The sequence below is a fragment of the Stenotrophomonas sp. DR822 genome, from assembly GCF_019793815.1.
Lineage (GTDB): Bacteria > Pseudomonadota > Gammaproteobacteria > Xanthomonadales > Xanthomonadaceae > Stenotrophomonas > Stenotrophomonas indicatrix.
Map to the genome: position 1 here is coordinate 1,878,378 of NZ_CP081826.1, position 112,814 is coordinate 1,991,191.

Here is a 112,814-nt window from a genome sequence, read left to right on the forward strand (position 1 = left end):
TGCCTGGATCTTGCGACCCAGACCCTTGGCGGCCCAGCCCAGGTGCACTTCCAGGATCTGCCCGATGTTCATGCGCGACGGCACGCCCAGCGGGTTCAGCACGATGTCCACGGTTTCGCCCGAGGCCATGTACGGCATGTCCTCGACCGGCACCACGTTGGACACCACACCCTTGTTGCCGTGGCGGCCTGCCATCTTGTCGCCCGGCTGGATGCGGCGCTTCACTGCCAGGAACACCTTGACCATCTTCAGCACGCCCGGGGCGAGGTCGTCGCCTGCGGTGATCTTGCCGCGCTTGTCGGCGAAGCGACGCTCGAATTCCTTCTCGTGCGCCTGGATCTGCTTCTGTGCGCGTTCGATGGCTTCGGCGGCGTCCTCGTCCTTCATGCGCAGCACGAACCAGTCGGCCTTCTTCAGGCCATCCAGGTAGGCGTCGGAGATGACATCGCCCTTCTTCAGGCCGGCGCCACCGTTGACCACCTTGCCGACGATCTGCGAACGCAGACGGGCATAGATGGCCGCTTCCAGGATGCGGAACTGGTCGTCGAAGTCCTTCTTGACGCGCTTGATTTCAGACTCTTCGATCTGACGGGCGCGCTTGTCCTTCTCGATGCCGTCGCGGGTGAAGACCTGCACGTCGATGACGGTGCCGTCCATGCCCGGCGGCACGCGCAGCGAGCTGTCCTTCACGTCCGAAGCCTTCTCGCCGAAGATCGCGCGCAGCAGCTTCTCTTCCGGGGTCAGCTGGCTTTCGCCCTTCGGGGTGACCTTGCCGACCATGATGTCGCCGGCGCGGACTTCGGCGCCGATGTACACCACGCCGCTCTCGTCCAGGCGGTTCAGCGCCTGCTCGGAAACGTTCGGGATGTCGGCCGAGATTTCCTCCGGCCCCAGCTTGGTGTCACGCGCAACGCAGGTCAGCTCTTCGATGTGGATCGTGGTGTAGCGATCCTCTTCCACCACGCGCTCGGAGAGCAGGATGGAGTCTTCGAAGTTGTAGCCGTTCCACGGCATGAAGGCGATCAGCATGTTCTGGCCCAGGGCCAGTTCACCGATGTCGGTGGACGGACCATCGGCCAGCACGTCGCCACGCGCCACCACGTTGCCCACTTCCACCAGCGGACGCTGGTTGATGCAGGTGTTCTGGTTGGAGCGGGTGTACTTGATCAGGTTGTAGATGTCCACGCCGGCGTCGGAGGCGTCGGTGATCTCGGCTTCGTTGACCTTGACCACGATGCGGGCGGCGTCGATCTGCACGATCTCACCACCACGACGGGCGTTCACGGTCACGCCCGAGTCACGCGCCACGGCGCGCTCGATGCCGGTACCGACCAGCGGCTTCTGCGCACGCAGGGTCGGCACGGCCTGACGCTGCATGTTGGCGCCCATCAGTGCGCGGTTGGCGTCATCGTGCTCCAGGAACGGAACCAGCGCGGCCGCGATCGACACGGTCTGCATCGGCGAGACGTCCATGAAGTGGACTTCCGCCGGCGGCTTCAGCAGCGATTCGCCCTGGTAACGGCAGGGGACGAACTGCTCGGTCAGCACGCTGTTGGCATCGGTCAGGGCGTTGGCCTGGGCGATGACGTACTCGTTTTCCTCGATGGCCGACAGGAACTCGACTTCGTCGAAGACCTTGCCGTCCACGACCTTGCGGTACGGGGTCTCGAGGAAACCGTACTGGTTGGTGCGGGCGTACACGGCCAGCGAGTTGATCAGGCCGATGTTCGGGCCTTCCGGCGTTTCGATGGTGCAGACGCGGCCGTAATGGGTCGGGTGCACGTCGCGCACTTCGAAGCCGGCGCGCTCACGGGTCAGGCCACCCGGGCCCAGGGCCGAGACGCGACGCTTGTGCGTGACTTCCGACAGCGGGTTGTTCTGATCCATGAACTGCGACAGCTGCGAGGAGCCGAAGAATTCCTTGATCGCCGCAGCCACCGGCTTGGCGTTGATCAGTTCCTGCGGGGTCAGGCCCTCCGACTCGGCCATCGACAGGCGTTCCTTGACCGCGCGCTCGACGCGGACCAGGCCCACGCGGAACACGTTCTCGGCCATTTCACCGACCGAACGCACGCGACGGTTGCCCAGGTGATCGATGTCATCGACCACGCCGCGACCGTTGCGGATCTCGGTCAGGACCTTGATCACGTCCAGGATGTCCGAGCTGTCGCCGTGTGCGGCAACCAGGCGCTTGGACTCCTCGTCGTTGCGCTCGCCGTAGTACTTGCGGTCGTACAACACGGCTTCGCCGGTGGTTTCCTTGCGGCCCACGCGACGGTTGAACTTCATGCGGCCGACTGCGGACAGGTCGTAGCGCTCGAAGGTGAAGAACAGGTTGTGGAACAGGTTCTGCGCGGCATCCTTGGTCGGCGGCTCGCCCGGACGCATCATGCGGTAGATCTCGACCAGGGCTTCCAGCTGGGTCTTGGTCGGATCGATGCGCAGGGTGTTGGACAGGTACGGGCCACGATCCAGGTCGTTCACCCACAGGGTGCCCACGGCATCGACGCCGGCCTTGCGGAAGGCCTGCAGCTGTTCGTCGGTGATTTCGTCGTTGGCCTGCGCCAGCAGTTCGCCGGTGGAGGCATCGACCACGTCGTGCGACAGGATGCGGCCGACGATGTAATCGTCCGGCACGGCCAGGGCGGCGATGCCCGAGGCTTCCAGCTGCTTGATGTGGCGCGCGGTGATGCGCTTGCCGGCTTCCACGATGACCTTGTCGCCGTCGGCGAGGTCGAAGCCCAGGGTTTCGCCGCGCAGGCGCTCGGGCACCAGCTCCAGCTGGACGCCTTCATCCGGGTTGATGTGGAAGGTGTTGATCTCGAAGAACTCGGCCAGCATCTCTTCGTTGCTGTAGCCAAGCGCGCGCAGCAGGATCGACACCGGCAGCTTGCGGCGACGGTCGATACGGGTGAACAGCGCGTCCTTCGGGTCGAACTCGAAGTCCAGCCAGGAACCGCGGTAAGGAATGATGCGGGCGCTGTACAGCAGCTTGCCCGAGCTGTGGGTCTTGCCACGATCGTGGTCGAAGAACACGCCCGGCGAGCGGTGCAGCTGCGAGACGATGACACGCTCGGTGCCGTTGACGATGAAGGTGCCGTTGTCGGTCATCAGCGGGATTTCGCCGAGGTAGACCTCCTGCTCCTTCACGTACTTGATGGCCTTGGTCGACGACTCGCGGTCGTAGATCACCAGGCGCACGGTCACGCGCAGCGGCGCACCGTAGCTCATGCCACGCTGACGGCACTCACGCTCGTCGAAGACCGGATCGCCCAGCTTGTAGCCGACGTATTCCAGGGCAGCATTGCCGCTGTAGCTGGCGATCGGGAAGACCGACTTCAGTGCAGCGTGCAGGCCGTGGTCCGTGCGCTTGGCCGGATCGACGTTTTCCTGCAGGAATTCACGGTAGGAATCCACCTGGATGGCGAGCAGGAACGGCACTTCGAGAATCGAACGCTGCTTGCCGAAATCCTTGCGGATACGCTTTTTTTCGGTGAACGAATAGGACGTCATGAGGTCTTCCACCTTGTTGTGCGGGTCGTGCGCCCACGACCCGAAGGGAACTTGAAATTGTCAGTTGGAAGTCGCTGGTATTGCCGGCACCAGCACGCCTTCTCCCGCTACTTCCAACTGCCAACTCGTCTGCATCCACTCCCCCGCCGCCGCGCGTTGCGCTGGTCGACCAGGGTTTGACCGCAGCCCGTGTTGGGCTTTTTTGCCGTTTTTCACACCCACGCATGGCGTGGATCTACAGCACCGCAACAACGACCAAAGGCCGGGGGCTTACGCCCCCAGCCTTGGCTGCATCGCCGGATTTCGATGGCGACGCAAAGGAAGTGCTTACTTGACTTCGACAGTCGCGCCAGCAGCTTCCAGGTCCTTCTTCATCTTCTCGGCTTCGTCCTTCGAAGCGTTGTCCTTCAGGACGCCGCCGGCTTCGGCCAGGTCCTTCGCTTCCTTCAGGCCCAGGCCGGTGATGGCGCGGACGGCCTTGATGACTTCAACCTTCTTGTCGCCAGCGGTCTTCAGGGTGACGACGAATTCGGTCTGCTCTTCGACCGGAGCGGCCGGGCCGGCCGGGCCAGCAACGGCAACCGGAGCAGCGGCGGAGACGCCGAACTTCTCTTCGATGGCCTTGACCAGCTCCATCACTTCCATCAGGGACTTCTCGGCGATGGCGTCGACGATCTGTTCGTTGGTAAGGGACATGATAATTACCTTTGGATGTTTTTCTGGATTGAGGTTCCGTCAGGAACCACGATTGGTCGAAACTCAGGCGGTCTCGGCGGCCGGTTCAGCAGCGTCGGCGGCGACGTCGCCACCATTCTGCTTGTCGCCGATTGCCTTGATGGCGCGGGCGAACATCGTGACCGGCTCGGTCAGGACACGTGCCAGCATTGCCAGGGCCTGGTCGCGGGTCGGCAGCGATGCCAGAACCTCGACGTGGCTCGCCGGGAACACTTCACCACCGATTGCGACGACCTTGGCCTTCAGCTTGTCGTTGCCCTTGGCGGCATCCTTGATCAGGCGACCGGCTGCACCGGGCTCCTCGAGCGAGAACGCGTACAGCAGCGGACCAACCATCTGGTCCTGTGCGACTGCGAACTCGGTGCCTTCAACAGCACGCGAAGCCAGGGTGTTCTTGACAACTTTCAAGAAAACGCCGGTTTCACGAGCCTGCTTGCGCATCGCGGTCATCTGGGCGACCGTGGTGCCAGCGTATTCGGCTGCGATCAAGGAGTGGGCCTTGGCGGCGATGTCTGCCAGCTCCGCGACTACTTCTTGCTTCTGGGACAGATTGAGAGCCATTGCACTCCTCCGATTGAACTCCGCTTACGGCTCCTGCCGTGTGCGGTCCTGTGCGGCATCCGTCCTGGACGCCGGGAACATCGGAATGATGTTCCGGGGGGTGGGCCGTTCTAGACCTGGAGTGGGCCAACCTGGGTAACCCCAGACGTGCGTGAACCAGAAAAACTCCAGAAGGGCACCATCTACGCAGGGTGATTCCGGGGAATCGATTAAGCGTTCGTGACTGCTCCGGCGGCGACTCCCTGCCAAATCGAGCTTCCCTGCCCGTCGCCGGCATGCCACGACCGCACCTGCGGTCTTTGACGGCTACCACCGGCGATGGGTTGCCGGCGATGCCTTCAAATGTCACGGTCGCGGGACCCGAGGGACCCCGCGACCGCTTGAAACGATTACTTCAGGCTCAGCGACGACTGGTCGACGGTGACGCCCGGGCCCATCGTCGAGCTGACCGAAACCTTCTGCAGGTAGGTGCCCTTCGAGGTAGCCGGCTTGGCCTTGATCAGGTCCAGCAGCAGCGCGGTCAGGTTCGACTTCAGCGCGTCTTCGGCGAAGTCGGCCTTGCCGATGGTGCAGTGGATGATGCCGGCCTTGTCGGTGCGGTAACGCACCTGACCCGACTTGGCATTCTTCACAGCCTCACCCGGGTTCGGGGAGACGGTGCCGACCTTCGGGTTCGGCATCAGGCCGCGCGGGCCCAGCACGGTGCCCAGCTTGCCGACGACGCGCATTGCGTCCGGGGTCGCGATCACGACGTCGTAGTTCAGATCGCCGGCCTGCATCTTCTCGGCCAGGTCGTCCATGCCGACGGCTTCGGCGCCAGCGGCCAGGGCTTCGTCAGCCTTGGCACCGGCCGGAGCGAAGACAGCGACGCGGACCGACTTGCCGGTACCTGCCGGCAGCACGGTGGAGCCACGAACCTGCTGGTCGGACTTCTTCGCGTCGACGCCCAGGCGCACCGCAACGTCGATCGACTCGACGAACTTGGCCTTGGTGGCGGTCTTCAGGATGTTGATCGCGTCCTCGAAGGCGTATGCCTTGCCCGGAACGATAGCGGCCTTGATGGCCTTCTCACGCTTGGTCTGTGCCATCTTCTTAACCCTCCACCACGAGGCCCATGGAACGGGCAGAGCCAGCGATGGTACGCACGGCGGCGTCCAGATCGGCGGCAGTCAGATCCGGTTCCTTCGCCTTGGCGATCTCTTCCAGCTGCTTACGGGTGACCTTGCCGACCTTCTCGGTGTTCGGGCGCTTGGAGCCCGACGAGATGCCAGCGGCCTTCTTCAGCAGGGTGGTGGCCGGGGTGCTCTTGGTGATGAAGGTGAACGTACGGTCCGAATAGGCCGTGATGATCACCGGAACCGGCAGACCCGGCTCGAGCTTCTGCGTGGCGGCATTGAAGGCCTTGCAGAATTCCATGATGTTCAGGCCGCGCTGACCCAGCGCAGGACCGACCGGCGGCGAGGGGTTGGCCTGACCGGCCTTCACCTGCAGCTTGATATAACCGACAACTTTCTTTGCCATGTGAGTACTCTCCGGGTGCTAGCGCCTTGCGACAACAGGCTCCCCATCGGACCGGGAATCACGCGTCCCGGCATCGCGTTTTGAAATCATGCCGAAGGCCACCTTTCGGTGGCCTCGTCCCGCCAGCTTCCCAACGGGAGCCGCGCAGCATATCAGGTTTTTCCTTCACATGCCTGAAGCGGCACGTGAATTCTGGTCAGACGGCCTTTTCGACCTGACCGAACTCGAGCTCGACCGGGGTGGCGCGACCGAAGATCAGCACCGAGACGCGCAGACGGCTCTTCTCGTAATTGACTTCTTCGACCACACCGTTGAAGTCGTTGAACGGACCGTCGGTGACGCGGACCATCTGGCCCGGTTCGAACAGCACCTTCGGACGCGGCTTCTCGACACCTTCCTGGACACGGTTCAGGATCGACTCGGCCTCGGAATCGGCGATCGGCAGCGGACGATCGGCGGTTCCGCCGATGAAGCCCATGACGCGCGGGGTTTCCTTGACCAGGTGCCAGCTTTCGTTGTCGATGCGCGGAATGCCCGCTTCTTCGTGGGTCTCGATCTGGACCAGCACGTAACCCGGGAAGAACTTGCGCTCGGAACGGCGCTTCTGGCCGGCGCGCATTTCGATTACTTCCTCGGTCGGAACCAGGACGTCGCCGAAGCGCTCTTCCATGCCGTCACGGGCGATGCGATCGCGCAGAGCCTGCGCCACCGACTTCTCGAAGCCCGAATAGGCGTGAACGACGTACCAACGCTTCATGCATTTCTCCTTAGCGGCTCAGGAACCACTGAGTCAGTTTCTGGATGAAGAAGTCGAACCCACCCAGCAGCAGGCTGAGGATCAGGACGACGACAATCACCACCCAGGTCATGCGAATGGCTTCCTGACGGGTCGGCCAAACCACTTTACGCAGTTCGAAACGCGACTCGGAGAGGAATTCGCGGGTGTCGCGCCCCTTGCCGGTCAGCATGAACACGCCGATACCGCCAACCAGGCCGACCACGACCGCCAACGCACGCAGCTGACCCGCCCACGCGCCCAGCTGGGCAGCGCGACCGGAGTCGGCGGAGAACCAGAACCAGACGAACAGACCTGCCAGCACCAGCAGCGATGCGAGGACGTACTTGACGATATCCCCGCCTTGCGCGGAGGTGTCCTTGGAATGTTCGATCTTGCTATTCATCAGGCTGTGTCTGCTTTAGCGGCAGGGCCGCTCGGTAAGGTGGGCAGATGGCACGCCAGGAGGGACTCGAACCCCCAACCTGCGGTTTTGGAGACCGCTGCTCTGCCAATTGAGCTACTGGCGTACGTTGAAAACTTGCCTTCCCTTAGACGGCGAAGGCGGACCGAGGTTCCCGGCCCGCCACTCGCCAGACCGGCAGCGCTATGCGACCGCCGGCATGCAGGCTTACTCGAGGATGGTGGCAACCACGCCAGCACCGACGGTACGGCCACCTTCGCGGATGGCGAAGCGCAGGCCGGCGTCCATGGCGACCGGGTTGATCAGGGTGACAACCATCTTCACGTTGTCGCCCGGCATCACCATCTCGACGCCTTCCGGCAGCTCGACCGCACCGGTGATGTCGGTGGTGCGGAAGTAGAACTGCGGACGGTAGCCCTTGAAGAACGGGGTGTGACGGCCGCCCTCATCCTTCGACAGCACGTACACTTCGGCGTCGAACTTGGTGTGCGGCTTGATCGAACCCGGCTTGGCCAGAACCTGGCCACGCTCGACGTCGTCACGCTTGGTGCCGCGCAGCAGCAGACCGGCGTTGTCGCCTGCCTGGCCCTGGTCCAGCAGCTTGCGGAACATTTCCACGCCGGTCACGGTGGTCTTCTGCACCGGACGGATGCCGACGATTTCGATTTCTTCGCCGACCTTGATCACGCCGCGCTCGATACGACCGGTCACCACGGTACCGCGACCCGAGATCGAGAACACGTCTTCGACCGGCATCAGGAATGCCTTGTCGACGTCACGCTCCGGGGTCGGGATCCAGGTGTCCAGCGCCTCGACCAGCTTGATGACGGCCGGCACGCCGATGTCGCTCTGGTCGCCTTCCAGCGCCAGGCGGGCCGAACCCGAGATGATCGGGGTGTCGTCGCCCGGGAAGTCGTACTTGCTCAGCAGCTCGCGGACTTCCATTTCGACCAGTTCCAGCAGCTCGGCATCGTCAACCATGTCGGCCTTGTTCAGGAACACGACGATGTACGGCACGCCGACCTGACGCGACAGCAGGATGTGCTCGCGGGTCTGCGGCATCGGGCCGTCAGCGGCCGAGCACACCAGGATCGCGCCGTCCATCTGGGCAGCACCGGTGATCATGTTCTTGACGTAGTCAGCATGGCCCGGGCAGTCGACGTGGGCGTAGTGACGGGTAGTGGATTCGTATTCGACGTGCGCGGTCGAGATCGTGATGCCACGCGCCTTTTCTTCCGGCGCGGCGTCGATCGCGGAGTAATCCTTGAACTCGCCACCAAAGCGCTCGGCACCGATCTTGGTCAGTGCGGCGGTCAGCGTGGTCTTGCCGTGGTCGACGTGACCGATGGTGCCGACGTTGACGTGCGGCTTGGTGCGCTCGAACTTACCCTTGGCCATGGCTGCTTATCTCGAATTCGTCTGGTGTGGTGCTGGTAGATGGTGCTCACGAAAGGAATCGAACCTTCGACCTCTTCCTTACCAAGGAAGTGCTCTACCGACTGAGCTACGTGAGCGAGTTTTGCATTATGGCATGAACTCGATAATATTCAAAGTTCATTCAATGGAGCGGGAGACGGGAATCGAACCCGCACCATCAGCTTGGAAGGCTGAGGTTCTACCATTGAACTACTCCCGCACCGGGAATGTGCCACAACGTGAAGCTGGTGGAGGGAGGTGGATTCGAACCACCGAAGGCGTAAGCCAGCAGATTTACAGTCTGCCCCCGTTGGCCGCTTGGGTATCCCTCCTTACCACCCCATTCCGTGCCGCCGAAGCGTTGCGGTGTGTGGTGGTGAGCCCGCAATTCTGGAGATGAAGCGGGGGTCTGTCAACGCTTTTTTTCACTTTTTTTCACGCGCGTCGCAAACCCCTTGATACGCAAGGGTCTGCTCAAGGCAGCGCGATTGTCTCGTCGGCAAAGATGGCCACATGGGCAACGCCATCGGCCCCGATCCAGCCCCGATACATGCCCTGGGTGTTGAACGGCGCTGCCGCTTTTCCATCTGCAGAGAGCACGATCGCCCCGCCATCGCCGCCCATCTGCGGAATCGCGTCGTTGATCACGCCCTTGCCCGCCTGTTCCGGCGACTGACCGAGGTAGCGCATGCGCGCGCAGATCTCATGGGCTGCCGCGGTACGGATGTAGTACTCGCCCCAACCGGTACCCGACACCGCACAACGCGCATCGGCCCAGGTGCCGGCACCGATGATCGGCGAATCGCCGACACGTCCATAGCGCTTGTTGGTCATGCCGCCAGTGGAGGTGCCTGCAGCAAGATGCCCCTGTGCATCCAGGGCGACCGCACCGACCGTGCCGAAGTGCTTTGCGGTTTCCAGGTCGGCATGCGCCTGCCCGCTCGCTTCTTCCTTCAATGCACGCTGCAGCTGCTGCCAGCGCTTGTCGGTGCGGAAGTAGGAAGGGTCGACCAGGGTCACGCCCTGTTCGGTGGCGAAGGCTTCGGCGCCCTGCCCCACCATCATCACGTGCCTGGATTTCTGCATCACCGCCTGCGCGAGGAGGATCGGGTTGCGCACGCGCTGCACGCCGGCCACTGCTCCGGCCGCCTGGGTGGCGCCGTCCATCACCGCCGCGTCCAGTTCATTGCGGCCTTCGTGGGTGAACACCGCGCCCTTGCCCGCGTTGAAGGTCGGATCATCCTCGAGCACGGTGATGGCTGCGGTGACCGCCGCCAGTGCCGGACGCCCTGCTGCAAGTTCGGCATGGCCCTTCAGCAATGCCGCCTTCAGCGCAGCGCGCGCGGCCTGTTCTTCTGCCGCGGAGAGATCCTTGCGCTCCACCCCGGCACCGCCGTGGATGACCAGCAGCGGTGATGCGGTGGGTGCGGCCTGGGCCAGCAGTGGCAGGGACAACAGCGCGGACAGCGCCAGGCGCAGTTTCATGGAAGCAGGTCTCCAGCAGGACAAGGATTGGATTGCACGGTAGCGTCGGGCCATGCCCGTTGGAAGGCACAGCGCGACGGCATCCGCCGGGCATGGCCCGGCGCTACCGGATCATTGGCGGACGACTTCAATCTCGCCATCGCTGATTTCAGCCAAAGCCTGGTAGGCCGCATCGGCCTGCAGGTCGTCCAGGCGCATGCGACTGCCGCTGGCGACCACGGTGACCGGTACCGCATGGAAGCGCAGGGGCTCGCCTACCACCAGCCGGTCGGCGTCGCGTCCGGGGCTGACCACCCAGACCTTGCCTTCGCCGTCGGCGCTGTAGACCTGGGCCTGGCCGTCAGGCTCCACGCACAGGGCCGTGTCTTCGTCGACGCCGATGCCGACCATGTCCGGGTCACCACTGTCATGCGCGGCGCGGGCCACGAACACGATCAGGCGACCGAGACGGTCGCGCTTGTCGAAGTGGGTGTCGGTGACTACCCGCTGCAGGTAGGGCAACTGCAGGAAGCCGCGGTCCAGGGTCACCGCCTCGCCCATCGGGTCGGCCATGGCGCTGGCCGAATCGATGCTGCCGCCGTCCAGCGCGCCATAGGCGTAGCCGCCGAGGATGGCCAGCCCGGCGCTGGTGCCGGCAATCGGCTTGCCGGCGCGCACGTGGGCATTCAGCGCGCGATTGAGCGCGGTGCCCTTCCAGAAGCGGATGTAGCGGGACTGGTCGCCGCCGGCGATGAAGATCGCATCGGCCGCCGCAACGACCCGCAGCACGGCCGGGTCATCGGCGCCGCGGCGGTTGTCGAACACCAGGGTCTGCACGGCGGTGGTGCCGCCAATCTCCCGGTACAGACGGTCCTGCAGCTCATCGGTGCCGGAGGCGCGCAGGATCAGCACACGGCCATTGCCGGCCTGGCGCAGCCACCACTGGAAGGCTTCAGGCACCCATTCGCCACCGCCCATCAGCATCATCGCGGGGGCTCGCGGGCCAGGCCGCGGTGCATCCAGATCGCCCACTTCGTAGTAGGCGAAGCCCGGGTCCATCAGTTCCTGTGCCGCCGCTGGCGATGAGCAGAAGAGCGCCGACAGCAGCAAGGCGATGAGCGGGCCACGCAGCCCGTAGCGAAGGCGTCGCATTCTGATCTCCCTGAACAAAAACGGCCTGCAACCGTTTTCACTCTTTGCCAGACCTATCCCCAGTAGTCAAGGACATAAAAAAGGCGTTAAATGCGCGCGCCCATTCCTGAAATGTGAATGGGGGACAGGGCCCCTCCTCTGTGGGCCGGCATTACTTCCGAGAATTTCTCATGCGTAGACAGGCGATGGCGTGGTCGATCCAGCTGGCGTTGATGGGCGTTGCTGCTTCGGCGGCGGCACAGACTCCCGCTTCCTCTTCGGTACAACAGTTGGATGCGGTGCAGGTGACCGGCTCACGCATCCCGCGCGCCCAGGTGGAAGGACCGGCGCCGATCACTGTCATCAACGCAGAGCAGATCCGCTCCAGCGGCTTCACCACCGTGCCGGACGTACTGCGCGCGATGACCCAGAACGGCGGTGAGACGCAGAGCCAGCAGTCCTCCGGAGGGGCCGATTTCTCGCCGGGTGCGCAGCAGGTCGACCTGCGCGGGTTGGGGCCGAACCACACCCTGGTGCTGGTCAACGGCCGTCGCATCGCCGACTTCCCGATGCCGTTCAAGGGCCGCAGCAACTTCACCGATGTGTCCAACATTCCGCTGGGCATGATCGACCGCATTGAAGTGCTGACCGGCAGTGCGTCAGCCATCTACGGCTCGGATGCGATCGCCGGCGTGGTCAATTTCATCCTGAAGAAGCAGGCCGATGGCAGCACCATCGACATGCGCATGGGCACCACCACCGAAGGCGGTGGTGAGTCGTTCGACATGAGCCTGGCCAGCGGCTTCAGCAGCGGCAACTTCAACGCGGTGTACAGCGTCGAACTGCAGTCGCAGACGCCGCTGTGGGCCTACGACCGCGACATCCAGGACTCGACGCAGGACGGCCCGACCGAAGGCGCGCGCATCGCCCGTCGTTCCTACCTGCGCACCGATTACAACGATGACTACCTGGACCCGGGCGCGGCAACCTGCGAGGCGTTGGCCGGGCAGAACCAGGGCAGCACCTACCGCGCGTTCCGTCCGCGCTACGGCTATTACTGCGGCAGCGACAGCGCGATCGGCTACGGCACCATCCTCAGCAAGCGCCGCGGCGCCAACGGCTATGCCTCGCTCAGCTACGACTTCGACAACGGCCAGCAGTGGTTTGCCGACGTGCAGCTGGGCTACCACACGATGTCGCTGATGCGCGATGTCACCAAGTGGGGCCGCATGGCCGCCGACGGCGATGAGTCGGGTTACTTCAACAATGAAGCCACCGGCGAGATCGAGTTCTGGCAGCGCCAGTTCTCGCCCGAGGAAATGGGCGGGCTGGACAATGCGATGGTGCGCAGCACGCAGAAGACCTTCAGCGTGACCACCGGCTTCAAGGGCAACCTGATCGGCAACTGGGACTACGAAGCAGCACTGAGCCATTCGCAGTACCAGTCGCGGATCAGCTGGGCGCAGATCATTGCATCCAAGGCCAACGACCTGTTCCTGGGCCCGCAGCTGGGCGAGGACGAGGACGGCTTCCCCATCTACAACGCCGATCCGTCGCGCCTGTACCGGCCGCTGACCCGTGCCGAGTACGATTCGATCGCCGCACGCACCACCTATACGCCGAAGTCGCGCACCGAGACGGCGGCGTTGACCCTGACCAATGGTTCGCTGTTCACCCTGCCCGGTGGCGATGCCGGCTTTGCCGCGACGGTGGAAGTGGGCCAGCAGGCCTATGCGCTCAACCCGGACCCGCTGGCGACCGGCTATTACTACTACAGCTGGAAGGATTCGGACGGCAAGGGCTCGCGCAACCGCTGGGCGACTGCCGCCGAGCTGCGCATGCCGCTGCATGAAACGGTCAACCTGAGCGTGGCCGGCCGTTACGACCAGTACCGCTATTCGGGCCACACCATCGGCAAGGCGACCTGGAGCGGCGGCCTGGAATGGCGCCCGATCGACACGCTGCTGGTGCGCGGCTCGTACGGCACCGCGTTCCGTGCGCCGGACCTGCACTATGTGTTCGCCGGCCCGGGCAACGACGAGACCAGCGCGGAGGATCTGTACAACTGCCGCGCCGACGCCGCCGATGATTGCGCCGACTACGAGCGCAACGTGATCCGCAGCCGCAGCGGCAACCGCGAGCTGGAACCGGAAACCAGCACTTCCTGGAGCGCTGGCTTCGTCTGGTCGCCGGCTGCCGGCCTGGACCTGTCGGCAGACTGGTTCAACATCGACATGCGCGACCAGGTTCAGGACATGGACGTGCGTACGATCCTGGCCAACGAAGCGAACTGCCGCCTGGGCGGCGCCGACATCGGCTCGCCGACCTGCGTGGACGCCCTGGCCCGCATCACCCGCACCGCCGACGGCCGTCTGTACGGTGTGCACGTCAATCCGATCAACGTGGCGCGCGAGTCCACCTCCGGCATCGACGTCGGCCTGCGCTACCGCCTGCAGACCGGCATTGGCGACTTCATCTTCAATGGCACCCACACCTGGGTGAAGAAGCATGATTTCCAGCGTTATGCCGGTGATGTGACCGAAGACCAGTTCGCGATCAACAGCGGCTTCGATATTCCCCGCACCAAGACCAGCGTCAGCGTGACGTGGGAAAAGGACGCCTGGTCGGCCACCGTGTACGGCTCGCGCCTGGGCAGGCTGCCGACCTCGGACAGCTACGACCAGGTGTTCGACGAGGAAAACGGCGACAGCCCCTGGATCAAGGCGACCTACCGCTACAACGCTTCGCTGCAGTACCGCTTCGACGATCACTCGCGGTTGTCGCTGTCGGTGGTCAATGTGTTCAACAAGATGCCGCCGAAGGACAATACCTACACGGCGTACCCGTACTACGACGTGTCCTGGTTCGACAGCGTCGGCCGCACCATCAACCTGCAGTACACCCACAAGTTCGGTGGCAGCGCGCTGTAAGGGCCGCCCTGCTGGTAGCCCGCCACAGACCCCCGCTTCGGCGGGGGTCTTTTTTTTGACCGCCAGCCGCTGCCCCAGCCTGAACGGTTCCCCGCCGGCGGCCTCCTCCACGGCGGGCACGCCGCTTTTTAGGACATGGCTGATTCCGGGCGGGTGACCGTCCTCCCTAGGATCGGTGCATGTTCCGATTCCCTCGCCCTTCCCTGCCCTTGGTCGCACCGCCGACCACCGCTTCGGTGCTGCTGCGCTGGCTGACGGTGTGCGTGTTCCTGTGCCTGGCTGCCGCCACCGGCTTCTACCTGCTGACCGCGTTGACCGAAGATATCTCCAGCCACCGCCGCGACATGAATGCCGCCGCGTACAGGGCGCAGATCTACTTCGACCAGCGTGAGGCCCTGCTGCGCTATCTGGGCGATTCGGTGGTGGTGGGTGATCCGTTGGCGCCGTCCAGCGAGGTCGTACGCCAGCTGCCGCTGGACGGGCCGGGTGGAAAGCCGGGCCAGCGCCTGCTGCTGTCGCCGCGCGCAGAACACACGCTGCAGACCCTGCAGACCCATCTGCTGCTGGTCGACGCGCAGGGAACGCATTGGCTGGCCGGCGGCCAGGCCGACGTGGACATCGCCGGCCTGCCCACGCTGCACGTACTGCGGCAGCGCAGCGGCACGCTTGCCGGTACCGATCCGGTGTACTGGCTGCGCGCCGGCGACGCCGGGGTCGCCCTGGCACAACCGGTACAGGCCGGACCGCAACCGGGCCAGTGGTTGATACTGCTGCTGGACAGTGCGGCCGCCTCGGACATGATCGATGGCCAGGGCATCGGCGGCTACGCCCTGCTGGACCGCGACGGGCAGCCCGCCCTGTCGAGCCTGGCTCCACGCCTGGACAGCGCAGGCTGGAAAGCACTGCAGCAGCGCCAGGACGACAGTTTCGGCGTGCTCTGGAGCATGGGCCTGCCCCGCGGCGTGGCCTTGGTGAAGGGCGTAGGCAATGACGGCTGGCGGCTGGTCTATCACCTGCCTCCCCGCCTGCTGCTTGGCGACATGGCGACCTCGCTGCTGATCAGCAGTGTGTTGCTGCTGCTGGCTGGCATCGCGCTGCGCCTGCTGCGGCGACGTGTCGACCGCCAGTTGATCCAGCCGGCCCTGCTGCAGCACCGGCGCCTGCTGGAAAGCCTGGATTTCAGTTCCACGGTGATCGACCTGGCGCCGGTCGGCATCTGTGTCCTGCGTCGCAGCGACCGTCAGCTGCTGCTGTCCAACCAGTTGCTGCGCGACTGGCTGGGCGAGGACGGCGCGGACAGCGATTGGCAGGCACCGTGGCGCGGGCATGCCGGTGAACGCGGTCGCGGCCTGGAGTTCACCGCACGCGACGGTCGCCAACTGCAGGTGCTGCATGCGGCCTGCCGCTACCAGGATGACGACGTGCTGCTGTGCGTTTTCCATGACATCTCACGCCATCGCCAGGCGCAGGCAGCGCTGTCTTCGGCAAGGCAGGCGGCCGACGCCGCAAACCAGGCCAAGAGCGCGTTCCTGGCGACCATGAGCCATGAGATCCGCACGCCGCTGTACGGGGTGCTTGGCACGCTGGAGCTGCTCGGTCGCACGCCCCTGGATGCGCGCCAGTCGCAGTACCTGCGCACCATCGAGAGTTCCTCGTCGGTGCTGTTGCAACTGATCAGCGACGTGCTGGATGTGTCCAAGATCGAATCGGGCCAGCTGAGCCTGGAGCCGGCATCGTTCTCGCCGCGCGAGCTGACCGAGAGCGTGCTGCGCAGCTTCGCCGCTGCGGCGACGCGCAAGGGCCTGCAGGTACTGGTCTGCACCGATCCCCGGTTGCCGACACGGGTGCTCGGTGATGCCGACCGGATCCGCCAGGTGCTCGGCAACCTGCTCAGCAATGCCATCAAGTTCACCGAGCATGGCCGGGTGGTGCTGCGTGTACGGCTGGTGCAGCGCGAAGGCGAGTCGAGCGTGCTGGCCTGGCAGGTCACCGATACCGGCGTGGGCATCGCCACCGAGGAACAGGCACGCCTGTTCGAGCCCTTCCGTCAGGTCCGTGGCGCTGCCAGTGCGCAGGGCACCGGGCTGGGCCTGTCGATCAGCGACCGCCTGGTGCGCTTGATGAGTGGCGAACTGCGCGTGGTCAGCGAACCGGGACTGGGCAGCAGTTTCACCGTGCGCCTGCCCTTGCCGGTGCTGGCGGCGACCGAGGATGGCCCCGCATTGCTGGCCGAACCGCCGGTCTACGTGCGCGGCCGCGATCGCGAGCTGGTCGACAGTGCCTGTGGCTGGCTGCGCCGCTGGGGTGCCAATGCGCAGCCGCTGCAGGGCGATCCTGCCCTGCTCGACCACGCCGGCGCGATCCTGATGGATGGCGAGGCGGAACAGCCGTTGGCCTGGCAGGGACCGCGGGTGCTGGCCTCGATCGATGGTGGCGACCAACCCGCCCCCACCGCCGATGGCGCGCTGCTGGTCACCCTGCATGGCATGTCCTCGATCGCCCTGGCGGTCGCGCGCCAGCAGCGCCAATGCGCAACGCTGCCGACCGCAGCGCGCGATGTGCAACCGGGCCCGCTGGGACTGCGGGTGCTGGCCGTGGAGGACAATCCCATCAACCGGGTGATCCTGGCCGAACAGCTGCAGGCCCTGGGCTGCGAAGTGGAGCTTGCGCAGGATGGGGTCGAGGCGTTGCAGCTGTGCCAGGCCCATGACTTCGACCTGGTGGTCACCGACATCAACATGCCGCGCATGGACGGCCACGCCCTGGCGCGCCAGCTGCGGGCGGAGGGCACCCTGCTGCCGGTGATCGGCGCCACCGCCAATGCTACCGCCGAGGAGCGCGAGCGCTGCCTGGCCAGCGGCATGCAGGGCTACCTGAGCAAACCCATCGATATCGCACGCCTGCGTCAGGCGCTTTCCGCCGTTCGCCAAGGAGATCCCGCATGACCCGCCGTGTCCTGATCCTGGAAGACCAGCCGTTCCAACGCGGCTATCTCGTCAATCTGTTCAGCGCGCGCGCCGGCGTGCAGGTCGACGCCTGCGAAGACGTGGACGCGGCTATCGCCCTGTGTGCCTGCCAGGCCTATGACCTGGTGGTGAGCGATCTGTTGATGCCCGGCCAGGATGGCATCCAGTTCATCCAGGCACTGGCCGCGCAGCCGCGCCCGCCGCGGCTTGCCGTGGTCAGCGCAGCTTCGCGGCGGATGATGAGTTCGGCGCGGTTGATGGCCGAATCCCTGGGCCTGGACGTGGTCGGGCTGCTGGCCAAGCCGGTCGCCGCCAGCGATGTCGATGCGCTGCTCGATGCACTGGCGCAGGCCCGGCCAGCCGTGCGCACCAGCCCGGCTGCACTGGCTCCGGAACCGGACGCGGTGCAGCTGCGGCAGGCGCTGGCCGACGGCAGCCTGACCGCCTGGTTCCAGCCGAAGAAGTCGTTGCAGTCCGGGCGCGTGGTTGCCGCCGAGGCGCTGGTGCGCTGGCGCCATCCGCAGCTCGGAACACTGGCGCCTGGAAGCTTCCTGCCGGCACTGTGCCGCCATGGCCTGGAGGGCGAACTGCTTCGCGCGATGCTCACCGCCAGCATCAAGGCACAGGCGCGCTGGCGCTCCCAGGGATTCCGCGTACCGGTATCGATCAACCTGCCACCGCATCTGCTGGAGCAGTCCGACCTTCCCGATGAGCTGCTGGCATTGACCTTGGCCGCGGGCGGTAATCCAGCTGATCTGTGCTTCGAACTGATGGAAAACAGCACCACCCGCCACGTCAGCGACTTCTATGCAGGCGCGTGCCGGTTGCGGATGAAGGGATTCGGCCTGGCCCAGGACGACTTCGGCCAAGGCCTGAGCTCGGTGCACAACCTGGTCAACACTCCCTTCACCGAGGTCAAGATCGATCGTGCGCTGGTCAGCGGCTGCGCGCGCGATCCCGCCCTGCACCTGACCTTGACCACCGTGATCGCGCTGGCCAACCAGCTTGGCCTGACCATCGTTGCCGAAGGCGTGGAGAGCGATGCCGATCTGGCCGCGCTGCGCCAGCTTGGCTGCAACCAGGTGCAGGGCTTCCTGATTTCGCAGGCGCTGCCCTCCGACGACTTCACCCGACTGCTGGGCGAAGATGCTCCGGATGAGGGCGCGCGCGGCAGCCGTGCAGCATCGCGCTGACAGTCGAGGCTGAAAGGCTTCACAATCCCATCAAGAGTCATTGACGATCCTCTCTGCGCGGCGGTACCGGCCGTGCCCCGGGCCCTTCGGGCCGCCATCGACCGCCTACTGCTCCGAGACCTGCCCATGCCGGCCGAGGCCGCTCCCGTACGCCGACTCGCCCGCCGCTCCCTGCGCGTACATGCCCTGCTGATTGGCGTGGTGGTGCTGGCAACCCTGCAGGCCGGCCTGCTGCTGTCCACCGGCAGCCAGCTGTTCAACGAAGAACAGAGCAAGATCCGCTATCACTTCCGTCGCCTGGACGGCACGCTGCAGGAACAGGACCGCTTCCTGCGGCAATGGCGCCTGCATGACGTGGGCAGTCGCGGGCAGCCAGTGGACGAATCTGCCTCGCGTGCGCCGCCCAGCCCCTTGTTCGCCAGTTTCGCCCGGATCGGTGCCGACAGCGGCGCTTCGGCACAGGCAGCGGACGAACTGGGCGACCGCTTCCTGCGCTTCTACGGCGCCTTCTGGGCGGCGTCCCGGTTTCCGCCTCCGCAATGCCTGCTGGTCGATGGCCAGGGCCGCCGTGGCCTGCTTGCGCCGATCCAGACAACGCGTGGTGATCCGGGCCAGAGCAGCCCGCATCACCTGCAGCCGGCACTGGCCGCCATCCACCAGGTGCTGCGCGAACGTCCAGCGCTGCGCCGCGGCAGCGTGGTCTGGACACCGGTGGCCTGGCGCGAAGGCCAGACCCGGCTGCTTGCCATCGCGCACGCGCCGCAGGATGCCCGCCTGTGGGGCGAGAACGAGGACGAGTCACTGGCCGCCGTGGCCTGCCTGCTGGATCCCGGCCGCGTCGATGACTACCGCCAGGTGATGGGTACGCCGGTGTTCGAACGGATGTCACTGTTCGATGGCAACGGCCGCCTGCTGCTCGGTGATGCCAGCGATGCCAGCCGCGCCGCTACGTCGTGGCGCGCGGGACTGGACGGCCTGCTGTTCCGCATGCGCAGCGAACACGGCTGGCTGGCGGTGTATCACGTGGGCTGGCAACAGGTGTTCCAGCACCCGCGCGGGCCCCTGCTGGGCAGCATGGTGGTGGCACTGCTGCTGGCCACCGGTGGCGTGCTGATCCTGCGCGCCTACCGGCGCTCGGTGATCGAGCCACTGCGCCGCAACCATGCGCGGTTGCTGGAAAGCGAAGCCTTCAGCCGAACCATCCTCGACAACGCACCGATCGGATTGTGCCTGCTGCGCCGTACCGATGGCCGCGTGCTGCTGGACAACGCGCTGGCGCGCCAGTGGCTGGGGGAAGACCACGCCGAGGGTGGCTGGCACGGGCCCTGGCGACGCAGCGTGCTCGCCGCCGGCGGCACTACCGCAGGTGACGGCATGGCCTACACCGCGCCGGACAACCGCCACCTGCTGATCACCGCCACGCCCGCGCGCTATCGCGGCGAACCCGCTGTGCTGTGCCTGTTCATCGATCTCAGCAGCCAGCACGAGGCCGAGCAGGTGCTGCAGCAGGCACGGCGTGCGGCCGACCAGGCCAACCGGGCCAAAAGCCAGTTCCTGGCCACCATGAGCCATGAGATACGCACCCCGCTGTACGGCGTGCTCGGCACGCTGGAGCTGCTTGGCCTGACCCCGCTGGATGCGCGCCAGCAGGACTATCTGGACACGATCCAGCGCTCGTCATCGACCTTGATGCAGCTGATCAGCGACATCCTGGATGTCAGCAAGGCCGAGGCCGACCAGCTGAGCCTGGAACCCGGCGCCTTCGATCCGGTGCGGTTGACCGAGGACGCACTGGACTCCTACGCCGCAGCCGCCGCACACAAGGGCCTGCAGTTCTACGCCTGCATCGACCCGGACGTGCCGGCTGCGGTCAACGGTGATGCCGCGCGCATCCGCCAGATCCTCAACAACCTGATCAGCAATGCGCTGAAGTTCACCGACAGCGGTCGGGTCGTGGTGCGCCTGGGTGCGCAGCACGTCGATGATCGCTGCTGGCTGCGCTGGCAGGTGGCCGATACCGGCATCGGCATCGCCAGCGAGCACCAGGCACATCTGTTCGAACCCTTCTTCCAGGCCAACCCGGGCACCGATGCCATGCGTGGCACCGGACTGGGCCTGGCGATCTGCGCACACCTGACCGCGATGATGGACGGCCACCTGCGGGTGGTCAGCGAAAGCGGCCTGGGCAGCAGTTTCTCGGTCGAACTGCCGCTGCCTGAGGCAACGCCCGACCCACTGCAGGCGGCTTCACCGCAGTTGCCGGCAGGGCTGCCGGTGCAGGTTCGCGGCAGCGTCCGCGAGTTTGCACAATCGATATGCGATCGGCTGCAGCAGCGTGGCGCACAGGCCAGCGTGTACCGCGACGATGCGCCGCTGCTTGTCGACCCTGGCATGGTGATGCTCGACCTTGTGCTGGACGAGGGCGCGCCTGCGTGGAATGGCCCGCAGGTGGTGGCCTGCCGCGAAGGCGGAATGCAGCCGCAACAGGTGCAGGGACATTGGCAGGTCGGCGTGCATCGCCTGGATGCGATCGTGATGGCGGTAGCGGCCGCGGCCGGGCGAGCGCTGCCCGCCGAGGTCAACGGGCGTCTGCCCGCAACACGCAGGTTCGGGCTGCAGGTACTTGTCGCCGAAGACAACCCGATCAACCAGGCGATCCTGCGTGACCAGCTGGAGCAGCTCGGCTGCCACGCCGTGGTCGCCAGCGACGGCAATGAAGCGCTGCGCTATTGGCCGCAGCGTCCTTTCGCCCTGGTGTTGACCGATCTCAACATGCCAGGACTGGACGGTTACGGCCTGGCCCGTGCACTGCGCGCGCGTGGGGTTGGCGTTCCGATCCATGGCGCAACCGCCAACGCCGATCCGGCCGAACGGCAACGCTGCCACGAGGCAGGCATGCAGGGAGTGCTGGTCAAGCCGATCACCCTGGCAGCACTGCAGCGCCTGCTGACCCAGGTCGCGGCCGGGCCGCACAGCGAACTCATCGACGAACAGGCCGATGCTCCCCTGCAGGTTCCGGAAAAGATGCAGGCGTTGTTCGTGCAGACCATGCAGGCCGACCTGGACAGCCTGCAGCGGGCGATCGGCGATGCCTCGCCCGAACGCGTGGCACAGGTGCTGCACCGCATCCGCGGCGCACTGGTGATCGTCGGCGCACCGGCACTGGTGGCACACGGCCAGCAGATCGAACAACAGATCGGCGACGGCGACACGCTGCCTGCGCTGGCCGGGGCGCTCGGCCATTTCCAACGGCGCCTGCAGCGGCTGCTGGAACCATTGGTGCACGTCGCCGCCTCCTCACCTCTCCGTAAGCCCACACTGCCATGACCACCCGCATCCTCATCGCTGACGACCACCCGATCGTGCTTGCCGGCATCCGCGATGTGCTGGCAGGCGAGCTGGACCTGGACGTGGTCGGCGAGGCCGCCGATCCGGTGACACTGATCGAGCTGATGACGAGCACCCAGCCGCATGCGGTGATCACCGATTACAGCATGCCCGGTGGTGACAGCTTCGGCGATGGCATCAAGCTGATCTCGTTCCTGCGCCGCAGCTTCCCAGACACGCATGTACTGGTATTGACGATGGTCTCCAATCCTTCGCTGGTGGCGGCGATGTACGCCGCTGGCGCTGGCGGCGTGGTGCTCAAGAGCCACGGCCTGGGCAGCCTCGTACAGGCGCTGCGCACTGTGCTGGCCGACCGCATCTATCGCCCGCCCGGACTGATGCCGGTGGCCGCGGCGGAACCGGCCGATGCCGCCGTGGTGCTGGCACGCCTTTCTCCACGGGAACTGGAAGTGATCCGCCTGTTCACCGGCGGCATGAGCGTGGGCGACATCGCCCGCCAACTGCAGCGCAGCGCGAAGACGGTCAGCACACAGAAGATCAGCGCGATGCGCAAACTGGGCGTGGACAGCGACCAGGCGCTGATCGAGTACTGCCTGCAGGCGTCCTTGTTCGCCTGAGGCGTCCACAACGCTGAACCGTGCCCGGCCCATGCGCCGGGCACGAAGTGCTTTAGGAAACGCCTGATTCCATAGGACAGGGCTGATTTCTAGTCTGGATGCATCCCGCCACGGTGACGATTTCCCGTCGCCATCGCCTTACCGGCGGGAGGGAAACCGGATGGCGCCTGCAGCGGCCATCGCACGCGGTTTCCACAGCGACGCGGCCCTGCCGCGCCAGATCGCGCAGCCGCGCTGCGCCCTGCCACAGGAATCCAACAGCATGAACGCCTCTCCCCCACGGCGCCGCCGTGCGCCCGCCTGCGCGCGCGTGGCACGCCTTCCCCTGATTCCCAGCCTGCTGGCCAGCGCCCTGTGGGCCGCCCTGCCCGTGCATGCGGCCGAACTGCAGGGCCCGTTGAAGGTTACCGATGGTGGCAGCCTGCAGCTGGGTGCCGACGACACCCTGCAGCACAGCGCCAGCGGCTACGCGCTGGAGGCCAGTGGTGCCGGCAGCAGCGCTACGATCGATGGCAGCCGCATCTCGATCACCGGCGGAGGCAGTGGCATCCTTGCCAGTGCCGGGGGCAGCGTCCTGCTTGAAGGCGGCCTGCTGCAGCTCGGCAACGGCAGCGCCAGCGTCGGCTATGCGCTGAACGCCAGCGGTGCGGGCAGCGTGATCCGCGCCAACAATCTCATCATCGATGCCTTCCGCAACGGCTCCGGCTACGGCACGGTCAACGCCACCGGCGGCGGCAAGGTGTGGTTGAACGGTGGCCGTGTCAGCAGCGGTGGGCACGCGCTGTATTCCACTGGGCGTGGTAGCGAGCTGCACGTGGCCGGTACGGAGATCAACGGCGGTGCCAACAGTGCGGTGTACGCCGAGGGAGGCGCACTGCTGTCGCTGGAATCGCTGAAGATGACCTTCGCCGAAGCCAGCAGCGGCTACAGCGGCCGTTTGTCCTCCGACGGCAGCGGCAGCGTGCTGTCGCTGCGCGACGTGGACGTGGTCAACGGCTACTTCGACATCGACAACGGTGGCACGCTGCAGATCGTAGGTGGCAGTGCCAGCAGCAGCGGCAGCAGCATCCGCCTGCTCGGCAACAGTGGCAACCGCGTGTACTCCACCGCCGATATCACCGGCGGCCGTTTCGAGACCGTCGGCGGTTACGGCGTCAACGTCAACAGCTGGGCCAGGCTGACCACCAACGGTGCCCACTTCACCGTGCGCGACGGCTATTCCGGTATCTGGCTGTCCGGCGCGGACTCGCTGGCCGACCTCACCGATACCACGATCAGCACCTATGGCGACAACGGCTACGGCCATGGCGTGGACGTCTGGGGTGGTACCGCCACGATCACCGGCGGCAGCATCGATACCCACGGCGATGGTGTCTACGGCCTGCGTGCCTCGGGCAGCAATCCACCGACGCCCTACTCGCGCATCCGCGCCAAGAACCTGGACATCACCACTTACGGCACCGGCGGCGGCGGCGTCTTCCTTGGCGGCAGCACGGCCGATGCGCAGCTGGACGGAGGCTCGATCACCACGCTGGGTGCATCCTCGTTCGGCATCGTGCAGATGAACACGGCCAAGCTCACCGCCGACAACCTGAGCATCCATGCGCAGGGCACGAATTCGGGTGCCTATCGCTCCTACATCACGGTGTTCGGGCCGTACTGGGACCGCCTGGTGTTCAACAACAGCAGCCTGCAGACCCAGGATGGGCCCGCCCTGTGGCTGCAGGGCAGCAACCACGAGCTGACACTCAACAACACCGATGTCATCGCGCGCCGACAGGGCAACCTCGACGGTGGCCGCCTGCTGCGGGTGAGCGACACGGTGTTCACCGACGGAAGCTCGGTCGCCACCGCAGACATTCTCTTCACTGCCGACAACAGCCGCCTGACCGGCGATGTGGTGGTCGACAGCGCCACCGCCAACGTGCAGATGACGCTGCGCAACGCCACCGTGTTCAACGGCGCGCTGCGCAACGACTCGGGCTACCAGGTCGCGCAGCTGGCGATGGACGGCAGCAGCCAATGGAACGTGCGTTCCAGTTCCAGCGTCGGTTCGCTGGACCATGCCGGCACCATCGCCTTCGTCGCCCCCACCACCGGCGACTTCAAGACCCTGACCGTCACCGGCGACTATGTCGGCAACGATGGCCACTGGCTGTTCAACCGCGCGCTGGGCGACGATGCCTCGCTGGGTGACCAGCTGGTGATCCAGGGCAACAGCAGTGGCACCGCCTCCGTCAGCGTGCGCAACGCAGGGGGCGCCGGTGCCCTGACCAGCGAAGGCATCCGCCTGATCAGCGTGGGCGGCCAGTCCGATGCGCAGTTCTCGCTGCAGGGACGCGCGGTGGCCGGCGCTTACGACTACTTCCTGTACAAGGGCGGCGTCTCCACCCCGGATGACGGCAACTGGTACCTGCGCTCGGAATACGTCCCGCCGGTCGACCCGCCGGAACCGCCCGATCCGCCGATTGATCCGCCGACTCCGCCGATCGATCCGCCTGCTCCGCCGATCGATCCGCCGGTAGTTCCGCCCGTCGATCCGCCGCTGCCGCCGGCACCGCCGCGCGTGGAGCGTCCGGAACCGGCGGTGTACATGGCCAACCAGAGCAGTGCGCTTGGCATGTTCCGGCACAGCCTGTACGACCGCAGCGGCGATCCTGCCGAGGCGATCGATGGTGGCAGTGACGCCATTGCATGGGCACAGGTGCGCAGCAGCGCGCCCGGCAGCCGCGGCCACCAGGTGGACGCGGACAGCGAGCTCAACAGCGTGCTGCTGGGCGTCGGTCGTCGATTCGAAACCAATGCCGGCGGCCAGCTGCAGGCAGGTGTGATGGCCGGCCACGGCCGGGCGCGCAATGACAGTCGCTCGCAGGTGACCGGTTACACCGCGCACGGTGTGGTCAACGGCAGCAGCCTGGGCCTGTATGCGACCTGGTTGCAGGACGCGCGGATGGGGCATGGTGCGTATGTGGACGGCTGGCTGCAGTACGGGCGATTCCGCAACAGCGTGCAGGGCGAAGGGCTGCAGAAGGAGCACTATCGTTCGCGCAGCTGGACGGGGTCGGCCGAGGCAGGCTATGTGCTGCCCGTGCAGCGCACGGCCCAGCGCGGGCTCTACCTGGAGCCACAGCTGCAGGTGATCCACAGCCGCTACGACGCCGACCGCGTGGTCGAGGCCAACGGCACGGTGGTTGAAGGGCGCGGCAAGGACAGCACCACCACGCGTGTGGGACTGCGCCTGTACACGCGTTCGCTGACCCAGCGCCAGGGGCAGGTACAGCCGTTCGTCGCGGTGAACTGGTGGTCTGGTGGCAACGACGCGACCATCGCGGTGGACGGAGAACGCCTGCGCCGGCAGTTGCCGCGTGACATCTACGAAGCCAAGGCCGGCGTGCAGGTGAATCTGTCGGGTGGCTGGCGCGGCTGGGGTGAGATCAGCCACCAGACCGGCGGCATGGGCTTCGGCGATACCAGCGGTCAGCTGGGCGTCTCTTACCGCTGGTAAGCGCTGCGACGGGTGATCCCAGCGAGGGGTCCGGCGATGCGTCGTCGGACCCCTTGTTGTTTTCCACACCACGCGTGGAAATCGATGGGGGTTGGATGTGGACAAGTGGCCATGAGCCACGCACGACAAGCGTTTTCGGCGCTGGTGATTTTTTATCCACCCAATCCACCGCGCCGGCAGGTACATGTTTTCCACACAGCAGGTGGAAAGCGCTGCGGACTTGATGTGGACAACCCGGCTTGAACGTTATGCCGCAAGCGTTTCAGGGCGTGGCTGTTTTTTGTCCAGCGGCCTCGTCGGTTTTCCACACGCCACGTGGAAAGCCGTGGGGGTTTGATGTGGACAAGTAGCTGCGAGCCCTGCACGGCAAGCGTTTCAAGGCGTGGTGAATTTCTGTCCACGGTCACCGGCAGCACTGCGCTGGCGCTTCCGCAGCAGAAGCGCGCAGCGGCACTGCTCGTGCGCCCCCTTCTGACAGGCGCCCGATACAACAAGACCCCGCATTGCGGGGTCCTGTGGACAATCACTGCGCTGCGCCGTCGATCAGACGTTGAAGCGGAAATGCAGGATGTCACCTTCCTGCACGCGGTATTCCTTGCCTTCCAGGCGCAGGCGACCGGCTTCCTTGGCGCCGGCTTCGCCCTTGTACTTGATGAAGTCCTCATACGCGATGGTTTCAGCGCGGATGAAGCCCTTCTCGAAGTCGGTGTGGATGACCGCGGCAGCCTGCGGCGCGGTGGCGCCCTTGCGCACGGTCCACGCCCGGACTTCCTTTACACCTGCGGTGAAGTAGGTCTGCAGGCCGAGCAGGCTGTAGGCCGCGTTGATCACGCGGTTCAGGCCCGGCTCGGTCAGGCCGAGGTCGGCCAGGAAGGTATCGCGGTCTTCGTCATCCAGCTGCGACAGTTCTTCTTCGATCGCCGCCGACACCGGCACCACTTGTGCGCCTTCTTCGGCGGCACGGGCGCGCACGGCGTCCAGGTGCGGGTTGTTCTCGAAACCGTCTTCCAGCACGTTGGCGATGTACATCACCGGCTTGAGGGTCAGCAGGAACAGATCGCGCACCAGCGCCTTCTCTTCCTCGTCCAGGCCCGCCGAACGGCCGGCCTTGCCATCGGCCAGCGCGGCCTGCAGCTTGGCCAGCACCGGCTTGCGTGCCGCTGCGTCCTTGTCACCGCCCTTGGCCGCACGCTCGGCGCGGTTCAGTGCCTTCTCCACGCTGTCCAGGTCAGCCAGGGCCAGCTCGGTGTCGATGGTGTCGATGTCCGAGATCGGGTCGACCTTGTTGTTGACGTGGATGACGTCAGCGTTCTCGAAGCAGCGCACCACGTGGGTGATCGCATCCACTTCGCGGATGTGGGCGAGGAACTTGTTGCCCAGGCCTTCGCCGCTGGCCGCACCGGCCACCAGGCCGGCGATGTCGACGAACTCGACCGCGGTCGGGATGACCTTCTGCGGGTTGATGATCGCCGCCAGCTCGTTCAGGCGCGGATCCGGGACCGGCACGATGCCGACGTTGGGCTCGATGGTGCAGAACGGGAAGTTCGCCGCGGCGATGCCCGCCTTGGTCAGCGCGTTGAACAGGGTCGACTTGCCGACGTTGGGCAGGCCGACGATGCCGCATTTGATACCCATGTGTTCAATCCGGGTTTGAGTGTAAGTGGATGATTCGGGATTCAAGGCTCGCCTGTGGGCATGCCCTCAATCCCCAATCGTCCTTCCAGTAGCCCGCGTTAGAACGCGGCGTACAACCTGTGACGTTCTGCGTACGCTTTCAGCAGTTCTTCAAGCTGGCCGTCATCAACTAGTGCATAGAATCGCCCATCCAGCGCATCAAGTGCTGTTTCGAGTTCATCGCCGAGATACCCATCAGCACGATAGATCTGCGGGCGTCTCTGCGCATGATGATCTTCCATGGCCTCATTGCCAAACAGCAGCCTCTGGGCCGCCAGCACGATGTCGCGCACGTCAAGCTGCTCTATCTCCTCAAGCCCTGCAAGGGCTTCAGCGATGTAGCCGCCAGCAGAATTCTGGAAATAGGCGTCAAGCCCTCCCCGATAGACATCACTGATGAGCGCGTTGATCGCAAAGTAACGCTGATCGTGTACCGACAATCCCGCAAATCCACACCCGCCACCGTGGACCTGCTCGATCAACCAATGCCAATACCGCCCCTCTGCAGACTCCTCGAAGCGCTTGCGCTCTTCACGAATTTCCCGATCTCGTTCCCGCGCCATTTCCATGCTTTGCCGCGTGCCATTCCCGCACGGCATGCAGAGCCCATCGTTCCGGGCCGCCGTAGCCAGCAGGATCATGGCGCCACACACGGTGCAGGGAGTACGTGGGTCGGTCATGATCAGCGCGGGGTGTGCAGCCGCTTCATCGCTTCGCTGAAATCGCCCTGCACCGCCAACGGCAGCACGTCGATCGCATCGTCGATGGCGCGCGAGATCAGTACTTCATCGTCCTTGGAGGGACGTCCCAGCACCCAGCCGACCACGCGGTCCTTGTGGCCGGGATGGCCGATGCCCACGCGCAGGCGATGGAACCTGCCGTGGCCGAGCAACCGGATGGTGTCACGCAGGCCGTTCTGGCCACCGTGGCCACCGTCGAACTTCAAGCGCGCCACGCCGGGCGCCAGGTCCAGTTCGTCATGGGCCAGCAGGGTTTCCTCCGGCTCGATCTTCCAGAACCGCTGCGCGGCGGTGACCGACTTGCCGCTGAGATTCATGAAGGTGGCCGGCTTGAGCAGCCACACCGTCTGTCCAGCGATGTCGACCTTGGCGGTCTCGCCAAACAACTTGCTGTCCACGTTCCATCGCGCACCGGCCTTTTCAGCCAGGGCCTCAACGAAATGAAACCCGGCATTGTGCCGGGTCCGGGCGTGCTCCGATCCGGGGTTGCCCAGACCGACGATCAGTCGCAATCCTGCCATCGTTCCATCCAGATACGGCGCCTGCCCCGAAGGACAGGCGCCGCGGGGTATTACTCGGCCGCTGCTTCTTCAGCGTCGGCAGCGTCCTGCTTGCCGTGCTTGGCAGTGACGATGGCGTCGTCGTGGTCCTTGCCCAGCGCCAGCGCCGGAATTTCCACGCCCTTCGGCAGCTTGATGTCCGACAGGTACACCACGTCGCCAGCCTTCAGCTCGCCCAGGTCGACTTCGATCGACTCCGGCAGGTCCTTCGGCAGGCAGCTGATGGCCACTTCCTTCAGTTCGTGGGTGACCACGACGTCGGCAGCCTTGCCGGCCGACGAGGCGTCTTCGTTGATGAAGTGCAGCGGAACCGAAGCGGTCAGCTTCTCGTTCTCGTTCACGCGCAGGAAGTCCAGGTGCATGATCAGCTGCTTGTACGGATGGCGCTGCATGTCACGCAGCAGCACCTTCTGCACCTGGCCGTCCAGGTTCAGGTCCAGGATCGAGGCATAGAACCACTCGTTCTGCTGGGCCAGCCAGATTTCGTTGTGGTCCAGGCTGATGGCGACCGGCTCGGCGTTGCCGCCGTACACGATCGCCGGGATCACACCAGCGTGACGCAGGCGGCGGCTCGCACCCTTACGCTGCAGTTCACGCTTGGTGACCTTGATTTCATGGGTCTTCGACATTTTCGACTACTCGGTTGTTGCCTTGCCTTGCGGCTTGGCGGTTGAAGGCACTTCCGCGACCAGAAGCGCCCGGTGTGTCCCTGCCGTTGCCGGCGGGGACGAAAAAATCAATCCACGTACAGCGAGCTGACCGACTCGCCGAAGGCGATGCGGCGCATCGTTTCGGCCAGCATTTCCGCCACGCTCAGCTGGCGGATCTTGCTGCACACCCGCGCGGCGTCCTTCAGCGGGATGGTGTCGGTCACCACCAGCTCATCGAGCTGGGAGTTGGTGATGTTGTCCACCGCCGGGCCCGACAGCACCGCGTGGGTGCAGTAGGCGGCGACCTTGAGCGCACCGCGCGCCTTCAGGGCAGCAGCAGCGGCGCACAGGGTGCCGGCGGTGTCGACGATGTCATCGACCATGACGCAGGTCTTGCCTTCGACGTCACCGATGATGTTCATCACGGTGGAGACGTTGGCGCGCGGACGACGCTTGTCGATGATCGCCAGGTCGGCGTCATCCAGGCGCTTGGCCACTGCACGGGCGCGGACCACGCCGCCCACGTCCGGCGACACCACGATCAGGTTCTCGGTGCCGTAGGCGCGCCAGATGTCGGCCAGCAGCAGCGGAGAGGCATACACGTTGTCGACCGGAATATCGAAGAAACCCTGGATCTGGTCGGCGTGCAGGTCGACGGTCAGCACGCGATCAGCGCCTGCGGTGCTGAACATCTTCGCCGCCAGCTTGGCAGTGATCGGCACGCGCGAGGAACGCATGCGGCGATCCTGGCGCGAGTAGCCGAAGTACGGCACCACGGCGGTCACGCTGGCCACCGATGCGCGCTTGAGCGCGTCGATCAGCACCAGCAGTTCCATCAGGTTTTCCGCGCTCGGCGCCGAGGTCGGCTGGATCACGAACACGTCCTGCTTGCGGACGTTCTCTTCGATCTCCACCTGCACTTCACCATCGGAGAAGTGCGAGACCAGCGCCTTGCCCGGGCGCACTCCCAGTTCCTTGCAGATGTTCTGCGCCAGACGTTTGTTGGCGTTGCCGGAAAAGACCAGCAGGTTCGGGGACTCTTGCATCATGATTGTCTCGGGCGGGGACGAGTGGCGGGGATCCGGTAGCGGCAAGGACCACCTCGGCCCCTGCTGCTGACAACACCGCGGCTGTTCCCACGTCCCGCGCAGGTGATGCGCTGGAAGGCGCGGACGCAGCCGCATTGGCAGGGGCGGGAGGATTCGAACCTCCGAATGCCAGGATCAAAACCTGGTGCCTTGGGCCTCTTGGCGACGCCCCTGCATTGATGAATCAGTGTTGCTCGAGTGCATCCAGCAGTGGCGAACGCGCAACGCCCGCAGCCACCCTTGCCCGCAACTCCTTCGACAACTTCGCTCGTCCCTGCTCGGCGGCAGCCTGCGAATCGAACTCGACGAAACAACCACTTCCCGAACCGGTCAGCCGTGCCGTGCCGATGTCGCTCAACGCAGCAAGCACCGCCTCGACGGCAGGCTCACGGCGGCGCAGCACCGGTTCGAACACGTTCCCGACCAGCGTGCCGGAAGCGAAGTCCTCTATTTTCGCCTGTGGACTGTCGCGCGTCAAATCCGGATCAGCGAACAGGACGGGGGTCGGCACATGAACGCCCGGATCGACCACCACATACCAGGCCTGCGGCAGGGTGATCGGCTGCAGCCGCTCGCCCACCCCCTCGGCCCAGGCGTTGTGGCCACGCACGAATACCGGCACATCGGCGCCGAGGCGCAAGCCCAGCGCCGCCAGCGCGTTGCCGTCCAGCCCCGCGCCCCAGAGCCGGTTCAGCGCCACCAGCACGGTGGCCGCATCGGACGACCCACCGCCGAAACCACCGCCTGCGGGAACATGCTTTTCGACGATGATGTCGGCACCTTGCTCGACATTTGCCGCTTCTTTCAGCAGCAGCGCTGCACGCACCGCCAGGTCATCCGCCTCGGCGACGCCGGCCAGGCCCTCGCCCTGCCGCCGCACCTGGCCGTCTTCACGCAGGTGCAGGCCGATACGGTCACCCCAGTCGAGCAGGCGGAACACGGTCTGCAGCTCGTGGTAACCGTCGGCACGACGGCCGGTGATATGCAGGAACAGGTTCAGCTTGGCCGGGGCGGGCCACCAGGACCAGCCCGCGTCATCCACCGACGCGTTCATGGCGCACCCTGCCCCCACTGGTCGACCAGCAGGCGCACCTTGGCGTCGCCATTGACTGCCTCGACCCTGCGCGGCAGGGCCGGACGCCCGGCTTCGGCCGGGTACCAGTCCAGATACTGGATCACCCAGCCCATCTGCTGGAGCCGCCGTGGGCGGCCATCTGCATCACGATCGATCTTTTCCGGCCCGCCGCTGCCCCCAGCGACCAGACCGCGTACCCAGTCGGGCAGCTGGTTGACCGGGATATCCCAGCCGGTGGCCTCCAGCAGCAGGGCCTGCGCGTCTTCACCCTCGCGCGGACCACCGGCCAGCCCTTCCAGGCGTCCGGCTTCATGATGGGTATCACCGCTCAGTTTCCAGCTCTGGCGGGTGACCGGCGCGCTCAGTTCAACCACATACCGTTGGCCTTCCTGCTTCCAGTCGATGCGGCCGCTGCCACCATCCTTGCCCTTGCTGACCGCTACCCGGCCCTGGAAATTCCACTCCGACGCCGCTCGCAGCGCGTCCACGCGCGCGGCCTCGGCGGCGGCCGCTTCGGCCGAAACGGTGGTGACAACGGCTGGCGCCGGCGTCGTCTGCCGGCCAACGGTGGTGCAGGCACTCAGGGCCAGGGTCGCGGCCACCAGCAGCAGGGGCCGGATCATGGAAACACTCATGGGTTGAATTTCTCGCGGGCGCGCAGCAGCGCGCGGTTCTCAGGGTCGAGCCTGGCCGCTTCCTCGAAGAAGTGACGGGCTTCATCGTGCTTGCCCAGCACCCACAGCACCTCGCCCACGTGGGCGGCGATTTCCGGGTCCTTGGCCAGCGTCCAGGCGCGGCGCAGCTGTACCAGCGCGTCGGCGTTGCGCCCCAGGCGATACAGCACCCAGCCATAACTGTCGACGATGGCGGCGTTGTCCGGTTCGGCCACGCGTGCGCGGTCGATCAGCTCGAGCGCTTCCTGGTAACGGCCAGTACGGTCGGCCAGGGTGTAGCCCAGTGCGTTCAGTGCCGGTACGTTCTCCGGCTCGGTCACCAGGATCTTGCGCAGGTCGGCCTCGGCGCGGGCGATGTCGTCGCGACGCTCCCAGGCCAGCGCACGGGCGTACAACAGGCCGTTCTCGTCCGGATACGCAGCCAGGCCACGGGCCAGTGCATCGATCTCGCCGGGAAGGTCATCGGCGCGCTGGCGCAGCTCGGCTTCCAGCAGATACGCATCGCGCCGCACATCGTCATCCACCCCGGCATCGGACTGGATGGCATGCACCTCATCCAGCGCCAGCGACTGCCGGCCGGCCAGCCCCTGCGCATTGGCCGCACGCAGGCGCGCTTCATTCAGCTCATCGCCGCCAGGCACGCTGTGATACCAGTTGACCGCCTCCGGGTAGCGCTTGAGGTACTCGGCGATCTTGCCCAGCAACAGGCGCTGCGCCGGGTCCGGCTTGGCCGCCTGCCGCGACAGTTCGTTGTACAGATTGGACAGCGCGGCCTTGTCGCCCTGCTTGGCCAGCAGCGAAGCGCGCATGCCCCACGTCTGCACATCCTGGGGACCGACCGCCAGCACGCGCTCGGCCGCTGCCGGCTGGCCGAGGCTGTCATAGGCGATGGCCACCGCGTTGCGCAGCTCCGGGTCCTGACGGGTCTTCGGCTCCACCCCATGCAGCAGCGACAGCGCCTGGTCGGTCTGGCCGGCCTGCTGCAGCTGGCTGGCGCGCAGCAACGCCACGCGTGGCTCCTCGGGGAAGCGCTTGACCACCTCATCGATCATGCGCCGTGCCAGCTCGGGCTTCTCCATGCGCAGCGCAAGGCGTCCAAACTCCTGCCAGGCCTCGATCTTCTGGGGAATGGCGTTGGCATCGACCAGCTCGCCCAGCACCTGGGCCGGCACGGCCGGATCGCGGCCACCGCCGATCAAGGCGCCCAGGGCGAACTTCCAGCCCTCATCCCCCGGGTCCTGCAACAAGGCCTGAAGCTCGCTGCGCGCAGCCTTCACATCGCCTTGGCGCATCGCCAGCGCACCGGCGGCGCTGCGCATCGCCAATGAGCGCGGCGCACGTTGCTGCCACAGGGCCAGGCCCTTTGCCGCAGCATCATCCTCGTTGGCCAGCATGGCGATGCGGGTCGCCCGCTCGGCCAGGCCGGCGTCGCCGTCGGTCTGCTGGGCGGCCTGCAGGTACCAGCGCGCGGCCTCGGCCAGCTTGCCCGCCTGCAGGGCGAACTCGCCGGCCAGTACCGGCTCCAGCGCCAGTTCCTCAGTCACCGCAGGCCGTGCAGGGGCCTTGGCGGGCACCGCCGCCAGGGCCTGCGCACAGGCCAGGGACAGCAGCAGAACACTGGGGATGCGAATCAATGCGGGCATCGTCGGCATCGGGGCCTTAAAATGTCGTCCAATGGCCAGCAGCTTATCGCAAGCAACTGAACAATGACCCTGTGGGTGCTCGGACTGAATCACCAGACCGCACCGGTGGAACTGCGCGAACGCGCAGCCTTCGCCGGTGACGCGTTGCCGCGCGCGCTCGGTTCGCTGCGCGATACCCCGCAGATCGCCGAGGCGGTACTGCTGTCCACCTGCAACCGCACCGAGCTGTATGCCGTGGCCGAGTCCGCGCAGGCGTTGGACCAGTGGCTGCAGAACCAGGCCGGCGACCTGCAGGGCTACCTGTACCAGCACGCCGATGCCGATGCCGTTCGCCATCTGTTCCGGGTGGCGACAGGGCTGGATTCGATGGTGCTGGGTGAGCCGCAGATCCTGGGCCAGGTGAAGGACGCCTGGTCGACCGCGCGCGACCACGGCCTGCTCGGCCAGCGCCTGGACCGGCTGTTCCAGCAGACGTTTTCGGTGGCCAAGCGCGCGCGGACCGACACCCAGGTCGGGGCCAACCCTGTGTCGGTGGCCTCGGCGGCGGTGCGCCTGGCACAGAACGCCTTTGCCCGCCTGGACGATTCCACCGTGCTGCTGGTCGGCGCGGGCGAGACCATCGAACTGGCCGCACGCCACCTCAGCGAAGGCAAGGTGCGGCGGCTGCTGATCGCCAACCGCACCCTCGCCCATGCGCAGGAACTGGCAAGCCGCCATGGCGGTGTGGCGCTGCCGCTGACCGAACTGGAGCGTCACCTGGCCGAGGCCGATGTAGTGTTCTCGGCCACCGCCGCCCGCGAACCGGTGATCCACCGTGCTGCAGTGGCCAACGCCCTGCGCGCACGCCGGCACAAGCCGATGCTGCTGTTCGACCTGGCCGTGCCGCGCGACATCGAGGCCGACGTTGCCAGTCTCGACGATGCGTTCCTGTACACCGTGGACGACCTCGAGCGCGCGGTGGAAGACAACCGCCGCAGCCGCCGCGAGGCGGCCGCCGAAGCGGAGACCATCATCGACCTGCAGGTCTCGCGCTTCGTCGAAACCCTGCAGGCCAGTGCCCACCAGGCACCGCTGCGGCAGCTGCGCGCTTTCGGCGAGGCCACCCGTGCCGAACTGCTGGAGCGCGCGCGCCAGCAGCTGGCCAACGGCAAGCCGGCCGACGAAGTGCTGGAACTGCTTGCCCACGGATTGACCAACCGCCTGCTGCACCCGCCGACCGCCGCCCTGCGCGCGGCCGCGCTCAGCGGCGACGCCGACCTGACCCGCGCTGCCGAGCGCCTGTTCCCGGCTGCGCCGGGTTACCACCACCCACCTGTGAGAACCGATGACGCCGACCCTGCGCCGTAAGTTGGAAGCGCTGGCCGAGCGCCGCGAAGAACTGGAACGTCTGCTCGCCGAACCGGAGGTGGTCGCCAACAACGCGCGCTTCCGCGATCTTTCGCGTGAGTTTTCCCAGCTCGAACCGATCGCCACCGCGCTGGCCGATGAAGCGCGTGCCAAGGCCGACCTGGCGGCGGCCGAAAGCATGCGTGCCGATCCGGACCTGCGCGAACTGGCCGACGAGGAAATCGCTGCCGCCCAGGCCCGCCTGCAGGACCTGGAGCAGGAGCTGGCACTGCTGCTGGTGCCGCGCGACCCGCGCGATGAAGGCAACCTGTTCCTGGAAGTGCGCGCCGGCACCGGCGGCGACGAGGCGGCGATCTTCGCTGGCGACCTGTTCCGCATGTATGCCCGCTACGCCGAGCGACAGGGCTGGAAGGTCGAGATCGAGTCGGACAACCCCGGCGAACATGGCGGTTACAAGGAAGTGGTGGCGCGCGTAGTCGGCCGTGGCGCGTTCTCGCGCCTGAAGTTCGAATCGGGCACCCACCGCGTGCAGCGCGTGCCGGCCACCGAATCGCAGGGCCGCATCCACACCTCGGCGGCCACCGTGGCGATCATCCCGGAAGCCGACGAAGTCGATGAGATCGTCATCAACCCGGCTGACCTGAGGATTGATACCTACCGCTCCTCCGGCGCCGGCGGCCAGCACGTGAACAAGACCGAATCGGCGATCCGCATCACCCACGTGCCCAGCGGCGTGGTGGTGGAATGCCAGACCGAACGCAGCCAGCACGCCAACCGGGACAAGGCGATGAAACGCCTGAAGGCGCAGCTGCTGGATGCCGAGCGCCAGCGCCACGACGCGGCGCAGGCCGAATCACGGCGCCTGCAGGTTGGCAGCGGCGACCGCAGCCAGCGCATCCGCACCTACAACTTCCCGCAGGGCCGGATCACCGACCACCGCGTGGAAGGGCTGACCCTGTACGACCTGCCCAACGTACTGGCCGGCGATCTCGATCCGCTGCTGCAGCGATTGAGCCACGAGCACCAGGTCGACGCCCTGGCCCAGCTTTCGGCGGGCTGACCAGCATGTCCGCCTGGCAGCAGCGGCAGCAACTGCAGCAGGCGATCACGCGCCAGCCCGGCGACTTCGTCGCCTGGGTGATGCTGGCCGACCTGGAACTGGAAGCCGGCGATATCGCGGCCGGTGAGCAGGCCGCGCGACGCGCGCTGCAGCTGCGGCCCAATCATCCTGAAGCGCTTGCCCGGCTCGGCCGGGTGGCGTGGATGGCGGGAGCGCATGCCGATGCCGCTACGCTGCTGGGCCAGGCCTCGGCGCTGGCACCGGAGCACCCGGGCATCGCGTTGTGGCTGGGGCACGCGCTGGAAGATGCCAACGATGCCGAAGGTGCATCAGCGGCCTATCGCCGCGCACATGCACTGATGCCCGATGAGCCGTATATCGCCGCACAGCGCCTCGCCTGGCAGCGTCGCCTGTGCGATTGGCAGGACGTGGATGCGCTGGCCGATCAGGTGCGCGGTGCACTGGTGTCCGGCCGGGGCGTAGTGGAACCCTTCGCGTTTCTCAGCGAAGACGCCAGCGCGGCCGAACAGCTGGCCTGCGCGCGTGCACGCGCCGCCGCGGTGGCGGCATCGGTGCGGCCACTGCCGCCGGCGAAGGTGCGCGAACGAGGCCCACTTCGCGTGGGCTTCCTTTCCAACGGCTTCGGCGCCCATCCCACCGGATTGCTGACGGTGGCGCTGCTGGAGCAGATGAGCCGCGACCCGGCCCTGCAACTGCATCTGTTCGCGCTCAACGCGGACGATGGCAGCCGCATCCGCCAACGCCTGCAGGCCGCCACCCGGCTGCATGACGTGGTGGGATTGCGCCACGCCGATACGGCCGCGCGCATCCGTGCACAGGGCATCGACCTGCTGCTGGACCTGCGCGGCTGGGGCGGTGGCGGCACGCCGGAAGTACTGGCGATGCGCCCTGCCCCGCTGCAGTTGAACTGGCTGGCCTACCCCGGCACCTCCGGTGCATCGTGGCTGGATGCAGTGATCGCTGACGACGTCGCGCTGCCGTCCTCGCTGGAACCGCACTACAGCGAACGCGTGCTGCGCCTGCCGCGCGCGTTCCAGCCCTCCGACAACACCCGCGTGCTGGAACCGGCGCCGGACCGCGTGGCGTGTGGGCTGCCCGCGCAGGGCACGGTGTTCTGCTGCTTCAACAACAGTTACAAACTCAACCCGCGCAGCATGGGCCGCGCGTTCGCGGTACTGCAGGCAGTACCTGGCAGCGTGCTGTGGCTGCTGTCCGGCCCCGGCCAGGCCGATGCACGGCTGCGTGCCGCCGCCAAGGCTGCAGGACTGGATCCGGCGCGCCTGGTGTTCATGGCCAAGCTGCCGCATCCGCAGTATCTGGCCCGCTATCAGCTGGCCGACCTGTTCCTGGATACGAACCCGTACAACGCGCACACCACCGCATCGGATGCACTGTGGGCCGGCTGCCCGGTGCTGACCTGCCCCGGCGCTACCTTCGCCGCGCGCGTGGCCGGCAGCCTCAACCATCATCTGGGGCTGGAGCACATGAACGTCGCCGACGATGCGGCCTTCGTCGCCACCGCCAGTGCACTCGGCAACGACCCGGCCGCGCTGGCTGCCCTGCGTGCCGAACTGGCGCAGGCACGCGAGCGCAGCGGCCTGTTCGACATGACGGCCTTCGCGCGCGATCTGTCCGCACTGCTTCAGCAGCTGGCCCGCGAACAGGGCTGGCAGGGTGTCAACACGCCCTGACATCGCCCTGCGCTACGCTCGGGCTTCCCTCCCGCGTGGCATGACGATGGCCAAGCTCAAGCGCAAGGAATACGACGAGCTGCTGCAACCGCTGCAGCTGGAACTGACGGCGATGGCACGCTGGGTGCAGCACAGCGGGCAACGCCTGCTGGTGCTGTTCGAAGGACGTGATACCGCCGGCAAGGGCGGTGCGATCCAGGCCATCAGCCAGCACCTCAATCCACGCCAATGCAGGGTGGTGGCATTGCCCAAGCCCACCGACCGCGAAGCCACGCAATGGTATTTCCAGCGCTACGCCACGCATCTGCCGGCCGCCGGCGAGATCGTGCTGATGGACCGCAGCTGGTACAACCGCGCGGGCGTGGAATGGGTGATGGGCTACTGCAGCGAGACCGAGTACCAGCAGTTCCTGCATCAGGCACCTGTATTCGAACAGCTGCTGGTGGATGACGGCATCCTGCTGTTCAAGTACTGGCTGTGCGTGGACCAGGAGCAGCAGGAGAAGCGTTTCGCCGAACGCCATCTTGATCCGTTGAAGGGGTGGAAGCTGTCGCCGGTGGACCTGAAGTCGCGCAGCAAGTACAGCGCGTACACCGAAGCGCGCGAGGCGATGCTGCGCGCGACCCATCGCGACGGTGCGCCGTGGACGCTGGTGGATTTCAACGACCAGCGGCTGGGTCGCCTGACCCTGGTCCGCAATCTGCTGGACCGGCTGCCGGACACACGGGTGGATGTGCCCTTGCCGGAGCTGCCGGAACTGAAGGGCAAGCTGCATCGCGAGCACTACGACGTGCTGAAGCCGATCGAGGATTTTCCGGTCGAAGAATAGGGTTGGTCGGCAGGGCCTGCGGCCCTGCACCCGCTGCTTTCAGGCAACAGCCAAAGCAACGTCAAAAGCTGCATTGCGTGGGTTGGCGGGGCGGTGTCGGACTGCGGGGACGCCGCAAGTACGTCCTTGTAGGCTTGGCAGCCGCATCCATGCGGCTGACACCCCGCAATCCGACACCGCCCCACCTTCGACAGATTTCCGGTAGCTGATGGATTCACGCCATGCGTGGATGTATGTCCATCGAAATCGAATATTTCGGCAATTGAACGAAGAGCATCCACGCATGGCGTGGATCTACGTGTCGACCAAGGTCGACACCCACCAAGAGCAGGCCATGTCATTCCCGCAGCTTGCGGAGAATTGTCGAAGGCGGGGTGGGTCCGGTTGCGGGGGCGTGAGCGCCATGGATGGCGCGACCGAGCCTACAGGGACGTATTTACGGCGTCCCCCGCAACCGGACCCACCCCGCCTCCCCACAGGAAACCTGCTTCTGCTGTTGCTTCGGCTGTTGCTGTTGCTTCGGCTGTTGTTGTTGCTGTCGAGGTTGCCGGCCAGCGGCCGGCACTACCGCTTCGGTGGGTGCAGGGCGCAGCCCTGCCCCTCCCTTATTTGTCAGCAGCGATCTGCTGTTCGATGTCGGCGGCGGTGACCGGGCCCAGGAAGCTGTGGGCCAGCTTGCCCTGCGGGTCGATCAGATGGGTCAGCGGCAGGCCACGCGGGGTGGCGAAGTCGGCCGGTGGGTCGAACGGATCGACGATCACGATCGGGTAGGTCACCGGATGCTTGGTCAGGAACGCCTGCATCTCCGGCGTCTCGATGTCCTCGTAGGCCAGGCCAACCACTTCGATGTTGCTGCGCATGGCATGCAACGCCGACAGCTCGGGCATTTCCTTGCGGCAGGGCGCGCACCAGGTCGCCCAGAAATTCACCACCACCCACTTGCCACGATGCGCGGCCAGGTCGTAATCGCTGCCATCGACCGCCTTCATCTTCAGCGTCGGGAACTCGGCAGTAACGCGCTCGGCAGGCGTGTCCTCCACCGGCGCCGGCGCGGCCGGGGTCGGTGCCTGTGCCGGCGGCTGGCTGCTGGCCGGGGTCGGCTCCTGCGCGGGTTTGCAGGCGGCCAGGGCCAGCAGCGCAGCCAGCAGCAACGGGGTCTTGCAGGTCATGGGGCATCTCCAGAATCAGGGTAGATGTCGCTGACGCGACGCTTGAGGCGTTCGCGCAGCGGCAGGCGCAGTTCATCCAGTGCGGCCAAAGCGGCCCGGCCGAGGCTGTCATCGCGGTAAGGCAGGTGTTGTTCGGCCACCGGAATGCGCAGCTGCGTGCATTCGTACAGATCGCCCAGGCTGACCTGGTCCAGGTCGCGGGCCAGCAGCCACTCGCCGCGCTCATCGCGGCGCAGCAGGCCGATGCCCTCCAGGTGGCAGGCCAGGTCCTGCAGCAGCGAGTCGGTCAGCATCGGTTCCAGCCGCAGGATCTCGTCGTCGGCCAGGCCCCTGCCCTTGGCGCGTGCATGCTGGAAGCGCCCGAGCAGGCGCAGCAGGCCATAGAACTCGTAGCCCTGCGGCAGGCGCAGTTCCACCGGCTGGTAGCGGAAAGCCGCCATCGACGACGCCAACGACGCGCCCAGCAGCACGGCCACCCAGCACAGGTAGATCCACAGCAGCAGGATCGGTACGAAGGCCACCGTGCCATACAGCTTCTGGTAGGACTGGAAGCTGCCCAGGTAGGCGCCGATGCCCCACTTCACCAGCTCCAGGATCACCGCGGCGAGAATCGCGCCCGGAACCGCATGGCGCCACTTCACGGTGTGGTGTGGCACCACCCGGAACATCAGGGTGATGCAGACGAATTCGATCAGGATCGGCGCCAGCCGCAGCGCGAGATCCGCCAGCCAGCGCCCTTCCTGCGTGCCGAACAACGGCATCGCGAACACCCGCGCAGACACCGCCAGCGAGGCAGCGGCGAGCATCGCGCCCAGGGTCAGCACCGTCCAGTAGACCAGGAAGCGGGTCAACCGCGGCCGACTGCTGCCGACGCGCCAGATCTGGTTGAAGGTCTCTTCAACACTGTTGAGGGTGATCAGCAGCGAGATGACCAGGGCGATGAAGCCGGCGGCAGTGAGCTGGCCGGCGCTGGCCGAGAACTGCCGCAGATAGCCTTCTGCGGCGCGCGCGGCATTGGGTACGAAGTTGGAGAAGACATAGTCGCTGAGCTGGTCGCTCCAGCGATCGAACACCGGGAAGGCCGAGAGCACGCCAAATACCACGATCGCCAACGGCACCAGCGCGAACACCGTGGTGTAGGCCAGCGCGGCGGCGGCCTGGAACAGGCGGTCGTCGAGGAAGCGGCGCCACAGGAAGCGGCCGAAGCTGGCGGCGCGTGCGCGATCCCGCGCGCGCTCCATCCATAAATTGAGCGTATCCAAAGGTTCCATCGGCGCAAGGGTACCCGATGCGGAATCGGTGCAGGATAGCCATACTGGCGTCCACACGATGAGGAGAGCTGGGCGCGATGGGCGAAATCCTGGTGCTGTACTACAGCCGCGGCGGTTCGGTGGCACGGCTGGCGCGCCAGATCGCGCGGGGCATCGGCGAGGTCCCGGGCATGGCGGCGCGGCTGCGCACGGTGCCACCGGTGGCCGCCGTCACCCAGACCGCGCAGCCGCCGGTACCCGACGATGGCGCGCCGTATGTGAGCGTGCAGGACCTGGTGGAGTGCCAGGGACTGCTGCTGGGCAGCCCCACCCGTTTCGGCAACATGGCCGCGCCGGTCAAGCATTTCCTTGACGGCCTCGGCGCCGAATGGGTGAACGGCACGCTGGCAGGCAAGCCGGCCGGGGTGTTCACGTCCACCGCGTCGATGCATGGCGGCCAGGAGTCGACCCTGCTGTCGATGCAGGTACCGCTGCTGCACCATGGCTGCCTGATCGTCGGCATTCCGTTCACCGAGCCGGCGCTGAGCCATACCACCAGTGGCGGTACGCCGTATGGCGCCAGCCACGTGGCCGGCGCCGCCGACGACCCGCAACCGACCGACGATGAGGCGGTGCTGGCGCGGGCGCTGGGCCGGCGCGTGGCCGACATCGCGCAGCGGCTGGCACGATGAGCACCGCGCCGCGCACCGTGCTGCTGCTGGCCCTGATGGGGCTGGCAGCGCTGTTTGCCGGCTGGTTCATCAACGACAGGCACTGGCTGGCCACCCAGCTGGTGTTCACTGCGCCGCCGCTGGCGCTGGCCATCGCCCTGCGGCTGGGCTGGCGCAAGGCCGGCTTCTGGGCCGCCGTGCTTGCGCTGGGCTGGTTCAGCCACGGCGTAATGAGCGCCTGGAGCCATCCCGAGACCCGCTGGCTGGCACTGATCGAAATCGGGCTGGCGCTGTTGGTGATCTTTACGGCCAGCCTGCCCGGCCTGCGCGCCCGTTTCGGGCGGCGGCGCTGACGCTGCGCCCGGTGGGCCGTATCATCTGCGTTCCCGGCCCCGCGCCGCTGTACCTGCCTTGGTTTCGCGCATGCACATGATGGAAGAGCTCCTGGTCGTCACCACCGGTGGCACGATCGACAAGATCTATTTCGACGACAAGTCGGACTACCAGATCGGCGACCCGCAGATCGGCATGATCCTGCGCGAACTGGGGGTCACGTTCCGTTTCAACGTGATCCCGATCCTGCGCAAGGATTCGCTGCACATCAACGACGACGATCGTGAGCTGATCCGCGCGACGATCGCCGCCCAGCCCACCCGCCACGTGCTGGTGACCCACGGCACCGATTCGATGGTGCAGACCGGCAAGGTGCTGGCGACGATCCCGGACAAGACCATCGTGATGACCGGTGCGCTGAGCCCGGCACGTTTCCGTGGTTCGGATGCGGAGTTCAACATCGGCTGTGCGATCGGTGCGGTGCAGTCGCTGCCGGCGGGGGTGTTCATCGCGATGAACGGCCGGATCTTCGACCCGCAGCATGTGCGCAAGAACGTGGCGGCGAACCGGTTCGAGTCGGTTTGAGGGATTAAGGCGCGCTGTCGCGCGGATGGGTTCAGCGTTTTGGTTGCTGCTGGGTTGAGGGGGTGATCCCCTCCCTCCTGACAGATCGTCGCGCGCGGCCAGCAAGGTCAAGGGCAGAGCAAGAGCAAATGCACTGCTGCACATTGCTTTCTCCGCTTCGCCGTCCCCCCAAAAAAAACACCCCGGCCGAGGCCGGGGCGTGCCCATGGAGAGGGGCTTGGGCTCAGTACTGGGCGTTGACGGTCACGCCCGAGAAGGTGCTGTAGGCCTTCACCCGCACGTACCAGGTACCGGCGGCGGGGCTGTTGACGGTGCAGGTCTCGTTGTTGCCGCTCAGGTACGGGCGGCAGGTGTAGACGGTGTCGGTCGGGGCACTGCCCTGGCGCAGGTAAAGATCGGCATCACCGCTGCCGCCGCTGATCGCCACGCGCAGCTGCGCGCTGCCAGCCGGGACGTTGACGGTATAGCTGAGCGACGCGCCGCTGGCTGCGCCGAGGCCGGTGACCGGCACATTGTTCTGCAGCACGGTGCCGCCCGGGTTGGGCGTGGTGCCGTTGATCGCGGCAGTCACCGCGGCATCGGCGTCGATGATGCCGGCGCCGCAACCACCCGAGCACGCACCCGGCAGCGGGCGCGCGGTGCTCTTGATGATGCTTTCCACCTGCGCCGGGCTGAGCGGGCTCGGTGCCACCGACTGCATCAGTGCAACCACGCCCGCCACGTGCGGTGCCGCCATCGAGGTGCCGTTGTAGGACGCATAGCTGGCGCTGCCCGGGGTGGTGGTGCCGCTGTTGAGGGTGGACAGGATGCTCTGGCCCGGTGCGGAGATGTCGATGCCGGTGCCGTAGTTGGAGAAGCTGGCACGCGCACCCGCCGAGGTGGTGGCCGCCACGGCGATCACGTTCGGGCAGTTGGCCGGGACCGCGCTGGAGACGTTGGTGTTGCTGTTGCCGGCAGCGACCACCACGGTGGTGCCGCGGCCGACCGCGCCGTTGATCGCGTTCTGGTAAGTGGTCGAGCAGCTGCCGCCGCCGCCCAGCGACATGTTGATGACCTCGGCCGGGTTGGCATTGGCCGGCACACCGCTCACCGTGCCACCGGAGGCCCAGACGATCGCGTCGGCGATGTCGGAGGTGTAGCCGCCGCACTTGCCGAGCACGCGCACCGGCACGACCTTGGCGTTGAAGGCGGTACCGGCCACGCCGGTACTGTTGTTGGTCACTGCGGCGACCGTGCCGGCCACGTGGGTGCCGTGCCAGCTGGAGTTGGAGGCCGGAATGCCCGAGCCGCACTCGTTGGCGCCGTACCAGTCGCCCTCGTCGTTGGGATTGCTGTCACGGCCACCGCCATCGCGCGCCATCGCCGCGTCGCTGATGAAGTCATAGCCGGGCAGGATGTTGGCGTTGAGGTCGGCATGGTTGGTGATGCCGGTATCGATCACGGCCACGACCACACCGGTGCCGGTGGCCTTGTCCCAGGCCGGGCGCACGTTGATCGAGGCGTTGGACGTACCGAAGCCCCATTGCTCGCTGAAGCGGGTGTCGTTGGGGGTCAGCGTCGGGCGCATGATCTGGTCGACTTCGACGTATTCCACGTTCGGGTCGGCGGCCAGCTTGCGCATCAGCAGCTCGGATTCGGCCTGGTCCAGCGCACGGTCGGTCCTGACCACGGTGGAACCGACCGCAAGCCTGCGGACCTGCTGCAGGCCCAGCGCGCGGCCCTGGCTGCTGGCGATGCCGGCAGCAGCCGTCTTCAGCGAAGAGGCCAGCGCGGTGGTGTTGGCCACCGGCGCACTGCCGTCGCGATACTTGACGATGAAGCGCTGGTGGGTCTGCGCGGACTGCAGGCCGCTGAGCTGGACATCACCGGCCAGCGCAGGCGTGGCCAGCAGCAGCGATGACAGGACGGACGCACCAAGGACCACCCACACACGACGCACACGCGGTTGCGTTACCTGGGACATCGGATTTCCCTTCTAATGGTAGGAATGCCGGAATCGGCAGAAGCACCGGCCCGAACCATGGGCTGGCTTGCGATGGCGAGGTTCGGGTCCGGCGAGCCAGCGGATTCCCCTGCCCATCCGCTGTGTTGATGACGCTAGTGGCTCAAACCGGACACCACAAGATTTTCAGCGTCTTTTCAGCAAGATGAAATGTTGGATCTGAGACTTTCCGGGTCGAGGGTTTGTGAAGGTGAAGGAACTTTCGCGTCAGCTGCACGTACCTGACTGCGGAATGTCCTGTCTTTCGATGTCTTTGCCGACATCGGCGAACAGCCGCCGGGCATGGCCCGGCGCTACCGTGGTACGGGTACATTCGCCGGGCATCGCTGCGCGCAGGGGGGAGCCGTTGATCCTGGCAGCGCCGGGCCATGCCCGGCGGACGTACGCCTGAAACGCAGAAAGCCCGTCGCGGGGACGGGCTTTCCGAAAAGTCACCGGGCATGACCCGGTGCTACGCGTTCGCGCAGGCGATCAGCCCAGCTTGACCAGCCAGCCGTGGCGGTCCGGCAGGCGACCGTACTGGATGTCGGTCAGTTCCTTGCGCAGCGACATGGTCACTTCGCCGGCCGGCGCATTGATGTCGCCCACCGAGAAGCCTTCGCCCTTGAGCTGGCCGATCGGGGTGACCACCGCAGCGGTACCGCAGGCGAACACTTCGGCGATCTCGCCGGAGGCCACTCCCTGCTTCCACTCATCGATGGTGACCTTGCGCTCTTCGACCTTCATGCCGCGGTCGCGGGCCAGCTGCAGGATGCTCTCGCGGGTGATGCCCTCGAGGATGCTGCCGGACAGTTCCGGCGTGACCAGCGTGCCGTCCTTGTAGACCAGGAACACGTTCATGCCGCCCAGTTCTTCCAGGTACTTGCCCTCGACCGGGTCCAGGAACAGCACCTGCGAGCAGCCCTGCGCCTGCGCCTTCTGCTGCGGCAACAGCGACGCGGCGTAGTTGCCACCGCACTTGGCCGCACCGGTACCGCCCTTGGCCGCACGCGCGTACTCGGTGGACAGCCAGATCGACACCGGGGCGACGCCCTTGGCGAAGTACGGGCCGGCCGGGCTGGCGATGACGTAGTAGCCGGCCTTGTGCGCGCCACGCACGCCAAGGAACGCTTCATCGCCGATCATGAACGGACGGAAATACAGGCTCGACTCATCGGCCGACGGCACCCAGGCGCTGTCGACGGCGATCAGCTGCTTCAGCGATTCGACGAAGATCTCCACCGGCAGTTCCGGCAGCGCCAGGCGCTGCGCCGAACGCTGCAGGCGACGGCCGTTGGCATCGGGGCGGAAGGTCCAGATCGAACCATCGGCATGCCGGTAGGCCTTGATGCCTTCGAAGATCTCCTGGCCGTAGTGCAGCACGGCCGCGGCCGGGTCCAGCTGCAACGGACCGTAGGCGCGCACGCTGGCGTTGTGCCAGCCGGCATCCTTGTCCCAACGCACTTCCACCATGTGGTCGGTGAAGTGCAGGCCGAAGCCCGGCTTTTCCAGGATCTGGGCGCGCTCTTCAGCGCTGCGCGGGTGGTCCGAACGGGTGACGGCGAAGCTGGGAATGGACTGGGACACCGGAGATTTCCTGTTCTGGTTGCGGGTAATGCCGGGCCCGCGTCACTGCGGGCCGTGGGTCAAAGCATGCCGGTTTCGAGCCGGGCGGCCTCGGACATCATGTGCTGGTTCCACGGCGGGTCGAAGACCAGCTCGACGTCGGCCTCGGCCACCGTCGGGATCATTTCAAGCTTGCTGCGCACGTCGTCGACCAGGATGTCGCCCATGCCGCACGCAGGCGCGGTCAGGGTCATCTTCACGTCGATCTCGCGCTGCCCCTCGTCGAGGTGCTTGATCTCCACCTCGTAGACCAGACCCAGTTCGACGATGTTGACCGGAATTTCGGGGTCGAAACAGGTGCGCAGCTGCTGCCAGACCAACTGTTCGACCTGCTCGTCGCTGGCATCGTCGGGCAGTTCCAGCGGTGCCGGCGCTTCCTTGCCGATGGCATCGCCATCCTTGCCGGCGATCCGGAACAGATTGCCCTCGACGAACACCGAATAACTGCCGCCCAGCGCCTGGGTGATGTACCCATAGCTGCCGGCGGGCAGGGTCACGGTGTCGCCCTGCGGGACCATCACGGCCTCGCAATCGCGTTCGAAGTGGACAGGTTCGCTGCTACGGGAATACATGGGGACCGATATGGGGCTGCGGCATAAGCCACGCAAGCGGTCATTCTAGCGTAGGCGCCCCGCCCTCGCCGGTGCACTGCGGCAAACCACAGTATCCTGTGGGCGACCTTCAGGAGCTTCGATGTCCTCCAATGCCGCACGCGCCAGGACCGTTACCTGGCTCTGGCCCTTCATGTTGTTGCTGGCGCTGGCCACCGCCCCCCTCGCCTGGATGCTGATCGCCCTGTTCACCGGCCGTCCGGTCGGCTGGATGGCGGTACTGACCGCCCTGGAACTGGTATTCATGCTGCGTCTGGGCACACTCGGTCCCGGCAAGCTGCGCATCGCCCTGGTCGTGCTGGGCACGCTGCTGGTAGCCGCGATCTCGAACTGGGCCATCGCCAGTGCCTGGATGGGCGGCTCGATGGGCCTGAACCCCTGGGACGCCTCGCTGCGGATGGGCCCGCACCTGGCCTGGACGCTGATCACCCTGGCCAATGGCGTGGTCGAATGGCTGTGGCTGGCGGTGGGTGTCGCCGTAGGCGCCTGGCTGGCGCGCTGAGCGCGCCGGACGCGGGTAGCGCCGGGCCATGCCCGGCGAGCGCAGCGGTCTGCACGCAACGCCGCCGGGCATGGCCCGGCGCTACCGTACTGCATCAATGCCCGCCGTCGAGCGCCTTCAGCTCGCTGACCAGCGACGCCGCTGCCTCGGCCCCATCGCCGTACAGCATGCGGGTGTTGTCGGCATAGAACAGCGCATTCTCGATACCGGCAAAGCCGGTGCCCTTGCCGCGCTTGATCACCACCACGTTACGGGCATTGACCACGTCCAGTACCGGCATGCCGTAGATCGGACTGGCCGGATCGGTGCGCGCCACCGGGTTGACCACGTCGTTGGCGCCGATCACCAGCACCACGTCGGTAGTGGCGAACTCGGGATTGATGTCGTCCATGTCCGCGATCAGGTCGTACGGCACCCCCGCTTCGGCCAGCAGCACGTTCATGTGCCCGGGCATGCGCCCGGCCACCGGGTGGATGGCGAACTTGACCTTCACCCCGCGCGTGATCAGCCGCTGCGCCAGCTCCCAGATCTTGTGCTGGGCCTGGGCCACGGCCATGCCATAGCCGGGCACGATCACCACGCGTTCGGCAAAGCCCATCATCGCCGCCACGTCGGCCGCTTCGATGGGCTTCTGCGAACCGGAAATCGCCCGCGCCTCACCACCGGCGCCACCACCGAAGTTGGAGAACAGCACGTTGCGGATCGGCCGGTTCATCGCCTTGGCCATCAACCGGGTCAGCAGGATGCCCGCTGCGCCGACCATCATGCCGGCGATGATCAGCGCCTCGTTGCCCAGCACGTAGCCTTCGAACGACACCGCCAGGCCGGTGAACGCGTTGTACAGCGAGATCACCACCGGCATGTCGGCGCCACCGATCGGCAACGTCATCAACACGCCCAGCGCCAGTGCCAGCATGAAGAAGGCGACGATCGCCCAGGTGCTGAGCGTGCTGGCGGCGAGGATGCCCAGCACCACCACGGCCAGCGCCACCAGCAGGTTCATCACCTGCTGGCCCGGCCAGGTCACGCGCTTGTCGAGGCGACCATCGAGTTTGGCCCAGGCGATCACCGAGCCGGACAGCGACACCGCACCGATCGCCGCGCCCACCACCGCCAGCACCAGCACCGTGCCGGACGGCTGCCGCGCGGCCAGGTCGGCCAGCGCCTGCGCACTCCAGTGGGTGGTATCACGATTGGCCAGGAAGGCGTAGCGCAGCAGTTCCACCGCACCGATGGCCGCCGCTGAACCACCGCCCATGCCGTTGTACAGCGCGACCATCTGCGGCATGTCGGTGACGGCGACCTTGCCCGCCGACCACCACGCCAGGCCGGCACCCAGCAGCAGCGCCACCAGGATCAGCGGCACGTTGTGCAGTTCGGGCAGGAAGAAGGTCGCCACCGTGGCCAGCAGCATGCCCAGCCCCGCCCAGCGGATACCGCTGCTTGCGGTCATCGGCGAGGCCATGCGCTGCAGGCCGAGCAGGAACAGGGTGGCGGCAACCAGGTAGCTGGCCTTGACCAGCCAATCGAGCAGTTCGACGGTGCTGATGTTCAAGCCTGCGGCTCCTTCGGTTCATCGTTGCCGGCCTTGCGCACGCTCGGCTTGAACATTTCCAGCATGCGCGCGGTGACCACATAGCCGCCGGCGGCATTGCCGGCACCGAGCACCACGGCAAGGAACCCCAGCACCTTCTCCAACGGCGTCTGTGCGTGCCCCAGCACCACCATCGCGCCGATCAGCACGATGCCATGGATGAAGTTGGAGCCCGACATCAACGGGGTATGCAGGATCACCGGGACCCGGGAAATGATCACGTGGCCGGCAATGGCGGCCAGCATGAAGATGTACAGCGCCACGAACCCGTCACTCACCGGCAACGCTCCTGCTCTGTCTTCGTCGCCCCATCATAACCATGGGCTGAACCCTGCGCGCGTCCCGGTCAACCACGGCCGCGCTCACGCGTTGTCGATGGTGACCCCTGCCGAGGAACCGTACCCTGTGCTGGTGAGCAGCCCTGTCCCCTCAACCACCGATGCCGACGCCGTTCCGGCCTCGCTGGAAGCGTTCCTGGCCAGCGTCGGGCCGCGCGCCTTCCGCTTCGCCGAGGCCGGCCTGCGCCAGCGTGATGACGCGCTGGATGCGGTGCAGGACGCGCTGCTGCGCATGCTGGACTACGCCGACAAGCCGGCCGCCGAGTGGGCGCCGTTGTTCTGGAGCATCCTGCGCCGGCGCGTGATCGACCTGCAGCGCCGCCGCCGTTTCCGCCTGCCGTTCTGGCGCGACAACCAGGATGCCGATGGCGGCGAGATCGACTGGGCCGACCCCGCACCGGACCCTGCGCAGGCGCATGAGCAGCGCCAGCAGTACCAGCAGCTGGTGCAGGCACTGCGCGACCTGCCCGCCCGCCAGCGCGAGGCATTCACCCTGCGCGTGCTGCAGGACCTGGACGGGGCCACCACCGCCCGCGCCATGGGCTGCAGCGAAGGCGCGGTAAAGACCCATCTGGCGCGCGCCCGACAGGCGCTGCAGAATCAACTGGAGATGCACCCGTGAACCGCCCCCTGCCTTCCGATGACGCCCTGCGCAGCCTGCACGCGCAGTCGCTGCAGGCGCTGTCGCCGGCCACCCTGGCACGCCTGCGCAGTGCCCGTCACAACGCCGGTGCAGCGCACGCCGGTCGCTGGCGCTGGTGGCTGGCCAGCGCCTGTTCGCTGGTGATCGCGCTGGGCATCGGCGTCCAGTTCGTCGGTCCGGGCGATCATCAGCGCCCGATCGGCACGCCGATCGTCGCTGCGGAAGAAGACAATGGCGCGCTGTACGACGAGAATCCCGATCTGTACCTGTGGCTGGGCGACAACGACCTGGCGATGGAGTGAACCATGCTGCGATACCCCTCCCTGCCCTTGCTGATCGTCCTGACCCTGCTGCCCGCTGCATCGGCACTGGCACAGGCCACCGCGCCGGCGCCTGCCGCGCGGCCGGCACCTGCTGCCGCGCCGCTGCCCAACTGGGAACAGCTGAGCCCGGCCCAGCGCGAAGCGCTGCTGGCCCCGCTGCGTGATCGCTGGAACGGCGCCGATCCCGCGCAGCGCCAGCGCATGCTGTCGCACGGCCAGCGCTGGCAGTCGATGAGCCCGGAAGAGCGCGACAAGGCCCGCCGCGGCCTGCGCCGCTTCGAGCACATGAGCCCGGAACAGCGCGAGCAGGCCCGGGCGTTGTTCGGCCAGATGCGTGACCTCAGCCCGGCCCAGCGCGATGCCATGCGCGAGCGCTGGTCGCAGATGACCGCAGACGAACGCAGGGAATGGGTGCGGGACAACCCGCCGCCGGCGAAGCCGCGGTAGCCCGCCATCTGAAGGGGTAGCGCCGGGCCATGCCCGGCGGATTCTCCGGATGCCGCTGCGCTCGCCGGGCATGGCCCGGCGCTACCGACTCAGGCCTGCCAGCGCGTCTTCGCCAGCAGCTCGTCTTCCCAGTCGAAACCCAGCTGGCCATCACGCACGAACAGGGCGACGAAGTTCATCAGGTTGCGCGCATACATCTCGCTGGCCTGGGTGGCGCCCCGGCTGGCCAGGCCCAGCGGGCCATCAATGATCACGCCCTGGTGCTCGATGCAGTGGCCGGGTTCGGTCAGCGCGCAGTTGCCACCGCTCTCGGCGGCCAGATCGACGATCACGCTGCCGGCGGCCATGCCTTCGACCATCGCGGCGGTGACGATCGTCGGCGCCTGACGTCCCGGCACCGCGGCAGTGCAGATCACCACGTCCACGCTGCGCAGGTGATCGCCAAGACGGCGCTGCTGTTCACCACGCTCTTCATCGGTCAGCGCCCGCGCATAACCGCCCTCGCCGACCGCGCTCACCCCCAGGTCGAGGAAGCGCGCACCGAGCGACTGGATCTGTTCGCGGGTTTCCGGGCGCACGTCGAAGCCCTCCACCTGCGCACCCAGGCGGCGTGAGGTGGCGATGGCCTGCAGGCCGGCGACACCGGCGCCGATCACCAGCACCTTGGCTGGACGCACGGTACCGGCCGCCGTGGTCAGCATCGGGAAGAAGCGCGGCGCGCGTTCGGCAGCAATCAATGCCGCCTTGTAGCCGGCCATGCCGGCCTGCGAACTGAGTACGTCCATCGCCTGTGCGCGCGTGGTGCGCGGCAACTGCTGCAGCGGGAACAGGTGCAGGCGGTCATCCGAAGCCAATGCGGCCAACGCAGGGTCGGCCGCCGGGGTCAGCAGGCCGACCACACTGGCGCCCGGCTTGAGCTGGGCCAGTACCTCGGCCGGTGGCGCCTGCACGCACAGCAGGATGTCGATCTCGGCCCAACGGGCGGCGTCGAAGGCGCGGGCACCTGCGTCGTCGTAGGCGGCATCGGTGAAGCCGGCGGCCTGGCCCGCACCCGGCTGATACCACACGGTGATGCCCAGCGCACCGAGCTTGCGCGCCGTTTCCGGCGTGAGCGCAACGCGTCGTTCGCCCGGCGCGGTCTCCTTGATCCCCAGCAACGCCACGGCCATGCAGATTCCCGCTGATCGGTGAGTGGGTCCGATCCTAGCAGGCGTACGTGGCTCAGTGCAGCGTCGCACCACCCGGGTCGAGGCGGTCGAGCACGCCCTGCATGGCGCTGTCGAAGGCGCCATCGTCGATGTGGGGACGCAGGCGACCCAGCCGCACCATCACCGCCAGTTCCTCGGGAGAGGCGACGCAGAAGCGCACGCCGCGACGGTTGACGAACAGCAGGCGCGAGGAAATCGGGCTGATCCACGACAGTTTGCCCGCCTGCACCTTGCCATCCTTGTCGACGAAGTCCAGCCAGTTGCCGATCTCCATCCGGCGGAAGCGGTCGGCATCGGCATTGTCGAAATCGTCGGTATTGAAGCTGCTGCCCAGTTCCACCGCCGGCGTTTCCGGGGCAGGCGGTGCAGGCAGCACCACCTGCGGCAGCTCCGGCAGGGCGCGCTGCAGCTCGGGGCGCGATTCGGCGATGCCCTGCAATGTGTCGTGCAGCGCATCGATGGCTGCGGTGGCTGCGTCGCCATGCACGCCGACGCTGGCAAACACCTTGGCCAGCATCGGCTGCCAGGCCTGCAGCCACGGCTTGCCGACGATCTGCCGGCGGGCCTCGGCCACTTCCTCAAGCAGGCCATCAGCCAGGGTCAGCGCCTCGGCCACCGAGGCACCCTCCTCGCCCTCGCGCAGCAGCGCCAGGGTCAGGTGGTGCTGCCAGGGCTGGCGCAGGAACTCGGCGATGGCCGGCGGCAGGGTGGCATCGCCGATGCGGCGATCCAGTTCGGCGCCGGCACGGGTGCGGGCCATTTCCAGCTTTTCCTGGCCGCGCTGGGTCTCGGCGGCCCGACGCTCGGCGATTTCCACGCGACGGCGGTGCTGTACCAGGAAATCGCGGAATTCTTCTTCCAGGGTCAGGAAGATCGCCAGGTTTTCGTTGAACTCGGCGACCAGCCGCTCGATGATCTCCTCCACCTTGGCCATCAGCATCCGTTCGGCCTGGCTTTCGCCGGTGTTGCCCTCGCAGGCTTCGGCCAGCGAGTTGAGCAGCTTGCGCGCCGGATGGGTCTTCTGCACGAACATGCGGCGGTCCAGCATCGCCACCTTCACGAACGGAACCACCAGGCGGCCGATCAGCTCACGCGAGCGGCCTTCCAGTTCACGCTCATCGAGCATCACGTCGAACAGCATGCCGACAAGGTCGATCGCATCCTCGTCCTGGGCGTCCAGCCGGGTCTGGCCCGGGTCGACGCCCAGCCGGGTGGCACTGGACAGCACTTCGCTCTTCAGCCGCTGCGCCAACGATTCGCCATCTTCGCCGATCGCCGCACGCAGGGTCGCGCTGGGCGTGGCCTGCAGCAACGACAGCACCGACATCATTTCGCGCTGGCTCAACGGGCGATGCTGGCCGACCGCGACCTGCGCCGCAGAGGTTGCGTCGTCGCGCACGTGGCGGGTCTGCTGCAACAGCTCGTGCAGCGCTTCCAGCAGCATGCCCTGCTGGCCGGAATAGGCTTCGCCGGACGGGCTCTCTTCGCCACCGGCATGCTGCTGCATGTGGCCACGACGCTCGGACCAGCGCGCGGCAAACCGCTGTGCCCAGGCCGGCGCGGCCTGTTCGTCGTCATTGAATTCGTTGTCGAAGCCCGATGCCGTGCGTTGCTCGACCAGATCATCCAGGCCATGTGGCACATGCTGGGCGGGGCCCGGAGCCGGTGCCAGCGGTCGCCGCGGGGCGCCCATCTGCGACATCACCCCGGCCGCAGCCAGGTGCTCGTCCAGCTTCTCGTAGATGCGACCCACCGGCGCGCGCATGTCGCGCTCGCACAGCTTGATCAACACCAGGTGGACTTCCGGGGCCAGCTCGCAGCCAGCAAAGGCTTCGTGGATGGCCACGCCCAGGTGCTCGGGGCTGATCGGGTTGCGGTCGGCATCCAGTTCGATACCGCCGCCCAGCCAGCCCAGGCGGCGGTCGAGCCGTGCCAGCACCGGCTTGAAGTCGCGCAGCAGCACGGTGGCGAAGTTGCGCACCGCCAACCGCGATTCCAGTACATGTTCCGGCACCAGACTGAGGCCGTCCTGGGCCTGCCCAGCCAGGGTCAACTCGGCAGAGACGGGCTCGCCCGCCGCCAGGCCGGCCCAGGCATGGCCGAGATGGGCGGCAAAAGCACCGGCGATCTCTTCACGGCGGCGACGCAGCTCGCGCATCGCGTCCAGGAACAGCAACTGCGACGAGCCGGCATTGCCGGCACGGTCGAACAGGGCATCGTCGAAGCGGGCCAGTGCCGCGCCAAAGGCCTGGCACAACGCCGGCAGGACGATGTCCCGGGCAAGCTGGAGCTGGGCCGGGTCACGGCCCGGCGATCCCATCGGAGTGGGCGCGCTCATCATTCGGGAAGGCTCCCCACCTTCTCTGGTGCAACAGACATCATGGACATCGCGACGGCCGGTACACCCCATGCACCGGTCCCTCGATGGTAGGCCGCCCAGCCCATCGCGGACAGTGAAACAGTCCTCACTTCAAACCTCATGAACGGCGGCCCGGCAATATTACGTATCGTAAGCCGTGCAGGGCCTGCGAGGCGAGGGGAAGCGGGGCTCCGTGATCCGCCAGTGGCATGATGTTCATCACAGTTTGCTATTCAGGGGTCTGACGCGACACAAACGGCGTCATCTACCTCCCCGACTATAATCAGCGACCCGTGATGACCGGTTCAGACTCCATGCCCGACCCTGCCGCCCTGCTTGCCCTGGATGCCCGCCGCTCGGTGCCCTCGCGGCAACTGGGCGAGCCCGGACCGGACCCGGCCACCCTGCAGCGGATGCTGACCTCGGCGGTCCGCGTGCCCGACCACGGCAAGCGCGTACCGTTCCGCTTCCTGAAGATCGCCGGCGATGCGCGTCACACTCTGGGCGACTTCCTGGCCGCGCGCAGCCGTGAGCGCGACCCGCATGCCGGCGACGCCGTGTTCGAGAAGGACCGCCAGCGCTTCAGCCATGCACCGCTGGTGATCGTGGTGGTGGCCAGCCCCCGCCCGGACCCGAAGGTACCGGCACAGGAACAGCTGATGACCGCCGGCTGCGTGTGCTTTGCCCTGTTGCAGGCGGCACAGGCGCTGGGCTTCGGCGCGCAGTGGCTGACCGCATGGATGGCCTTCGATCCTGCCGTGCACGCCCATCTGGGGCTGGCCGAGGGCGAAGGCATTGCCGGCTTCATCCACATCGGCACGCCCAAGGCCGAAGTGCCCGAGCGCGAGCGCCCCGATGCCGCGGCCCTGCTGCAGGACTGGACCGGCCAGTGAGCGCCGTGCTTCCCGTGGCGATACCGCCGCCGCTGTACCTGGTCGACGCCAGTATCTACGTGTTCCGCGCCTGGCATTCGCTGCCGGACGAATTCCAGGACAGCCAGGGCTGGCCGACCAACGCCGTGCATGGATTCGCCCGTTTCCTGCTGGACCTGCTGGAGCGCGAACGCCCACGGCACATCGCCATCGCCTTCGACGAGGCATTGGACAGTGGCTTCCGTCACCGCCTGTACCCGGCCTACAAGGCCAACCGGGACCCGGCGCCGGAAGCGCTCAAGCGCCAGTTCGTGCACTGCAAGGCGTTGTGCGCAGCGCTCGGCCTGGCGGTACTGGCGCACCATGATTACGAAGCCGACGACCTGATCGGCAGCGCCCTGCATGGCCACCGCAGCAGCCATCGCGGCGTGATCATTTCCGCCGACAAGGACCTGTCGCAGCTGCTGCTCGACCATGACGAGCAATGGGATTACGCACGCAACCAGCGCTGGGACGTGGCCGGGGTCAAGGCCCGGCACGGCGTGCACGCGCACCAGATCGCCGATTACCTGGCGCTGTGCGGCGATGCGGTCGACAACATTCCGGGCATCAGCGGTGTCGGTGCCAAGTCGGCGGCCGTGCTGCTGGCCCATTTCGGCAGCATGGACGTGCTGTACGAACGCCTGGACGAAGTGCCGTTCCTGCGCCTGCGCGGCGCGGCCCAGATGGCCGTGCGCCTGCGCGAGCAGCGCGAGCACGCCCAGCTCTGGCGCCAGCTGACCACCATCGCCCTGGACGCACCGTTGGAAGGCTGCCAGCCCGGCATGCCGCGCCAGGCGGCCGATCCAGAGCTGCTCGGCGGCCTGTGCCAGACCCTGCGCTTCGGCCCCATGACCCGCCGCCGGCTGTTCAGTGCCGCCGGCATTTCCGACCCCTTCCCTACTTCCAGCGAGCCCGCATGAGCCAGCGCAACACCGAAGCACCGCGTGTCGTCTACGAAGGCAAGTACCAGCGCATGGTCGTGCGCGGCAGCTGGGAATACAGCGAACGCACCCACGCCGGCGGCCTCGCCGCCATCATCATTGCCGTCACCCCCGAGGACAAGGTGCTGTTCGTCGAACAGTTCCGCGTGCCGCTGCAGGCGTCGACCATCGAGATGCCGGCCGGGCTGGTCGGCGACATCGATGCGGGCGAGTCCATCGAAGTTTCCGCTGTACGCGAGCTGGAAGAGGAAACCGGCTGGACTGCCGAGCACGCCGAAGTGCTGATGATCGGCCCCACCTCCTCCGGTGCCAGCAGCGAGAAGATCGCCTTCGTGCGTGCCACCGGCCTGCGTCGCATCGGCGAAGGCGGCGGCGACGAGAGCGAGGACATCACCGTGCATGAAGTGCCGCGCGCGCAGGCGGCCGCCTGGCTGGTGCAGAAAATGGCCGAAGGCTATGAAGCCGATGCCAAGCTGTGGGCCGGCCTGTGGATGATCGAGCACCATCTGGACGGCCGGCCCCGTGGCTGACGCCGGCCTGCACGGGCTGCCCGCACTGCTGGGCGCCGACGATCCGGCGATCTTCAGCGTGCACCGCGCGCAGGGCGCCTCGCCGTTCCTGCTGCTGGCCGACCATGCCGGCCAACGGGTGCCGCGTGCACTTGCCGACCTTGGACTGCCGCAGGCCGAACTGGACCGGCATATCGGCTGGGACATCGGCATCGGCGGCACCACCCGTGCATTGGCCGAGCGGCTGGATGCGTGGGCGATCGAGCAGACCTATTCGCGGCTGCTGATCGACTGCAACCGGCCGCTGGTTTCGCCGACGCTGATCCCCGAGGTCAGCGACCATACCGTGGTGCCGGGCAATGCCGGGCTGTCGTCCGCACAGCGGCAGCAGCGCATCGATGCGATCCACGCGCCCTACCACGCGCGCATTGATGCCGAACTGGATGCGCGCCGCGATGCGGGACGGCCGACGCTGCTGGTGATGATGCACAGCTTCACCCCGGTGATGAACGGCATGCAGCGCCCCTGGCACGCCGGCGTGCTGTACCACCAGGACACGCGTTTTGCCCACGCCTTGCTGCAGGCACTGCGCGATGAAGGCGACCTGGTGGTGGGCGACAACGAACCGTATTCGGTCAACAGCAGCAGCGACTACGCGGTGCCGGTGCATGGCGAAGGTCGCGGCCTGGTGCATGTGGAACTGGAAATCCGCCAGGACCTGATCGCCGATGCCGCCGGGCAGCAGGCATGGGCGGAGCGGCTGGCGCGTATTTTCAGCGCCTTGCAGCCGCAGTTGTTGGCGTTCGGATGACCCCCATCCACGCATGGCGTGGATCTACTGCAGCGCTGGCGGACATCCGCATTCGGCGAAAAGAAAGAACGAGGCCGGTTCCCAGTAGATCCACGCCATGCGTGGATGATTTTCGTCAACGCAGCACGGGAACATCCATCCACGGGAACGGTTTGAATCCGCGCACCTGCAGGCGGACGCCGATCGCTTCAAAATCGTCCTTGATCGCCTGCGCACGAAGCTGATCCAGTGCTTCACCCAGCACCACCGGCAGCGCGCGACAGCGTGCCAGCGCTTCGCCCACCGGAATGTCGAGCAGCTGCGCGACGCGCTGTGCCGCAGCCTTGACCTGTTCGCCCGCACACGCCGCCAGCGTCAACTCGAACGCGGCGAAGATGCCCGGCCCGACACCGGCTGCGCGCGCAGCGTCCTGCTCGGCGGCACCCGCCTCGCCCAGCGCTTCATCGACACCGTCCACCTCCAGGAAGGCGTCGTACTCGGCGTAGTACGCCAGCGCTTCGGCGTACTCCTGCAGGGATGACAGCGGACGCTGGCGCTTCTGCACATCCAGTACGTCAGCGAACGTGGCCGGTTCCAGGCAGGCCGACAGGCCCAGCGCCTGCACGGCCTCGGGCACCTCACCGTCATCATCGAACGCGGCGTCTTCATCTGCCGGCAACCAGAAACGCGCTGTCAGCAGATCGCCCTCGCTGGCATGCACCCAGCCGAACGACGCCCATACGTCGTGGTCGTCATTGCAGGCGGCAAACGCGTCCAGCGTCTGGCGAAGATCAAGCAGTGCAATCATGCGTCGTTGGGCAGCGCGTCGGGAGAGCTGCAGTCTACCCGTGCCGGACGCAGGCCCAGCGCGATGACCACGCCGAGCGCGGCGAACAGCGCGGCACCGTACTGTGCATTGACCATGCCCTGCAGGGCATCAGGACTGGTTGCCGCCTGCGTGCCCCGTGCGGCGTTGGCCACCATCACCAGCACTGCCAGTCCCAACGCGCCGCCGATCTGCTGTGCGGTGGCGGCCATGCCGGCCGCCACACCCTGCTGCGGCCCCGGCACGCCCTGCCCGGCCACGATCCACATCGCCGTCCAGCTCATGCCCTGGCCCACGCTGAGCACCACGATGCCCGGCAGCAGCGGCCAGTAGCTGGCGCCGTGCGGCATCGCCAGCGCCACTGCGGTGATGCCGAGGGCACCGGCAGCGAAGCCCCAGGCCAGCACCTGCCGCGGCGAACGGCGCTGCAGCATGCGCTCGGCAATGCGGATGCCGAAGGTGCACACCAGCGTCGGCAGCAGGAAGGCCATGCCGGCCTGCAGCGGGCTCCAGCCATAGCCATCCTGGAAGTACAGCGCCAGGAAGTAGTACTGCACGCCATAGCTGCTCATGAACGCGAAGGTCAGGCCGAGTGCTGCACGCAGCCCGGGCAGGCGCAGCAGCGCGAACTGCATCAGCGGATCGCGGCTGCGCTTTTCAATCTGCACGAACACCGTCAGCAGCACGGCTGACAGCAACAGGCAGATGAGCGTGGCCGGCGCGGTCCAGCCCCATTCCGGCCCCTGCACCAGGGTGGTGACCAGCAGGCTGCCGCCGGCGGTGACGGTGAGGCAACCGGCCAGGTCGAAGGAACGGCCGCGCACGCGCGGGCCATCGGCCGGCAGCCACGCGCCCGCAGCAACTGCACAGGCGGCGGCCAACGGCACGATCACCGCCAGCACCGCCGGCCAGCCGAACGCCTGGGTCAGCACGCCGCCCAGCAGCGTCCCCAATGCGAGGCCCGCCGCACTGGCCATGCTCCAGATTGCCAGCGCGCGGTTGCGCACCGGGCCTTCTGCGTACAGCGTATTGATCAGGGCCAGGGTGGCCGGAAACAGCAGCGCCGCACCGATGCCCTGCGCCGCACGTGCCACGATCAGCAGCGTGGCATTGGGCGCCAGCGCACCCAGCAGCGAGGCCAGCGCGAACAGCAGCATGCCCAGCCGGTAGAAGCGGCGGCGGCCCAGTAGATCGGCCGCACGCCCGCCCAGCAGCAGGCTGCCGCCAAAGGCCACCGTATAGGCGCTGACCACCCACTGCAGCTGCTGCGCATTGATCTGCAGCGCGCGGCCCATGTCGTGCAGGGCGACGAAGATGATGGTGGCGTCCAGCGCGATGATCAGCTGCGCGGTGGCCAGCAGGGTCAGCGCCCAACGCGGGTATTTCAGGGGAGGCATGCGGCGCCCGGTTCGGAGGGGGGACGGCAGTCTCATTGATGCAGCTGAATCAATAAACCCCCTCAGCGCGATTTCTGTCATGATTTTCCGCATGAATGGATCCTCGATGGACCTCAACGCGGTGCGCATGCTGGTGCAGGTGGCTGAGGCGCGCAGCTTCACCGTCGCCGCAGGCCAGCTCGGCCTGAGCCAGTCCGGGCTGTCACGCGCGATCGGCCGGCTGGAAGCCTCGCTGGGGGTGAAGCTGCTGCAGCGGAATACGCGCAATGTCGCGCTGACCCCCGATGGCCAGCAGTTCGTCGAGCAGGTGGGACCGTTGCTGTGCGGGATGGAAGACGCCGAGCGGCTGCTGGCCGACCGCCCCTGTACGCCCTCGGGTACGTTGAAGATCAGCGCTCCGTCGATGTTCGGGCGCAAGGTGCTGGTGCCGTTGCTGGGACCGTTGCTGCAGCAGCATCCGCAGCTGCAGGTGGAAGCGGTGCTCAGCGACCGCCTGGTGGATCTGGTGGAGGAAGGCTTCGACGCCGCCCTGCGCACCGGCACCATCGCCGACCAGCGCATGGTGGCGCGGCCGTTGAAGCCCCTGCGCTGGGTGACCGTGGCCAGCCCGGCCTACCTGGCCGCGCAGGGTGAGCCGGCCGATGTGGCGGCCTTGCAGAACCATGCCTGTCTGGCGGTGCGCAACCTGCGCAGCGGCCGGCTGGTGGACTGGCAGTTCCTGCAGGACGGGCAGCTGCGCGAGGTCACGCCGCCGACGCGGATGGTGTTCGACTGCGGCGACCCGTTGGTGGAGGCAGCGATTGCGGGCATCGGCATCGTGCAGGTGATGGATTTCGCGGTGGCCGACGCGTTGGCCGATGGCCGCCTGCAGCGCGTGCTGCAGCCGTTTGAAGGCCGCAGCCGCGCGCTGTCGTTGATCTACCCGCCGTCGCGCCAGCACTCACCGAAACTGCAGGTGCTGGCCGAAGCGTTGTTGGCCGGGGATTGGTAGATCCACGCCGCGCGTGGATGAGCGTTTCCAACGCAAATGCCGCCGGGCATGGCCCGGCGCTACCGGCAGGGCGTTGCCGGCCAGCGGCCGGCACTACCGATCAGGCGAAACTATCGGTGGCACGCACCAGCGCGTCGACGTTCTCGGCTTCGAACGCGGAGTGCCCCGAGGCCGGGGTGATCTCCAGCTTCGCCTTCGGCCACACCTTGGTCAGGTCCCAGGCATTGGCCAGCGGGCAGACCACGTCGTAGCGGCCGTGCACGATCACGCCCGGGATGTCGGCGATGCGGTGCGCGTCGCGCAGCAGCTGGTCTTCCACCTCGAAGAAACCGCCGTTGACGAAGTAGTGGTTCTCGATGCGGGCAAACGCCAGCGCGAAGTGCGGGTCTTCATGGCTGTTGATGAAGTCGTCGTCCACGTGCAGGAAGCTGGTCGCACCCTCCCACACCGCCCAGGCCTTGGCCGCGTCCAGGCGCGTTGCTTCGTCTTCGCTGGTCAGGCGGCGATGGAAGGCGGAAATCAGGTCGTGGCGTTCCACCGCCGGAATCGGCTTGAGGTAGTGCTCCCACGCATCCGGGAACAGGCGGTTGGCGCCTTCCTGGTAGAACCATTCCAGCTCCCAGCGGCGCAGCATGAAGATGCCGCGCAGCACCAGTTCGGTCACGCGCTGCGGATGGGTCTGCGCATAGGCCAGCGCCAGGGTCGAGCCCCAGCTGCCACCGAACACCTGCCAGCGATCGACCTTGAGGTGCTCGCGCAGCTTCTCGATGTCGGCCACCAGGTCCCAGGTGGTGTTGTCCACCAGATCGGCGTGCGGGGTGGAACGACCGGCACCGCGCTGGTCGAACAGGATGATGCGGTACCTGGCCGGGTCGTGGAACTGGCGCATCTTGTCGCTGCAGCCGCCGCCGGGCCCACCATGCAGCATCACCACCGGCTTGCCGTCCGGGTTGCCGCACTGTTCGAAGTACAGCGTGTGGCGGTCGTCGACCTTCAGGGTGCCGACGTCGTAAGGGGTGATGGCGGGGTACAGCGTACGCATGCTTGCAGCTCCGTGGTGGTGCCCTGCCCTTGGCAGGAGAACCCCCATTCTAGGCCGGTCGCCGGCCCAGGGTGACCCGGTCGCGCTGCTCCAGGTCCTGCACGGTCTGCACGTCGATGTAGCCGGCCTGCTCGAACAGCGCGCCGATGGCATCGCCCTGGTCCCAGCCGTGCTCGATCAGCAGCCAGCCGCCGGGCTGCAGGTGGTCGCCGCCGCCGACGATGATGCGACGGATGTCATCCAGACCATCAACGCCCGAGGCCAGCGCCGTGGCCGGCTCGAAGCGCAGATCGCCCTGCTCCAGGTGCGGGTCGTCGCTGGCGATATAGGGAGGATTGCTGGCGATCAGATCGAAGCGTTCACCGTGCAGCGGCGCGTACCAGTCGTGACCACCTTCAGCAAAACGCACGTTGCCCAGCTCGTGGCGCGCGGCGTTGCGGGCCGCCACCGCCAGCGCAGCGGAACTGGCGTCGGTGGCCAGCACCTGCGCCTGCGGTCGTTCGCTGGCCAGGGCCAAGGCAATCGCGCCGCTGCCGGTGCCAAGATCGGCCAACCGCAGTGCACGGTCCGGCGGCAGGCGCTCCAGCGCCAGTTCCACCAGCAGTTCGGTTTCCGGGCGCGGAATCAGGGTGGCGGGGTCGACGTCCAGATCGAGGGTCCAGAAACCACGGCGACCGGTCAGGTAGGCCACCGGCTCGCCCGCGAGGCGCCGGCCCAGCAGGGCCTCGAACGCGGCCTGCTCGGCGGCCGGCAATGGATCGGTGGCGTGCGCGAACAACCAGCTGCGCGGTCGCTGCAGCACATGCAGCAGCAGCAGCTCTGCTTCATGACGGGCCTCTACGCCCCCCAGGCGGCCGCTGGCGTCGGCCACGACCTGGCGCAGGGACGGTTCGGAATCGGCGGGCATGGCAGGCACTGGCGCAGCGGGTGGGCCCGCAATTGTAGAGTCTGGATACCGTTCAGGTTCGCTGGGGCGGGATCCGCTGCGGTGGGATATGAGAGACCTATCGACCGGTTTCCTCAGCCGCTGACGATTTCCCTTGTCATACAGCGGGTTGCAGGATGCAGGTGGCCTGATTCATTGCCGGCTCAGCGCACATCAATAGACTGTATCTATCAAATAGATGTAATCAATGCATTGTCCTTATCGAAATGGAACCAGTAACCTAGGTCCTGTCGATTCACCCACTCCCCTTCACCCAGAGGAAAAACGATGTCCCTGATCAACACCCAGATCCAGCCGTTCGAAGCCAACGCTTACCTGAATGGCGAGTTCATCAAGGTCTCCGACAGCACCCTGAAGGGCCAGTGGTCGGTCCTGATCTTCATGCCGGCAGCCTTCACCTTCAACTGCCCGACCGAGATCGAAGACGCCGCTGACCATTACGCCGAATTCAAGAAGGCCGGCGCCGAGGTCTACATCGTCACCACCGACACCCACTTCTCGCACAAGGTCTGGCACGAAACCTCGCCGGCCGTGGGCAAGGCCCAGTTCCCGCTGGTCGGCGACCCGACCCACCAGCTGACCCGCGCTTTCGGCGTGCACATTGAAGAAGAAGGCCTGGCCCTGCGCGGCACCTTCATCATCAACCCGGAAGGCGTGATCAAGACCCTGGAGATCCACTCCAACGAGATCGCCCGTGACGTCTCCGAGACCCTGCGCAAGCTGAAGGCTGCCCAGTTCACCGCCGCCAACCCGAACCAGGTCTGCCCGGCCAAGTGGAAGGAAGGCGAGAAGACCCTGACCCCGTCGCTGGACCTGGTCGGCAAGATCTGAAGCAGCACCGGCCTGCCGCAGCCCCACGCTGCGGCGCGCCCATCCCCGTGCCGGCCACATCGCCGGCGTGGGGGTGAACCCAAGACGGCCGCGCCCGCATCGCCCCTTCCACAGGTCCGCGCTGCCCTCTTGGGTTCACCCCTACCCCCTCGCTGGTCCGCTACCTTCTACAGCGGTGCCACGCCCCCGTTTTGCCTGAAGCCAGGAGAAGACCATGTTGGACGCCAACCTGCAGTCGCAGCTGAAGACCTATCTGGAGCGCGTGACCCGCCCGATCCAGATCACCGCGCATGCCGACGACGGTGCCAAGTCGCAGGAGATGCTGGAACTGCTGCAGACCCTGGAAAGCCTGTCGGACAAGATCTCGCTGCAGGTGCTGCGCGACGGCCAGGGCCGCGTACCGTCCTTCGACCTGGGCACGCCGGGCCAGGACATCCACCTGACCTTCGCCGGCCTGCCGATGGGCCACGAGTTCACCTCGCTGGTGCTGGCCCTGCTGCAGGTCGGCGGGCATCCGTCCAAGGCCACTGCCGAACTGATCGAGCAGGTGCAGAACCTGGAAGGCGACTACCGGTTTGAAACCTATTTCTCGCTGTCCTGCCAGAACTGCCCGGACGTGGTGCAGGCACTGAACCTGGCCGCGGTGCTCAACCCGCGCATCCAGCACGTGGCCATCGACGGCGCGCTGTTCCAGGAGGAAGTCGAGCAGCGCGAGATCATGTCGGTGCCGACCGTCTACCTCAACGGCGCGGTGTTCGACCAGGGCCGCATGACCCTGGAGCAGATCGTGGCCAAGCTGGACACCAACGCCAGCAAGCGCGATGCCGAGAAGATCGCCGCCAAGGACGCCTTCGACGTGCTGGTGGTCGGTGGTGGCCCGGCCGGCGCCGCTGCGGCGATCTATGCCGCGCGCAAAGGCATCCGTACCGGCATCGCCGCCGAGCGTTTCGGTGGCCAGGTGCTGGACACCATGGCGATCGAGAACTTCATTTCGGTGAAGGAGACCGAGGGCCCGAAGCTGGCCACGGCGCTGGAACAGCACGTGCGCGAGTACGAAGTCGACATCATGGACCTGCAGCGCGCCAGTGCGCTGGTGCCCGCCGGCGAAGACGGCCTGGTGCAGGTGCAGCTGGAAAACGGTGCGGTGTTGAAGTCGCGGTCGGTGATCCTGTCCACCGGCGCGCGCTGGCGGCAGATGAACGTGCCCGGCGAAGACCAGTACCGCAACAAGGGCGTGGCGTACTGCCCGCACTGCGACGGCCCGCTGTTCAAGGGCAAGCGCGTTGCAGTGATCGGCGGCGGCAATTCCGGCGTTGAAGCGGCCATCGATCTGGCCGGCATCGTGTCGCATGTGACCCTGCTGGAGTTCGATTCCAGCCTGCGTGCCGACGAAGTACTGCAGAAGAAGCTGCGCAGCCTGGCCAATGTCACCGTGCTGACCAGCGCGCAGACCACCGAAGTGCTGGGCGACGGCAGCCGCGTCACCGGCCTGGTCTACAAGGACCGTGTTGGCGGCGACTCCCATCGCGTCGAACTGGAAGGCATCTTCGTGCAGATCGGCCTGCTGCCGAACACCGAATGGCTGAAGGACACCGTGGCCCTTTCGCCGCGTGGCGAGATCGTCATCGATGACCGCGGGCAGACCAATCTGCCGGGCGTGTTCGCCGCGGGCGATTGCACGACGGTACCCTACAAGCAGATCATCATTGCGATGGGCGCCGGTTCGACCGCCGCACTGAGCGCTTTCGACCACCTGATCCGCTCCTCGGTTCCCAAGAGCAGCGGTGCGGTGGCCGAAGCAGCCTGATCCAATGTTCCCAGGCCATCGGGAGCACCATCAGCCGGCAGGGCGCGCCCTGCCGGTGCAGTACCCCGAGAGGTCTGAGGATGAACCTGCGTGACCTGAAATACCTGGTGGCCCTGGCCGATCACAAGCACTTCGGCCGGGCCGCCGCCTCCTGCTTCGTCAGCCAGCCCACGCTGTCGACCCAGATCCGCAAGCTGGAAGAGGAACTGGGCCTGCCGCTGGTGGAACGCGCACCGCGCAAGGTCATGCTGACCCCCGCCGGCCACGAAGCGGCCGCGCGGGCACGGGTGATCGTGGCCGAAGTGGAACAGCTGAAGGAAGCGGCGCGACGCAGCCGCGATCCCGAAGCTGGCACGGTGCGCCTGGGGATCTTCCCCACCCTGGGCCCCTACCTGTTGCCGCACGTGATTCCGCGCATCCGCACGCGCTTCCCCGAGCTGGAACTGCTGCTGGTGGAGGAAAAGAGCGATGTGCTGCTGGAGCGCCTGCGCGAAGGCAGGCTCGACGCCGCACTGTTGGCCCTGCCGGTGATCGACGACCAGCTGCATGCCGAATTCCTGTTCGAGGAACCGTTCCTGCTGGCCGTATCCGGCCGCCACCCGCTGGCCACGCGCGAGCATCTGGACGTACAGGAACTGGCCACGCAGAAGCTGCTGCTGCTGGAAGACGGCCACTGCCTGCGTGACCAGGCGCTGGAAGTCTGTCGCCTGTTCGGCGCCAACGAAAAATCCGAATTCCGCGCTACCAGCCTGGAAACGCTGCGACAGATGGTCGCCGCCGACGTGGGCATCACCCTGCTGCCCAGCCTGTCGGTACAGCCGCCGGTGCCGCGCTCGAACAACATCCGCCTGCTCGACTTCGTCGGCGAGGGCCGTCCCAGCCGTCGCATCGCCATGATCTGGCGCCGCAGCTCGGCGATGAACGAGTTCCTGATGGAGCTGGCCGAGCAGTTCAAGCGCCTGCCCGATGCGCTGTTCACGCTGGAGGCGCTGGCCCCGCCAAGCGGCGATGCTGCCACCCCGCCCACGCCCGTGCTGAACGGCTGAGACACCGCAGCCGGGCATCGAAACCGGCGGGAGTCGATTCCGGCCGCATTTGTCCCCACAATACAGTCAGGCGGCGCCAGCAGGTGCCGCCTTTTGCATGGCTTTCAACCAAGGAGCGTCACCATGAACACCGCCAGCGGCCTGCCGCCGTCGATCACTGTTTCCACCCTCGACATGGACCGCCTGGACGCCATGCTCGAATCCCCGGCGCACAGCCAGACGCCGGCCGCGCGCGCGCTTGCCGACGAGCTCAACCGCGCAACCGTGTTGCCGGCAGACCAGATTCCCGAAGGCATCGTCATGATGCATTCGCGCGTGGAGTGCGAAGATGAAGTGTCAGGCGAAAAGCATGTCCTGACCCTGGTCTTCCCCCGCGAAGCCAATGTCGATGAAGGCAAGGTGTCCGTGCTCGCGCCCGTCGGCAGCGCCCTGCTTGGCCTGGCCGTTGGCCAGAGCATCGACTGGACCGCCCCGGGCGGCCGCAAGCTGCGGCTGCGCGTGAGCGCGGTCCACAACGACCGCCCCTGACCTGCGCTGCGAACCGCGCGCGATCAGTTTCCCTGCAATCCCCGCACCAGGAGCCGTAATGAGTACCCCGTCCAAATTGTCCCAGCTGCGCGAACTGTCCGTGGTCGTTGCCGATACCGGTGACTACGAGGCGATCAAGCGCCTGCAGCCGGTGGACTGCACCACCAACCCAACCCTGGTGAAGAAGGCGCTGGACCTGCCGGTCTATGCGGAACTGATCGAACGCGAACTGGCCTGGGGCCGCCAGCAGGGCGGCGACCGCGAGGCCGTGGTGCACGCCGTGGCCGACCGCCTGACCATCGGCGTCGGTGCGCTGCTGAGCACGCTGGTACCGGGCCGCGTCTCCACCGAAGTGGATGCCGACCAGGCCCACGACACCGCCGCGACCGTGGCCAAGGCCCGCCAGTTCATCCAGATGTACGCCGATGCCGGCGTGCCGCGCGAGAAGATCCTGATCAAGATCGCTGCGACCTGGGAAGGCGTGGAAGCCGCGCGCGTGCTGCAGGCCGAAGGCATCGACTGCAACCTGACCCTGATCTTCAACCCCACCCAGGCGCTGGCCTGCAGCGAAGCCGGTGCGTTCCTGATCTCGCCGTTCGTCGGCCGCATCCTGGACTGGTACGTGGCCAACGGCCAGACCCCGGCGAACATCGACGAGGACCCGGGCGTGGTGTTCGTGCGTGGGGTGTATGCCGAATTCAAGCGCCGCGGTTCGCCGACCGTGGTGATGGGCGCCTCGTTCCGTTCGACCGCGCAGATCGAAGCGCTGGCCGGCTGCGACCGCCTGACCATTTCGCCGGACCTGCTGGAGAAGCTCGACGCCGACCACGGCGCGCTGCCGCGCAAGCTGGTGGCCGGTGCCGCTGAAGCGGTGCAGGTGACGCCGATCGACGCGGCGAAGTTCGCGGCAGACCTGGCCGCCGATCCGATGGCGACCGAGAAGCTGGCGACCGGTATCGATGCGTTTGCCAAGGATCTGGAAGCGCTGCGCGAGCGCATTCGCTCGGAACTGTGATTCCAGCCAACGGCTGAGCCCCTCGTGGCGGGGGGCTGGGTCGCGAAGAGCGGGTCATGCGTTTGGCAGGGTGGGTAGGCCGTGCAGGGGACGCTGCAAGTACGTCCATGTAAGCTCGGTCGCCGCATCCATGCGGCTCACGCCCCTGCACGGCCTACCCACCCTGCCTTCGACAGTTTCCTGCGGCCGCCCGCCACGGAAGAAAGAAAAGAAGAGCAGAAGCGGGTCGCGCGCTGCGCTTGCTCACAAGCAAACAAACAAAAAGGACGCGGCGAAAGCCGCGTCCTTTTTGTTTTCCATCAGTTCGTCAGTAAACCAATGCTCTTGCCCACCTTCACGGGAAACGGTCGGGGGCGGGGCGGTGTGGGCTTGCAGGACCGTTGGCGCCATGGGCCCGAGGCATGCCTCGGGCGGGTTGGGCAGGACGCCCAACCCCGGTCTTGCCGTGTGCGCAGGACAGCGCAAACGAGCAAGGCGCCATCGAGCCCCCATGGGTGAGGGCGCTTTGCTTGCGAAGCACTGCTTCGCAAGCGCCCGAACGCACAGCCGCCAGCGGCTGGGCCGGACCCCGGAGGGGGGGGCACGGCGTGTCCTGCCAACCCACACCGCCCCGCCCAACCCACAGAAACCCAGAGCCGCTTTGGCTTTGGCTTTGGCTTCTGCCCGCCGCAGGCGGACCACCGCCCGTCAGCGCGGCACCTCCACATCCAACCCGATCGGGCAGCTCACGCCGGTACCGCCAATGCCGCAGTAGCCGTTCGGGTTCTTGGCCAGGTACTGCTGGTGATAGTCCTCGGCGTAGTAGTACGCCGGTGCCGGATACACGATCTCGGTGGTGATCGGGCCATAGCCCGCTGCAGCCAGCTGCGCCTGGTAGGCCTCGCCACTGGCCAGCGCCGCGGCGTACTGGGCCTCGTCGGTGGCGTGGATCGCCGAACGATACTGGGTGCCGGTGTCGTTGCCCTGGCGCATGCCCTGGGTCGGGTCGTGGCTTTCCCAGAACAGCTGCAGCAGCCGCTCCAGGCTGACAACCGCCGGGTCGAACACCACCTGCACCACTTCGGTGTGGCCGGTCAGGCCCGAGCAGACCTCTTCATAGGTGGGGTTCGGGGTGATTCCACCGGCATAGCCCACCGAGGTGCTGTACACCCCCGGCTCGCTCCAGAACTTGCGCTCGGCACCCCAGAAGCAGCCCAGCGCGAAGCGGATCTGCTGCAGGCCGGCGAAACGGTCCTTCAGCGGATGGCTGTTCACGAAGTGCTGGTTGCTGTGCAGCGGCAGTGGCTGGTCGCGGCCCGGCAAAGCCTCTTCCGGGCGCGGCAGGCGCTGCTTGAAGGCCCCGATGCCGAGGATGCCCTGTCCGATTCCCAACATGATGCGCTCCTACGCCGGAAGCCCGGCAATGTCGTCGGCGTCTGAAATGGGGGCGTCCGCGGCGTGGCCCAAGTCCAGCGCCGCCACGATGTCTTCGGCCTGTGGCCGCGCGGCGTCGGGGATACCGACCCGCAGCACGCCGAACAGCGGCAGCTCGCCCATGCCGCCCAGCAGCGACTCGCCGAACACGAACGCCGGGATGCCGGCGTCTTCCAGCGCGTGCTTGACCAGGTGGGCGTCGAACAGATTGTCGGCCTTGTACACGATGTGCATGCGGCAGCTCCGTGGGACAGGATTCCAGCATACGCCCGGGGGCTGAATGGTGCCGCTGCGCTCGCCGGGCATGGCCCGGCGCTACCGGTGCGGGATGGTAGCGCCGGGCCATGCCCGGCCAGCGTAGCGGCACCCCGGGCAGCCCTTCCCGGTAAGCGGTAGACTGGCAATCTTTCTGCCTTTCTTTCGCCGACTCATGTCAGAGCACACCCCCGCCAGCCCCGAGACCCCCGCCGACAGCCACGAGAAGCGCGATTTCATCCGCCAGATCGTGCGCGAGGACCTGGCCAGCGGTAAGCACCAGGCGATCAAGACCCGCTTCCCGCCCGAGCCGAACGGCTACCTGCACATCGGTCACGCCAAGTCGATCTGCCTGAACTTCGGCGTCGCCGGCGAGTTCGGCGGCGTCTGCAACCTGCGTTTCGACGACACCAACCCGGCCAAGGAAGACCCGGAGTACGTGGCCGCGATCCAGGACGACGTGCGCTGGCTGGGCTTTGAGTGGAACGAGCTGCGCCATGCGTCGGATTACTTCGACGCCTATTACCTGGCCGCCGAGAAGCTGATCGCCGACGGCAAGGCCTACGTCTGTGACCTGTCGGCCGAGGAAGTGCGCGCCTACCGCGGCACCCTGACCGAACCGGGCCGGCCCTCGCCGTGGCGCGACCGCAGCGTCGAGGAAAACCTGGACCTGTTCCGCCGCATGCGCGCCGGTGAATTCCCCGATGGCGCGCGCACCGTGCGCGCCAAGATCGACATGGCCAGCGGCAACATCAACCTGCGTGATCCGGCCCTGTACCGCATCAAGCACGTCGAACACCAGAACACCGGCAACGCCTGGCCGATCTACCCGATGTACGACTTCGCCCATGCACTGGGCGATTCGATCGAAGGCATCACCCACTCGCTGTGCACGCTGGAGTTCGAAGACCACCGCCCGCTGTACGACTGGTGCGTGGACAACGTCGACTTCGCCCACGATGACGCGCTGACCCAGCCGCTGGTCGACGCCGGCCTGCCGCGCGAAGCGGCCAAGCCGCGCCAGATCGAGTTCTCGCGCTTGAACATCAACTACACGGTGATGAGCAAGCGCAAGCTGATGGCCCTGGTCACCGAGCAGCTGGTGGACGGCTGGGAAGACCCGCGCATGCCGACCCTGCAGGGCCTGCGTCGCCGCGGCTACACGCCGGCGGCAATGCGCCTGTTCGCCGAGCGCGTGGGCATCAGCAAGCAGAATTCGCTGATCGATTTCAGCGTGCTGGAAGGCGCGTTGCGCGAAAACCTGGACAGCGCCGCGCCGCGCCGCATGGCCGTGGTCGACCCGGTCAAGCTGGTGCTGACCAACCTGGCCGACGGCCACGAAGAGCAGCTGACCTTCAGCAACCACCCGAAGGACGAAAGCTTCGGTACCCGCGAAGTGCCGTTCGCACGTGAAGTGTGGATCGACCGCGAGGACTTTGCCGAAGTGCCGCCGAAGGGCTGGAAGCGCCTGGTTCCCGGTGGCGAAGTGCGCCTGCGCGGCGCCGGCATCATCCGCTGCGATGAAGTGATCAAGGATGCCGACGGCACCATCACCGAACTGCGCGGCTGGCTGGATCCGGAGTCGCGTCCGGGCATGGAAGGCGCCAACCGCAAGGTCAAGGGCACCATCCACTGGGTCAGCGCGGTGCACGGCGTGCCGGCCGAGATCCGCCTGTATGACCGCCTGTTCTCGGTGCCGAACCCGGACGATGAATCGGAAGGCAAGACCTACCGCGATTACCTCAATCCGGAATCACGTCGCACCGTCATCGGCTATGTCGAGCCGGCAGCTGCCACCGCGGCGCCGGAACAGTCGTTCCAGTTCGAGCGCACCGGCTACTTCGTTGCCGACCGCCGCGACCACACCGCAGCCAAGCCGGTGTTCAACCGCAGCGTGACCCTGCGCGACACCTGGTCGGCCTGAGCACCTGCGCGGGCGCCGCACAGGCGCCCGCGTCATCCCGGCGAATGCCCCATCCCGTTAAGCCGCATCGCCGACCAGCGGACGCGGCCCGGCCGTGCTGCGCACGTGGCACGCACTGCCGCTGTGCAGCGGATACCGCCATCATCGTCCGTTCTTTCCTACCCATCAGGCCCTGCCATGTCCGCTGCCCCGAGTGCACTTCTGCCGCTGCTGCAACAGGTCCTGCTGGGCCGTGACATCGCCTGCACCGTCGAGGACGACGGACTGCTGCTCGACAGTGGCCTGCACCTGACACCGCACGGTGTCGCCAGCAACGAACGCGACAACGGCGGCTGGCAGACCTCCACCGTCATCGAGACCCGTCACGCGGGCTTGTTCGCCGATGGCCTGTTCGAGTACCAGCACGCCAATGGCGCAACCGAACAGGAATCCCTGCAGTCCGGCTTCGACACCTGGGTGCGGGTGGATCTGGCGACCCTGCAGGCCGCCATCGGCGCTGAAGACGCACCGGATCTGCCGATGATGGGCCTGACCTACCCGACCAACGAAGACGGCCGGGAACACGAGCGCACCGTGGTGCTGGGACCGCTGGCCCATTACCGCGCCCGCGAACTGGACGACGCTGCTGCATGCAGCGAAGACGACCACGGCTCCTGCCCCTGCTGCCTGTTCACCAGGAGCATCGACGCCTTCGACGACCTGCTGAAGGCCAATCACTTCCTGGCCATCCGCCTGTTCGCGTCGCGCGACGAGCAGGGCCAGTGCGAAGCCGACTGCCGGGTCAACGGCCATGACTTCGCCCCTGCCCTGCCGCTGCTGCGCGCCTATGCCGCGCGCTGGCCGCAGGCGGGGCTGGAGTTCCGCAAGCAGTACGTGGTGATCCGCACCGGCTCACCCTCAGCGGCCTGAATCCAGCGCGCACGCCCGGTACATGCCACTGCCGCTACACTGCGCGCCGACATCTGTTGCACCTGTTCCTTTAACTCCCAACGAGGCACCCCCGCGATGCTGTACGCGCAAGTCCACCTGACCCTTCCCGCCTGGATCCACGACCAGATCGACCTGGATCGTCGATATCCGGGCGACGAGGCCAAGGTCGCGCTGGCGATCGAGCTGTCGCGGCTGAACGTAGACCACGCCAGTGGCGGCCCGTTCGGCGCCGTGGTGTTCGGGCCGGATGACAAGGTGATCGCTGCCGGCGTGAACCGGGTGATGCCGCACTCGACCTCGCTGGCGCACGCCGAAAACATGGCCTACATGCTCGCCCAGCAGCGCCTGCAGACCCCGCGTCTGAACGCGGTGCTGTCGCCGATCACCCTGGCCACCAGCTCGCAGCCGTGCTGCCAGTGCTACGGCGCCACCGTGTGGGCCGGCATCGACCGCCTGCTGATCGGCGCCAGTTCGACCGACGTGGAAGAACTGACCCCGTTCGATGAAGGCCCGCTGCCGGCCGACTGGGTGGGCGAGCTCAACAAGCGCGGCATCGACGTGGTGCAGGGCTTGAACCGCGATGCGGCGCGCAGCGTGCTGCGTGCCTATGGGGAAAGCGATGGCGCCCGTTACTGAGGCCGGCATCGGCCTGCTGTGCCTGTGCCGGCAGGGCTTCGAGCCCGAGCTGGCCGGCGAACTGCAGTTCCGCGCAGGCGCCGCCGGTTTTGCCGGTTACGCCCGTACCCAGCGCAATGATGGCTACGTGCTCTTCATGTGCGACGAAGCCGCGGCGCTTGCACCGCAACTGCCGTGGCGCGAGCTGATCTTCGCCCGCCAGAAGCTGGTGGTGCTGGCCGAGCTGCCGCAGCTGGACCCGGCCGACCGCATCACGCCGATGCTGGACGTGCTGGCCGATGCGCCGCGTTTCGGTGATCTGTGGGTGGAGCATCCCGATTCGGACGCCGGCAAACCGCTGTCCGGGCTCGCGCGTGCCTTCGGCAATGCCCTGCGCCCGGCGCTGCGCAAGGCCGGCAAACTCAGCGACAAACCCAACGCACGCCTGCCGCGCCTGCACGTGGTGTTTGTCGATGGCACCCACGCCTTCATCTGCTTGGCCAACCCGGACGACAGCGCACCCTGGGCGTTGGGCATTCCCCGCTTGAAGCTGCTGCCCGACGCACCCTCGCGCTCGGCATTGAAGCTGGACGAGGCACTGCTGACCCTGCTGGCCCCGGAAGAACGCGAAGCGCTGGTTCGCCCGGGCATGCGCGCGGCCGATCTGGGCGCGGCACCCGGCGGCTGGACGTGGGTACTGACCCGCCAGCACATGCATGTGCTGAGCATCGACAACGGCCCGCTGCGCCAGCACGTGCTGGACACCGGCCTGGTCGAACACCTGCGCGCCGATGGTTTCCATTGGCATCCGGAGCAGCCGCTGGACTGGATGGTCTGCGATATGGTCGAGCAGCCGCGTCGCGTCGCCGAACGCATGGCCACCTGGTTCCGCGAGGGCTGGTGCAGGCACGCGATCTTCAACCTGAAGCTGCCGATGAAGAAGCGCTGGGACGAGACGCGCCTGTGCCTGGACCTGTTCCAGGAGCAAGCCGGCAAGCCGCTGGTGGTACGTGCCAAGCAGCTGTACCACGACCGTGAGGAAATCACGGTGCTGGCGTCGCCGCTGCGCTGATGAACACCCTGCGCATATCCCTGCTGCTGTGTACCGCGGTGCTGGCATCGCCGGCACTGGCACAGCCGGCGCGCCCGCAACCGGCACAGAGCGCTCCGCTGCGCGATGACAGTGGCGTGGTCCGCCAGCAGTCACTGTCGGCCGGGCGCGTGACCGGCAGCGTCGACATCGTGGTACCGCTGGGCGAAACCCCGGTAACGGTGCGTTCGCTGGCGCCGGCCAGCGTGGTCGGCCAGTACCGCATCCATTTCGCCGAGCTGGACGTGAACGCTGATGGTTTCATCAGCCGTGACGAAGCACTGGCCAATCCGGCGCTTTCCGATGAGTTCAACGCCTTGGACAGCAAGCGCCGCAGCAAGCTGGACCGCGCTGACCTTGCCGGCTGGCTGATCGATTGACCCGATTCCGGTAGCGCCGGGCCATACCCGGTGGGATCGGTGAACCGCGCTGCGCGCTCGCCGGGCATGGCCCGGCGCTACCGGCGGATGACCGCGCGGCGCCGTCGGTCACACCCCTGCGGCGCGCTTCCAGAAGGCCTGCACCAGCGGCGGCCACTTGCCTGCGCAGCCCAGCGCGCGGCCACGCGCCAGGGTCAGGTGCATCTCGTCGTTGGAGAACAGCCGGTTGATCGCGTCGAAGCTGTAGGCGGCGATCTGGTTGTCGCTGCGACGCTCACGCGCCCAGCGCTGCACGCGCTGCGGCGACAACCGGGGTTGCCCACGCCGTTCGGCCGATGGCGCCAGCCAGTGCTGCAGGGCGGCGACATCGCGCAGACCAAGGTTGACGCCCTGCCCGGCCAGCGGATGCACCACGTGGGCGGCATCGCCCAGCGCCAGCACGCGACCGGCCACGTAGTGGCGGGCCAGCTGCCGGCGCAGCGGGAACGCCGCGCGCGGCGAGGCCAGCCTCAGCTCACCCAGACGCGCGGCGAAAGCGCGGGTCAGTTCACGATTGAATGCGTCTTCGTCCAGGGCCAGTACGCGTGCGGCCTCTTCGTCAGGCAACGTCCAGACGATGGAACTGCGGCGCTCGCCCACCGGCAACAGCGCCAGCGGACCGGTCGGCAGGAAGCGCTGCCAGGCCGTGGCCTGGTTGGGCAGCTCGCTGTCCACATAGGCGACTACACCGCGCTGCTGGTAATCGTGGCGCTCGACCTCGATCCCGGCCAGTCCGCGCAGGGTCGATTCAGCGCCATCGGCAGCCACCGCCAGTGCGGCTTCGATGCGACGACCATCATCCAGGCGCAGGCGCACAGCGTGCTCGTCCTGTTCAAGCGCTTCCACGCGCGCCGGGCAATGCAGCTCCACGCCAGCTGCCGGCAGCGCCGCCCACAGGCGATCCTGCAGCAAGCCGTTCTCGACGATGAAACCCAGCTCGCGACGGCCGAAGCGATCGGCGTCGAACAGCAGGTCGTCGCCACCGGCCGCGTCCCACACCTGCATGCGCCGGTATGGCCAGGCGCGTGCCTGCACGATCGTCGGCCACACACCGAGACGCTCAAGCAACTGCACGTTGTCGGCGGCGAAGGCGAACACCCGCAGATCCGGCTGTGCGGCCTGCCATGGTGCCGGTTCACGCCCTTCCACCAGCGTTACGGCAAGGCCGGCATCGGCCAGCGCCAGCGCACAGGCGGCGCCGACCACACCGCCGCCGACGATGGCCACGTCCAGGCGTGCGCGCCGGTTCATGCGGCTTCTCCACGGCACAGGCGCGGCACATCGCCACGGAAGCCCATCGCACCACCAACCAGCATCGACTGCACCGAGGCGCGCTGTGCGGCCATCAGGCCCAGGCTGCGCAGGGGGCGCAGCAGCGGCGCCGGATTGCTGGTCAGCCGGGCAAGGCCGCCGGAGAACGCCACCGTCTGCCGTCGATCTTCTTCGCGGCGGTCCACGTAGGATCGCAGCAGTGCATCGCTGCCGGCATCGCCCTCCACTTCCAGCAGCTCGGCCAACGTCAATGCATCACGCAGGCCGAGGTTGAAACCCTGCGCACCCAGCGGGTGGATGGTCTGCGCGGCGTTGCCCAGCAGCACCGTGCGCTCCCCCACCAGCGCGCGCGCCAGCACCTGGATCAGCGGATAGGCACTGCGCGGGCCGGAGTCGAGCAGGCGGCCGGCACGCCAGCCGATGGCCTGCTGCAGGCGCTGCAGCCAGGCGGTGTCGTCCAGCGCCATCACCGCCTCGGCCTGGTGACGGGCGACGCCGTGCACGGTGCCGAAATGACGGTCGCCACGGGGCAGCAACGCCGTCGGGCCGGTATCGGTGAAACGCTCCCAGGCGGTGCCATCGGGCGCGCGCTGGCTGCGCACGCGGGCCACGAACAGCGTCTGCTGGAAGTCGTGGCGATCAACGTCGATGCCCAACGCATCGCGCACGCCGCTGCTGGTGCCGTCGGCACCGACCACCAGCCGCGCCAGCAGCACCCGCTCGCCACTGTCATCGGCCACCCGCACCTGGCGGTAGCCGTCAATCACTTCGCCCAGGCCAAGGAAACGCATCGGCCGGTAGCGGCGCAGTCGCGACAACTCCTGCAGCCGGCTTTCCAGCGCCTGGCCGAAATCACGCGCCACCACCACCTGGCCGAACCAGGGCCGGTCGTACGCTGCGGCATCGAGCTGCACACGGCCGAAATCGCCGGCGCGGCTGACATGGATGCGGCGGATGGGGCCCGGGGCCATCGTCAGCTTCTGCATGACCCCCAGCGCGGTCAGCGCGTTGATCGTGGCTGCGGCAAAACTGAGGTTGCGCTGGTCGAACACCGCCGGCAGTTCCCCGGCCGGGCTGGCTTCGAGCAGGCCCACGTCGCGGCCCAGGCGGTCCAGGGCGATGGCCAGGCTGGCACCCACCAGACCGCCACCGACGATCAGCACGTCATGTCGTTCACTCATGGGCGCATGATACGCGCTCGCCGCGCCGGCATGCCCCACGCCGCCCCGCCTGCGCCAAGCGCCGCGCCGGGCTAGAATGAAACCTGAATCCGCTCCGGCCCGCCGCCATGTCCGACTCCGCCCCCCGCGCCTTCGTCCTGTCAGTGCTCGTGCTGTTGCTGGCGGCGACCCGCGTCAATCACTTCGCGGCAATCCCGGATGCCTCCTGGGCGGTGTTCTTCATCGGCGGCTTCTACCTCGCCCGCTGGACCCGCTGGGCGTTCCCGCTGCTGATGGTGTTCGCGGTGCTGGTCGACTGGATCGTGATCCGCAGCAGCGGCCTCGATTTCTGGCAACACTACTGCGTGTCGCCGGGCTACTGGCTGCTGTTGCCGGCCTACTTCGCCATGTGGGCCGGCGGCATGCTGCTGGGCCGCAACTACCGCAGCGCGCACTGGTCGGTGCTGGGCAAGGGTGCCTTGCTGCTGGTGGCGTCGGTGGCGCTGTGCCATCTGCTGGCGCAGGGCGGTTTCTACTGGACCAGCCAGAACGTGGCCGAGCCGACCGTGGCCGGCTGGGCACAGAACTACGCCCAGTGGTTCGGCCCCTACCTGCGCACCACCGCGATCTACGTGGCCCTGGCCGCCGCACTGCAGCTGGCCGTGGAGCAGGTGCTCAAGCTCCTGCAGGCCCGCCGCGACATCCACCACTGAGCCACGCCATGGGTCATCGCCTCTCGCGCATCTACACCCGCACCGGCGACGACGGCAGCACCGGCCTGGGTGACGGCAGCCGGGTCGGCAAGGATGACCTGCGTGTTGCGTCCTACGGCACCGTCGATGAAGCCAACGCCACGCTCGGCCTGCTGTTGGCCGTGCCGCTGCCGGAGGACGTCCGCGCACTGGTGGTGCACCTGCAGCACCAGCTGTTCGATCTGGGCGCCGAACTGTGCATTCCCGGCCATGCCGCCATCCACGCCGCTGATGTGTCGGCGCTGGAACAGCAGCTGGACCACTACAACGCCGACCTGCCGATGCTGAAGGAGTTCATCCTGCCGGCCGGTGGCGAGGCCGCCGCGCGCTGCCACCTCGCGCGCACCGTCGTCCGCCGCGCCGAGCGCGACACGGTCGCCCTGGCCCGCGTGGAACCGGTTCGCAGCGAGGCGCTGCAGTACCTCAACCGGCTGTCAGACCTGCTGTTCGTGCTGGCCCGGGTGCTGGCACGAGCCGATGGCCACGGCGAAGCGCTGTGGCAGCCACAGCATCGCCAGCGCTGAGCATCATGCTGGTCTTCACCCATCCCGCCTGCCTGCTGCACGACCCGGGCCCCGGCCATCCTGAATGCCCGCAACGCCTGCAGGTGGTGCTCGACGCGCTGCACCAGGCCTTCCCCGGGCAGCTGGACTGGCGCGAAGCGCCGCCGGCCAAGTTCGGTGACCTGACCCGGGTCCACGACAGCGCGCTGCTCGACCTGGTGCTGCAACCGCAGACCGCACCGCTGCGCCAGCTGGACATGGACACCTGGACCTCGCCGGGCTCGGCCAGCGCCGCGGTGCACGCCGCCGGCGCAGGCGTGGCAGCCGTCGATGCGGTGATGCTGGGTCAGGATCCGCTGGCTTTCTGCGCGGTGCGCCCGCCGGGCCACCATGCCACCAGCAGCACCGCGATGGGCTTCTGCCTGCTCAACAACATCGCCATCGCCGCTGCCCACGCCCGCGACCGGCACGGCCTGGAACGGATCGCGGTGGTCGACTTCGACGTACACCACGGCAACGGCACCCAGGACATCTTCCAGCACGACGCGCGTGTGTCCTACTACAGCACCCACCAGGCCGGGCTGTTCCCCGAGTCCGGCCTGCGCCGTGACCGCGGTGCCGGCAACCTGATGAACATCCTGCTGCCGCCCGGCAGTGGCGGCTTCCGCTTCCGCAACGTCTGGGCCGACGAGATGCTGCCGGCGATCGACGACTTCCGTCCCCAGCTGCTGCTGATCTCGGCAGGCTTCGACGCGCACCTGCGCGACCCGCAGGCCGACCTGATGCTGGAGACCGACGATTTCGCCTGGATCACCCGCGAACTGCACGCGCTGGCGCGCCGCCATGCCGCTGGCCGGGTCGTGTCGATGCTGGAGGGAGGATACGACCTGCAGGCCCTGGCCGAGTGCAGCGTGGCCCACCTGCAGGCCCTGATGGCGACGCCTTCCGGCGGCGGGCCTGGATGAACCCGAACCGGCAGTCCGGGGAGGCCTTCATTGCCCCTATGCAAGGGATGGGGCAAGCTACCGTCCGTTTTCGCCCGAATCCGAACCGCGTGCGCCGAGCCCTCCGCCTGCTTCCCCTGCCCCTGAGCATCGCCGTCTGCCTTCCGGCATGGGCTGATGACAAGCCGCTCAACTGGGGCCTTTGCCCGGCCACCGACGTGATCCCTGCGTTCACCGACGCGCCGACCCCGGTGCCCGGCCAGGACAAGGCTGCCGCCACCGCTGCGCGCGAACAGCAGCCCACCGACATCGAGGGTGACCAGCTGCTGGGCACCACCACCGTGCCGCAGTACCAGGGCAACGTGGCGCTGCGCCGGGGCGACCAGTTCGTAGGCACCGACAAGCTCAGCTTCGATACCGAAAGCGGCAACTATGTCGCCGACGGCAACGTGCGCTACCAGGATGCCTCGATCCGGATGGTCGCCAAGCGCGCCGAGGGCAACCAGGAAAGCGACACCCACAAGATCACCGACATCCAGTACCAGCTGGTGTCCCGCCGCGGCAACGGTGAAGCCGAATCGGTCGACCTGCAGGGCGCGGTCGGGCAGATGCACCGCTCCACCTACACCACCTGCGACCCGTCGCAGCCGGTGTGGAAGCTGACCGCCCCGGAAATCGAAGTCGACAACGACGAAGGCTTCGGCACCGCCCGCAACGCGGTGCTGCGGATCGGCAAGGTGCCGGTGCTGTGGGCGCCCTACTTCAAGTTCCCGATCGATGACCGGCGCAAGACCGGCCTGCTGTTCCCGCAGCTGGGGATGTCCGGCCGCAACGGTTTCGATTACGCACAGCCGATCTACTTCAACCTGGCGCCGAACTACGACGACACGTTGACCCCGCGTTACATGAGCCAACGCGGCCTGATGCTCGACAACGAGTTCCGCTACCTCTACAACGGCGGCCGCGGCGAACTGCTGACCGCGTTCATGCCCAACGACAAGCTGCGCGACCGCGACCGCGGCCGGGTGATGTTCGGCGGCTACCACAACCTCGACGACCACTGGCAGGCCCGCGCCAACCTGGCCTGGGTCAGCGACGAGCGCTACGTGGAAGACTTCGCCAACCGCCTGGTGGGGGTCACCGCGTCGAACCTGCAGAGCACCATCGGCCTGTACGGCACCGGCAAGAACTGGACGGCCGGCATCATGGCCGACCGCTGGCAGCTGACCGACTACACGCTCGACGAGCGCGCGCTGGCCTACAACCGCCAGCCGCGCCTGTACTTCAACTGGGACAAGCCGCTGCTGCCGTGGCTGGAGACCGGTGTCTACGCCGAGGCCGTGCGCTTCACCCACGACGACGTCAACTTCAAGTACGACGCCAGCGCCGGTGAAGACCTGCAGTACACCCGCAACGGCAGCCGGCAGACCCAGGGCATCGGCGTCAGCGGCGGCTCGCGACTGGACCTGAAACCGTACGTGTCGTTCCCGATCAGCGGCGCGGCCTGGTATGTCACGCCCACGCTGGCTTACCGCTATACCGGTTACCAGTTGGACCGCGGTCTGGTCGACGGCGTGAACGGCATCCAGGCTCAGATCCTGCGCTCGCAGGGCATCGACCCGGCCACCGCCACCGCCGAGCAGCTGCGCGGCAACACCTCGCCCAGCCGCAGCCTGCCGATCGCCAGTCTCGATGCCGGCCTGTTCTTCGATCGCGAGACGAAGATCGGTGGCAAGTCGTTCCTGCAGACCCTGGAGCCGCGCCTGTTCTACCTGCGCACGCCCTACCGCGACCAGGACGAGCTGCCGATCTTCGATACCCGCGACTTCACCTTCAGCTGGGGCCAGCTGTTCCGCGATTCGCGCTATACCGGCGCCGATCGCCAGAACGACGCCAACCAGCTGACCGTGGCCCTGAGCACCCGCTTCATCGACCAGACCACCGGCAAGGAACGCTTCTCGGCCTCCATCGGCCAGATCCAGTACTTCGACGAGTCGCGGGTGAGCGTGGTCCCCGGTGGCGCGCCGGTGGAAAAGGGCAAGTCGGCGTGGATCGCCGACGGCAACTACATGATCAACGACCGCTGGACCCTGGGCGCCACCTATCAGTGGGACCCCAAGTACAAGCGCGAGGATCTGGCCAGCGTGCGTGCCCGCTACCTGATGTCCAACGACGGCGTGGTCAACCTGACCTACCGCTACCGCATCAATTCCGGCGCCCCGGCCACGGCCAACAAGCATGACCGCACCCTGCTGGAACAGGCCGACCTGTCGTTCCTGTACCCGCTGAACGAGCGCTGGAGCCTGGTTGGTCGCTATTACTACTCGCTGCAGGACAAGGAACCGCTGGAGATCATCGGTGGCGTACAGTGGGACAGCTGCTGCCTGGCCGTGCGCGCCGTGGCCCGCCGCTACGTACGCAACCGCGAAGGCGAAATGAACAACTCCATCCAGCTCGAGTTCGTGCTCAAGGGCTTGAGCTCCCTCGGCCAGGACACGGACCGCACTTTGCGCCGTGCTATCCTCGGCTACAACCGCGACGACCTCTATCTCGTGCCGCCCAGCAACACCGGAGCGACCCGCGATGACTACGATCCGAATCAGATCCCATGACCAAGAGCTTCCCCGTTCTCCTCGCATCGCTTCTGGCGGTGTCCAGCGTGTCCGCCCCCCTGCAGGTTCTTGCGCAGGAGGCCCAGCCGTTGGACCGCATCGCTGCTGTCGTCGATGAGGACGTGATCCTGCAGAGCGAGCTCCAGCGTGCGATCGCCAACATCAAGGCGCAGTACGCCGGCCGCGAGGCCCAGCTGCCGCCCGATGACGTGCTCAGCCGCCAGGTGCTCGAGCGCCTGGTGCTGGTCAAGCTGCAGGTGGCCCGTGCCCAGGGCAGCGGCATCCGTGTCAGCGACCAGGAACTGACCCAGGCGATGAATGCCATCGCCCAGCAGAACGGCTCGACCCTGGATGCCCTGCGCCAGCGCCTGGCCAGTGACGGTATCGATTTCAACGATTTCCGCGCTTCGGTGCGTGACGAGATCACCGTGCAGCGCCTGCGCCAGAGCTTCGCGCAGAGCCGCATCAGCGTCAGCGAAGGCGAGGTCGATGCTGCCCTGAAGCAGCAGGCCGATGCTGGCAACCAGTTCCACCTCGCACACATCCTGGTCGCCCTGCCCGACGGTGCCAGCGCCGAGCAGATCGCCACCGGCCAGAAGAAGGCTGATGGCGTGAAGGCCCTGCTGGACAAGGGCGAACTGGACTTCAATGCGGCGGCCGTGCGCTATTCCGACAGCCCCAATGCGCTGGAAGGCGGCGACCTCGGCTGGCGCACCCTGGATGAAATCCCGGCCGCGTTCGCACAGACGATGCAGCAGATGAAGCCCGGCGAAGTGGTCGGCCCGATCCGTGGCCCGAGCGGCTTCCAGCTGCTGAAGCTGGTGGAAGTGCGTGACGCCAGCGCAGCGGCAGGCACCCACACGGTCACCGAGTACCACGGCCGCCACATCCTGGTGCGCGTGGACGATGCCCAGTCCGACGCGGCGGCCAAGGCCAAGATCGACACCCTGCGTGCGCGTATCGCCGGCGGTGCTGACTTCCAGCAGGTGGCCAAGGAATCGTCCGAGGACACCAACAGCAAGGGCCAGGGCGGCGATCTGGGCTGGTTCCCGGCCGACGCGTTCGGCCCGGCCTTCGGCCAGCAGGTGGCAGGCATCCAGGACGGCGGCGTAAGCCAGCCGTTCCGCACCGATGCGGGCTGGCACATCGTGCAGCGCGTGGGCACCCGCCAGACCGACGTCGGCAGTGACAACCAGCGCGCACAGGTCCGCGAGACCATCGGTCGCCGCAAGCTGGAAGACGAGTACAACCGCTTCCTGCAGGAGCTGCGTGGCGAAGCCTACGTCAGCTTCCGCAGCGGTGACCGGGCGGAAAATACCGCCACGCCTCCGCAGTCCTGAGCCATGCTCCCCGAGCTCGCTCTGGTACCGGGCGAGCCCGCCGGGATCGGCCCGGAACTTTGTGTCCGACTGGTCCAGCAGCCGCGCGATGATTGCCGGCTGCTGGCATTCGCCGATCCGGACACCCTGCGCGCGGCCGCAGCCGCGCTGGATCTCCCCCTGCAACTGCTGCCCGAGGATGCACACGCACGCGTCCCCGGCGATCTGCGCCTGCGCGCCGTCGGCAACAGCGTCCCCAGCCATTTCGGCCACACCGACCCTGCCAACGCAGGTGCGGTGATCGGCGCCCTGCTCGGTGCGGGCCAGGCCTGCCTGTCCGGTGAACTGCACGGCGTGGTGACCGGCCCGGTGCACAAGGCGGTGATCAACCAGGGCGGCATCGCCTACAGCGGCACCACCGAACTGCTGGCCGACCAGGCCGGGGTGAAGGTGGTGATGATGCTGGCCAACGACATCGTCCGCGTTGCCCTGGCCACGACCCACCTGCCGCTGCGTGAGGTTGCCGATGCGATCACCGCGCCCGGCCTGGAACACACCCTACGCACCGTGCATGCCGCGCTGCGCCGCGAGTTCGGCCTGGCCGCACCGCGCATCGCCGTGCTTGGCCTGAACCCGCATGCCGGCGAAGACGGCCACCTCGGCCGCGAGGAACTGGACCTGGTCATCCCGCTGCTGCAGCGCCTGCGCAGCGAGGGCATGGACCTGATCGGTCCGCTGCCGGCCGATACCGCGTTCCTGCCGGCCAAGCTGGCCGGCTTCGACACCGTGCTGGCCATGTACCACGACCAGGGCCTGCCGGTGCTGAAGTACTCCGGCTTCGAGCAGGCGGTGAACCTGACCCTGGGCCTGCCCTATCCGCGCGTGGCGGTCGACCACGGCACCGCGCTGGATCTTGCCGGCCGCGGCATTGCCGATCCTTCCAGCCTGCAGGCCGCCACAACGCTGTGTGCGCGGCTGGCGCGGCAACGTACACTGAGCACATGACTTCCCCGCATTCCCCCTCCGGCCCGGTGTTTTCCGCCCCGGCCAAGAAGCAGCTCGGCCAGCACTTCCTTGCCGACCGCTACTACATCGACAAGATCGTGATGGCGGTCAATCCCAAGGACGGCGACCGCCTGGTCGAGATAGGCCCGGGCCAGGGTGCGATCACCCTGCCGCTGCTGCGCGTACACCCGAAGATGACGGTGATCGAGTTCGACCGCGACCTGATCGCGCCGTTGACCGCCGCCGCCGAGCCGCTGGGTGAACTGACCATCGTCAACCGCGACGTGCTGCGGGTCGATTTCACCGAGCTGGCCGACGGCCAGCCGATCCGCCTGGTCGGCAACCTGCCCTACAACATCTCCTCGCCCATCCTGTTCCATGCACTGGAACATGCTGCGGTGGTCTCGGACATGCACTTCATGCTGCAGAAGGAAGTGGTCGACCGCATGGCTGCCGGTCCCGGCAGCAAGGTGTTCGGCCGCCTCAGCGTGATGCTGCAGGCCTACTGCGAGGTGACCTCGCTGTTCGTGGTGCCGCCGGGTGCGTTCAGGCCGCCGCCGAAGGTCGATTCGGCCGTGGTGCGCCTGGTGCCGCGCGACCCGGCCAGCATCGACATCAAGGACCACAAGCGCTTCGCCGAGGTGGTCAAGGCCGCCTTCGGCCAACGCCGCAAGACCCTGCGCAATGCCCTGAACAACGTGGTCAGCGCCGAGCAGTTCGTGGCCGCCGGCGTGCGCCCCGATGCCCGCGCCGAACAGCTGGACGTGGCTGAATTCATCGCTTTGGCCAATGCCACCTGATTACACTGCCGGTATGGAAGACGCTGACGTTTATGCCATCTCCGTCGAAGTCGCCCCGCGCTTCCTCGACGACCAATCCGCGCCGGAAGACGGTCGTTATGCGTTCGCCTATACGATCCGCATCCACAACCAGGGCCGGGTTGCCGCGCGCCTGGTCGCACGCCATTGGCGCATCACCGATGCCAATGGCCGCGTCGAGCATGTCGATGGCGATGGCGTGATCGGCGAACAGCCGCGACTGCGTCCGGGTGAAGACTTCCATTACACCTCGGGTGTCATGCTCGGCACCGAGCACGGCACGATGCAGGGCCATTACGACATGGTGGCCGACGACGGCACCGAATTCGCCGCGCCGGTCGCACCCTTCGTGCTGGCCATCCCGCGCACCCTGCACTGACACGGAGGCCGAACGATGAGTGTATGGGCGATCGGCGACCTGCAAGGCTGCTATGACGTAACCCAGCGCCTGCTGGAGAAGATCCGGTTCGATCCGTCGCAGGACACCCTGTGGTTCTGCGGCGACCTGGTCAACCGCGGTGGACAGTCACTGGAAACGCTGCGGCTGGTGCATTCGCTGCGCGAACACAGCGTGGTGGTGCTCGGCAACCACGACCTTTCCCTGCTGGCCGTCGGTGCGCGCACCGAGGAAGAACAGCGCAAGGTCAACCCGGACCTGCTGCGCATCGTCCAGGCCGAAGACCGCGACGTGCTGCTGGACTGGCTGCGCCTGCAGAAGCTGGTGCACGTGGACCGTGAGCTTGGCTGGATGATGGTGCATGCCGGCCTTGCGCCGAAGTGGACCACGCAGATGGCCGAGAAGCATGCGGCCGAAGTGGAAGTGCAGCTGCACGGCGCCGGCTACCGCAAGCTGTTCCGCAACATGTACGGCGACAAGCCCAGCTGGGCGCCGAACCTGACCGGCTACGAGCGCTCGCGGGCGATCATCAACGTGCTCACGCGCATGCGCTACTGCACCTCGCGCGGCCGCATCGGCATCGAGGACAAGGGCACGCCGGGCACCCAGGAACAGGGGCTGTATCCCTGGTTCGAAGTGCCGGGCCGGGTCGAGCGCGACCTGAAGGTGGTCTGCGGCCACTGGTCCGCGCTCGGCCTGACCATCACCCAGGGCATCCACGCGATCGACACCGGTGCCGTGTGGGGTGGCAAGCTCACCGCGATCCAGCTCGACACCGATGAGCTGCGCGTGGTGCAGGTACCGGGACGCGACGTGCCGGCACCGGTCGCCAACGCGCGGCCGCCCGCGCGACCGGCACACGAGCGCACGGCAGGCAAGGACAACAGCCAGGGCAACGGCAACGCTGCAACGGCTGGCGCCCCGGGCAACCGTGGTCCGCGCCGGCGCCGCCGCCGTGGTGGTGGTGGCGGTGGTGGCAACAACAACGGAACGCCTCCTTCGGCATGACGCCCGGCAACCGCGCACCATGGACGGTGCTGCTGCTGATGCTGGCCCTGGCCAGCGGCTGCCAGCCCTCATCGTCGCCAGCGACCGTCGGCGCCGACGCTACCGCCGCCCCTGCATCAGCTCCTGCACCTTCGCCGCCGCTGGTCGCTGCCGCGCGCGCACAGGTCGGCGTCACCACCCGCTACGACCCTGCCTATCAGGTACTGGCCTACCCCGGTGGCGACGTGCCCGCTGATCGCGGCGTATGCACCGACGTGGTGGTCCGCGCCCTGCGTACGCAGGGGCTGGACCTGCAGGTCCGCGTGAACGAAGACATGCGCGCTGATTTCAGCGCCTATCCGCCCCTCTGGGGCCTGTCCCGACCGGATCGGAACATCGACCACCGGCGCGTGCCCAACCTGATGCGCTGGTTCGACCGCCACGGCTGGCAGCAACCGATCAGTGCCCGCGCCAGCGACTTCGCTGCCGGCGACATCGTGGCCTGGAAGCTCAACGGCAACGGCCTGCTGCACGTAGGCATCGTTTCCGACCGGCGCCTGGCCGACGGCACGCCGCTGGTACTGCACAACATCGCGCGCGGTACGCGGGAAGAGAACCTGCTGTTCCAGCACACCATCATCGGCCACTACCGGATGCCGTAAAACGATCCTGTAGAGCCGGGCACGGCCCGGCTTTCCACGCCTCAGCGGCGGACGTAATGCACGAAGCGGAACGCGTAGGCGTGACGCTCATCGGCCGGGTGCGGTTCACTGGCCACCTCCTGCCAGAGGCGCTCATCCACCTCCGGGAAGTGGGTATCGGCCGGTACTTCGGCGTCCACCCAGGTCAGGTACAGATCACTGGCCTGGTCCAGCAGCTGGCCGAAGATCTCGCCGCCACCAATGATGCACAGCTCGCTGGCGCCCTCGCCCTCTGCAATCGCTTTCGCCTCGTCCAGCGAGGCCACCGCGCGCATGCCCTCGAACGGCACCTGGCCGCTGCGGGTCAGCACCAGGTTCGTTCGACCGGGCAGCACGCGGCCAATCGATTCGGCGGTCCTGCGCCCCATCAGGATCGGCTTGCCCAGGGTCAACGCCTTGAAGTGCCTGAAGTCGTCCGGCAGGTGCCAGGGCATGGCATTGCCCTGGCCGATGCCACGATTGCGATCCAGTGCCACGATCATCGAAAGTTTCAAGGTGTGGCCTCCTCAGCCGGCGTCGATCTGCAGGCGTGTACAGGCCTCGTTGGCGGCACTGGCCGCGCGCAGCGCTGCAGCCAGCGCCGGGTTCGACGTGGAATTCTCGTCCAGGCCTTCAAGGATCCTCTGCATCTGCGCGTCCTCGATCTCCTTCAGGCCCGGTCCCGACAGGATGTCCCTGGACAGCGTGGCAACGTCGGTGCTGCCGCTGCGCGCCAGGAATCCCTGCAGTTCCTTGCTGGAATAGACCACCGCCAGGCGCTGCTCGAGCTCATGCTGGTAGGCGGTCTCTTCGATGCCAGCCTTCAGGTGTTCGGCCATCGCCGCGTACATGCCGGTCACCGCCTCGCGCACCTGTGCCTGGCAGCCGACTGGCATGTCGCTGGGCAGTGGCGCGCTGCCATCGAGCGTCCGGACGAAGCTCTGCAATTCCCCGCGCATGTGCTTGTGCACGATCTGCTCGTTGACCTGCCGGGCCAATGCGAGGGTGTCTGCAGGCGCCGCCTGCACCAGGCTCAGCGGCGCCAGGCCAGCCAACGCCAGCAGTGCCGCAACGCGTGGGCGCGCGCTCATACCGCCACCGGCGCCTTGATCGCCGGATGCGGATCGTAGCCATCAATGCGGATGTCATCGAACTGGAAGCCGAACAGATCGCTCACCTCCGGGTTCAACCACAGCGTGGGCAGCGCGCGCGGTTCACGCGACAGCTGCTCGCGGGCCTGCTCGAAGTGGTTCGAATACAGGTGCGCGTCGCCCAGCGTGTGCACGAAATCGCCGACGCCCAGGCCGGTGGCCTGCGCCACCATGTGGGTCAGCAATGCGTAGCTGGCGATGTTGAACGGTACGCCGAGGAAGATGTCGCCACTGCGCTGGTACAGCTGGCAGCTGAGCTTGCCGTCGACCACGTAGAACTGGAACAGGTTGTGGCACGGCATCAACGCCATCTGCGAGAGCTCGCCCACGTTCCAGGCACTGACCACCAGCCGCCGCGAATCCGGATTGCGCTTGATCTCCTCCACCAGCCACTGCATCTGGTCGATCTGGCCGCCGTCGGCCGTGGCCCAGCTGCGCCACTGCTTGCCGTACACCGGGCCGAGGTCGCCGTTCGCATCGGCCCACTCGTCCCAGATGCGCACCTGGTTGTCCTTGAGGTAACCGATGTTGGTATCGCCCTTCAGGAACCACAGCAGCTCGTGGATGATCGAGCGCAGGTGCAGCTTCTTGGTGGTGACCAGCGGGAAGCCGTCGTTGAGGTTGAAGCGCATCTGCCAGCCGAACACGCTGCGGGTGCCGGTACCGGTGCGGTCGCTCTTCTCCGCGCCGTGTTCGAGCACGTGCGAGAGCAGGTCCAGGTAGGCCTTCATGCCTTGCCCTCTGCCGTCACCAGCGGCCGCGGCTGCAGCACCGGCGCGCGGCGCGACATCACCAGCAGCACCAGGCCGAAGGCGATCAGCGGCACGCACAGGATCTGCCCCTTGGTCAGCCAGCCGAAGGCCACGTAGACGCCGTTGTCGGGCATGCGCACGAACTCCACGGCGAAGCGGAAGATGCCATACAGCAGCGCGAACAGGCCGCCGACGAGATAGCGATGGCGCGGCTTGGCCGACACTGTCCACAACACCGCGAACATCACCAGCCCTTCCAGCAGCGCTTCATACAGCTGCGACGGATGGCGCGCGAACTGGTTGAGCGCACCGCTGGCGAACTGCGACTGCAGGGTGGCGTGGTCGAGCTGGTTCAACGGTGCCGGCAGGCCGGACGGGAACACCACGCCCCAGCTGCCGTCGGTGTACTTGCCCCACAGCTCGGCGCCGATGAAGTTGCCGATGCGGCCAAAGCCCAGGCCCAGCGGCACCAGCGGCGCCATGAAATCCATGGTGTCGAAGAAGTGCAGCGCATGCTTGCGCGACCACCACCAGCAGGCCGCGATGACGCCGAGCAGGCCGCCGTGGAAGCTCATGCCGCCATCCCATACCTTGAACAGCAGCAGCGGGTTGTGCAGGAAATCGCCCAGCGCGTAGAACAGCATGTAGCCGATGCGCCCGCCCAGCACTACGCCGAGCATGGCGTAGAACAGCAGGTCGGAGAAGCCGTTGGCGTCGACGCCCGGCAGGCGCCCGTCGGCGATCCGCTTGCGCCCCAGCAGCCAGGCGGCGGTGAAGCCAAGCAGGTACATGATGCCGTACCAGTGCACCTTGATCGGTCCCAACGAGAGGGCGATGGGGTCGATGTCGTGGAAATAGATCATGAAGGGCGCCTTGCAGGGATGCCGATATTCTAGCGCCGCCCGGGAGCGGCCTCGTGGTGGCCGCCGTCGCCCGATTGCCGGGCTTCAGCCCAGGATCTGCGGCGTGTCCGGCAGGCCGTCCTGATCGGACCGCGCCGAGGCCGGAAAGTGCCCTTCCACCAGGGAGGAAACCTCGTCGATGGCATCGCGCAGCGCCGCCACCGGCTGCGAGCCGCGCAGGCCTTCGCGCAGATGCGTGCAGACCCGCTGCCACTGCTCGGGCGCGACCCGCCCGTGCAGGCCACGGTCGGCCACGATCTCGATGGCGTGGTCGGCCAGCAGCAGGTAGATCAGCACGCCGTTGTTGTGCGCGGTATCCCAGGTGCGCAGGTGCGCGAAGGCATGCTCGGCCGCCTGCCGCGGGGTGACCTTGTGCCACAGCGCATGCAGCGGCAGGTCGGCCTCCACGGCAAACATCACCTGGCCGCCATGGCGCTGCTCGCCCGCGGCGATCGCTTCGGTGATCGCCTGCAGCGTGGCCGGCGGGAACGCCCGCCTTACTGACGGCGAAAACAGATGCCTGCACAGACGTTGGATCATCACCAGCCTCCCGACGCGCCGCCGCCGCCGGAACGGCCACCACCGCCGCCCCAGCCGCCGCCACCGCCAAACCCACCCCCGCCACCGAAGCCGCCGCCGCCCCAGCTGCCTCCGCCCCAACCGCCACCGCCGGCGAAACGCCCCGGATGGCCGGACAACATCGCCACCACCAGGCCCACCACGCCGGCCAGGCCACTGGCCAGCAAGGTGGAAGTGAACAGGAAGGCGGCTACCGCCGCACCAGCACCACCCAGCAGGCCACGCAGCGGACGCGGTACCCGCGAGAACACGCCGCGCAGGATGCTGCCGGCGAACACGCCGATGAACAACGCCAGGATCCAGGTATCACCGTCCCCGTCCGGGGCGCGTCCCTGCTGGCTGCTGATCGGCGCCGGCAGGGCTTCGCCGTCGATGATCCTCACCAGCACCGCCGTGGCCTCGGTGATGCCACCGGCATAGTCATTGGCGCGGAAGCGTGGCACCAGGTACTCCTGGATCACCCGGTTGGCGATCGCGTCGGGAATCGCGCCTTCCAGGCCATAGCCCGGTTCGATGCGCACCCGCCGATCGTCCTTGGCCACCACCAGCAGCACGCCGTCATCCACGCCCTTGCGACCGATCTGCCACTGGTCGAACACCCGGGTGGTGTACTGGGCGATGTCTTCCGGCTGCGTGGTCGGCACCACCAGCACCTGCATCTGGCTGCCCTTGCGCTGCTGCAGGTCCAGCGCCTGCTGCACCAGCGCCTGCTTCTGCGCCGCATCCAGGGTGCCGGTGGTGTCGACCACCGGCGAATCCAGCGCCGGAATCGGCGCCAGCGTCTGCGCCTGCACGGTCAACGGCAACCACAGCAGCAGGGCCAGCAGTGTGGCGGCCAAGCGCATCGGTCAGTGGCCCGGAGCCGGAGCCGGCTGCTGCTGCGGCGCGTTGCCGAAATCAACCGCCGGCGCGTTGGAGATCTGCGCTTCGTTTTCCACGGTGAAGTTCGGCTTGGGCTGGTAGCCGAAGATCTTGGCGGTGATCAGCTGCGGGAACGAGCGGATGTAGGTGTTGTAGTCCTGCACCTGCTGGATGTAGCGGCCACGGGCAACGGTGATGCGGTTCTCGGTGCCTTCCAGCTGCGCCTGCAGGTCGCGGAAGTTCTGGTCGGACTTCAGCACCGGGTAGTTCTCGGTAACCACCAGCAGGCGCGACAGCGCACTGCCCAGTTCGCCCTGGGCCTGCTGGAACTGCTTGAGCGAGGCTTCATCGTCGGCGTTGACGTTGATCTGGCCAACGCGCGAACGGGCGTTGGTGACTTCGGTCAGCACGCGTTCTTCCTGGCTGGCGAAACCTTTCACGGTCTGCACCAGGTTGGGCACCAGGTCGGCGCGGCGCTTGTACTGGTTGAGCACTTCGGACCAGCTGGCCTTGACCGCTTCGTCCTTCTGCTGGATGGCGTTGTAGCCGCAGCCGGACAGCAGGGAGGCCAGCAGCAGCAATGGGATGAGGCGGGTCAGCAGGCGCATGGCCAAGGCTCCGGGTGGACTGAGCGCCGAGCATGCCATGGTCGGTGTTAACGGACGTGTGGAGAGTGCCGGCCATCGGGCGCCGCCCCCTCCGCGGTGTGGTCCAGCCAGCTCGGGTGGGCCGGGAGGGTGGGTTGGCTGGGGGACGCTGCAAGTACGTCCATGTAAGCTCGGTCGCCGCATCCATGCGGCTCACGCCCCCAGCCAACCCACCCTCCCGGCCACGGACGGTTTCCTGCGCACCGCGGGAAGATCAAAAAAGAGCAAAAGCGAAAGCCCATGCTCCGGGCATTCGTGCCGACCAACGGTCGGCCCCCACCATCAGCAGCAGGTTCCAACAGATCGCAGGAACCTGTCGAAGGCGGGGTGGGTCCGGTTGAGGGGGCGTGAGCGCCATGGATGGCGCGACCGAGGCTACATGGACGTATTTACGCCGTCCCCCTCAACCGGACCCACCCCGCCAACCCACGGAATGCAGGCTGTTGCTGTTGCTCTGGATTCTGCGGGTGCAGGGCTGCAAGCCCTGCCGGAACACGTCCCTCAGCAAGCCTCAGCCACCGGCGCGCGTGCCCGCCCCAGCCACGCCAGCAGCAGCGCCGACGCCGCCAGCAGGCCACCGGCCACCGGAATCGCCGCGTACCCCAGCCCCAGGCTGATCACCGCACCACCCAGCGCCGCGCCCAGTGCATTGCCGAGGTTGAATGCACCGACGTTGATCGACGACGCCAGGCCCGGCGCCTCGCTGGCCGCCTGCATCACCCGGATCTGCAACGGCGGCACGATGGCGAAGGTCGCCGCACCGAACAGCAGTACACCCAGCGCCGCAGTCGCGTGGCTCATGAAGGCCAGCGGCAGCACGAACATCAGCACCGCAAGTACCGCCAGCAGGATCCGGGTGGCGCCGTCCAGCGACCAGTCGGCCATGCGCCCGCCGATGCCGTTGCCGAAGGTGAAACCGATGCCGATCAATGCCAGCGACAGCGCGATGAAGGCATTCGACGCACCGGTCAGTTCAGTCAGCACCGGCGCCACGTAGGTGTAGAGGGTGAACATCGCACCTGCACCCAGCACCGTGGTGGCCATCGCCAGCAGCACCTGCGGCTGCATGATCGATTTCAGTTCACGCCGCACATCCGGGCGCGCGCCCGCGGCTGACGGCGGCAGTGCCATGGCCAACGCGGTGATCGCAACCACACCGAGTATGGCGGTGCCGGCAAAGGCCAGGCGCCAGCCCAGCTGCTGGCCGACCCAGGTCGCCAGCGGCACGCCACCGATGTTGGCGATGGTCAGGCCCATGAACATCGTCGCCACCGCCGCGGCCTGCTTCTCCTTCGGCACCAGGCTGGCGGCGACCACCGCGCCGATGCCGAAGAACGCACCGTGATTGAGACTGGTCACCAGCCGTGACAGCAGCAGCAGGCCGTAGTTCGGGGCCAGCGCCGACAGCAGGTTGCCGATGACGAAGATCGACATCAGCAGCATCAGCGCGGTGCGCTTGCCGAAGCGTCCCATCAGCAGGGTCATCACCGGTGCGCCCAGCATCACGCCCACCGCATAGGCGGTGATCAGCATGCCGGCGGTGGGGATGCTGACCCCCACTCCGTTGGCGATGACCGGCAGCAGGCCCATCGGCGTGAACTCGGTGGTGCCAATGGCGAAGGCGCCGACGGCGAGGGCCAGCAATGCGGCTCTGGAATTCATGGGGATTGCCTGCGTGGGGGCAGGCCCTGTGGAAAATGAGCGCGTAGCCTGCGCGCTTTGCCGGCCGGGAGTAAGCCACTACGCGGGAAAACAGTGTTGATCCCGATTCACAAGTGGAGGGTGCAAGCCGGCATTGCGGGAAGAAGCCACGCCGGGCATCGCCCACGCTTCGGTAGCGCCGGGCCGTGCCCGGCGAGCGCAGCGGCTCCTGAAACGCAGAACCCCCGGCCGGGCCGGGGGTTCTGTCTCGCTTGCTTACCAGTCGCCGGCGCCCGGCACGTGGTGTTCGCGTGCGCGGCGGCGCATCAGCAGGTTCAGCCACTCCACCAGCACCGAGAAGCCCATCGCCGCGTAGATGTAGGGCTTGGGCACGTGCACGTCCAGGCCGTCCAGGATCAGCACCGCGCCGATCAGCAGGATGAAGGCCAGGGCCAGCATCTTCACGGTCGGGTTGGCATCGATGAAGCGGCCCAGCGGGTTGGCCGCCAGCAGCATCACCGCCACCGACAACAGGATCGCCGCCACCATCACCGGCACGTGGTCGGCGATGCCGACGGCGGTGATCACCGAATCCAGCGAGAACACGATGTCGATGACCGCGATCTGCGCGATCACGTAGCCGAACACGGCCGAGGTCTTGGTGGTGGTCGGGTCCTCGTCCTCGCCACCGGTGATCATCTCCTTGATCTCCATCCAGCCCTTGATGATCAGGAACAGGCCACCGACGATCAGCACCAGGTCGCGGATGGAGATGCCCATGCCGGCCACGGTGAACAGGTTCGCCTGCATGTGCGCCAGATACGCCAGCGAGACCAGCAGGCCGATACGGGTGATGCAGGCCACCGCGATGCCGAGGCGGCGCGCGAACGGGCGGCGGTTTTCCGGCAGCTTGCTGACGGCGATGGAGATGAACACCAGGTTGTCGATGCCGAGCACGATTTCCAGCGCGCTCAAGGTGAACAGGGTCAACCAGACATTCGGATCGGCGAGAAACTCAAGGGACATGGGTAGTCTTCAACAAGGGGGAGGAAGAAGGATCAGCCGACGCTGGCCGGGAACAACCGCGGCACCAGCACCAGGGCCCAGCACAGCAGCACGTTCATCATCAGCACGAACACCGCCGCCGAGCCCATGTCCTTGGCGCGGCCGGCCAGTTCGTGGATTTCCGCGCCATAGCGCTCGATCACCGCCTCGATGGCCGAATTGGCCAGCTCCATCGCCAGCACCAGCAGCATCGAGCCGATCATCAGCGCGCGCTCCACCGGGGTCTGGCCCAGCCAGATCGCCAGCGGGGTCAGCAGCACCAGCAGGTAGACCTCCAGCCGGAACGAGGACTCGTGCAGCCAGGCAGCACGCAGGCCCTGCCAGGACCAGCGGGCCGCCTGGAAGATGCGGCGCGGGCCGCGGGGCATGTGGCCGAACTGATCAGCCACGGGTGATGGATCCAGCAACAGGGGCGCGGCGCAGCGACCGCTCAGACGCACGGCAGGAAATCATGGGTGCACAGGGATAGGCAGACTGCCCCCATTTTGCCACAAGGGCGGCAATGGCACCCCGCACGCCCCGCCGCGAGGCCCTGCGAACGACCCCGCAAACGGCCCAGCACGGCCAAGCGCGGGGCCAGCCCAGCTTCTATGATGGATACCCCCTGCCCTGCCGGAGTGCCCGATGACCCGTCCCCGCACCTGCCTGATCCTGCTCGGCCTGCTGGCCGCGCCGCTGGCCCAGGCCCTGAGCCCGCCGGCGCCGCCGCAGATCCCTGCGCAGGTCTCCAACGTGGCCTGGGCCGCCGACATGAACGCCTTCGCCGCCGCCGACCGGACCAATCCGCCGCCGCGTGGTGGCATCGAGTTCATCGGCAGCTCGTCCTTCCGCATGTGGGACAGCCTGGCCCGGGATTTCCCGGGGCAACCGGTGTTCAACCGCGGCTTCGGAGGTTCGGAAGTACGCGACAGCACCTGGTACGCCGGCCAGGCCATCGTGCCGTACGCGCCTTGCAAGGTGTTCTTCTACGCCGGCGACAACGATCTCAACAGTGGCCGCAGCGCAACCCAGGTACGCGATGACGTGGTGGCCTTCGTGCAGCGCGTGCATCGCGACCTGCCGCAGACGAAGGTGGAATACGTCTCCATCAAGCCCAGCCCATCGCGGGCGCACCTGCTGCCGGCGATCATCGACGCCAACGCGAAGATCAAGGCCGCGTTGGCGAAGCTGCCCAACACCGGCTACACCGACATCTACACACCGATGCTCGGGGCCGACGGCCAGCCCGATGCGTCGTTGTTCCGCGAGGACATGCTGCACATGACCCCGGCCGGCTATGCGATCTGGACCAAGGCGCTGGCGCCGAAGGTCAACTGCAACTGATTGATCCCGAGGTTGCCGGCCAGCGGCCGGCACTACCGCGACAACGCGCGTGCTCCGGTAGTTGCCAACCTTGGTTGGCATGAATGCGTCCACCTGCATCCCAGTGAAAGCGCCGACCAGGGTCGGCAACTACCGAACTGGCAAGCGGCCCTCAGCGGAAAATCACCGTCGCCTCGGTGCCCTTGCCCAGCTCGCTGGCCAGGCTGACCTTCCAGCCGAAGCGGTCACACAGGCGGCGCACGATCGACAGCCCCAGGCCAGTGCCCTGCGGTCGGCTGGGATCGGCACGATAGAACGGCTCGAACGCACGCGACAGCGCGTCGGCGGACATGCCGATGCCGGTATCGCTCACCACTACCCGGTCGTTGTGCACGTGCACGTCGATGCGGCCTTCGTCGGTATAGCTGCAGGCGTTGCGCACCAGGTTGCTGACCACCACCTGCAGCACCCGCGGCGGTGCGTGCAGCTGCACGGCCGCGTCGCTGTGCAGGTGCACCGCCAGCGGCCGTCCCACCAGCAGCTCGTTGGCGTTGTCCACTTCGTAACGGACGATGTCGTTGACGTCGAACAGTTCCACCTGCGGCTCGACGTCCGCCTCACGGGCCAGGATCAGGAAGGCATCGATCACCGCTTCCATGTCCCGCCCGGCACGCTGGATGCGCTGCAGGCTGCGGCGCAGGCGCGGCTCCAGGCTTTCATCGCCCAGCGCCATGTCGCTGGCCACGCGGATGACCGTCAGCGGCGTGCGCAGTTCATGGCTGGCATCACGGGTGAAGTTGCGCTCGCGCGCCACGTGCGCGGTGACCCGGTTGGCCAGCGAATGCAGCGCCGCCGCCAGCTGCCGGGTCTCGCCCTGCATGTCCGCCGGCAGCTTGTTCGGCTCCAGGTCGGCCGCTTCCGGATGGCCCGGATCCCAGCGCGAGACACGACGCGCCAGCCAGTTCACCGGCGATACCAGGCGTTTGGAGGCACGGTAGGTGATCCAGGAGGCGCCATATACCGCCAGCAGGGTCAGCAGCACCGGCACGATGCCGAACCAGAACGCCAGCATCTCCGCGCGCGAGCGCAGGAACACCAGGTACAGGCGCCCCTCTTCGCGGGCGTCGACCAGCACCAGCTGATCATCGTCGGGCAGTTCGTGGAAACCCGGTTCCAACGTGCGCAGGTTGGCCGGCAGTGACAGGCTGGACTGCCCGCGTTCCAGCAGGTAGCCACGGATGTTCTGGGTGTTGGGCGGCGGCTGCACGGGCGAGGCCTCGTGCAGTGTCCAGTAGTACGCCGCTTCTTCGCGCAGGGCAGCGCCCACCAGGCTGTGCTTGATCACCAGCGAAACCAGCCAGGCACCCAGCAGGATACCCAGGCTGGCCAGCACGGCTTGCAGGATGAAAGCGATACGGATCTTGCGCGGCAGGCCGTGCGGCATTGCGGTGTCCCGGTCAGAGCGCTGCGATTATAGGCAGCGCGCTGTGCCGTGATCGTGCATGGACGATGACGACCCGGTATCCGGAACGTTCACCCCTTCCCTGCCGACCACGGCCGTGCCGGTTCTGCTGCAACACCGGCACGACGTCGATCAGGCCATCGGCTGGGCGATATCGGCGATGCGATAGCCCGCGCTCTGCACGGTGTGCAGCAGCGGCCGATCGAACGGCTTGTCGATGATCTTGCGCAGGTTGTACAGATGGCTGCGCAACGTGTCCGAATCAGGCAGGCCGTTGCCCCAGATCTCGCGTTCGATTTCCTGGCGGGTGACCACACGCGGCGATTCACGCATCAGGATGGTCAGCAGGCGCAGGCCGATCGGCGACAGCTGCAGCTCGGTGCCGGCACGGGTGGCACGCATGCTGACCGGATCGAGCACCAGGTCGGCGACCTTGAGCACTTCCGAACCCACCTGGCGACGTTCGCGGCGGATCAGCGCGCGCAGGCGGGCTTCCAGTTCCTGGATCGCGAACGGCTTGGTCAGGTAATCGTCGGCACCAAAGCCAAGCCCGGTGAGCTTGTCATCCAGCGTGTCGCGCGCGGTCAGCATCAGCACCGGGGTCGACTTGCGCGCATCGTTGCGCAGCCGGCGGCACACTTCGATGCCATCCAGCCGCGGCAGCATGAGGTCCAGCACGACGACGTCGTAGCTGTTCTCGGCAGCCAGACGGTAGCCGTCCAGGCCATCCTGCGCATAGTCGACCTCGAAGCCACGGCCTTCCAGGTATTCACCGATCATCTCGGAGATATTGCGGTTGTCTTCGACCACCAGCACCAAGCCGGAAGTCTCCTTCGTCTGACGCATGAGAATCCCTCTTTCTTCAGCTTTGTGAAACATGCCCGATCGACGGTGCACGCGATGTGAAGTTGCGTCAATGAAAAGAAGATGGCGTGCTCACAGCAGCGGTTTCAGCAGCGGCCAGACGTTGTCCAGCACCTTCGGCTGCGCTTGGGCGGTGGGATGCAGGCCGTCGGCCTGCATCAAGCCGGGCTGCAGGGCCACGCCTTCCAGCAGGAACGGCAGCAACGGCACCTTGTACTGCGTGGCCAGTGCCCGGTACGCCGCAGCCAGGCGCTGGCGGTAGCCTGGCCCATAATTGGGCGGCACATCGATGCCCAGCAGCAGCACCTTGGCACCGGCCTTCTGGCTGGCCTGCACCATCTTTTCCAGGTTGCCCTGCACCTGCGCCGGGGTCAGCCCGCGCAGCGCATCGTTGCCACCAAGGGCGATCACCACCACCGTGGGCTTCTCGCGGCCAAGCAGGCCCGGCAGGCGGGTCAGCGCGCCAGCGGTGGTTTCCCCGCTCATGCTGGCGTTGACGATGCGCGGCGGGGTTTTCGACTGCTGCCTGACCCGCTGCTGCAGCAGGCTGACCCAGCCGGCATCGGCCGGGATATTGTGGGCGGCACTGAGGCTGTCACCGAGCACCAGCACGGTACCGCCGCCCGGACCTTTGGCACACGCCAGTGCCGGCAACAGCAGCAACCCTAGCAGCAGCATCATCATTGCGCCGGCTTGCCGGCTCCATTCCGTCTTGTGCATTGGAGTCTCCTCATCGACAGCCTGTCCCCCCGCAGCGCGCCCGTCGCCATCGCCGTCGACCAGGTCGGCAAATCCGTGCATGGCCCGGAGGGTGAAGTCCACATACTGGACAACATCACCCTGACCGTCCATGAAGGCACCAGCGTGGCCATCGTCGGCGCCTCTGGTTCCGGCAAGACCACCCTGCTCGGCCTGCTGGCCGGGCTGGACCTGCCCAGCCGTGGCCACATCGCGCTGGCGGGCCAGGATCTGACGGCACTGGACGAAGAAGCGCGTGCACAGCTGCGCGCGCGCGACGTCGGCTTCGTCTTCCAGAGCTTCCATCTGCTGCCGGCGCTGACGGCGGCCGAGAACATCGCGCTGCCGCTGGAACTGGCCGGGCGCGAGGACCGCACGCGGGTGGACGAGGTGCTGACTGCGGTCGGGCTCTCGCATCGTGCCCGCCACTACCCGCGGCAGTTGTCCGGCGGCGAGCAGCAGCGTGTTGCCCTTGCCCGGGCATTCGTCAGCCGCCCGCGCATCCTGTTCGCCGACGAACCCACCGGCTCGCTGGACCAGGCCACCGGCCAGCACATCAGCGATCTGCTGTTCGAACTCAATGCCGGCAGCGGTACCACGCTGGTGCTGGTCACCCACGACCTGCGCCTGGCACAGCGCTGCCAGTACATCCATCGCATCGACAACGGCCGCCTGCAGCCGGTGGAACATGGAGTGGACGCATGAACCTGCTGCGGCATGCGTGGCGCGCGCTGCGCCGCGAGGCCCTGGCAGGTGACCTGCTGACGGTGTTCGCCGCCCTGGTGCTGGGCGTGGCGGTGATGACGGCGGTGGGCACGCTGGTGAACCGGGTCAACCTGGCACTGACCGGCAGCGCAGCGGAAATGCTCGGCGGCGACCTCGGCGTGGCCGGCCGCGATGACCCGCCCGCCGCGTTCGCTGAGGAGGCGCAGCGACGCGGCCTGGCGCATACGCGGCTGGCCGGCTTCGGCAGCGTACTGTTCCAGGGCGATGCCAGCCAGATGGCCAGCATCAAGGCCGTGGAAGCGGGCTACCCCCTGCGCGGCGCGCTGCGCGTGCGTGCCACGCCCGGCGGTGCGCTGATCGCCGATGCCGGAATGCCGGCCAAGGGCCAGGCCTATGCCGACCCACGCCTGCTGCAGGCACTGGGCCTGAAGGCCGGCGACGATCTGGAATTCGGTGCGGGCACGCTGCGCATCGCCGGCATCATCGAATCGGAACCGGATGCCGGTGGCGACCTGCTGACGCTGTCGCCGACCCTGCTGGTCAACCGCGCCGATGTGGAAGGTACCGGCCTGCTCGGCCCCGGCAGCCGCATCAACTACCGGGTGATGTTCGCCGGCCCTGCCGCCGACATCGCGTCATTCCGGCAATGGCTGCTGCCGCAGGTAAAAGGCATGCGCCTGCTCAGCGTGAACGATACCCAGCGCGGTGTGCGCCAGGCCTTCGACCTGGCCGGTCGTTTCCTCGGCCTGAGCGCGCTGCTGGCGGTGCTGCTGGCCGGCGTTGCCACCGCACTGGCGGCCAACCGGTTCGCGCTGCGTCGCATCGACCAGGTGGCGATCCTGCGCTGCCTGGGTGCACGCCAGCGCGACATCCTGGCCGGCCTGGCCCTGCAGCTGCTGATGCTGGCGGTGCCGGCGTGTGCGATCGGCATCGGCCTGGGCATGGCGGCACAGGAAGGACTGGTGCAGGTCCTGGGCAGCCTGGTACCGCAACGCCTGCCGCTGCCCGAAGCCATGCCTGCGCTGACCGGCGCGGGGATCGGCCTGTTGCTGCTGTTCGGCTTCGGACTGCCGCCGCTGCTGCGCCTGCGTGGCGTGCCGCCGATGCGCGTGCTCAACCGTTCGTTCGCTGCCTTGCCGCCGGCCTCGCTGCTGGCCTATGTGGCTGCGCTGGCGGCCAGCCTGGTACTGGCGGTGCAGGTCACCGGCGATCTGAAACTGGCACTGTGGGTGCTGGGTGGCCTGGCCGGGCTGGCGGTGGCCGCGGGCGTGGTCGGGTTCCTGCTGCTGCAGCTGCTGCGTGGCCTGCAGCACCGCCTGCACGGCAACTGGCGGCTGGGCCTGGCGGCGCTGACGCGGCGGCGGATGCTGGCGGTGATGCAGCTGGTGGGGCTGTCACTGTCGCTGTGCGCCCTGCTGTTGCTGGCGGTGATCGGCCCCGGCCTGCTGCAGCAGTGGCGCGAGCGCCTGCCTGCGGACACGCCCAATTATTTCCTGATCAACATCCAGCCCGAGCAGCGCGACAGCGTGCTGGCTGCACTGCAGGGCCTGGGTGCGGATGATGCCAGCATCGAACCGATGGCCACCGGCCGCCTGATTGCAATCAACGGCAAGCCACCGCTGCGGGTCGACCGCACGCCGGCCGAGGACACTCGACCGCAGGGCGAAGGCCAGCGCGACGACGATGACGAGAACCGGCCGCTGAACTTCAGTTGGCGCAGCACGTTCCCGCCGGCCAATACGCTGGTCAACGGCACGTTCTGGAAGCCGGACAGCACCGCCGCCGAGGCCTCGGTGGAGATCGGCTGGGCCAAGCGCTACGGCGTGTACCCCGGTGACCGCATCACCATTGCGGTGGGCGAGCAGCAGCGCGAGTTCAGCGTTACCAGCGTGCGCAAGGCGGACTGGAATACCTTCCGCCCGAACTTCTTCGTGTTGTTGAACCCGAACGCGGTGGGCGATACACCGCACAACCTGCTGTCGGCGTTCCATCTACCGGCCGGCCGAGCGGCGGGACTGGGTGCCCTGGTGCGTGCGCAGCCCAACCTCTCGCTGCTGGACGTGGATGCGGTGATCTCGCAGGTACGCGATGTGATGGAACGGGTGGCGCAGGCGGTGCAGCTGGTGATGGTGTTCAGCCTGCTGGCCGGCGTGCTGGTGCTGCTGGCGGCGCTGCAGGCAACGGCGGGCGAGCGACGCTATGACAGCGCGGTGCTGCGCACGCTGGGTGCGACGCGGCGCCAGCTGCGTGGCGCGGTGCTGGTGGAATTCGGTGCGCTGGGCGCGCTGGCGGCGCTGCTGGCGGTGGGCGCGGCAGCGGTGATCGGCGTTGCGGTGTCGCAGAAGGTGTTCGAATTGCCGCTGCTGCCGCCGTGGCCGGGCCTGGTGCTGGGTGGTCTGCTCGGCATCGCGCTGAGCCTGCTGGCCGGCTGGTTGGGCACCCGGCGGATCCTGCACACGCCACCGGCATTGGCGCTGCGCGAAGCCTGACGCTGTTCTGTGGCAAAGGCATCCACGCATGGCGTGGATCTACCAGCGAGCCGAGTAGATCCACGCCATGCGTGGATGCATTACCGATGATCCCGGTAGATCCACGCCATGCGTGGATGCGGTTCACGACGCCTGCTGCTTCGCCCAGGCCACGGTCATGTCCATCGCGCACTGCATGTCCGGAAGCGCCATGAGCAGGCAGAGCCCGTCCTGGTCGTCGTTATCTCCTACCCGATTGTGAACTTCGGTGTATTCCGGGTGGCTTTCGAAAATGACGATACGGACGAGGTTGCCGCTGGGCAGGTGCTTAGCGGAAAAAACAGGATTGGCTTCACGGTCTTTCGTGCCATCGACGAAGAACACGTTGTAGTGCGGCTTCGGAAGTCCTCGGGGCGCAGCCCGGCGGCGTAGATGTCGGCGTCGAAGTGGTCGAGGAAACGCTGCTCGAGACGGTCGTAGGTTATCGGGTTGGTCAGGTAGTCATCGAACATCGGGGGATCTGGCACGCTCACCCTCAGCACTCGCTGCCTTCGGGCACTGGAATCGCAAAGACACGGACGACGTCGTGGGCCGGGGGACCATCAGTGCGGCTTTCGCAGAAGCGAAAGCCCGCGAGCATGCCTGCATCTACGAACACGGAGCGCACCAGCGCGATTTCCGCCGAGATGATCGTGCCGCAATCGCGCAGAAGGCGATCCCCCAAGGCAACGCCTTCGGCGCCTGGGTAGTAGAAGACGCTGGGAAGCAAAACGCCCTCCTCCGCATGCAGCTCGAAGTCGGTGAAGCTCAATGCCAGAAACATCTCCGGGCCCGTCCCACCGCGCACCTTGCCAGCAATGCGGACGGTTGAAAGCAAGTGGTTGCAGAGACTGAGCAGATAGGCCGATGTCCATCGAGGCCCCAGGCGCGCTAGCAATTCGTCGATCCGTCGCAAACGCGAAACAATCGGCACCTCTTCGAAGTCATCGATTTCGAGAAAGAAGCCGTCGATGTCATCGCAGGCTTCGCCGGGCAGCAGCTGACTGCAGACGGTGGAGAGTTTCATCGACGGGGAAGATCGTGGACAGCACGGGCTGCCCATCCTATCGCGTGCCCGCCTCTCGCAGAAATACGCGGAAAATCGCAGTGAAATGCGTCATAGCGAGACGCATCCGGCACAAAAAAGCGGCACGATGCATGGATGCCACATGCGGTCACCGCCGGAGAGCGTGCCGAGCAAGCTCGGCACCCACCAGTGCAGTGCGCATCCGGCACCGCACTGCGCCGATCATCCTTCCTTCGGCGCCTTTTCCACGTACTTGGCGAAGACTTCGTCGATCTGCGCGTCCTTCACCTTCTTGCCGGCCTGCACGTCCTCGGCCTGGGTGAACAACGGGATGATCATCGCCATGCCGTCGAGCCTGGTCTTCAGGTGCACGCCCGGGGCCTGGGTCAGGAAACCGTCCCAGCGCTGGCGCACCTTGCTCCAGTAACCGGCGGTGGCCTTCCAGTAATCGCGCGCCGGGGTGAAGTCGACCTCGGTGGTCCTGATGTAGTCGTTGAAGCCGAATTCGCGGGCGATTTCCACCTGGCTGCCATCCGCGTTGCGCTGCACCTTGGTGTTGAACTGCTCGTGGGTCCAGCCGTTCGGGGTCAGGGTATGGCGGTTGACCACGGCCAGCGCGTTGTAATCGCTGCGCTTGGTGTACTCGCGGCGTGGCAGCGGCCGCCAGCTGATATCGCTGCTCCAGGTCGGCACGTTGTTGAGGTAGGTCCACGTGCCGGTGCCGCAGTAGCGCGGTGCATCGCTGACTTCGTACACGCACTGGGTCCAGGCGCCCTGGTTGGTCGCGGCCGCGATCGTGCGCACCTGCCAGGTCTGGTCGGCGCTGAACTCGAAGCGGTTCGGCGCTTCGTACACCCAGTCCTGCCGCCAGTGCTTGGTCACGTGGCCGCTCTTCTCGTCCAGCAGCAGGTGCTGCAGCACGATGCGCTTCGGCGTGTCCTCGACCACGATCACCACTTCGTTGCCACCGCTGCGCATGGCCGGCGCGCGCTCGTAGCCCGGCTTCAGCAGCACGGTCTCATCGAAGGCGAAATCCACCGTGTACTCACCCTGCATGGCGAGGATGCTGTCATGGTCGCGGGCGATGTCGGAGGGCTGCGCGCTGGCGGCGCCACTGGCGGCGAGCAGCACCATCACGCTGGCTGTCTGGAACTTCATCGGGTCTTCCTTCGGGGTTGCAGGTTTCGTGGAAAGGCCATCCTGGCCGGCAGGCAATCCATCGCAATCAGGTCACAGCCGTACCAGCGGCAGGTCGCCGGGAGCGCGCGCGGCAGGGCGGCGTGCGGCGTCGGCGCAGCAGCAGTCGTCAATCGCCAGTTCGCCTTCGGCGCCTTCCATGCGTGCGATGCGGCGCGCGGTGGCGGCACCGAGCGACGACAGCGTGGACAGGCTGGCGGCCAGGGTCCGGCCCTCGTCGGCGGCGTGCAGGCGCAGCGTGCACAGACGCCAGCGTTGTCCGCCCAGGTGCCCGGCCAGGCGCCGCCACAGGCGTTCACCGACGCTGCCATCGCTATCGTGCGAAGGACCCGGCGGCAGCGTCGCCACCAGCCGGTCCCAGGCCAGGAAATCGCTGTCCGGCAACAGGTACAGGCGCCACACGCAACGGCCACGTGCATCGAGGAAGCACAGGCTTTCGCGCAGGCCCTCGCTGTCCACGCCCTGGCAGGCATGCACCGATACCGCCTGGCGCCAACCGCCCAGCTCGTTGCCATCGGCGTGATACAGGCACAACACGGTGCCGAGCGCTGCCAGCTGTGCCGGCGCAGGCCAGGCCCGCAGCGACGAACGCGACAGGGAGGACGGCAGGCGGCGCGCGGACAGGGCTCGGCTCATGGGATCACCAGGACACGGCAAGGCTGGCCGACAGGGTGCGGCCGGGGCTGGTATAGCGGTCCAGAACGGTACTGGTGGCCGACAGGGTCGAGCCGACGTTGGACCAGTCGATGTAACGCTTGTCACCCAGGTTGAAGACACCGACGTTGAAGGTGGCGCCCGGGGCGAAGTTCCAGTGCGCCATCAGGTCGGCCACGCCATAGCCCGCCGGGCGATAGGTGGTGGTGCTGGCCAGCCGGTCCTTGCGCTTGACGAAGGTGCCTGCCAGTTCAACACCCCAGGTATCGGTGTCGTACATCAGGCCGACGGTGCCGCGCAGCGGATCGACCGAATCCAGCGGCGTGTCTTCGGTCTTGTTGTCGCCGCGCGACCACGCCACCGCACTGCGCAGCGCCCAGCCCTGCAGTGCGGGACGGATCTGGCCGAAGTCGACGCCGGCCTTCAGTTCGGCGCCGTAGATGCGTGCGTCGGCGATGTTGCGCGACTGGAACACCATCAAGCCCTGCGGGTTGGTACCTACCAGCGTCTGCGACTCGATGAAGTCCTTGTAGTCGTTGTAGTAGCCGCTCACGCTCACGTACGCCGCCGGCGACAGGAAGCGCAGGCCCAGTTCAACGCCATCGCTGGTTTCCGGCTTCAGGTCCGGATTGGGAATGGCGGTGTAGCCGAAAGCGAAATTGGTGAAGCCGAGGTTGACGTCGTTGTACGGCGGCGAGCGGAAACCACGCGAGTAACCGGCAAACAGCGACCACTCGTCGGTGAAGCGATAGACCAGGCCGAACTTCGGCGACACGCTGGTCTTCTTCAGTTCCGACACGGCCACGCCGGGGTTGTCCTCGGCGAAGATGCTGTCCACGTCCGGCTTCAGTTCGTAGCGGTCCACGCGCACGCCCGGCACCAGCGACAGCCTGCCATCGGCCAGGCGCATTTCATCCTGCGCGTACAGGCCCAGCTCGGTGGTCTTGCTGATCGGGAAATCGCGCACGGGGAACGCGTCGGGCAGGATCGTCGTGCTGACCACGCCACGATTGCTGACCTGGTAGCCATCGCGCTTCTGGCGGATCTCGGTGCGGGCGCCATCGAAGCCATAGGTCAGCGCGTGTTCGACGCTGCCGGTGCTGAAGGCCTTGTTGAACACCGCCTGCAGGCCATACACGCGCTGGTCGAAACTGAACTGGCGATGGCGGCGGCTGCCGTTGGCGCGCGCCTCATCGGTGCGCTGCGTGGTTTCGCTGTCCTGCGTGTAGACCTGCCAGTGCAGGCTGTCGGCGAAGCCCTTGTCCAGCGCATCCATCTCGTGGGCGAAGGACACGCGGGTGCGGTTCTGCTTGTCGCGCGCCTTCATGCCGGTGGTGGTGGTGCGGTCGATCGAGGACAGCACGTCGGTATCGGTGTTGTCTTCGTTGCCTTCCACGGTCAGGCGGAAACGCTGGTCTTCGCTGGGCGCATAGACCAGCTTGGCCAGGCCGCTGCGACCATCGCGGTCCTGCGGGTTGGCCGCGGTGCGCGTGTTGTCGTTGCTGCGCACATCGCCCTTGTTGTCGGTTTCCTGGCCCTGGCGGTGGTTGATGTTGACCATGCCGCTCCAGTGTTCGCCACCGAAGGCGCTGGTGACGCCGCCGAGCAGGCCCTTCCACTCGCCGTCGTAGCCGAATTTCAGGCCGACGTAGCTGTCCTTGCCATCCTTGAGGTAATCAGCCGGATCCTTGGTGACGAAGGCAACCACGCCGCCAAGTGCGTCCGAGCCGTACAGCGAACTGGCCGGGCCGCGCACGACCTCCACGCGCTTGAGCGTGTCCAGGTCGGTGAAGTTGCGATTGGCGTTGGAGAACGAGCCGATGTTGAAGCTGGTCGGCATGGCGATGCCATCGGTCTGGATGCGCACGCGATTGCCATCCAGGCCACGGATGCGGATGCTGCCGAGGCCGAAACGGGTGGCACTGCGGCTGACCGACAGGCCCGGCTCGTAGCGGACCAGGTCCTTGATGTCCTGCACCAGCTGCCGGTCCATCTGCTCGCGATCGATCACATCAACGGTGGCGGCGACATCGCTGACCGCACGTTCGGTACGGGTGGCGGTGACCTGCACGCGATCGAACTCGCGCGCGTCGGGCGCGGCATCGGCAGCAGCGTGGGCGGACAGCGGCAGAGCCATCCACAGGGCAATGGAAAGGGCAGTCGGGCGGGTCATCGGCATCGTTCGGTCAGGCAGGGGAACCCCCGGCCACCGCCACGCCAGACAGGCATGAACGGTAGACCGAGGGGGAGAGAGCAGGAGCGGACGGGTCGCCCACCCTGCCGGCGCTGCCGACAGGAGGGAGGGAGGCGGGCGACCAGACCGCGTTACTTGGTCAGGATCAGCTTGTCGTTGCTGGTATGACGCAGACGGTAGAAGCGGTCACCGTGCTGGATCAGGATTTCACGACGGCCCTTGAGCAGGGCTTCGCTGTCGATGACCTCTTCCGGCGGCACGACACGCACCGGGCGGTCGCGGAGGGTCAGCGTTTCGGGGCGCAGCAGTACAGGTTGAGCATTCATGAGCATCTGGACTCGTGCGAGGGACGCCTCAAATGATAATGATTCTCAGTTCACAATCAACAACCATTCTCAACTTCATTGATGGAATTAATGATCGAAATCGGGAATTAGATAGATAAAATCTATTGAAATAGATTCGGCGAGGCTGGGAAGGACGGGCCAAGCGGGGGGCCGCCCTACCGGCTGTCCCCCGGCCTTCAGGCGAAGACGGCTTCCACCTGCGCCCAGCCGGCATCGTCCACCTGCGCCAGCACGTCCAGCGCCTGCAGGTTCTGCAGCAGCTGGCTGACCCGGCTGGCGCCGAGGATCACGCTGGAGACGTTGGGATTGCGCAGGCACCAGGCGATGGCCAGGCTGGCCGGGGCGTGACCCAGCTCGCGGGCCACCGCACTGAAGCGGCGCACCCGGGCCAAACGCTCATCGGCGTTGTCGCCCAGCACCAGGTCCTGCAGCCAGCCCATGCCTTCGCGGCCCAGGCGCGCATCGGCCGGCACGCCATCGTCGTACTTGCCGCTCAGCAGCCCCGAGGCCAGCGGCGAGAAGATCGTGGTGCCCAGTCCGGCGGTGGCATACAGCGGCGCGTACTCCACTTCCACGCGCTGACGGTGCAGCAGGTTGTACTGCGGCTGCTCCATCGACGGCGCCTGCAGGTTGTGGCGCGCGGCGATGTCCACCGCCTCCTGGATCTGGTTGGCCGACCATTCCGACGTGCCCCAGTACAGCACCTTGCCCTGCCGGACCAGGGTGTCCATGGCATGCACCGTCTCAGCGATCGGCGCGTCCGGATCCGGACGATGACAGTAATAAAGGTCCAGGTAGTCCACCCGCAGGCGCTTGAGCGCAGCGTGGCAGGCGTCGGTCACATGCTTGCGCGACAGGCCACGCTGGGTGGGCCGGGGGTCCTTGGCGCTGCCGAAGAACACCTTGCTGGACACGCAGAAACCATCGCGCGGCAAGCGCAGGTCGGCCATCACATCGCCCATCACCTGCTCGGCGCGGCCGCTGGCATAGCCCTCGGCGTTGTCGAAGAAGTTGATGCCATGGTCCCAGGCCGCCGCCACCAGGTTGCGCGCCTCGTCGCGCGGCACCTGGTCGCCGAAGGTCACCCAGGCGCCGAAGGACAGGGCGGACATCGGCAGGCCGGTGGAGCCAAGGCGACGGTAGAGCATGCGATTCTCCTGCTGCGGGCCCGCATACGGGCCGGGATCAAGCCACCATTCTACCTGTCCCGGCAGGCGCAACCCCTTGCTGTTGCTGGCCTGATCGGAGCCGATGGCCGCGCGCAGACGGCTTTTCCTTGCTCCGGCCCCTGCCCTGCACTAGGCTTCCCGTTTTTCGCGACGCCCCAGGGGAGTCACTCAGATGGTCGAAGGTTTGGGCAGGATCGGCTTCGGCCTGTTCGGTTTGGCGGTGCTGATCGGCATCACCTGGCTGTTTTCCAACAACAAGCGCGCGGTGGACTGGAAGCTGGTCGCCACCGGCATCACCCTGCAGATCGCCTTTGCGGCCCTGGTGATCCTGGTACCGGGCGGGCGCGACGTGTTCGATGCGCTGGGCCAGGGCTTCGTGAAGGTGCTGAGCTTCGTCAACGAAGGGTCGAAGTTCATCTTCGGCTCGTTGATGGACGTCAAGAACTACGGTTTCATCTTCGCCTTCCAGGTGCTGCCGACGATCATCTTCTTCTCGGCGCTGATGGGGGTCATGTACCACCTCAACGTCATGCAGGCGATCGTGCGGGTGATGGCCTGGTCGATCACCAAGGTGATGCGCGTGTCCGGTGCGGAAACCACCAGCGTCTGCGCCAGCGTGTTCATCGGCCAGACCGAGGCGCCGCTGACGGTGCGGCCGTACATCGCCAGGATGACCCAGTCCGAGCTGCTGACGATGATGATCGGCGGCATGGCCCACATCGCCGGCGGCGTGCTTGCCGCGTACGTGGGCATGCTGGGCGGTGGCGATCCGGTGCAGCAGGCGTTCTACGCCAAGCACCTGCTGGCGGCCAGCATCATGGCGGCTCCGGCTACCCTGGTCGTGGCCAAGCTGCTGATTCCGGAAACCGGCACCCCGCTGACCCGCGGCACGGTCAAGATGGAAGTGGAGAAGACCTCCAGCAACATCATCGACGCGGCCGCCGCCGGCGCCGGTGACGGCCTGAAGCTGGCCTTGAACATCGGTGCGATGCTGCTGGCCTTCATCGCCCTGATCGCCCTGCTCAATGCGCCGCTGACCTGGATCGGTGAAGTGACCGGCCTGGCGGCTGCGATCGGCAAGCCGACCGACCTGTCGACCATCTTCGGTTACGTGCTGGCCCCGATCGCCTGGGTGATCGGCACCCCGTGGGCCGACGCCACCACCGTCGGTTCGCTGATCGGCCAGAAGGTCGTGATCAACGAGTTCGTCGCCTACACCGAACTGTCGAAGATCGTGAATGGCCAGGTGCCGGGTATGAGCCTGTCCGACGAAGGTCGCCTGATCGCCACCTACGCGCTGTGCGGCTTCGCCAATTTCAGTTCGATCGCGATCCAGATTGGCGGCATCGGCGGGTTGGCACCGGAACGTCGCCACGATCTGGCCAAGTTCGGCCTGCGCGCGGTGCTGGGCGGTACCATCGCCACCTTCATGACGGCTACCATCGCCGGCGTGCTGACGCATTTCAGCTGAACCCCAGTTTCGAGAACAGATTCCCTATGAGCAGCAGTGTCGTTGTCGTCGGTTCCTTCAATGTCGATCACGTGTGGCGGTGCGAGTCGCTGCCGGCACCGGGTGCGACCATTGCCGGCCGCTACAGCACCGGTCCCGGTGGCAAGGGCTTCAACCAGGCCGTTGCCGCCTGCCGTGCCGGCGCTGACACCAGCTTCCTGTGTGCGCTGGGCGACGACGCCGGTGGTGCCACCGCCCGTGACCTGGCCGCGCAGGATGGTTTCGCGCTGATCGCCGAAGCCAGCAGCGAGCCGACCGGCACCGCCGGCATCTACGTCGATGCCCGTGGCCGCAACACCATCGTCATCGGCCCGGGTGCCAACGCGGCGCTGAGTACCGACTTCGTACAGCAACAGCAGGCCCTGCTGACCGGCGCCAAAGTGGTGCTGGTGCAGCTGGAATCGCCGGTGCAGACCATCGAAGCGGCCCTGGCCGTGGCCCGCGAGGCCGGTGTCACCACCGTTCTCAACGCCGCTCCGGCCGACGCCCCGTCGAGCATCGGCCTGCTGAAGCTGGCCGATGTGATCACCCCGAACGAAACCGAGTTCGCCGCCCTGCTCGGCCGTCATGTCGGCGAGCGCGTGGATGCCAACGACGTCGCCGCGCTGGACGGTGCCAGCCTGCACGCGCTGTGCCGCAAGCTGGTCGGCAACGGCACGGTGGTGGTGACCCTGGGTTCGGTGGGCGTGTTCGTGTCGCATGCCGACGAGCACCTGCGTGGCGACACCCAGCCGTACTACCGCGTGGGTGCCGAACAGGTGCAGGCGATCGACACCACCGGTGCCGGCGATGCCTTCAACGGTGCGCTGGTGGCCTCGATGGCACAGGTGCCGGACGCTCCGTTCGCCCGCCACGTCCGCTTCGCCAACCAGTTCGCCGGTCGCTCGACCGAGAAGGAAGGCGCAGCGGCGGCGATGCCCCGCTTCACCCCGGCCGATGCCGAAGTGAAGTAACGCGACATCCCCGTAGGGATGATGATCGGGCCCGGGCATGCAGATGCCCGGGCCTTTTCACGTTCATGGGCAAGGCCCCATCCACGCATGGCGTGGATCTACTGGGCTGGGTGTGATGGCCCCATTCACGCATGGCGTGGATCTACCGGGGCACAGTAGATCCACGCCATGCGTGGATGCGCCTTGCCGGCCCGCCCAGCCGCCCACCATGACCGGCCCATGGGGGCGACGGAAGCGACCATCAAGCATCTGCTGATGCCCGTCCGGCATGAGGTCGGTCCGGATCGGCCTGAACCGGCGGGCCGCCAACCCAGCCGGGGCGCCTGCCGCGCCCTACAATGGGCGCATGCAGATCGGCCCGTACTCCATTGCTCCCAACGTCGTGCTGGCGCCCATGGCCGGCGTTACCGACAAACCCTTCCGCCTGCTGTGCAAACGGCTGGGCGCGGGCCTGGCCGCCTCGGAAATGACCATCAGCGACCCGCGCTTCTGGAACACGCGCAAGTCCATCCACCGCATGGATCACGCGGGTGAACCGGCGCCGATCAGCGTGCAGATCGCCGGCACCGAGCCGCAGCAGCTGGCCGAGGCCGCGCGTTACAACGTCGACCATGGCGCGCAGATCATCGACATCAACATGGGCTGCCCGGCCAAGAAGGTGTGCAACGCCTGGGCCGGTTCAGCGCTGATGCGCGACGAGCAGCTGGTCGCGCGCATCCTGGAAGCGGTGGTCAACGCGGTGGACGTGCCGGTGACGCTGAAGATCCGCACCGGCTGGGACTGCGACCATCGCAACGGCCCGCTCATCGCGCGCATCGCCGAAGACAGTGGCATCGCTGCGCTGGCGGTGCACGGCCGTACCCGCGACCAGCATTACACCGGCCAGGCCGAGTACGCCACGATCGGCGAGATCAAGGCCGCGCTGCGCATCCCGGTGATCGCCAACGGCGATATCGATTCGCCACGGAAGGCCGCCTTCGTCCTGCAGCAGACCGGTGTGGATGCGGTGATGATCGGCCGCTCCGCACAGGGCCGGCCGTGGATCTTCCGCGAAGTGGCGCACTACCTGGCCACCGGCGAGGAGCTGCCGCCGCCGT

General features: G+C 67.0%; 103 protein-coding genes and 5 tRNA genes (2 of these 108 cut by a window edge). 48 read left to right on the forward strand and 60 right to left on the reverse strand.

What is annotated here, in order from left to right:
- The 14 genes from rpoB to K5K93_RS08850 all read right to left on the reverse strand — a co-directional run.
- On the reverse strand, positions 1 to 3,513 hold the 5' portion of the coding sequence (rpoB, locus tag K5K93_RS08785) for a DNA-directed RNA polymerase subunit beta (RefSeq protein ID WP_025879346.1). 642 nt of this gene lie to the left of the window's left edge; the window shows 3,513 of its 4,155 coding nt (coding positions 1-3,513); it begins with the start codon at positions 3,511 to 3,513; the stop codon falls past the left edge of the window.
- A gap of 327 nt (positions 3,514 to 3,840) precedes the next feature.
- Positions 3,841 to 4,209 (reverse strand): 50S ribosomal protein L7/L12, encoded by a 369-nt coding sequence (gene rplL / locus K5K93_RS08790; RefSeq protein ID WP_049469634.1) that lies wholly within the window; start codon positions 4,207 to 4,209, stop codon positions 3,841 to 3,843.
- A 63-nt stretch (positions 4,210 to 4,272) separates the two neighbouring features.
- The gene (gene rplJ, locus K5K93_RS08795; protein WP_049469632.1) at positions 4,273 to 4,809 is read right to left on the reverse strand and encodes a 50S ribosomal protein L10; all 537 of its coding nucleotides are present in this window, start codon (positions 4,807 to 4,809) and stop codon (positions 4,273 to 4,275) included.
- 389 nt (positions 4,810 to 5,198) lie between these two features.
- Positions 5,199 to 5,897, reverse strand: coding sequence for a 50S ribosomal protein L1 (gene rplA, locus K5K93_RS08800; RefSeq protein WP_025879349.1), 699 nt, complete (start codon positions 5,895 to 5,897; stop codon positions 5,199 to 5,201).
- Between the two features lie 4 nt (positions 5,898 to 5,901).
- Complete coding sequence (gene rplK / locus K5K93_RS08805) at positions 5,902 to 6,330, reverse strand: 50S ribosomal protein L11 (protein ID WP_004145248.1); 429 nt, start codon at positions 6,328 to 6,330, stop codon at positions 5,902 to 5,904.
- Between the two features lie 196 nt (positions 6,331 to 6,526).
- Positions 6,527 to 7,087, reverse strand: coding sequence for a transcription termination/antitermination protein NusG (gene nusG, locus K5K93_RS08810; protein ID WP_093821423.1), 561 nt, complete (start codon positions 7,085 to 7,087; stop codon positions 6,527 to 6,529).
- Positions 7,088 to 7,097: 10 nt separating this feature from the next.
- The gene (secE, locus tag K5K93_RS08815; protein WP_025879351.1) at positions 7,098 to 7,511 is read right to left on the reverse strand and encodes a preprotein translocase subunit SecE; all 414 of its coding nucleotides are present in this window, start codon (positions 7,509 to 7,511) and stop codon (positions 7,098 to 7,100) included.
- Between the two features lie 48 nt (positions 7,512 to 7,559).
- A tRNA-Trp gene (locus K5K93_RS08820) sits at positions 7,560 to 7,635 on the reverse strand.
- 101 nt (positions 7,636 to 7,736) lie between these two features.
- Positions 7,737 to 8,927, reverse strand: coding sequence for an elongation factor Tu (gene tuf, locus K5K93_RS08825; RefSeq protein ID WP_117309620.1), 1,191 nt, complete (start codon positions 8,925 to 8,927; stop codon positions 7,737 to 7,739).
- 40 nt (positions 8,928 to 8,967) lie between these two features.
- Positions 8,968 to 9,043, reverse strand: a tRNA-Thr gene (locus tag K5K93_RS08830).
- 48 nt (positions 9,044 to 9,091) lie between these two features.
- Positions 9,092 to 9,165 (reverse strand) — tRNA-Gly (locus K5K93_RS08835).
- 26 nt (positions 9,166 to 9,191) lie between these two features.
- A tRNA-Tyr gene (locus K5K93_RS08840) sits at positions 9,192 to 9,277 on the reverse strand.
- A gap of 142 nt (positions 9,278 to 9,419) precedes the next feature.
- The gene (locus tag K5K93_RS08845; RefSeq protein WP_033830429.1) at positions 9,420 to 10,430 is read right to left on the reverse strand and encodes an isoaspartyl peptidase/L-asparaginase; all 1,011 of its coding nucleotides are present in this window, start codon (positions 10,428 to 10,430) and stop codon (positions 9,420 to 9,422) included.
- Positions 10,431 to 10,541: 111 nt separating this feature from the next.
- On the reverse strand, positions 10,542 to 11,561 hold the full coding sequence (locus K5K93_RS08850; RefSeq protein WP_222390589.1) for a cyanophycinase: 1,020 nt from the start codon (positions 11,559 to 11,561) through the stop codon (positions 10,542 to 10,544).
- A 170-nt stretch (positions 11,562 to 11,731) separates the two neighbouring features.
- Here K5K93_RS08850 and K5K93_RS08855 point away from each other — a divergent pair, with 170 nt between their 5' ends.
- The 6 genes from K5K93_RS08855 (at position 11,732) to K5K93_RS08880 (ending at position 26,099) form a co-directional block, all read left to right on the forward strand.
- Positions 11,732 to 14,470 (forward strand): TonB-dependent receptor, encoded by a 2,739-nt coding sequence (locus K5K93_RS08855; protein ID WP_222390591.1) that lies wholly within the window; start codon positions 11,732 to 11,734, stop codon positions 14,468 to 14,470.
- A gap of 179 nt (positions 14,471 to 14,649) precedes the next feature.
- On the forward strand, positions 14,650 to 17,415 hold the full coding sequence (locus tag K5K93_RS08860) for a response regulator (protein ID WP_222390592.1): 2,766 nt from the start codon (positions 14,650 to 14,652) through the stop codon (positions 17,413 to 17,415).
- Positions 17,412 to 18,629, forward strand: coding sequence for an EAL domain-containing response regulator (locus K5K93_RS08865; RefSeq protein WP_093818991.1), 1,218 nt, complete (start codon positions 17,412 to 17,414; stop codon positions 18,627 to 18,629). Before K5K93_RS08860 ends, K5K93_RS08865 begins: the two co-directional genes overlap by 4 nt.
- Before the next feature lie 126 nt (positions 18,630 to 18,755).
- On the forward strand, positions 18,756 to 21,956 hold the full coding sequence (locus tag K5K93_RS08870; protein ID WP_222390593.1) for a hybrid sensor histidine kinase/response regulator: 3,201 nt from the start codon (positions 18,756 to 18,758) through the stop codon (positions 21,954 to 21,956).
- On the forward strand, positions 21,953 to 22,594 hold the full coding sequence (locus K5K93_RS08875; protein WP_093818989.1) for a response regulator transcription factor: 642 nt from the start codon (positions 21,953 to 21,955) through the stop codon (positions 22,592 to 22,594). The genes K5K93_RS08870 and K5K93_RS08875 overlap by 4 nt, the downstream gene beginning before the upstream one ends.
- A gap of 160 nt (positions 22,595 to 22,754) precedes the next feature.
- Positions 22,755 to 26,099 (forward strand): autotransporter outer membrane beta-barrel domain-containing protein, encoded by a 3,345-nt coding sequence (locus K5K93_RS08880; RefSeq protein WP_261311952.1) that lies wholly within the window; start codon positions 22,755 to 22,757, stop codon positions 26,097 to 26,099.
- 543 nt (positions 26,100 to 26,642) lie between these two features.
- Here K5K93_RS08880 and ychF read toward each other — a convergent pair.
- The 9 genes from ychF to K5K93_RS08925 all read right to left on the reverse strand — a co-directional run bounded on the left by ychF (position 26,643) and on the right by K5K93_RS08925 (position 34,203).
- Positions 26,643 to 27,734: a redox-regulated ATPase YchF gene (gene ychF / locus K5K93_RS08885; protein WP_093818988.1), complete on the reverse strand. Its 1,092-nt coding sequence runs from the start codon at positions 27,732 to 27,734 to the stop codon at positions 26,643 to 26,645.
- A 98-nt stretch (positions 27,735 to 27,832) separates the two neighbouring features.
- The gene (locus K5K93_RS08890) at positions 27,833 to 28,414 is read right to left on the reverse strand and encodes a DMP19 family protein (protein WP_261311953.1); all 582 of its coding nucleotides are present in this window, start codon (positions 28,412 to 28,414) and stop codon (positions 27,833 to 27,835) included.
- A gap of 41 nt (positions 28,415 to 28,455) precedes the next feature.
- Positions 28,456 to 29,034 (reverse strand): aminoacyl-tRNA hydrolase, encoded by a 579-nt coding sequence (pth, locus tag K5K93_RS08895; protein ID WP_222390594.1) that lies wholly within the window; start codon positions 29,032 to 29,034, stop codon positions 28,456 to 28,458.
- Positions 29,035 to 29,084: 50 nt separating this feature from the next.
- The gene (locus tag K5K93_RS08900; protein WP_222390596.1) at positions 29,085 to 29,702 is read right to left on the reverse strand and encodes a 50S ribosomal protein L25/general stress protein Ctc; all 618 of its coding nucleotides are present in this window, start codon (positions 29,700 to 29,702) and stop codon (positions 29,085 to 29,087) included.
- 107 nt (positions 29,703 to 29,809) lie between these two features.
- Complete coding sequence (locus tag K5K93_RS08905; RefSeq protein ID WP_025879147.1) at positions 29,810 to 30,769, reverse strand: ribose-phosphate diphosphokinase; 960 nt, start codon at positions 30,767 to 30,769, stop codon at positions 29,810 to 29,812.
- A 138-nt stretch (positions 30,770 to 30,907) separates the two neighbouring features.
- Positions 30,908 to 30,984 (reverse strand) — tRNA-Gln (locus K5K93_RS08910).
- An 11-nt stretch (positions 30,985 to 30,995) separates the two neighbouring features.
- On the reverse strand, positions 30,996 to 31,865 hold the full coding sequence (gene ispE / locus K5K93_RS08915; RefSeq protein ID WP_222390598.1) for a 4-(cytidine 5'-diphospho)-2-C-methyl-D-erythritol kinase: 870 nt from the start codon (positions 31,863 to 31,865) through the stop codon (positions 30,996 to 30,998).
- Positions 31,862 to 32,521 carry a lipoprotein insertase outer membrane protein LolB gene (gene lolB / locus K5K93_RS08920; protein ID WP_222390600.1) on the reverse strand — a complete coding sequence of 220 codons (660 nt, stop codon included), beginning with the start codon at positions 32,519 to 32,521 and terminating at the stop codon, positions 31,862 to 31,864. Before lolB ends, ispE begins: the two co-directional genes overlap by 4 nt.
- On the reverse strand, positions 32,518 to 34,203 hold the full coding sequence (locus tag K5K93_RS08925) for a tetratricopeptide repeat protein (RefSeq protein WP_222390603.1): 1,686 nt from the start codon (positions 34,201 to 34,203) through the stop codon (positions 32,518 to 32,520). Before K5K93_RS08925 ends, lolB begins: the two co-directional genes overlap by 4 nt.
- Before the next feature lie 63 nt (positions 34,204 to 34,266).
- Here K5K93_RS08925 and hemA point away from each other — a divergent pair, with 63 nt between their 5' ends.
- From hemA to ppk2, 4 genes are read left to right on the forward strand one after another with little or no spacing between them, the layout of a single operon-like run.
- Entirely contained in the window at positions 34,267 to 35,550 is a 1,284-nt protein-coding gene (hemA, locus tag K5K93_RS08930) for a glutamyl-tRNA reductase (protein ID WP_222390606.1), read from the forward strand.
- Entirely contained in the window at positions 35,528 to 36,610 is a 1,083-nt protein-coding gene (gene prfA, locus K5K93_RS08935; RefSeq protein ID WP_132825879.1) for a peptide chain release factor 1, read from the forward strand. Before hemA ends, prfA begins: the two co-directional genes overlap by 23 nt.
- A 5-nt stretch (positions 36,611 to 36,615) precedes the next feature.
- Complete coding sequence (locus K5K93_RS08940) at positions 36,616 to 38,322, forward strand: tetratricopeptide repeat protein (protein WP_222390609.1); 1,707 nt, start codon at positions 36,616 to 36,618, stop codon at positions 38,320 to 38,322.
- A 46-nt stretch (positions 38,323 to 38,368) separates the two neighbouring features.
- A complete protein-coding gene (gene ppk2 / locus K5K93_RS08945) occupies positions 38,369 to 39,151 on the forward strand; it encodes a polyphosphate kinase 2 (protein WP_222391028.1) in 783 nt (260 codons plus the stop codon).
- 605 nt (positions 39,152 to 39,756) lie between these two features.
- Here ppk2 and K5K93_RS08950 read toward each other — a convergent pair.
- Positions 39,757 to 40,320, reverse strand: a complete 564-nt coding sequence (locus K5K93_RS08950) for a TlpA disulfide reductase family protein (RefSeq protein WP_222390612.1) — start codon at positions 40,318 to 40,320, stop codon at positions 39,757 to 39,759.
- Entirely contained in the window at positions 40,317 to 41,591 is a 1,275-nt protein-coding gene (locus K5K93_RS08955) for a YihY family inner membrane protein (RefSeq protein WP_032977469.1), read from the reverse strand. Before K5K93_RS08955 ends, K5K93_RS08950 begins: the two co-directional genes overlap by 4 nt.
- 77 nt (positions 41,592 to 41,668) lie before the next feature.
- Here K5K93_RS08955 and wrbA point away from each other — a divergent pair, with 77 nt between their 5' ends.
- The 3 genes from wrbA to K5K93_RS08970 all read left to right on the forward strand — a co-directional run bounded on the left by wrbA (position 41,669) and on the right by K5K93_RS08970 (position 43,159).
- Positions 41,669 to 42,262 (forward strand): NAD(P)H:quinone oxidoreductase, encoded by a 594-nt coding sequence (wrbA, locus tag K5K93_RS08960; RefSeq protein ID WP_093818977.1) that lies wholly within the window; start codon positions 41,669 to 41,671, stop codon positions 42,260 to 42,262.
- Entirely contained in the window at positions 42,259 to 42,594 is a 336-nt protein-coding gene (locus K5K93_RS08965; RefSeq protein ID WP_222390615.1) for a DUF2069 domain-containing protein, read from the forward strand. Before wrbA ends, K5K93_RS08965 begins: the two co-directional genes overlap by 4 nt.
- A gap of 79 nt (positions 42,595 to 42,673) precedes the next feature.
- Positions 42,674 to 43,159 carry an asparaginase domain-containing protein gene (locus K5K93_RS08970; RefSeq protein WP_033830416.1) on the forward strand — a complete coding sequence of 162 codons (486 nt, stop codon included), beginning with the start codon at positions 42,674 to 42,676 and terminating at the stop codon, positions 43,157 to 43,159.
- Between the two features lie 223 nt (positions 43,160 to 43,382).
- Here the strand turns inward: K5K93_RS08970 and K5K93_RS08975 are convergent, their stop codons facing one another.
- From K5K93_RS08975 to sufT, 3 genes are all read right to left on the reverse strand, one after another.
- Positions 43,383 to 45,122, reverse strand: a complete 1,740-nt coding sequence (locus K5K93_RS08975) for a S8 family peptidase (RefSeq protein ID WP_222390619.1) — start codon at positions 45,120 to 45,122, stop codon at positions 43,383 to 43,385.
- A gap of 510 nt (positions 45,123 to 45,632) precedes the next feature.
- On the reverse strand, positions 45,633 to 46,727 hold the full coding sequence (locus tag K5K93_RS08980; protein ID WP_222390622.1) for a branched-chain amino acid aminotransferase: 1,095 nt from the start codon (positions 46,725 to 46,727) through the stop codon (positions 45,633 to 45,635).
- 59 nt (positions 46,728 to 46,786) lie between these two features.
- Entirely contained in the window at positions 46,787 to 47,338 is a 552-nt protein-coding gene (gene sufT / locus K5K93_RS08985) for a putative Fe-S cluster assembly protein SufT (protein WP_025877975.1), read from the reverse strand.
- Positions 47,339 to 47,459: 121 nt separating this feature from the next.
- On the opposite strand from sufT, the gene K5K93_RS08990 reads away from it, so the two are divergent.
- Positions 47,460 to 47,879 carry a hypothetical protein gene (locus K5K93_RS08990; RefSeq protein ID WP_025877973.1) on the forward strand — a complete coding sequence of 140 codons (420 nt, stop codon included), beginning with the start codon at positions 47,460 to 47,462 and terminating at the stop codon, positions 47,877 to 47,879.
- Between the two features lie 94 nt (positions 47,880 to 47,973).
- On the opposite strand, the gene K5K93_RS08995 is transcribed toward K5K93_RS08990, so the two are convergent.
- Both K5K93_RS08995 and K5K93_RS09000 read right to left on the reverse strand, forming a co-directional pair.
- The gene (locus K5K93_RS08995; RefSeq protein WP_222390624.1) at positions 47,974 to 49,434 is read right to left on the reverse strand and encodes an NAD(P)(+) transhydrogenase (Re/Si-specific) subunit beta; all 1,461 of its coding nucleotides are present in this window, start codon (positions 49,432 to 49,434) and stop codon (positions 47,974 to 47,976) included.
- A complete protein-coding gene (locus K5K93_RS09000; RefSeq protein ID WP_025877970.1) occupies positions 49,431 to 49,751 on the reverse strand; it encodes an NAD(P) transhydrogenase subunit alpha in 321 nt (106 codons plus the stop codon). Before K5K93_RS09000 ends, K5K93_RS08995 begins: the two co-directional genes overlap by 4 nt.
- 97 nt (positions 49,752 to 49,848) lie before the next feature.
- On the opposite strand from K5K93_RS09000, the gene K5K93_RS09005 reads away from it, so the two are divergent.
- From K5K93_RS09005 to K5K93_RS09015, 3 genes are read left to right on the forward strand one after another with little or no spacing between them, the layout of a single operon-like run.
- Positions 49,849 to 50,433 carry an RNA polymerase sigma factor gene (locus K5K93_RS09005; RefSeq protein WP_093818972.1) on the forward strand — a complete coding sequence of 195 codons (585 nt, stop codon included), beginning with the start codon at positions 49,849 to 49,851 and terminating at the stop codon, positions 50,431 to 50,433.
- The gene (locus K5K93_RS09010) at positions 50,430 to 50,756 is read left to right on the forward strand and encodes a hypothetical protein (RefSeq protein ID WP_222390626.1); all 327 of its coding nucleotides are present in this window, start codon (positions 50,430 to 50,432) and stop codon (positions 50,754 to 50,756) included. Before K5K93_RS09005 ends, K5K93_RS09010 begins: the two co-directional genes overlap by 4 nt.
- Before the next feature lie 3 nt (positions 50,757 to 50,759).
- On the forward strand, positions 50,760 to 51,224 hold the full coding sequence (locus K5K93_RS09015; RefSeq protein WP_222390628.1) for a DUF3106 domain-containing protein: 465 nt from the start codon (positions 50,760 to 50,762) through the stop codon (positions 51,222 to 51,224).
- A gap of 89 nt (positions 51,225 to 51,313) precedes the next feature.
- Here K5K93_RS09015 and K5K93_RS09020 read toward each other — a convergent pair whose 3' ends face one another.
- Together K5K93_RS09020 and K5K93_RS09025 are read right to left on the reverse strand one after the other, a co-directional pair.
- The gene (locus tag K5K93_RS09020; protein WP_222390631.1) at positions 51,314 to 52,393 is read right to left on the reverse strand and encodes an NAD(P) transhydrogenase subunit alpha; all 1,080 of its coding nucleotides are present in this window, start codon (positions 52,391 to 52,393) and stop codon (positions 51,314 to 51,316) included.
- A 52-nt stretch (positions 52,394 to 52,445) separates the two neighbouring features.
- Positions 52,446 to 54,773 (reverse strand): DUF1631 domain-containing protein, encoded by a 2,328-nt coding sequence (locus K5K93_RS09025; protein ID WP_222390633.1) that lies wholly within the window; start codon positions 54,771 to 54,773, stop codon positions 52,446 to 52,448.
- A 332-nt stretch (positions 54,774 to 55,105) separates the two neighbouring features.
- Here K5K93_RS09025 and K5K93_RS09030 point away from each other — a divergent pair, with 332 nt between their 5' ends.
- From K5K93_RS09030 to K5K93_RS09045, 4 genes are read left to right on the forward strand one after another with little or no spacing between them, the layout of a single operon-like run.
- Complete coding sequence (locus K5K93_RS09030) at positions 55,106 to 55,684, forward strand: nitroreductase (RefSeq protein ID WP_025877963.1); 579 nt, start codon at positions 55,106 to 55,108, stop codon at positions 55,682 to 55,684.
- Complete coding sequence (locus tag K5K93_RS09035) at positions 55,681 to 56,625, forward strand: 5'-3' exonuclease H3TH domain-containing protein (protein ID WP_258954322.1); 945 nt, start codon at positions 55,681 to 55,683, stop codon at positions 56,623 to 56,625. The genes K5K93_RS09030 and K5K93_RS09035 overlap by 4 nt, the downstream gene beginning before the upstream one ends.
- Positions 56,622 to 57,176 (forward strand): NUDIX hydrolase, encoded by a 555-nt coding sequence (locus K5K93_RS09040; RefSeq protein WP_093818967.1) that lies wholly within the window; start codon positions 56,622 to 56,624, stop codon positions 57,174 to 57,176. The genes K5K93_RS09035 and K5K93_RS09040 overlap by 4 nt, the downstream gene beginning before the upstream one ends.
- Positions 57,169 to 57,966 (forward strand): N-formylglutamate amidohydrolase, encoded by a 798-nt coding sequence (locus K5K93_RS09045; RefSeq protein ID WP_222390635.1) that lies wholly within the window; start codon positions 57,169 to 57,171, stop codon positions 57,964 to 57,966. Before K5K93_RS09040 ends, K5K93_RS09045 begins: the two co-directional genes overlap by 8 nt.
- Before the next feature lie 115 nt (positions 57,967 to 58,081).
- Here the strand turns inward: K5K93_RS09045 and K5K93_RS09050 are convergent, their stop codons facing one another.
- Both K5K93_RS09050 and K5K93_RS09055 read right to left on the reverse strand, forming a co-directional pair.
- On the reverse strand, positions 58,082 to 58,753 hold the full coding sequence (locus tag K5K93_RS09050; protein WP_222390636.1) for a hypothetical protein: 672 nt from the start codon (positions 58,751 to 58,753) through the stop codon (positions 58,082 to 58,084).
- The gene (locus K5K93_RS09055; protein WP_222390637.1) at positions 58,750 to 60,168 is read right to left on the reverse strand and encodes an MFS transporter; all 1,419 of its coding nucleotides are present in this window, start codon (positions 60,166 to 60,168) and stop codon (positions 58,750 to 58,752) included. The genes K5K93_RS09050 and K5K93_RS09055 overlap by 4 nt, the downstream gene beginning before the upstream one ends.
- A 106-nt stretch (positions 60,169 to 60,274) precedes the next feature.
- On the opposite strand from K5K93_RS09055, the gene K5K93_RS09060 reads away from it, so the two are divergent.
- Positions 60,275 to 61,159, forward strand: a complete 885-nt coding sequence (locus K5K93_RS09060; RefSeq protein ID WP_032977486.1) for a LysR family transcriptional regulator — start codon at positions 60,275 to 60,277, stop codon at positions 61,157 to 61,159.
- 100 nt (positions 61,160 to 61,259) lie between these two features.
- Here the strand turns inward: K5K93_RS09060 and pip are convergent, their stop codons facing one another.
- On the reverse strand, positions 61,260 to 62,201 hold the full coding sequence (pip, locus tag K5K93_RS09065; RefSeq protein ID WP_093818962.1) for a prolyl aminopeptidase: 942 nt from the start codon (positions 62,199 to 62,201) through the stop codon (positions 61,260 to 61,262).
- Positions 62,202 to 62,250: 49 nt separating this feature from the next.
- The gene (gene prmC / locus K5K93_RS09070) at positions 62,251 to 63,108 is read right to left on the reverse strand and encodes a peptide chain release factor N(5)-glutamine methyltransferase (protein WP_222390638.1); all 858 of its coding nucleotides are present in this window, start codon (positions 63,106 to 63,108) and stop codon (positions 62,251 to 62,253) included.
- A gap of 306 nt (positions 63,109 to 63,414) precedes the next feature.
- On the opposite strand from prmC, the gene ahpC reads away from it, so the two are divergent.
- The 5 genes from ahpC to K5K93_RS09095 all read left to right on the forward strand — a co-directional run bounded on the left by ahpC (position 63,415) and on the right by K5K93_RS09095 (position 68,374).
- Complete coding sequence (gene ahpC, locus K5K93_RS09075) at positions 63,415 to 63,978, forward strand: alkyl hydroperoxide reductase subunit C (protein ID WP_025877950.1); 564 nt, start codon at positions 63,415 to 63,417, stop codon at positions 63,976 to 63,978.
- Positions 63,979 to 64,192: 214 nt separating this feature from the next.
- Entirely contained in the window at positions 64,193 to 65,785 is a 1,593-nt protein-coding gene (gene ahpF, locus K5K93_RS09080; protein ID WP_033830402.1) for an alkyl hydroperoxide reductase subunit F, read from the forward strand.
- 80 nt (positions 65,786 to 65,865) lie between these two features.
- Entirely contained in the window at positions 65,866 to 66,831 is a 966-nt protein-coding gene (locus K5K93_RS09085; RefSeq protein ID WP_025877947.1) for a LysR substrate-binding domain-containing protein, read from the forward strand.
- Positions 66,832 to 66,954: 123 nt separating this feature from the next.
- Complete coding sequence (gene rnk / locus K5K93_RS09090; protein WP_093818959.1) at positions 66,955 to 67,359, forward strand: nucleoside diphosphate kinase regulator; 405 nt, start codon at positions 66,955 to 66,957, stop codon at positions 67,357 to 67,359.
- Positions 67,360 to 67,417: 58 nt separating this feature from the next.
- On the forward strand, positions 67,418 to 68,374 hold the full coding sequence (locus tag K5K93_RS09095; RefSeq protein ID WP_222390639.1) for a transaldolase: 957 nt from the start codon (positions 67,418 to 67,420) through the stop codon (positions 68,372 to 68,374).
- A gap of 687 nt (positions 68,375 to 69,061) precedes the next feature.
- Here K5K93_RS09095 and msrA read toward each other — a convergent pair.
- Both msrA and K5K93_RS09105 read right to left on the reverse strand, forming a co-directional pair.
- Complete coding sequence (gene msrA, locus K5K93_RS09100) at positions 69,062 to 69,727, reverse strand: peptide-methionine (S)-S-oxide reductase MsrA (protein WP_177177029.1); 666 nt, start codon at positions 69,725 to 69,727, stop codon at positions 69,062 to 69,064.
- Positions 69,728 to 69,757: 30 nt separating this feature from the next.
- On the reverse strand, positions 69,758 to 70,021 hold the full coding sequence (locus tag K5K93_RS09105; RefSeq protein ID WP_093818957.1) for a DUF2007 domain-containing protein: 264 nt from the start codon (positions 70,019 to 70,021) through the stop codon (positions 69,758 to 69,760).
- Between the two features lie 196 nt (positions 70,022 to 70,217).
- Between K5K93_RS09105 and K5K93_RS09110 the strand changes: the two genes are divergently transcribed.
- From K5K93_RS09110 to K5K93_RS09130, 5 genes are all read left to right on the forward strand, one after another.
- On the forward strand, positions 70,218 to 71,966 hold the full coding sequence (locus tag K5K93_RS09110) for a glutamine--tRNA ligase/YqeY domain fusion protein (protein WP_222390640.1): 1,749 nt from the start codon (positions 70,218 to 70,220) through the stop codon (positions 71,964 to 71,966).
- A 177-nt stretch (positions 71,967 to 72,143) separates the two neighbouring features.
- Entirely contained in the window at positions 72,144 to 72,875 is a 732-nt protein-coding gene (locus K5K93_RS09115; protein ID WP_222390641.1) for a DUF6348 family protein, read from the forward strand.
- 96 nt (positions 72,876 to 72,971) lie between these two features.
- The gene (locus K5K93_RS09120; protein WP_222390643.1) at positions 72,972 to 73,532 is read left to right on the forward strand and encodes a nucleoside deaminase; all 561 of its coding nucleotides are present in this window, start codon (positions 72,972 to 72,974) and stop codon (positions 73,530 to 73,532) included.
- Positions 73,516 to 74,583 carry a 23S rRNA (cytidine(2498)-2'-O)-methyltransferase RlmM gene (rlmM, locus tag K5K93_RS09125; RefSeq protein ID WP_222390650.1) on the forward strand — a complete coding sequence of 356 codons (1,068 nt, stop codon included), beginning with the start codon at positions 73,516 to 73,518 and terminating at the stop codon, positions 74,581 to 74,583. The genes K5K93_RS09120 and rlmM overlap by 17 nt, the downstream gene beginning before the upstream one ends.
- Complete coding sequence (locus K5K93_RS09130) at positions 74,583 to 74,981, forward strand: EF-hand domain-containing protein (protein ID WP_222390653.1); 399 nt, start codon at positions 74,583 to 74,585, stop codon at positions 74,979 to 74,981. Before rlmM ends, K5K93_RS09130 begins: the two co-directional genes overlap by 1 nt.
- Before the next feature lie 108 nt (positions 74,982 to 75,089).
- Here the strand turns inward: K5K93_RS09130 and K5K93_RS09135 are convergent, their stop codons facing one another.
- The gene (locus K5K93_RS09135; RefSeq protein ID WP_222390656.1) at positions 75,090 to 76,271 is read right to left on the reverse strand and encodes a UbiH/UbiF family hydroxylase; all 1,182 of its coding nucleotides are present in this window, start codon (positions 76,269 to 76,271) and stop codon (positions 75,090 to 75,092) included.
- Complete coding sequence (gene ubiH / locus K5K93_RS09140) at positions 76,268 to 77,473, reverse strand: 2-octaprenyl-6-methoxyphenyl hydroxylase (RefSeq protein ID WP_222390658.1); 1,206 nt, start codon at positions 77,471 to 77,473, stop codon at positions 76,268 to 76,270. The genes K5K93_RS09135 and ubiH overlap by 4 nt, the downstream gene beginning before the upstream one ends.
- 107 nt (positions 77,474 to 77,580) lie before the next feature.
- Here ubiH and K5K93_RS09145 point away from each other — a divergent pair, with 107 nt between their 5' ends.
- The 10 genes from K5K93_RS09145 to K5K93_RS09190 all read left to right on the forward strand — a co-directional run bounded on the left by K5K93_RS09145 (position 77,581) and on the right by K5K93_RS09190 (position 87,451).
- Positions 77,581 to 78,165 carry a hypothetical protein gene (locus tag K5K93_RS09145; protein WP_140226242.1) on the forward strand — a complete coding sequence of 195 codons (585 nt, stop codon included), beginning with the start codon at positions 77,581 to 77,583 and terminating at the stop codon, positions 78,163 to 78,165.
- An 8-nt stretch (positions 78,166 to 78,173) separates the two neighbouring features.
- Positions 78,174 to 78,728 carry a cob(I)yrinic acid a,c-diamide adenosyltransferase gene (locus K5K93_RS09150; RefSeq protein WP_025877925.1) on the forward strand — a complete coding sequence of 185 codons (555 nt, stop codon included), beginning with the start codon at positions 78,174 to 78,176 and terminating at the stop codon, positions 78,726 to 78,728.
- 5 nt (positions 78,729 to 78,733) lie between these two features.
- Positions 78,734 to 79,672 carry a histone deacetylase family protein gene (locus K5K93_RS09155; RefSeq protein WP_222391031.1) on the forward strand — a complete coding sequence of 313 codons (939 nt, stop codon included), beginning with the start codon at positions 78,734 to 78,736 and terminating at the stop codon, positions 79,670 to 79,672.
- 89 nt (positions 79,673 to 79,761) lie between these two features.
- Positions 79,762 to 82,263 (forward strand): LPS-assembly protein LptD, encoded by a 2,502-nt coding sequence (lptD, locus tag K5K93_RS09160; protein WP_261311954.1) that lies wholly within the window; start codon positions 79,762 to 79,764, stop codon positions 82,261 to 82,263.
- Positions 82,260 to 83,603, forward strand: a complete 1,344-nt coding sequence (locus tag K5K93_RS09165) for a peptidylprolyl isomerase (RefSeq protein ID WP_032974943.1) — start codon at positions 82,260 to 82,262, stop codon at positions 83,601 to 83,603. The genes lptD and K5K93_RS09165 overlap by 4 nt, the downstream gene beginning before the upstream one ends.
- A gap of 3 nt (positions 83,604 to 83,606) precedes the next feature.
- A complete protein-coding gene (gene pdxA / locus K5K93_RS09170) occupies positions 83,607 to 84,587 on the forward strand; it encodes a 4-hydroxythreonine-4-phosphate dehydrogenase PdxA (RefSeq protein WP_222390663.1) in 981 nt (326 codons plus the stop codon).
- A complete protein-coding gene (rsmA, locus tag K5K93_RS09175) occupies positions 84,584 to 85,387 on the forward strand; it encodes a 16S rRNA (adenine(1518)-N(6)/adenine(1519)-N(6))-dimethyltransferase RsmA (protein WP_025877916.1) in 804 nt (267 codons plus the stop codon). Before pdxA ends, rsmA begins: the two co-directional genes overlap by 4 nt.
- A gap of 13 nt (positions 85,388 to 85,400) precedes the next feature.
- A complete protein-coding gene (apaG, locus tag K5K93_RS09180; protein ID WP_025877914.1) occupies positions 85,401 to 85,784 on the forward strand; it encodes a Co2+/Mg2+ efflux protein ApaG in 384 nt (127 codons plus the stop codon).
- 15 nt (positions 85,785 to 85,799) lie between these two features.
- Positions 85,800 to 86,810 (forward strand): symmetrical bis(5'-nucleosyl)-tetraphosphatase, encoded by a 1,011-nt coding sequence (locus tag K5K93_RS09185; RefSeq protein WP_222390665.1) that lies wholly within the window; start codon positions 85,800 to 85,802, stop codon positions 86,808 to 86,810.
- Entirely contained in the window at positions 86,807 to 87,451 is a 645-nt protein-coding gene (locus K5K93_RS09190; RefSeq protein WP_222390668.1) for a DUF1287 domain-containing protein, read from the forward strand. The genes K5K93_RS09185 and K5K93_RS09190 overlap by 4 nt, the downstream gene beginning before the upstream one ends.
- A 41-nt stretch (positions 87,452 to 87,492) precedes the next feature.
- Here K5K93_RS09190 and K5K93_RS09195 read toward each other — a convergent pair whose 3' ends face one another.
- From K5K93_RS09195 to K5K93_RS09240, 10 genes are all read right to left on the reverse strand, one after another.
- On the reverse strand, positions 87,493 to 87,984 hold the full coding sequence (locus K5K93_RS09195) for a dihydrofolate reductase (protein WP_093818945.1): 492 nt from the start codon (positions 87,982 to 87,984) through the stop codon (positions 87,493 to 87,495).
- 12 nt (positions 87,985 to 87,996) lie between these two features.
- Positions 87,997 to 88,560 carry a hypothetical protein gene (locus K5K93_RS09200; RefSeq protein ID WP_222390670.1) on the reverse strand — a complete coding sequence of 188 codons (564 nt, stop codon included), beginning with the start codon at positions 88,558 to 88,560 and terminating at the stop codon, positions 87,997 to 87,999.
- The gene (locus tag K5K93_RS09205; RefSeq protein ID WP_222390672.1) at positions 88,557 to 89,351 is read right to left on the reverse strand and encodes a thymidylate synthase; all 795 of its coding nucleotides are present in this window, start codon (positions 89,349 to 89,351) and stop codon (positions 88,557 to 88,559) included. The genes K5K93_RS09200 and K5K93_RS09205 overlap by 4 nt, the downstream gene beginning before the upstream one ends.
- Positions 89,348 to 90,235 (reverse strand): prolipoprotein diacylglyceryl transferase, encoded by an 888-nt coding sequence (gene lgt, locus K5K93_RS09210; RefSeq protein ID WP_222390674.1) that lies wholly within the window; start codon positions 90,233 to 90,235, stop codon positions 89,348 to 89,350. Before lgt ends, K5K93_RS09205 begins: the two co-directional genes overlap by 4 nt.
- A gap of 84 nt (positions 90,236 to 90,319) precedes the next feature.
- The gene (locus K5K93_RS09215; RefSeq protein ID WP_222390675.1) at positions 90,320 to 90,814 is read right to left on the reverse strand and encodes a TPM domain-containing protein; all 495 of its coding nucleotides are present in this window, start codon (positions 90,812 to 90,814) and stop codon (positions 90,320 to 90,322) included.
- On the reverse strand, positions 90,814 to 91,698 hold the full coding sequence (locus K5K93_RS09220; protein WP_222390676.1) for a TPM domain-containing protein: 885 nt from the start codon (positions 91,696 to 91,698) through the stop codon (positions 90,814 to 90,816). Before K5K93_RS09220 ends, K5K93_RS09215 begins: the two co-directional genes overlap by 1 nt.
- Before the next feature lie 3 nt (positions 91,699 to 91,701).
- Complete coding sequence (locus tag K5K93_RS09225) at positions 91,702 to 92,322, reverse strand: LemA family protein (RefSeq protein ID WP_025877902.1); 621 nt, start codon at positions 92,320 to 92,322, stop codon at positions 91,702 to 91,704.
- Between the two features lie 540 nt (positions 92,323 to 92,862).
- The gene (locus K5K93_RS09230) at positions 92,863 to 94,023 is read right to left on the reverse strand and encodes an MFS transporter (protein WP_222390677.1); all 1,161 of its coding nucleotides are present in this window, start codon (positions 94,021 to 94,023) and stop codon (positions 92,863 to 92,865) included.
- A 255-nt stretch (positions 94,024 to 94,278) separates the two neighbouring features.
- Complete coding sequence (locus K5K93_RS09235) at positions 94,279 to 95,028, reverse strand: TerC family protein (RefSeq protein WP_059066043.1); 750 nt, start codon at positions 95,026 to 95,028, stop codon at positions 94,279 to 94,281.
- Between the two features lie 32 nt (positions 95,029 to 95,060).
- Positions 95,061 to 95,456, reverse strand: a complete 396-nt coding sequence (locus K5K93_RS09240; protein ID WP_025877898.1) for a diacylglycerol kinase — start codon at positions 95,454 to 95,456, stop codon at positions 95,061 to 95,063.
- Positions 95,457 to 95,691: 235 nt separating this feature from the next.
- Here K5K93_RS09240 and K5K93_RS09245 point away from each other — a divergent pair, with 235 nt between their 5' ends.
- The gene (locus K5K93_RS09245) at positions 95,692 to 96,390 is read left to right on the forward strand and encodes an SGNH/GDSL hydrolase family protein (RefSeq protein WP_093818938.1); all 699 of its coding nucleotides are present in this window, start codon (positions 95,692 to 95,694) and stop codon (positions 96,388 to 96,390) included.
- Between the two features lie 151 nt (positions 96,391 to 96,541).
- Here the strand turns inward: K5K93_RS09245 and K5K93_RS09250 are convergent, their stop codons facing one another.
- The 3 genes from K5K93_RS09250 to K5K93_RS09260 form a co-directional block, all read right to left on the reverse strand.
- A complete protein-coding gene (locus K5K93_RS09250; protein ID WP_032974932.1) occupies positions 96,542 to 97,813 on the reverse strand; it encodes a HAMP domain-containing sensor histidine kinase in 1,272 nt (423 codons plus the stop codon).
- A gap of 150 nt (positions 97,814 to 97,963) precedes the next feature.
- Positions 97,964 to 98,677, reverse strand: coding sequence for a response regulator transcription factor (locus K5K93_RS09255; protein ID WP_002811889.1), 714 nt, complete (start codon positions 98,675 to 98,677; stop codon positions 97,964 to 97,966).
- Between the two features lie 90 nt (positions 98,678 to 98,767).
- Complete coding sequence (locus K5K93_RS09260; RefSeq protein ID WP_059066041.1) at positions 98,768 to 99,415, reverse strand: arylesterase; 648 nt, start codon at positions 99,413 to 99,415, stop codon at positions 98,768 to 98,770.
- Positions 99,416 to 99,490: 75 nt separating this feature from the next.
- On the opposite strand from K5K93_RS09260, the gene K5K93_RS09265 reads away from it, so the two are divergent.
- Together K5K93_RS09265 and K5K93_RS09270 are read left to right on the forward strand one after the other, a co-directional pair.
- A complete protein-coding gene (locus K5K93_RS09265) occupies positions 99,491 to 100,138 on the forward strand; it encodes an ATP-binding cassette domain-containing protein (RefSeq protein ID WP_222391034.1) in 648 nt (215 codons plus the stop codon).
- A complete protein-coding gene (locus K5K93_RS09270) occupies positions 100,135 to 102,648 on the forward strand; it encodes an FtsX-like permease family protein (RefSeq protein WP_222390679.1) in 2,514 nt (837 codons plus the stop codon). The genes K5K93_RS09265 and K5K93_RS09270 overlap by 4 nt, the downstream gene beginning before the upstream one ends.
- A gap of 123 nt (positions 102,649 to 102,771) precedes the next feature.
- On the opposite strand, the gene K5K93_RS09275 is transcribed toward K5K93_RS09270, so the two are convergent.
- The 7 genes from K5K93_RS09275 to K5K93_RS09305 all read right to left on the reverse strand — a co-directional run bounded on the left by K5K93_RS09275 (position 102,772) and on the right by K5K93_RS09305 (position 109,233).
- Positions 102,772 to 103,011 carry a hypothetical protein gene (locus K5K93_RS09275; RefSeq protein ID WP_117309565.1) on the reverse strand — a complete coding sequence of 80 codons (240 nt, stop codon included), beginning with the start codon at positions 103,009 to 103,011 and terminating at the stop codon, positions 102,772 to 102,774.
- Positions 103,012 to 103,162: 151 nt separating this feature from the next.
- Positions 103,163 to 103,693 carry a hypothetical protein gene (locus tag K5K93_RS09280; RefSeq protein ID WP_222390681.1) on the reverse strand — a complete coding sequence of 177 codons (531 nt, stop codon included), beginning with the start codon at positions 103,691 to 103,693 and terminating at the stop codon, positions 103,163 to 103,165.
- Between the two features lie 222 nt (positions 103,694 to 103,915).
- Positions 103,916 to 104,851 carry a DUF6607 family protein gene (locus tag K5K93_RS09285; RefSeq protein ID WP_222390683.1) on the reverse strand — a complete coding sequence of 312 codons (936 nt, stop codon included), beginning with the start codon at positions 104,849 to 104,851 and terminating at the stop codon, positions 103,916 to 103,918.
- Between the two features lie 72 nt (positions 104,852 to 104,923).
- Positions 104,924 to 105,526 carry a Hemin transport protein gene (locus tag K5K93_RS09290; protein WP_099782885.1) on the reverse strand — a complete coding sequence of 201 codons (603 nt, stop codon included), beginning with the start codon at positions 105,524 to 105,526 and terminating at the stop codon, positions 104,924 to 104,926.
- A gap of 4 nt (positions 105,527 to 105,530) precedes the next feature.
- On the reverse strand, positions 105,531 to 107,717 hold the full coding sequence (locus tag K5K93_RS09295) for a TonB-dependent hemoglobin/transferrin/lactoferrin family receptor (RefSeq protein ID WP_222390684.1): 2,187 nt from the start codon (positions 107,715 to 107,717) through the stop codon (positions 105,531 to 105,533).
- Positions 107,718 to 107,869: 152 nt separating this feature from the next.
- On the reverse strand, positions 107,870 to 108,064 hold the full coding sequence (locus K5K93_RS09300; RefSeq protein ID WP_005412278.1) for a hemin uptake protein HemP: 195 nt from the start codon (positions 108,062 to 108,064) through the stop codon (positions 107,870 to 107,872).
- A 197-nt stretch (positions 108,065 to 108,261) separates the two neighbouring features.
- Complete coding sequence (locus K5K93_RS09305) at positions 108,262 to 109,233, reverse strand: aldo/keto reductase (protein WP_140226230.1); 972 nt, start codon at positions 109,231 to 109,233, stop codon at positions 108,262 to 108,264.
- A 193-nt stretch (positions 109,234 to 109,426) separates the two neighbouring features.
- Here K5K93_RS09305 and K5K93_RS09310 point away from each other — a divergent pair, with 193 nt between their 5' ends.
- From K5K93_RS09310 to dusB, 3 genes are all read left to right on the forward strand, one after another.
- On the forward strand, positions 109,427 to 110,725 hold the full coding sequence (locus tag K5K93_RS09310) for a nucleoside transporter C-terminal domain-containing protein (protein ID WP_032974926.1): 1,299 nt from the start codon (positions 109,427 to 109,429) through the stop codon (positions 110,723 to 110,725).
- Between the two features lie 26 nt (positions 110,726 to 110,751).
- Positions 110,752 to 111,717, forward strand: coding sequence for a ribokinase (locus tag K5K93_RS09315; protein ID WP_025877854.1), 966 nt, complete (start codon positions 110,752 to 110,754; stop codon positions 111,715 to 111,717).
- Positions 111,718 to 112,063: 346 nt separating this feature from the next.
- On the forward strand, positions 112,064 to 112,814 hold the 5' portion of the coding sequence (gene dusB, locus K5K93_RS09320; protein WP_093818933.1) for a tRNA dihydrouridine synthase DusB. The gene runs 245 nt beyond the window's last position; only the first 751 of its 996 coding nucleotides appear in the window; it begins with the start codon at positions 112,064 to 112,066; its stop codon lies off the right edge, out of view.

Bases quoted from the DNA above. Each gene is read 5' to 3' on its own strand.
- rplL (WP_049469634.1), bottom strand. From the start codon at position 4,209: ATGTCCCTTACCAACGAACAGATCGTCGACGCCATCGCCGAGAAGTCC.
- K5K93_RS09085 (WP_025877947.1), top strand. From the start codon at position 65,866: ATGAACCTGCGTGACCTGAAATACCTGGTGGCCCTGGCCGATCACAAG.
- K5K93_RS09270 (WP_222390679.1), top strand. From the start codon at position 100,135: ATGAACCTGCTGCGGCATGCGTGGCGCGCGCTGCGCCGCGAGGCCCTG.
- K5K93_RS09135 (WP_222390656.1), bottom strand. From the start codon at position 76,271: ATGAACCGGCGCGCACGCCTGGACGTGGCCATCGTCGGCGGCGGTGTG.
- rplJ (WP_049469632.1), bottom strand. From the start codon at position 4,809: ATGGCTCTCAATCTGTCCCAGAAGCAAGAAGTAGTCGCGGAGCTGGCA.
- K5K93_RS09250 (WP_032974932.1), bottom strand. From the start codon at position 97,813: ATGCCGCACGGCCTGCCGCGCAAGATCCGTATCGCTTTCATCCTGCAA.
- lgt (WP_222390674.1), bottom strand. From the start codon at position 90,235: ATGATCTATTTCCACGACATCGACCCCATCGCCCTCTCGTTGGGACCG.
- K5K93_RS09050 (WP_222390636.1), bottom strand. From the start codon at position 58,753: ATGATTGCACTGCTTGATCTTCGCCAGACGCTGGACGCGTTTGCCGCC.
- K5K93_RS08860 (WP_222390592.1), top strand. From the start codon at position 14,650: ATGTTCCGATTCCCTCGCCCTTCCCTGCCCTTGGTCGCACCGCCGACC.
- lolB (WP_222390600.1), bottom strand. From the start codon at position 32,521: ATGAGTGTTTCCATGATCCGGCCCCTGCTGCTGGTGGCCGCGACCCTG.
- rsmA (WP_025877916.1), top strand. From the start codon at position 84,584: ATGACTTCCCCGCATTCCCCCTCCGGCCCGGTGTTTTCCGCCCCGGCC.
- K5K93_RS09015 (WP_222390628.1), top strand. From the start codon at position 50,760: ATGCTGCGATACCCCTCCCTGCCCTTGCTGATCGTCCTGACCCTGCTG.
- secE (WP_025879351.1), bottom strand. From the start codon at position 7,511: ATGAATAGCAAGATCGAACATTCCAAGGACACCTCCGCGCAAGGCGGG.
- K5K93_RS09220 (WP_222390676.1), bottom strand. From the start codon at position 91,698: ATGCGCTTGGCCGCCACACTGCTGGCCCTGCTGCTGTGGTTGCCGTTG.
- K5K93_RS09020 (WP_222390631.1), bottom strand. From the start codon at position 52,393: ATGGCCGTGGCGTTGCTGGGGATCAAGGAGACCGCGCCGGGCGAACGA.
- K5K93_RS08965 (WP_222390615.1), top strand. From the start codon at position 42,259: ATGAGCACCGCGCCGCGCACCGTGCTGCTGCTGGCCCTGATGGGGCTG.
- K5K93_RS09060 (WP_032977486.1), top strand. From the start codon at position 60,275: ATGGACCTCAACGCGGTGCGCATGCTGGTGCAGGTGGCTGAGGCGCGC.
- K5K93_RS09115 (WP_222390641.1), top strand. From the start codon at position 72,144: ATGTCCGCTGCCCCGAGTGCACTTCTGCCGCTGCTGCAACAGGTCCTG.
- K5K93_RS09200 (WP_222390670.1), bottom strand. From the start codon at position 88,560: ATGAGCGCGCGCCCACGCGTTGCGGCACTGCTGGCGTTGGCTGGCCTG.
- K5K93_RS08875 (WP_093818989.1), top strand. From the start codon at position 21,953: ATGACCACCCGCATCCTCATCGCTGACGACCACCCGATCGTGCTTGCC.
- K5K93_RS08955 (WP_032977469.1), bottom strand. From the start codon at position 41,591: ATGGAACCTTTGGATACGCTCAATTTATGGATGGAGCGCGCGCGGGAT.
- K5K93_RS09040 (WP_093818967.1), top strand. From the start codon at position 56,622: ATGAGCCAGCGCAACACCGAAGCACCGCGTGTCGTCTACGAAGGCAAG.
- K5K93_RS09130 (WP_222390653.1), top strand. From the start codon at position 74,583: ATGAACACCCTGCGCATATCCCTGCTGCTGTGTACCGCGGTGCTGGCA.
- rlmM (WP_222390650.1), top strand. From the start codon at position 73,516: ATGGCGCCCGTTACTGAGGCCGGCATCGGCCTGCTGTGCCTGTGCCGG.
- K5K93_RS09185 (WP_222390665.1), top strand. From the start codon at position 85,800: ATGAGTGTATGGGCGATCGGCGACCTGCAAGGCTGCTATGACGTAACC.
- K5K93_RS09280 (WP_222390681.1), bottom strand. From the start codon at position 103,693: ATGAAACTCTCCACCGTCTGCAGTCAGCTGCTGCCCGGCGAAGCCTGC.
- K5K93_RS08880 (WP_261311952.1), top strand. From the start codon at position 22,755: ATGGCGCCTGCAGCGGCCATCGCACGCGGTTTCCACAGCGACGCGGCC.
- K5K93_RS08990 (WP_025877973.1), top strand. From the start codon at position 47,460: ATGTCCTCCAATGCCGCACGCGCCAGGACCGTTACCTGGCTCTGGCCC.
- K5K93_RS08925 (WP_222390603.1), bottom strand. From the start codon at position 34,203: ATGCCCGCATTGATTCGCATCCCCAGTGTTCTGCTGCTGTCCCTGGCC.
- apaG (WP_025877914.1), top strand. From the start codon at position 85,401: ATGGAAGACGCTGACGTTTATGCCATCTCCGTCGAAGTCGCCCCGCGC.
- K5K93_RS09300 (WP_005412278.1), bottom strand. From the start codon at position 108,064: ATGAATGCTCAACCTGTACTGCTGCGCCCCGAAACGCTGACCCTCCGC.
- nusG (WP_093821423.1), bottom strand. From the start codon at position 7,087: ATGAAGCGTTGGTACGTCGTTCACGCCTATTCGGGCTTCGAGAAGTCG.
- K5K93_RS09030 (WP_025877963.1), top strand. From the start codon at position 55,106: ATGCCCGACCCTGCCGCCCTGCTTGCCCTGGATGCCCGCCGCTCGGTG.
- K5K93_RS08940 (WP_222390609.1), top strand. From the start codon at position 36,616: ATGTCCGCCTGGCAGCAGCGGCAGCAACTGCAGCAGGCGATCACGCGC.
- K5K93_RS09315 (WP_025877854.1), top strand. From the start codon at position 110,752: ATGAGCAGCAGTGTCGTTGTCGTCGGTTCCTTCAATGTCGATCACGTG.
- K5K93_RS09155 (WP_222391031.1), top strand. From the start codon at position 78,734: ATGCTGGTCTTCACCCATCCCGCCTGCCTGCTGCACGACCCGGGCCCC.
- K5K93_RS09290 (WP_099782885.1), bottom strand. From the start codon at position 105,526: ATGAGCCGAGCCCTGTCCGCGCGCCGCCTGCCGTCCTCCCTGTCGCGT.
- K5K93_RS08975 (WP_222390619.1), bottom strand. From the start codon at position 45,122: ATGTCCCAGGTAACGCAACCGCGTGTGCGTCGTGTGTGGGTGGTCCTT.
- K5K93_RS09120 (WP_222390643.1), top strand. From the start codon at position 72,972: ATGCTGTACGCGCAAGTCCACCTGACCCTTCCCGCCTGGATCCACGAC.
- K5K93_RS09305 (WP_140226230.1), bottom strand. From the start codon at position 109,233: ATGCTCTACCGTCGCCTTGGCTCCACCGGCCTGCCGATGTCCGCCCTG.
- K5K93_RS08905 (WP_025879147.1), bottom strand. From the start codon at position 30,769: ATGCAAGAGTCCCCGAACCTGCTGGTCTTTTCCGGCAACGCCAACAAA.
- K5K93_RS09095 (WP_222390639.1), top strand. From the start codon at position 67,418: ATGAGTACCCCGTCCAAATTGTCCCAGCTGCGCGAACTGTCCGTGGTC.
- rplA (WP_025879349.1), bottom strand. From the start codon at position 5,897: ATGGCACAGACCAAGCGTGAGAAGGCCATCAAGGCCGCTATCGTTCCG.
- K5K93_RS09285 (WP_222390683.1), bottom strand. From the start codon at position 104,851: ATGAAGTTCCAGACAGCCAGCGTGATGGTGCTGCTCGCCGCCAGTGGC.
- K5K93_RS08970 (WP_033830416.1), top strand. From the start codon at position 42,674: ATGGAAGAGCTCCTGGTCGTCACCACCGGTGGCACGATCGACAAGATC.
- K5K93_RS09105 (WP_093818957.1), bottom strand. From the start codon at position 70,021: ATGCACATCGTGTACAAGGCCGACAATCTGTTCGACGCCCACCTGGTC.
- ychF (WP_093818988.1), bottom strand. From the start codon at position 27,734: ATGGGTATCAAATGCGGCATCGTCGGCCTGCCCAACGTCGGCAAGTCG.
- ahpC (WP_025877950.1), top strand. From the start codon at position 63,415: ATGTCCCTGATCAACACCCAGATCCAGCCGTTCGAAGCCAACGCTTAC.
- pip (WP_093818962.1), bottom strand. From the start codon at position 62,201: ATGCGTACGCTGTACCCCGCCATCACCCCTTACGACGTCGGCACCCTG.
- K5K93_RS08870 (WP_222390593.1), top strand. From the start codon at position 18,756: ATGCCGGCCGAGGCCGCTCCCGTACGCCGACTCGCCCGCCGCTCCCTG.
- prmC (WP_222390638.1), bottom strand. From the start codon at position 63,108: ATGCCCGCCGATTCCGAACCGTCCCTGCGCCAGGTCGTGGCCGACGCC.
- K5K93_RS09225 (WP_025877902.1), bottom strand. From the start codon at position 92,322: ATGCGCCTGCTGACCCGCCTCATCCCATTGCTGCTGCTGGCCTCCCTG.
- wrbA (WP_093818977.1), top strand. From the start codon at position 41,669: ATGGGCGAAATCCTGGTGCTGTACTACAGCCGCGGCGGTTCGGTGGCA.
- K5K93_RS08890 (WP_261311953.1), bottom strand. From the start codon at position 28,414: ATGATCCTGCTGGCTACGGCGGCCCGGAACGATGGGCTCTGCATGCCG.
- K5K93_RS08865 (WP_093818991.1), top strand. From the start codon at position 17,412: ATGACCCGCCGTGTCCTGATCCTGGAAGACCAGCCGTTCCAACGCGGC.
- K5K93_RS09055 (WP_222390637.1), bottom strand. From the start codon at position 60,168: ATGCCTCCCCTGAAATACCCGCGTTGGGCGCTGACCCTGCTGGCCACC.
- K5K93_RS09310 (WP_032974926.1), top strand. From the start codon at position 109,427: ATGGTCGAAGGTTTGGGCAGGATCGGCTTCGGCCTGTTCGGTTTGGCG.
- K5K93_RS08900 (WP_222390596.1), bottom strand. From the start codon at position 29,702: ATGTCGAAGACCCATGAAATCAAGGTCACCAAGCGTGAACTGCAGCGT.
- rplK (WP_004145248.1), bottom strand. From the start codon at position 6,330: ATGGCAAAGAAAGTTGTCGGTTATATCAAGCTGCAGGTGAAGGCCGGT.
- K5K93_RS09165 (WP_032974943.1), top strand. From the start codon at position 82,260: ATGACCAAGAGCTTCCCCGTTCTCCTCGCATCGCTTCTGGCGGTGTCC.
- K5K93_RS09215 (WP_222390675.1), bottom strand. From the start codon at position 90,814: ATGATCCAACGTCTGTGCAGGCATCTGTTTTCGCCGTCAGTAAGGCGG.
- K5K93_RS08850 (WP_222390589.1), bottom strand. From the start codon at position 11,561: ATGCGACGCCTTCGCTACGGGCTGCGTGGCCCGCTCATCGCCTTGCTG.
- K5K93_RS09245 (WP_093818938.1), top strand. From the start codon at position 95,692: ATGACCCGTCCCCGCACCTGCCTGATCCTGCTCGGCCTGCTGGCCGCG.
- ahpF (WP_033830402.1), top strand. From the start codon at position 64,193: ATGTTGGACGCCAACCTGCAGTCGCAGCTGAAGACCTATCTGGAGCGC.
- K5K93_RS09230 (WP_222390677.1), bottom strand. From the start codon at position 94,023: ATGAATTCCAGAGCCGCATTGCTGGCCCTCGCCGTCGGCGCCTTCGCC.
- rnk (WP_093818959.1), top strand. From the start codon at position 66,955: ATGAACACCGCCAGCGGCCTGCCGCCGTCGATCACTGTTTCCACCCTC.
- K5K93_RS09295 (WP_222390684.1), bottom strand. From the start codon at position 107,717: ATGACCCGCCCGACTGCCCTTTCCATTGCCCTGTGGATGGCTCTGCCG.
- pth (WP_222390594.1), bottom strand. From the start codon at position 29,034: ATGGCAGGATTGCGACTGATCGTCGGTCTGGGCAACCCCGGATCGGAG.
- K5K93_RS09110 (WP_222390640.1), top strand. From the start codon at position 70,218: ATGTCAGAGCACACCCCCGCCAGCCCCGAGACCCCCGCCGACAGCCAC.
- prfA (WP_132825879.1), top strand. From the start codon at position 35,528: ATGACGCCGACCCTGCGCCGTAAGTTGGAAGCGCTGGCCGAGCGCCGC.
- tuf (WP_117309620.1), bottom strand. From the start codon at position 8,927: ATGGCCAAGGGTAAGTTCGAGCGCACCAAGCCGCACGTCAACGTCGGC.
- K5K93_RS09025 (WP_222390633.1), bottom strand. From the start codon at position 54,773: ATGATGAGCGCGCCCACTCCGATGGGATCGCCGGGCCGTGACCCGGCC.
- hemA (WP_222390606.1), top strand. From the start codon at position 34,267: ATGACCCTGTGGGTGCTCGGACTGAATCACCAGACCGCACCGGTGGAA.
- ispE (WP_222390598.1), bottom strand. From the start codon at position 31,865: ATGAACGCGTCGGTGGATGACGCGGGCTGGTCCTGGTGGCCCGCCCCG.
- sufT (WP_025877975.1), bottom strand. From the start codon at position 47,338: ATGTATTCCCGTAGCAGCGAACCTGTCCACTTCGAACGCGATTGCGAG.
- K5K93_RS09260 (WP_059066041.1), bottom strand. From the start codon at position 99,415: ATGCACAAGACGGAATGGAGCCGGCAAGCCGGCGCAATGATGATGCTG.
- K5K93_RS09190 (WP_222390668.1), top strand. From the start codon at position 86,807: ATGACGCCCGGCAACCGCGCACCATGGACGGTGCTGCTGCTGATGCTG.
- K5K93_RS09255 (WP_002811889.1), bottom strand. From the start codon at position 98,677: ATGCGTCAGACGAAGGAGACTTCCGGCTTGGTGCTGGTGGTCGAAGAC.
- K5K93_RS09235 (WP_059066043.1), bottom strand. From the start codon at position 95,028: ATGTCCCTTGAGTTTCTCGCCGATCCGAATGTCTGGTTGACCCTGTTC.
- pdxA (WP_222390663.1), top strand. From the start codon at position 83,607: ATGCTCCCCGAGCTCGCTCTGGTACCGGGCGAGCCCGCCGGGATCGGC.
- K5K93_RS09205 (WP_222390672.1), bottom strand. From the start codon at position 89,351: ATGAAGGCCTACCTGGACCTGCTCTCGCACGTGCTCGAACACGGCGCG.
- K5K93_RS09145 (WP_140226242.1), top strand. From the start codon at position 77,581: ATGTCCGACTCCGCCCCCCGCGCCTTCGTCCTGTCAGTGCTCGTGCTG.
- K5K93_RS08950 (WP_222390612.1), bottom strand. From the start codon at position 40,320: ATGACCTGCAAGACCCCGTTGCTGCTGGCTGCGCTGCTGGCCCTGGCC.
- K5K93_RS09150 (WP_025877925.1), top strand. From the start codon at position 78,174: ATGGGTCATCGCCTCTCGCGCATCTACACCCGCACCGGCGACGACGGC.
- ppk2 (WP_222391028.1), top strand. From the start codon at position 38,369: ATGGCCAAGCTCAAGCGCAAGGAATACGACGAGCTGCTGCAACCGCTG.
- ubiH (WP_222390658.1), bottom strand. From the start codon at position 77,473: ATGAGTGAACGACATGACGTGCTGATCGTCGGTGGCGGTCTGGTGGGT.
- K5K93_RS08845 (WP_033830429.1), bottom strand. From the start codon at position 10,430: ATGAAACTGCGCCTGGCGCTGTCCGCGCTGTTGTCCCTGCCACTGCTG.
- K5K93_RS09005 (WP_093818972.1), top strand. From the start codon at position 49,849: ATGGTGACCCCTGCCGAGGAACCGTACCCTGTGCTGGTGAGCAGCCCT.
- K5K93_RS08855 (WP_222390591.1), top strand. From the start codon at position 11,732: ATGCGTAGACAGGCGATGGCGTGGTCGATCCAGCTGGCGTTGATGGGC.